Here is a 115,343-nt window from a genome sequence, read left to right as displayed (position 1 = left end):
TTTATATGGGTAAGTAATAACAAAATTTTGGGGAATTATTTTACTCATTGGACAGTAATCGATACAACTGGAAAGGTATATGTTGATGGAAGTTACAATGCCGAAAAATACGATAATGCATGGATATCTGGTGTAGATGATATCAAGGATTTGGGAAGCAGCGTAGAAGGTAAATTTTATTATACACAAAATAAGAATGGAGAAGAGGGTGTGAAAGTATGCTCCATGGATGTCAAGACTAAAGAGATAAAAGATATTTATGCCAATAAATACTCTTTGCATGCAGATAAAAAGGGAAAGACAATTATAATGGATAACTACAATAACAATGGTGATGCAGTTGATGGAGTTTATGTAAATAGAACTTTTGGAGCACTTGTTATGAATGAATCTGGTAAGGTACTTCAAGATATTGAATTACCTAAAGGTAGAATAACCTCGGGATCACTTACCTCTGACTATGTACTATCACCTGATGGAAGTAAAGCTGTTTATGTTGAGAGGAATATGGATAAGAATAATCAGACAAGTTTAAACAACAATAACCTTGATGTAGATATTAAAGTTATAGATACTAAAACAGGAGATACAAAGGAAATAGTAAAAGCATCTAATTTGAAAGATAAAAATGAAGAAAATAATTATATTACAATTAAAATCAAAGATAAAGATGGCAATATAAAAGAAAAGAAAGTCACAAGAGAGCCTTGTATCTCAAACATTTCGTGGGATAGTACAAGTACTTCACTATCATTTACTTATGGAAGTTCCATTGATAGTCTTAATAAGAATAACATAAGTACTTATATTGTTACCTTTGATAGATAATTTTTTAATTCATATAATGATATAAAGGGAATCGTTCCCGGTCATCTAACCCCTTAGATTCCCTTTTTCTAATTTATACAATTTCAACTTTTGCCATTGCTATTATGTTTAGCTTCTTTTCCTTTTTCTTTGTCCTTCTTTGATTCTTTTTTTCTTTCTCTCTTTTGCTCTTCGGGGCTTTTTAGTTGTCCTCTTTCCTCTTCTTCCTGCTTCTTCAATTCTTCATTGGACTTTTCACCAGTCTTATTTAATTGCTGTTGTGCTTCGGTTTTTTCAGAGGCTGTAGGAGCAAGAGGAGGTTCAAGGACTTTTCTATCTGATGATTTATTACTTATGGATAATACTAAAAAAATAACTAAGGTCATTATACAAGCCAGCACTATTGTTGTGATTAACTTAATTTTCTTGCTAATCTTTTTACCCTCTACTAGAACTGTCTTAGTAGCTTCATCAGGAGATTCATGGGATTTCATCAACAATGTTTTGTTGTATTCTCCATCAGATGTTGTAGCATTAAGCGCAGATATTATCTGCTTTACATTACTATAACGTTTTCCAGGTTCTATAGCTGAAGCCTTTTGAATAACTTTAACTAAATTCTTAGCTGCATACTTAGGGTAATTTTCCTTAAACATAGGCTCTGTTTGCAGGCTTATGGATTTGCCTGTAATCATAGAAAACATAGTGGCACCAAGAGAATAAATATCCGTTTGGACATTGGATTGAATATTCTCAAGCTGTTCTGGTGCTATATATCCTTTAGAACCCAAAATAGCGGTGTCACCTTCTTGGCTTTCTTTATAGATTCGTGCTATTCCAAAGTCAATAAGCACTACCTTGTTGTAAGGAGTTATCATTATGTTAGAGGGCTTTAAATCTCTATATATAATAGGTGGATTAAAGCTATGCAGGTAATCTAATATAATGCACAGTTGCAGTGATATATCTTCCAATAGCTCCGAAGAGAGAGGACCATTAGTATCTATATATTCCTTTAATGTCTTACCTTCAATATAATCTTCCACAATGTATAAATTGTCATATTCATAAAATATATCAGTAAGCCGTACAATTCCTGTATGACTTAAATTTTTTAATATGTTAGGTTCAGCCAGAAAATCTACTTGCTTCTTCCGCTGATTATTAATCTCCTTAATTGCCCAAAGATTTCCTAGCCGGTTATTTTTGCAGAGGTAAACTATCCCCATACCGCCTCGTCCTAAAATTTTTATTATTTCGTATTTTCCATCTAGTATTTGTCCTGGATTTAGCATATCATCACCTCCAATTTAAAAAACTGGCCTATAAAATCATATTTAATATTAATTTTTTATTGGAGAATTATAGTATAAGGAATTTATTTGGAATGAAGTAAAAGAGACACCTTCCCCATTATATAAATTTATACGTAAGGTGAGCATTATTTAGAGGGGTATATATTAAATATTATGTTATAATTTTTGTAGTAATTGAACTTAATTGTGAATTTTCAGTATAACGGGCAAATAAACGAAGATTTGGATAATATAAATCAAAGTACCTATCATTTAAATGATGTGGTCAATAAATTTAAAATAGAGTAGTTATCCACAGAGTGCTGTGGATAAATTGTTTATAACTTGTGGATAGGATGAGAAAGTGACAAGAATATTTCAACAGAACTAATATTTCTATAAAATTTTTAAATAAGATAAACTGTAAATATAGGGTATCTATGATAGAATGTTGAGTGGGATTCGTCCATGTTTGCCAGATATTTTTAAATATGTTATCATTGTAATGAGGATATATACATAACAGAATATGACTATATAATTTTCGGTTGAACAAATTTTAATTTGATTTCAAGATAAATATGACTTTTAGGGTGGAAAGTCCTTTATAGGGCTTTCCATTATTTTTTTGGATTAGGAGGTAGTTATGGAACAAACATTATTAAATATTGTATTAATACTTGTATTTACGAAAATAGGAGGAATAGTAAGCAGAAAGATGAAAATGCCAGAGGTATTAGGGGCATTAGTTGCTGGTGTGGTACTTGGACCAGTTGTATTAAATATTGTACATTATGATGATAATATAAAATTGCTTTCAAATCTTGGAGTAATTTTACTTATGTTTCTTGCAGGATTGGAAACTAATGTAGAAGAATTTAAACAGGCTGGATTGTCAGCATTTATGATTGCACTCGGGGGTATCATATTTCCTCTTATTTTGGGAACTTTAGGTGTATATATGTTTTTTAATAATTTTTGGGAAAATGTATTTGTAGGAGTTATCTTAACTGCTACAAGTGTAAGTATTACAGCGGAAACTCTCAAAGAACTTGGAAAACTCAATACAAGAGCAGGTATAAACATTCTTGGAGCAGCGGTAATAGATGATATTTTAGGACTTGTACTTATATCTGTAGTTCTTGCAGTAGCACAAACTTCCGGTTCAAATACTGAGATTTCAAGTGTGTTATCAATTGTATATGTGTTTGTGAAAATAATTTTATTCTGTGTGTTTTCTATAATTTCAGTGGCACATATACCAAAATGTATGAATAGATTCAAGAATTATATAAAACCAGGAAGAGAATTCCTTACATTTTCCATAGCCTTTGCCATATTAATAGCATATATTGCTGAAGTTTTAGGTATAGCAGCTATTACAGGCGCATATATATCCGGACTTATAATTTCATCATTTATGCATAGGGAATATTTAGAGAGAAATATCAAGGCAATTTCATCAGGCTTTTTATCTCTTATATTTTTTGCAAGTGTTGGAATTGAAGCAAATTTACAAGGAATGAATTGGAGAGTAATTTTTATTACTTTAGTTATGTTTATTATAGCAGTAGCTGGAAAAATAATAGGATGTAGTGGTGCAGCGAGACTTCTGAAAATGAGTAAGAGCGAATCCATTCAAATTGGAACTGGCATGATCTCAAGAGGTGAAGTGGCTATTATTACTGCAAATATAGGTCTCCAGAAAGGAATAATTTCAGAAGAAATATTTCTTCCAACTTTAATTGTTGTAATATTGACTACAATTATAACGCCTATTTTACTTAAACTATCCTTTTCTCGTAAAAGAATGCACACTAAATGAAAACACTTTTTTCATACTAAAAGTATGGCAGTACATTAATTGTGCATAATTTGTAAAGATTTTTTACAATTTAAGTTTACAATATTAGAGCCATTTATTTAACATACCCCTTAATTTTTACATATGATATAAACTAAAGAAATAAATTATATAAGGTCTATTTAGTTTAATAACAATATTGCGGTTACAGCATTAAGTTTTAAAAGTGTAAGATTAAGTTGAATTATGTCATAATCATTACTATTTTGAAAAATAGTAAAAAATTAATTAAAATTTTGAAAAATTTGATTAAGAGTATGCTATTAAACTAAGGGGTGTTGTAAATATGAAAAGAACAAAGGTACTTCATAATGTCATTTTATTAACTATAGGTATATTTTCAGCAGTAATAATATATTTTTGCATAAATTATAATTATAACATTTTGCATAATATGCAATATTTGTTTCATCATCATATGGTAAATATCGGTATAGGCAGTAATATATATATATTTAATATTGAGATAATAATGATATTACTTATTTACTTCATAACCAGGAGATTTCCAAAAATAAAATTATTATTTATTTTAACAGTTGTTACATTAAATTTAATCTATATAATCTGGAGAATTAAATATACCATCCCTACAACTAGCAAAATAGGTATGACCTTGGGGATTATGCTAATAGCATGTGAAGTTATAGGTTTTTTCCAATCGGTAGTGTACGGTATATTATTTTATAAACCGTATGAACTTAAAGAAATGAAGATGAGTGATTTAAGCAAATTACCAACTATAGACTTACTAATTATGACATATAATGAACCTTCATATATTTTACGAAAAACTATTGCAGGATGCTTAAATATTAAATATTAAATATCCAACTAATTTGTTAACCATTTATCTTTGTGATGATGGCAATAGGGAAGAGATTGGACAATTGGCTGGATTTTTTAAAATACATTATGTAAGTAGGGAAAATAATGATTTTGCAAAAGCTGGGAATATTAATAATGCCTTATCAAATCATTGTAAAAGTCAATTATTTTCGGTATTAGATGCAGATATGATACCCAAACCTAACTATTTGGAAAAAATGGTAGGATATTTTAAAGATGATAATGTAGGATTTGTTCAATCACCGCAAGTATTTTATAATCCTGATCCATTTCAATATAATTTAAATTTAAATGATAGAATACCCAATGAACAAGATTTTTTTATGAGAGAAGTACAGGCCGGTAGAGCTAGATATAATGCATTGTTTCATGTTGGAACAAATGCATTATTTAATAGAAGAGCCATAGATGACATTGGAGGTATACCTATAGGTAGTATTACTGAAGATATGGCCACGAGGATGATATTACAGTCCAAAGGATATAAATCAATATTTGTAAATGAAGTATTGGCAATAGGATTATCTGCAGAATATTATAAAGATTTTGCCAAACAAAGGAAAAGGTGGTGTAGAGGTAATATACAAGTTTCAAAAAAATGGAATCCATTAACCATGAAAGGATTATCGCCTGTTCAAAAACTATTATATTTTAGTGGTATTTTATACTGGTACTCAGGTGTGCTAAAGATAATTTATACGTTATCTCCAATAATATATTTACTATTTGGTACATTGATAATAAAGGCTACTACAATGCAATTGTTACAATTTTTTGTACCCTCATATCTAGCATATATTTTAATGTTTAAATCTAGTTTATTAAAATATAGATCATTAATTCTTACCCATATATATGAAGTTGCTACTGCTCCATTTTTAGCATTAGCATCACTGTCAGAACTCGTTTTTTCTAAGGAATTGAAATTCAATGTAACTTTAAAAGGAAATATAAAGAAGAATATATTTGTGAGTTGGGATTTATTAGTACCTCAATTCGTTTTATTCATTTTAACTATATTAGGATTTGGAATAAGTTTAAATAAAATAATTAATACAAAATCATTAGGAGTTAAAGAATCTTTAATTATTAATATACTGTGGGCAAGTTATAATCTAATAGGTATAGTGATGGTTATGTTACTGTCATTAGAAAAACCCAGATATAGAAAATCTGAGCGAAAAGCTATAAATATGAATAGTACATTGATATTATCTGATTTAAAATCATTATATTGTATTATTAAGGATATTAGTGATTTAGGGGCAAATATTAGTGTTAGTAATAATAAACTAGGTAATTTAGATATTGGTGATATTATAAAATTGAAAATAAATAAAGACTATATATTTTGCAGAATATTGAGATATGAAAATAATGCATTTGGCTGCAGATTTATTAATTTAACAAGAGAGCAATATTTGAATATTGTTGGCTTTATCTTTAGTAATGAAAACGGATATTATAATATAGAAAACAGAAAACCAATATATAAAGTATTAAACTCTCATGAAATCGATAGATATGTAGAAAGTACAGAAGATGATATATTTACTGGTGATATAGTTGAAAATGTATCTTCTGAAAATCATGAAATCAATGTATCTTCTTTGATTGATGATAAATATCCAAATAAAAGAAATATATTGAATAAGTCAATACAAGTTTATGAAAGAGATGCTCATGGTAGATCCCTAGACACACGTTATGCTAATTTATCATATGATGATTTGTTAAAGAATGTATTAAAATTAAATAATGATAAAATTACCATAATTAAAATGTATGAAGAACTTATTGAAATGAAGAAAAAATTAGAAAAAGAAAATAAAGACTGAATAGTTACCAATCAATTAGTATATTGTGAATCAAGTTCTTCCTAGGTTTAGGTGGAGCTTACTTATGAGAAACGCTTTTCTCCATCTGAACCCATGAAGAACCTATCCAGGCGGCAGCAGTGCTTATCTCCCACTTTGAAGAAGATAGGAGTATTAGCTAATTACCCCGCTGGAATAAGAGTTAAAAGTATTAAACTTTCGCCAGATTTTTATGATTTATTGCTTGTGGAGGCTGCTCAAGCCATTTATTATCGATCATAATATCTACCCCATCTTTAGAATACTCTATATTTTCATTTAAGTGTTTCATGTAAATAGTTTTTAAATCACTTCTCATTATATCGGCCAGTGCCATGCCTATACTACCTATCTTTATTCTATACATTATAAAAATTTTACTCAACATAAATTTATGTGAAAAGGGCGAAACTGTGGAGTCAGTTACATATGAGTCTGAAGAACTTCCAATTGGGATACCTTCATCTATTAAAAGTGAGGTGAGATCATTATGTTGTTTAGTTGCAAGAGCTATAACTTTCGATATATAATTGGAAATTTTTCTGTCTTCACATACCTGACCAAAACCAATTAGTAAAGCTTTTCTTATCATTGTATCATTGGTGATAGAAAAAATGTGGCTTATTTCATCTGTCAATAAGCCTCTCTTTTTTCCGAAACTATCTAAAATGAAGCTCTTACTTTTTATATATTGAATTTCTTTAGACACTTCTACATGAGGTGCTTTAATAAAAATACCCTTTGATAAGCTCAATTCCGCGGACTTGTTACAAAGGTCTATACTTTCTTCAATACATTTTGAAAAATAATCTCTAATATCAGCACGTGTTATACGGTTTAAAATCACGCTGTAACTACGAATGGCTGCTCTTGCTTTATATATTATATACTGCAAGTAGAGAGCGTCGGTGAATAAACGTGGAGCATTTACATCAATATCGTTATCTGAGAAACCTTCTGGTAAAGGTAGTCTTTCTTCATTAAATAAATTAGTTAATATTTTAATACGCTCATTAGACAAATTTAGAGAGTGCTGTAAAATATCACGAATTTCATTATCATCAACTCTATTATAAAAATATTTAAGCAACTGCATAACTAAATTCTCACCCATATAAGAGTTCCAAATACCTGATATTTCTGATGAAACTAATGGTGTTTTTGTAGTGTTTCCCATTCATATAACCTCCAAATATAAAAATAACTACTAAAATTAATATTCCCAATTATTTTTATTAAATACTGATAACTTCATGGATAATGTTAAACTTAAAATAGAATTTTAGTTGAAGTGGGGTTAAGCTGTAGGGAGAGTGTGAGTTTTATTTAAAAATATGTTATAAAAAAAGAAAGGTGGCCGGGAGGAATGAAAAATTATTTCAAGGGAACGCATTTCCACAGATTCACAAGACTCCACTTATAGCACCTATTCTTTTTTATTTATAATACCATAAAAAGAATTGTTTGTAAATAATTGTATGAATTGTTACAAAAACTATTAGATATAGATTTAGTGTTATATTGTATTGATTTATTTGTTATAATTACAATGTAGGAAATGTTTTTAAAAGGTGGAGATAATTAAAAAGCATGAAAGTAGGTTATTTAGAATGAATCGCTACAAAGCAACAATAATATTGGTTGTAGTTACTGTTGGATATTTAGCAAGTTGTCCCTTTTATAAAACTTTTTGGGGAGGATTAATAAGCAGTGCTTTTTGTGCTTCTATGATTGGTGGTTTTGCTGACTGGTATGGTATTACTGCATTGTTTAAAAAACCTCTTGGAGTTCCATTTAAGACAGAAATAATACCTAAAAATAGAGAAAAAATATTTGATGGTTTAATTAATATGGTTACAGAAGAACTATTATCAAAGGAATATTTAAAAAGTTTTTTATCAGAATACGATACTTCAAAGTTAATTTTAAAATTTCTTTTAAAGGAGAATGGACATAAAGATATTGAAAAGATAGCTAGACTGGTAATAGAAGAAAGTATAAATAAATATAATAATCAAAATGAAAATATTACATCTAATTTATTTATAAATAAACTGACTCAATTTAATCTATGGAAAGCAATAATTTCTTCTATAGAAATTTCAGTTAAAAACGGTTGCGGAGACAAAATTATTAATTTTATACTTGAAGAGTTGCAGTTAGTTATAAAAACAGAGAATTTTAATCTTATACTTACAGAACTTGTCCATAAAACAAAAACTTCATATGAAAAAGGTGCTGCAGGCAGGGCAATGGTTAACACAGTTGTATTGGATTTCATATTTGATTTATCAACCGATAAAATATCGGTGGTAATTCAAAAAAAATTGGTGGATTATTTAAATGATATTAAGAAATTGGATAACCCAGAAAGGATTAAATTTAAACAATGGCTTCCTGTTAAATTAAATGCTGTAGCTGCAGATAAGAATATAGAAGAAAGATTTGAGGCGTGGAAAACAAAGCAATTTAAAAATGATAATATTAGTGAGCATATAAAACAAGGATTGAATGACTCTGCAGATAAACAATTGGGAGAAAATAAAATAATAAATGATATTATATGTAAAATAGAAAATGAAATTTATAATTTTATTTGTAAGTTTAGTGATAGTACTGATATGCAGAAAAAATTAGACATTTACATAAAAAAAATATTAAATAAATTTATTGACAATTTTCATTATGGTATTGGTAAAGTTATTAGGGAAAATCTAAACAGATATTCAGATGATATGCTTATAGATTTAATTGAATCAAAAGCGGGGAATGATTTACAGTTAATTAGAATTAATGGCTCTATAGTAGGTGGATTGGTAGGGATTTTGCTTTTTCTTTTAGGCAATATGTTTTAGACATTAAATAGGAGAAATAAAATGAAAAATAAGAAAATAGCCGATAGATTGTTGATAATTTTATTTATTACTTTTTGTATAAGTGTTTTATTAAAGATGCATTTTGATAATAATTTTTATGTGAAAATGTTCAACTTTGTTATTGAAGCAGCTTTAGTTGGTAGTATTGCTGATTGGTTTGCTGTGACTGCCTTATTTGAAAAACCATTAGGATTTTCATGGCATACTGCTGTAATACCCAGAAATAGGGTTAAAGTTGTAAATGCAATAGTGGATATGGTAGAGAATGAACTTTTTAGTAAGAAAATATTAAAAGAAAAAATAGATCAATTAGATATTGTTAATAGTATAATTGAATTTGTGGAAGACAGTGCTGCAAATAGAGCTGTTTTTTATATTCAGTTAGAGAAATTTATTGAAAATATTATTGGAAGTATTGATGCTTCTACTACAGCGTTATTTATAGAAAAAAAATTCAAAGATAACTTAAGGGATGGCAATCTATCCTTATACTTTAGTAAAATTCTTGAATTTGCAATAAAAAATGAATATTGTAAAATGTTATTTAAAGCTTTAGTGGAAGAGTTAGCTGTTAAAATAAAAAAAGAAAAAACAAAACAAGAAATTAGTAAAATCATAAATAAGATTATAAAAGATAACATAAATAAGGTAGGGAGATTCAAAAAAGTTCTTATGGAACTTGCTTTAGGGGTAGCTAGAGGGACTAATACTATAAATGTAGATGATATTGCTTTTTCAATTCAGGAGCAGATAGCAGAAATGCTTAATAAATTAAAAGATGAGGAGCAGCCAATTCATATTGAATTTATAAATAAAATTGAAACTACAATAGAAAAACTTCATAAAGATGAAAAGTTAATAAATGACATTGAGAGATGGAAACAAGATACCATAGCCAAAATTACAGTACAGGAAGAATTGGGAGAAATTATAGAAAGTATTTTTGCTGCTTTAAAATATGAAATTAAAAAAGAGGTATTACAGGAACAACATAAACCCAGTGAAAAAACTCAATTGTATGTGCATAATATACTACCTCTAATTGATTGGGCAAAGGATGAACTTCATAATTACTGGGAAAATTTCAAAAATGATGATGAATTTAAAAGTGTAATTGAAAAACATATAAAAGAAGTAATTTATAAATTAGTCAAATCAAGCTATGGTATTATTGGTACCATTATAAAAAAAGTATTAAATAATATGACAGATGAAACACTAAATAATTTTATTCAGCTAAAAGCTGGTAATGAATTAAATTGGATACGTATTAATGGTTGTATAATTGGGGCAATTTTCGGTTTTGTCGTTTTTATTTTTATAAACCAGGTTTATTTACCTTTAATTACAAAAATATTTCATTTGTAATGTCTTTACAAAACTACACATTGTGTATAAACATGACAATATAGTCCTTAACAGTTTGTTATTGATAATATTGTCATTATTTTTCCTCTGAAATTTAAATTTTTATAGATAGAAAGGAGACCTCAAATATGTCAATAGTTGTAGGCATTGATTTAGGTACCACCAATTCGGTTATTTCTTATGTTAAGAGAGGAAGGGTAGAAACAATACTTTTAGATGGTAAAAATACCTTTCCTTCTGTAATATCAATTAATAATGGTAAAATTATTACAGGATATCCCGCAAAAGCTAAATTGCTAATGGATCCTTTAAATACTGTAGGTTCAACAAAAAGGGATATGGGAAAGGAGGCTATTTATATTATAGGAAAGCAGAAAATGACTCCTCAGGATGCAGCCTGTGAAATCCTAAAGGCTATAAAGGAAAAAGCAGAATTTACACTAGGTGAAAAGATTACTGATGCAGTAATAACTACACCTGCATATTTTACATCGGAACAGAGAAAAGCTACAAAAAATGCAGGCAGGAAAGCAGGATTTAATGTACTTAGATTAATGGCAGAACCATCTGCCGCTGCAGTAAGTTATGGTCTAAACCAAAACAAAGATCAAATTATAATGGTGTATGATCTTGGAGGTGGAACTTTTGATGTTTCAATAATGAAAATAAAAGGAAATAGATTTGAAGCTATTGCCCTTGATGGAGATGCCAGACTTGGTGGAGATGATTTTGACGAAAAAATATGTGATGTGATATATGGAAGAATAAAAGAAGATATCAAAATTGATATTAAAGCTGGCAAAGAAAGAGAATATATGGCTGCAAGACAGAAGATTAAAGAAGCTGCAGAAAATGCCAAAATTGAACTATCATCAAGAGAAAATACTTCAATTATTATTCCTAATATTTTAAAAGATTATCATTTGGATTTTGAATTATCAAGGGATGAATATTGTGATTTAATAAAACCCTTAGTTGATAGAACTATAGAAAAAGTAAAGGTTGTATTAAAAGATGCCAATATGACAGCGGAAGATATTGATAGATTAATTTTAGTAGGAGGAGCTACCAAGGATCCAATAATTAGAGAGACCTTGAAAAAAGAAGTGAGAGATCCGTTTACTGCACCTAATGTAGATGAAGTAGTATCAAATGGAGCTGCAATACTAGCGTTGAGTCTTTCAAATTCTGTAGCCAGTGAAGAAAGTAGTAGTATTTCAGATATATTTAAAGAAGATTTTATATTAGATGAAAAAGTAAATTTTAGTTATGGTGTGGCATTGCTAAATAATGAAAATATATTGGAATTTTGCCCGATTATAGCTAAAAATGCATTGATACCATGCAAATCAGGCTTAATCGCTTATACCGTTGACCAGTATCAGGAAGTTGTTACATTCAGGGTTTTTAGAGGTGAAGATAAAAATTTAAAAAAGGATGAAGAAATAGGACAGTTAAAAATTTCTATAACTAAACCTGTAAAGGAAGAGGTAGCTGTAGGAGCTATTTTTGAAATGGATGATGATAATATAATCCATTTTACTGCTGTAGAATTAATGGATAATAGTTATACAATACCGGTTATTCATAGAGCCATTGAGAATAATGGAAAATTGGATTTGAACTTAACTGAAGAGTTAATTAGAAGTGAAAAAATTAAATCTAAAAAAATTGATATAAAGGCAAAATGATAATTTTTTAGGAGGAGAATAGAAATGGCAGGTTTAGAAATAAAGTATAGTAAATATAAATTAGGTATAGATCTAGGTACTTCAACCTCGGTAGCTTCAATATATATAAATGGTAAAACCAGGGTATTAAAAATAAATGGAAAAGAGTACATGCCCTCAGTAGTGTCTTTTATGGATAAGAATACAAAGCTTGTAGGCGAAGAGGCTAAGGGAAGGGCTGTGCTTGATCCTGTGAATACAGTCAGTTCAATTAAGAGGCATATGGGGGAGGAGGGTTATAAGGTATCTATCTTAGAAGAAACCTATACTCCAGAACAAATAGCCTCTGAAATTCTTTCTAAAATTGTGGATGCAGCATATAATCAGAAAGATTTTGAACCTGAGGGAAGCCTATATGATGCAGTAATTTGTGTTCCGGCAAATTTTACGGATAATGCAAAGATTGCCACGAAAAAGGCTGCAGAAATGGCAGGCCTAAATGTATTAAGCTTGTTAGAAGAACCTGTGGCGGCAGCAATTATGTATGGCTTTGATTCAAATAAAGATCAAAATGTTTTGGTTTATGACTTGGGGGGTGGAACTTTTGATGTTTGTGTAATAAAGGTACAGACTAAAAAAAATACTATGGATAGAGATAAATATAAAATTTTATCTAAAGAGGGTATAGCACAGCTTGGTGGAGATGATTTTGACAGACGTATTATGGAAATTATAAATGAAGATTTTAAAGCAAAAAATAATGGTATTGATTTATTAGATATGGAAAAAGATCAGGGAATTAGTAAGAAAAAAATGAAAGCTGCTAAGCAAAAATTAAAGGAAATCTCTGAAAATGTAAAAATTGAATTAAGCTTTAAAAATAGTACAAGTGTGCTTTTTCCTAATATTATTCAAACTGGTGAGGGTGAGCTTTTACATCTGGATATGGAAATTGCTAAAGATGCTTTTGAACAGGCTATTTCTGATTTGATTGATAAAACAGGGGAAACTGTAAAATTAGCACTCCTTAATGCAAAGCTCACTATGGAAGATATTGATAAAGTAATTCTAGTTGGAGGTTCATCATTGGTTCCTTTAGTTAAGAGTAAAATTAAAGAAATTTTTAAGGTGGAGCCTTATAGTGATTTTAATCCTATTACCATAGTGGCAGAAGGGGCGGCAATTTTTGCAGCTTCTGTGGGAACGCCTGATGAAGGTAATATCTTTAATATTGTGACTCATAATTTGGGTATTATGACAGAAGGTATGGGATTTTCAAAGATAATAGAAAAAGGTATTGAAATTCCTAGAAAAGCCTCAGTAATTAAAGAAAAAGAATATAGGACTCAAAAAGATGAACAGACAGAAGTTTCTATATATGTATACCAGTCGTCGGAAGATATATCTTTTGTAAATGAAAAAAATAGTGAAGGGAAAGAAAAGGCTGTATTTATAGGAGAATTTAAATTAAGTAATATTCCATCTGCCCCAAAGGGATCTGAAAAAATAGTTGTTAAATTTGAAGTAAATGAAGAAAATATTGTTAAGGTAACTGCCACTTCTGTAAGTACGGGCTCACAAGAAGAAATAACTTTAAATGTAGTGAAAGAGTAAAAGTATTTAAGGATAGCTAAATCTAAAATGATGGGAGGCTAAATAAATTGGATGATATAAGTCAGGAAGCGGCAAAATTTAAGCAGCAATTTCAATACGATTTTCAGCAATTTAACACATTGAAAAATGAATATTATGAATGGTTTGAGAGATGTAATAAGTTTTCTGAAAAGGTGGAAAGATGTTTAGAATCAGTTTCTATTATTATAAGTGATTTCAATTCTCAGTATAAAAAATTAGAAGAAGTATTTGTAACGGAAAATAATAAGAAGTTTTATGATGGAAAAATCAAAGGTATTTCTATGGTATTGAAAATGTTAAATAATGTAGTGGATATAAATTGTAAAATATTTCATAACATTTTAGTGATGAATATGCCTGTTTTAATAAGATTTGATGAAATTGAAAAAAAAGATTTATTACAAATTCAACATGTGGCAAATGAAAACTATAATAATATATGTAATATAAGAAATAAACGGGATGAACTGATTAAAGATTATTTTAAATTTGTTAATGTGTATTTGTTAAATATTATAGATGGTATAAAAGCAGGAATTGATTACGTAAGTTCAACTGAAGAAAATGATGAGATTATCAAACTTATAGAAGGTGTATATGAAAAGTTGTTAGAAAAAATGGAGGATTTGCTAAAACAGCTGGATATAAGCAGAATTGATGTGAAAAAATTTGAAATGTATAATTATATGATTCATCAGGTATTTGATGTTCAAGAGACTAATAATAGTGATATTGATGGAAGAATTTATGAAATTACTAAATACGGATATATTTATAAAGACACCATATATATGGACGATTACAGACATATAGTAAGGCCTGCAGAGGTAATAGTATATAAATATATGTATAAGTAGATATAGAATTAATTTAGGAAGGAGAGTAATAAAATGCCTTATGACAGTCAAAATAGACCAGTTATTGGAATTGATTTAGGAACAACTTTTAGTGCTATTTCATCGTGGACAGGACAAGCAGTTCAAACATATTCACCAAGAGGAAGTAATGTTTTTCAATCAGTAGTTTATTTTGATGAAAGAAGCAAGGAATTTATTTATGATACCGTGGCTTTTAACAGTGGAATTTTTGAACCTGCAAATGTTTGTATTGGTGTAAAAAGATTAATGGATAACAAAGACACAAAAATAAAGTTTGGAGATAGACAATTTTCACCTATAGATGTTTCAGCCATGATATTAAAATATATATATACAAGTGTACAGAATATGTTTCCGCAAGGGGTATATAATGCTTCTGGAGTAGTAGTTACTGTGCCTTATTATTTTAAAGCCAATCAATTGGAAAATACTTCTCAAGCGGCTAAAAAAGCTGGATTAAACCTTGTGGGTATAATCCAAGAACCTATAGCTGCAGCTCTGGCCTATGGATGTCTTCATAGTAATGAAAATACTATGAAAGAAGAAAATATACTTGTCTTTGATTTGGGAGGAGGAACTTTTGATCTGACAATTTTTAGATTAAAAGAAGACCGGGAAAATTTAATTTTTGAAGTGCTTGGAATTGGAGGGGATGATAGGCTTGGAGGTATGGATTTTGATAATGCTGTTTTAAAGTATATTATAGAAACTGAAGGTATCGATTTTCAATCTGAACCTAATGAGAGATTAAGAAAAAGAGGAAAACAGGCACTTATGGCAGAAGTTATAAAAACTAAGGAAACATTGAGTTTTACAGATAATACTTATATGGCAGTTCTTAATGTTATACCTGGGGTAAATATTGATAGAAATTTTACCAGAGATGAATTTGAAGATGTGATACAGAGCTATTATGAGAAGGTGAAGAATATAATTAAAAATACATTAAATGCCGCCAATATAAAGCCTGAGGAGATTGATAAAGTTATAAAAGTTGGAGGTTCCAGTAAGATTCCTATATTTGATAATTTATTAAATGATATAGTTGGAAAAGGTAAGGTTTATTCGGATATTGATCCTAGTTTATGCGTTTCTCAAGGGGCAGCTATATATGCGGCATATCTTACAGAAAATTTAAACACCAAAAAGAAAATAGTGATTATTCCAGCAACTGCACATGCACTGGGTGTTGAAGATGCCAGAGGGAGATTTGTTGTATTAATTCATGAAAATAGAAAAACTCCTGCTAAGAAAACCCTGACTTTTTATACGGATGAAGATAATTGTACAGAAATAGATGTACAGGTTTATCAGGGAAACCATAAGATTGCAAAAGAAAATGCTCATGTAGGTACAGTTCACATTTCAGGACTTATCCCGTCACCTAAGCGTACCCTTGAAATAAATATAACTTTTGAAGTTAAAGAAGATCAGATTGTTACTGTAACCGTAGAACAAAAAGAAAGTGAAATAAGAAAAACTGAGGTTTTAAAATTATATTAATATTATAAAACAATAAATAAAGGAGATGTGAGATTTGTATTATGATTGTCAGCATCATCCGGTTATAGGTATTGATTTTGGAACCGCATACAGCTCTGCGTCAAAGTGGGATGGAGAAAAGGCAGAGATATATGGGGTGAAAGGAGAGTATGCAATTCCTTCAGTAGTCTATTTTGAACATGATAAATTTGATGTAGGAACTGCGGCACTAACAAAAGGAGTATTTCATACTGAAAATTGTTTTTATGGAGTTAAAAGAATAATAGGTGATGAGGATAATAAAATTTTTTTAGGTAATAAACAATTTACACCTATAGATATATGTTCTGTTATTTTAAAATATATTTATAATAATATTAAAACTACTGTACCAGAAGACAAATTTAAATGTGAAGGCACAGTAATTGCATTACCCTGTTATTTTAATCATATACAGTGTAATAAAATAAAAGAAGCTGCAAAATTAGCAGGTATTGAATTGATTGGAACAATTGAAGAACCTATAGCAGCGGCTTTAGCTTATGGATTGCATATACCTATGAACAGAGACAGAGAGGAAAACATACTTGTTTTTGATTTAGGTGGAGGAACCTTTGATGTAACTATTTTTAAACTTATAGAAACAAAGGATAAAATCCATTTCAATATATTAGCTGCACAGGAGAATAGTAGGTTAGGCGGTTTGGATTTTGATGAGGAGCTGTACAGGTATATTCTTAAGAAAGAAAAAATTGATTTGAATAATTATGATAATAGAACATCTTCTTTGTGCAGGAGAAACTTGATGGAACAGGTAGTGAAAGCTAAAGAGATACTTTCATATGATAGTGAAGTTGCATATATAAAGGTCTATAATCTTCCTCCAGGAAACTTTTTAGATTCTACACTTACATTAGAGGAGCTAAATAATTGTCTTGAGAGTCACATGGTAAAAATAAAGGAAATGCTAGAACATACTATTAGTTTATCAAGAATTTCTAAAGAAGACATTCATAGAGTAATTAAAATAGGTGGTTCAAGTAAAATAAAAAAGATAGACAATATTATAGAAGATACTATAGGAAAAAGAAAAGTTTATGCAAATATAAACCATCAGGAGATTGTAGCAAATGGAGCTGCTATTTATGCTGCTTATCTGAAAAACAGAATAGAATTAAATAAAGAAATTTGCATTTCTACAGCTAATTCAGAAAAATCTCTTTATTTTATTTGGCTGGTGGACTGCTCTGGTTCTATGAATATTGATAATAGATTAGGCTATGTTAAAAAAGGAATAAAATTAGTAATACCACATATAGAGGAGAAATGCAGATTGTATAATACTACTGTAAATTTTGGCATTATAAAATTTTCTGATACTGCTGCGTGGTGCGTTAGATCAGGGGATGAAATAGATGACAGCAGCTATGAAAATATAAAGGCAGCAGGTATAACATCTATGGGTGATGCAATTAATTTGGTTTCTAATGAGTTAAATGAATTAAAGGTACATGGTAAAACTTTACTACCTGTAATATTTCTTATAACTGATGGAATGCCCACAGATGACTATAATGGAGCATTAGACAAGTTGCTGAATAGTTTTGTGGGGAAAAGTGCTTATAAAGATGTCATTACAATTGGTTATGATGTAGATGAAGCGTGTATGTGCAGGTTTATTGATGATGTATCCAGAAAACCTAAAGGAGTAGTACAAAAAGAACATATAGTTGAAAGTATATCAGTACAGGCCATAAACTGTATAACCCATGTAAAAGATAAGTTCATAGAAAACTATAATAAAAAAATAAAATCAATAAGTGAAATTTCAAATAAGAGAATAAATGGAGGGATTATACTTAAGGTATCTGAAAATAAATAATACCAGCTTTGAAGGAGGGAGTTTAATGACAGGTATGATTGCTTTTATAAAGGGCATATTTAGTAGTAATGTTAGTACTACAATTTTTTTTATAGAAGTTATAATGTTTTCACTGGATATAGTTTTTTATAGAATAGTTTACAGATGTTTAAAGGATATAGATAAAAATATTGATGAAAAATCTTTTCATGGGGTGGAGGATCTAATAAAAGGCTATAGTGATATGGTAAAAGAATCTGATTATATTAATACTCAGTCCTATATAGAAGCTTATTTCTCAAATTATAAATATATGTCAACTAATAGAATATTCAATAAATTGGACATTCCTATAATAAATATTATACGTATAGTTCATATGACCATATCTGCATTCATTGTTATGGGAGTTTTGGGAACATTTACGGGACTTACCATATCTTTGAACTCCCTTAGGACAGGAACATTTACTGTTGACAATATAAGTCCTATATTATCAGGTATGGGGGTAGCCTTTTATGCCAGCATAGTAGGCATTGTATTTTCATTAATACTGACATTTATTACAAGAATATTTGATACAGAACAATTATTAATGAATATCATGGCCAAGCTGGAAAATTATATGGATAATAAAATACGTAAATATAATTCAAGAGAGCTTTTCCAAAGGATAGAAGTAGCTGTTGAGAAATTGGGTACTTCAAACAGTGAGACTATAAATGAATTTAGTAGGGTTTCTAACGAGACTATGAATAAGTCTTTAGATGCTATAGAAAGAGTTTATGAATTTGTGCAAAAGTTTTCTGATTTTCCAGAGGAATTTGAAAAATCTATTAAGTACATGACAAGCTTTAATAAAAGTTTGAAAGAGTCTGTAGATGGATTTGATTTGATTTTTAAGGGTTTTAATAAACTTATGGGAACTTTTAATAAAAGCATGAATAGTTTAGATAGAAAATTTGATATTTTAGACAGTTGTGTTAAAGATATTAATACTGGACAAAAAAAGGTGGAGAAAAGCTATAAGGATATATATGATAAGTTGGATAAGTTAACTGATAATTTTTATTCTTCTCTTGACGATTTAGGTCATAACCAAAAAAGCTTTCTAGAGGAAATGAAAAATTTTCATGAAAATATGAAGGAAAAATATATAGATATGATTAGGGAATACACAAATCAAACTGATAAGTTAGGGATATATATAAACCATATATCTGAGAATTCTAAATTTTTCACAATTCATTTAGACAATATACAAAATCATCAGCAGCAGATCATAAATAGTTTCCATACGATGAAAAAATACACAGATGAATTTAAAATTTATATGAAGGCATATAATGAGCAAAAAAGTGAAATATTTGCACAGATATATAGGGACATGAAAGAGTACCAAAGTAGACATGAGAATATTTTAAATAATATAGTTGATAAAATGGAATATTTTAATAAAGACTATAAAAAATAGGTGCAAGTAAAGTATATGCAATGAAAAACTTAGGTATGAGGGGATGTAATAGGATGTTTCACAGATACAGCAGAATAATAAGAACATCAAGAGATGATGGCAATATATGGCGTATATTTACAGATCTTTTAAGTACCATATTATTATTTATACTATTATTTTTCGTCTATACTAATGCTGTAAAACATGCCCAGCTAGATGCACAAAAAGCTGAATTGAATAAATTACAATTACAAGTAGAAAAGATAATTGGAATAAGACAAAGTATTATTGAAGATATAAGAAAATCTTTTAAAAGTGCTGGGTTGAATATTAATATAGATAAAAATACAGGAGATATTGTATTTAGCAGTGATGTGCTTTTTGAATTTAACAAAGCCGATATAAGACCTGAATTTAAGGCTAGTCTTGATAAATTTATACCGCAGTATATTAATGTGCTTACTTCACCTAAATATATAAGTTCAGTTTCTGAAATAGTTGTTGAGGGACATACCGATGATGTAGGAGATTATAATTATAATATGGACCTATCACAGAAGAGAGCAAATAGTATAGTAAGCTACATATTGAATAACAATTTTAAAAATTTAGACAGCTATAGTAAGAAGACCTTAAAAAATATTATTACTGCCAATGGCAAATCGGATAGTGACTTAATCAAAAATTCCGATGGAAGTATTAATCAGGAGAAATCAAGAAGGGTAATATTTAAATTTAGATTAAAGGACGAGGAGTCTATTAGGCAAATAGATAGTATTCTTTCAAAATAATATCTATATAGATGGGGGAGGGGGGATTTTAAAATGAAGGAAAATGTGGAAATAGTATTAAAAAATTTAATTATGGATTATGGCATGGAGCTTTGTAATAATAGATTAAGATTACTAGGTTTATTACTAGATTTATGTAGTAATAATGAAAGAGAAATTAGAATTTTGATTAAAGTTTTGGATACGGGTATCATTTCTGAATTTTTAAATGGTACTAAAAAGCAAATTGACCAGTACACTTGCAAAGAACTAGTAAATAAGCTCCATAATAATTTTGGCTTAACTAAAGAAGATGCCCTGTGGGCTATGGAAACCTGGCTTAAAGCCATAGATTTTAAGTGTGGAGGAACATATGCTTTAACATCCCCTGAAACTGTAAAAAATAATATTGTATCAAATTTAGAAAAAAATGAAATGAGTAAAGCTAAGACACCTAAAAGAATTAAGTATAGGCTCCTTTATGTTGTTATTGGAGTTATTATATTATCAGGTGTATATTTTTTTATCAATAATCAGAAAAAGAATGAAAATTTGTCAATAAATATTGGAGACTATATTGAATTTGGAAGATATAATGGTAAATCTATACTATGGAGGGTAATAAATAAAGATGTAAATGGGTACATGCTTTTTTCAGAGAAAATAATCTGTTTTAAAGCTTTTGATGCCAGGGGAGATGAGGCAGATGGAAGGGGAGATGCAGATAGAATAGGATTTGGAAGTAATTACTGGGAGAAATCTAATCTACGGGAATGGCTTAATTCTTATGATAAAGAAGTAAAGTATAGCCATCAAGTGCCAGATAAAGAAGATGTATTGTATAGTTTTTATGATAGAGAGCCGGGGTTTTTGTATAGTTTTACAGACAAAGAAAGAGGTTTTATAAAGGAAGTAACTCATAAATCTATACTTGCCAATATAGATAAAGTTGTAATGGACGGAGGAACAGAATCCTACGAATATAATACTAAAATTCAAGATTGTGTAAAAAATTATGATTCTAGTTATTATAAAAATGTCACAGATAAAGTATTTTTGCTTTCTACAAAAGAAATAAAAAATTTTGTTTATGATAGAGGGTGGGAGTATCAAAAAACTGCTGTAAATGATGATACTATTTCATGGTACTGGCTGCGTACACCTTTTGCAAGTTATTCTGATATAGTAAGGGCGGTTGGACAAGATGCTGTATACGGTGACGATGCATATAATGGCACTGGTGGAGTAGCACCTGCTCTATATTTAAAATCTAAAACAATTCCAGGCAGCGGTGAAGGAACTAAAGGTGACCCCTATGAGATTGGAAAGTGATATAATTTATCGGGTGGGATTTTATTATGTTAAAGATATTGAAAGGGCTGTTCTTCAGGGTTTACAGGCCGTTGATAATAAGGTATTGACAATGTGGCTCAACAGTCATATAATATGACTGCTGAGTCATATTGCTGTTAAGTCACTATGCCCAAATACATGTTTTATGAAGATTAGATAAATTAATGGAAAGAGGGATGACCAATTGCCAAAGAATACATTTTTTAATTTAAATGAAGAAAAACAGGAAAGTGTAATGAGAGCTGCAATAGATGAATTCTTAAAATATGGTTTTGAAAAAGGTAATATTGGAAATATTGCTAAAAATGCCGGGATTGCAAAAGGGAGTATATATCAATATTTTAAGAATAAGAAAGAATTATTTTTGTACTCAGTGAACTGGTCGGTAGATCTTCTTTTAAAAAAATATAATAGATATATTATGCCCAAAGATACTAATATTTTTGATTACTTTTATGAAAGTTCAAAAGAGATATTGATACAGTTTAGAGAAGAAAAGGATATTGTGATTTTCATACAGGATGTTTTTCTTGGGAAATATAGTAGCATGACGGATGAATCTATAACTGCCATGATGGATATAATGGATGACTATGTACTAAAATTGATTCAAGAAGGAAAAAATAATGGCAGCATAAGAAAAGACATAGATGACAGTATACTTTCTTTATTTTTGACTGGTGCATCTATGAAAATAAAGGAGAGTATGCTTAAGAAAGCAAGAAATAAGGGAACGGATATTATATATGAGGATTTTGAAACATATGAAAATGATATTAAGGCTATGATGGAACTTTTAAAAAATGGAATGGGGGTAAAATAGTGTTCATAAATGTGGAAAATTTAAAAAAGAGCTATAAAACAGGAGAAATTAACATTGAAGTTTTAAAAAAAATAAATATGAGACTGGATAAGGGTGAAATTGGAGTTATTCTTGGACCTTCTGGTTCAGGTAAATCTACCATAATGAACATTTTAGGGGGTATAGACCGATGTGATTCAGGTAGGGTAATTGTGGACGGAATTAATATTGCCGATCTAAAAGACTCTGAAATCACGGATTACAGAAGGGAGCATGTAGGATTTGTTTTTCAACTCTACAATTTGATACCTAATCTTACTGTAGGTGAGAATATAGAGGTTGTTTCAAATATCAGTAAAGCACCGTTAAATACAGATGAAGTTTTAGGGGCAGTGGGGTTACAGGATAAGAAGTATAGATTTCCAAGAGAATTAAGTGGCGGAGAGCAGCAGAGGGTTTCAATTGCCAGGGCTATTGTTAAAAATCCAAAGCTTCTTTTGTGTGATGAACCTACAGGAGCACTTGATTATGATACTTCTAGAGAAATTTTAAAGTTGTTGCAGCAGGTAAATATAAATTTTAATACTACCATACTTATGATTACTCATAATACAGCTATAAGTGCTATGGCCAGTAGAGTTTATAGAATCAGAAGCGGAGAGGTAGTTAAGGAAATAATCAATGAAACAGTTATTCCGGCAGAAAGGATTGAGTGGTAATGATTATTAATAAAAAGATTAAAAGAACCATAATGGAAAACAAGTCTCAGTATATTGGCTCTATAATGTTGATTATAATAAGCTGCATGCTCTATACCATGTTAAATCAACTTTCAACGAACATGGCTGGTATGACATCTTCCTTTGAAAAAAATTATGTGCAGGAAGATGCCAGTTTCGTAACAAATAATAAATTGAATGATATAAATAATTTGGAATCAAAATTCAATGCCAGTATTGAAGAATGTAATACTTTTGATTATCAGATTTCAAAGGATAAGATTTTAAGAATATTTAGTGAGAATACAAAAGTTAATATTCCTGCAATTATAGAAGGCAAGAAGTTAAGCGGAAATGATATTCTTATAGATCCTGCTTTTGCTAGAACCAATAAATTAAAAGTGGGAAATGAAATACACATATTTAATAAATCTTTTAAAATAGCTGGATTTATGTCGCTTCCCAATTATATTTATCCATTAAAATCCCAAAGTGATATAATGAGTAATCCAGATAGCTTTGGAATTGCAGTTATTAGTAAGGATGATTTCCATAAATTTAATGAAGGAAATAACTTTTATTCAATAAAATTTAATTCAAATAGTACTAGTATATATAATCAATCACTGCAGTTTAGAAACTACTTAAAAGGTAAAGACATTATTATTACTCAATGGACTGATGCTGGTGAAAACAATAGAATAACTTTTGTTAATACTAAGATTCAAGGTATTAGTAAAATAAGCTCTTCTGTGCCTTTGATTATATTGTTTCTTACTTGCATATTGACAGGTATAGTCATGTGGAGGCTGCTTAAAAGGGAATCGGTTATTATTGGAACTCTTTATTCTCTGGGCTATAGAAGAAAGGAAATTAAAAAGCATTATCTTTTATATCCACTGTGGATAGGGTTAACAGGAAGTATATTAGGAAGTATATTAGGAGCTGTGTTAGTGAAACCCATGGTTGGTATTATGGTGTCTTATTTTAACATACCTATAGACTCAATGAGTTTTAATTTTAAATATATTGGTATAAGTTTACTACTGCCAATATTATTTCAGTGTATCAGTGGGTACTTTATTTTAAATAGGCAATTGCAATATTCTCCGGTAGAATTGATGAAAGGTGGAAGGAAGAATAACAAAATAGGCTTTATTGAACGAAAGCTTACATTAGATAAATTAAAATTCTCAACAAAATTTAAAATAAGAGAGCAGGTCAGAAGCTTACCAAGGCTCATATTCCTGTTATTTGGAGTAATTCTTGCCACTATGCTTTTACTTTTTGGTTTTACAGCAAAAAGTTCTTTAGATTATTTAATGAAAGACAGCTTAAAAAACACTTTTAAGTTTCAGTACGAGTATGTATATAATTCTCTTCGCCAGGACCAGGTACCTTCAAGTGCAGAAACTTTTTCTGCAGCTATGTTTATATTAAAATCAAATAGGAATACAACTTTTGAAGTCTGTGGAATTAATTCTTATTCAAAATATATTTCACTTAAAGATAACACAGGAGCAGAGTTAAATAAAGACAAGGTTATTATTACTAAACCGCTAGCAGCAAAATTAAAAGTTATGCCTGGTGATACAATTAGAGTTGTGAATAAAATTGACTCAAGGGAATATGAAATAACTGCTGCCAATATTGCAGAAACTTATGCAGGGGAATATATTTTTATGCCTATTTCACAATTTAACAGCATGCTTGGACTTCCTGCGGGAAGCTACATTGGGTTATGGAGTAAGGTTAAACTGAATATTCCTGAAAAGTTATTATATAGTTCCCGGATGTTTGATGATTCTATAAAGGCTTTTAATGCAACTATGCAGCCTCTGCAGGTAACCATAGGAGTTATAGCTTCTATGTCGTTTATTATTGGGCTTATCGTTATTTATGTGGTAACATCTCTTATAATTGAGGAAAATAAAATGAACATATCTTTGATGAAAATTTTAGGATATAGGAGAAAAGAAATAAATTCATTGATTTTAAACAGCTCTTCCATAATTATTATAGTTGGATATATTATAGGCATACCACTTATTCTGGCATCTATGGACCTATTGTTCAGATCATTAACAGAAAGTATTAAGTTGGCAATACCAATAACGATTAATTATTCTTATGTTATTGTGGGGTTTGTAGTAGTTTATCTAACTTATGAGTTATCCAAAGCTTTAAATAGAAAAAAGATATATAAAATCTCTATGAGTGAAGCTTTAAAAGCATCAATGGAATAAGTATAATTTTGTAACTATTTATGGAGTAGTTGTATATAGTATATAGAAAGTAATTTAAACTTAATCAGAATATAAGGTATGTTTTAAATACTAGTTGAAACACTTTTAGATAAAAAGCCCTGGCGAACGCCGGGGTTTTTATTTAAATCAGAGTATGATTATTAGAAATGGATATTTCATATATTACGTGCTGCAGAGAATATAGTAGTATATTTACTTGAAATGTAAATTTAATTACTATGAGTTTTTATAAAATTTAGTATTGACATAATAAAGTATAATTAATATAATAAGCATATGATCGATTATTGAAAGTATTTAAAAAATCAATTGTTTGAAACTTAATACAACATACTCTTATCAAGAGCGGTGGAGGGATAGGCCCCGTGAAGCCCGACAACCCACATTTATGTATCGGTGTCAATTCCTACAGATGTATTTTAATACTTCTGAGAGATAAGAAAAGTAGAAGTCTTATTAAATTATTTTTGTTAGCAGAGGCTATTTTTCTTATATGGGAATTATAGTCTTTTTATTATTGTTATTTAGAAAATGATTTTTTTAAAAAGGTTAGAATAAAGTAAAGAATTTAGGTTTGCATGATATGGAAAATATCGATAAAATGGTAAATTATATTAAAATAGTTGACTAGGAAACTGGAGGCTATGTTTTTCTTGATGAAAAATATAGCCTTTTCTATTTTTAGAGTTTCTATATGTATTATATAGTTAATCTTTAACATGTTTAATTTAAGAGTGTTAAATACATTAAAGCAGGAAAGAAGATATGTTAAGTTTCAGGCAAGATACTTTAAAAATTTAGATATGATAAGTATTTTAAATAAGGAGATGGTATTAATGGGATATAATATTGCAGTTGCTTCAACAGATGGAGTCAACATTGATAAACATTTTGGCGCTTCAAATTCTTTTTTCATAATAAAAGTAAATGATGATGAGACTTATGAGAATTTAGGAGAAAGGCTAGTTGAGAAAAATCAAAAGAATAATGGAAGTTGTAGTTCATGTTCATCTGAACATTCTTGTGGTCACGTTAATCCTAAGAATCAAAAAAAAATAGAAACCATTTCTGATTGCAGATGTTTGTTATGTAGTAGATGTGGGCCTGGATCAGAAAAGCAATTAGGAAGAAATAATATTTCTGTGTTTGGCATTAATATGAAACTTGATGAAGCATTAAAAACAATAATAAGGTATTACAAGAGAAGTGATGAACGTAAATCATTAAAACGTATCAAAAAGCAGAAGATAAATTCTTTTTGACAAGGTATTAATCAAGTGATTCTTAGGTTCAGGTGGAGTTTGCTTATGAGGAATACTCTTCTCCATCTGAATCTTAGCAGAACTTATCCAGGCGCGTAGCAGTGCTTATCCTCCACTTTGATAGAAAAGCAGAGAACCAAAATTTTTAATTTTGTGTGAATCGCTTTCACAGAGTGCGATGGGGGTGTTAGCAATGGTAGCGTTCGGGTAAATAAAGGCCAAGGTAATAGAGGATGGTGAATCAAAGGTGATATTTAAACTAATAAAAAAGTTTAGAGGTGATAAATAAATGGGTATTAATTTGGATTTACCGGAAGTGGAACCAAGAGAACAGAGACTTGGCTCTATCTTGTCTTTCCATGGAAAAGCAAGTGAACTATATGAAAAGTCACTTGGATGTAAGATTAAAATGAAAGGTAGAATTTTCAATCAATGTGGCAGCTGTGCATCAGGATGTGCATTTGTATTAAATTCAATAATTTTAGATGCAGCAGTAGTGAACCACGCTCCAATAGGCTGTGCAGGTGATTTTAGTGGGTTTAACGATGGGCGTCACCAAGGGACAATTCACAGAGGTTTAAAATCAGATAATATAAAAGCTATTAGCACAAATTTAGAAGAAAAGGATACAATTTACGGTGGTGATGAGAAGTTAAGAAAAGGTATAAGGGAAGCAAAGAAAAGATTTAATCCAAAAGCAATATTTGTAAATACTTCTTGTGTATCCGGAATTATAGGAGAAGATGTTGAAAGTGTTGCTGATGAATTAGAAGAAGAGCTAGGAATTCCTATTGTGCCAGTATATTGCGAAGGATTTAAATCAAAAATTTGGAGTACTGGATTCGATGCTACAGCTCATGGTATCTTGCGTAAACTTGTTAAACCTGCAAAGAAAAAATCAGAGAATATAGTTAATGTTTTTAACTTTCAAGGAACCCATGCTTTTACAGATGTGCTAAGTAAAATAGGATTAAAACCTAAATATTTATTTCCATTTTCAAGTGTACAAGATTTAGAGGAAATGTCAGCTGCAGTAGCTTCAACCCATATTTGCGAAACTCTTGGAACTTATATTTCAGCAGCATTAGAAAAAGAATTTGGAGTTCCTGAGATAAAGGCTCCTGTACCTTATGGAATAGAGTGGACAGATATTTGGTTAAGGGATTTGGGAAGAATCACCAATAGGGAAGAATTAGTTGAAAAAGTAATTAGAGAAGAACATGAGAGAATAAAGCCCAGATTAGATTACCTTAAAGGTAAATTAGAGGGTAAGAGAGTGTATATTTTAGCAGGAGATTCTTTTGTACATAGTATTGTAAGCTCCTGCAGATCCCTTGGATTGGAGGTTGTAGGGGCAACTGGATTCCATCATGATCAAGTATATGACAATGATTATGGTGAAGTAAATAGTATAGGAAACATGGTTAAGATCACTGGAGATGTTGAAAATTATACTGTTTGTAATAAGCAGCCATATGAATTTATTAATATATTAAATGTCTTAAAACCGGATGTACTGGTTGTAAGACATGGTCAAATTTCAACAATTGGAACTAAACTAGGAATTCCTTCTTTTCAGGTAGCAGATGCAAATTTAGGAATTGCATACGATGGGGTAATTGAATTGGGAGATAAAATTTACGAAACCTTGCGAACTAAAAAACTCGTTAAAAATATTGCAAAACATTCTGAGATACCCTATACAGATTGGTGGCTAAAACAAGATCCATATATATTTGAAAAAGGAGAAAAGTAATGAGCAAGATAATTGAACAGCCAAGGTATTCATGTGCATTAGGTGCACAGCAAACAGTATTAGGTATTCCAAGAGCAATTCCCATTCTTCATAGTGGTCCAGGATGCAGTGCAAAAATCCATGGGGCTCTAACAACTTCATCTGGATACCAGGGGGAAGGTTATGTAGGAGGAAGTCATATACCATGTACAAATTCTGGGGAAAAAGAAGTTGTATTTGGAGGAGAAGAGATATTAAGGGAAACAATTGACGGTAGTTTAAGGGTATTAAAAGGAGATTTATTTGTAGTCTTAACAGGTTGTACATCAGAAATTGTTGGGGATGATGTTGAGGCTGTAGTTTCTAAATATAAAAAAGAAGGATATCCTATTGTGAATGCTGAAACAGGAGGATTTAAAGGAAATAATTATTTTGGACATGAATTAGTACTGCAAGCAATAATAGAGCAATTAATTGGAGATGTTGAACCAAAGGTGAGGAAGGGGGTGGTTAATGTTTTTTCAGTTGTTCCATTTCAAAATCAAAACTGGAGAGGAGATTTACAAGAGATTAAAAAACTTTTAAATTCCATAGGTTTAGAGGTGAATATTTTATTTGGATATGAAAGTGCTGGAGTAAGTGAGTGGAGAGATATTCCTAATGCGGAATTTAATTTAGTTTTATCACCTTGGGTAGGGTTAGAAACGGCAAAATTACTTAAAAGTAAATATAATACTCCCTACATGCATTATCCTGTAATACCAGTTGGAGCAAAAGCAACCAGCAAATTCTTAAAAGAAGTAGGAGAATTTGCAAACATTGATAAAGAAAAAGTTCAACGAGTAATTGTAGAAAAAGAAAAGAGATTTTATAAATATTTTATAGGAGCAGCAGATTTTTTCACAGAGATAAAAAATGGGTTACCTTATGAATTATATACAATAGCGGATTCAACCTATGCTTTAGGAGCAAGTAATTTTTTAATAAATGAATTAGGATACATACCAAAGCAGGCTTTTATTACAGATAATGTTCCAGAAAGGTATACAGATAAAATAAGGAGAGAGTTTGAAAATATAGATAGGGAATATAAAGATAAAGTGACTTTTGAAATTGATGGAGGAAAGATAGAAAAGCAAATTAGAAAGGATAAAAATATTCCAAGAAAAACTTTAATTTTAGGAAGTGATTGGGAGGATGATCTGGCATTAGACATAGAGGCGCCAATAACATATTTAAGTATTCCAATTACAAATAACCTAATTTTAAATAAAACCTATATTGGGTACAACGGAGGATTAAGATTAATTGAAGATATCTACAGTAATATATTAAATGACAGATTATTTAATGCAAGATTTGTTGATAAAGATGAAAAAGGGAATTACAGATAGCTTTCATTTATAATAAACAATATTAATAAATTTTATGTAGGAGTGATTACATGAGCAGAGTTTCTAGAAAGTTAACTGAATTGGTGGGAAATACACCATTGTTACAGTTGACTGATTATAACAAAGAAAAAAAAATAAGGGGTAATTTAATTGCAAAACTGGAATATTTTAATCCTCTAAGTTCAGTTAAAGATCGCATTGCTCTAGCTATGATAGAAGATGCTGAAGAAAAAGGATTAATAAATAAAGATACTGTAATTATTGAACCTACAAGTGGTAATACAGGAATTGGTCTAGCGTTTGTAGCTGCTGCAAAAGGATATCATATTATCATAACCATGCCTGAAAGTATGAGTGATGAACGTAAAAAGCTATTAAGAGCATTAAATGTTGAATTGATACTAACACCAGCAAAAGATGGAATGAAGGGCGCAATAAGAAGGGCAGAAGAACTTTCTTTTCAAATTGAAAATTCATTTCAACCTCAGCAGTTTTTTAATGAAGTGAATCCTAAAATACACAAAGAAACAACGGCAGTTGAAATTTGGAATGATTTGGAGGGAGAGATTTCAGCTTTTGTTGCAGGAGTTGGAACAGGCGGGACAATTACAGGGGTTAGTGAAGCATTAAAAGAAAAAAATCCTAATATAAAGATAATTGCAGTAGAGCCGTATGATTCGCCAGCTTTATCTGGAGGAGTACCTGGTCCCCACAAACTGCAAGGGATAGGAGCAAATTTTGTGCCAGAATTAGTTAAATTCGAAAATATTGATGAAATATATAAGGTTAGAAATGAAGAGGCAATTGAAACTGCACAAGATTTGGCTAGGACAGAAGGATTATTAGTAGGTTTTTCGTCAGGTGCAGCAACTTTTGCTGCTACACAAATTGCAAAACGTCCAGAATTTAAAGGAAAAAATGTGGTAGTTCTATTGCCTGATACAGGAGAGAGATATCTGTCTACGGATCTCTTTGATAGAATAGATAAAATACAATTTTAAATTATAAAATATTAGTCAGCCAAAGGGCAGATTGGAGGAAAAATGAGCAAGTTTGTTGACAGACCACGATATTCATGTGCACTAGGAGGTGCACTATCTACATTAAGAGCTATTTCTAGAGCAATACCTATTATACATGCATCTTCAGGGTGTGGTCATAATTTATACAATGCAACTAATTCTGGTTCAGCTTATTTAGGGGGAGGTTATTGTGGGTCAAGCTCCTTGCCTAGTACAAATGTAATAGAAAAGGACATTGTTTTTGGTGGAGAAAAAAGATTGAAAGAGCAAATAGAAAATACATTAGAAATAATGGATGGGGATATATATGTTGTTGTAACAGGATGCATGGTAGAAATGATTGGTGATGATGTAGAAGCAGTTGTTAAAGATTTTGCTGGAGCTGAAAAACCAGTTATATCAGTTCCAACACCAAGTTTTAAAGGAAATTCTTATTATGGATACGACCTTCTTTTAGAAGGTTTGGTAAAACAGTATATTCAACAAAAAAAAGAAAAAACTGAAAATCAGGTAAATATATTGGGTATTGTACCTGGACAAGATATATTTTGGAAAGGTAATTTAAAAGAAATAAAACGTATCCTTAGTCTTATAGGTGTAAAAGCTAATACATTATTTGGAGAAGGTGAAGAGCTTGATGACATTAAAAACTCAGCTAATGCAAGTTTAAACATTGTGCTTTCAGAAGTATTTGGAAAAAAAGCAGCAGAAGCATATGAGGAAGTTCATAATATCCCATATATAACAGCTCAAATCCCTATTGGATATATTCAAACGGAAAGATTCATAAGAAAAATAGGACAACATTTTAATATATCAGAAAGTACAATAGATAAAGCCTTGGAAAAGGAAAGAAATATTTATTATGATTATTTTGAAAGATTCATAGATATTTATACTGATGCAGATTTGCAAAGATATGCTCTTGTAGTGGGTGATTCTAATTACGCACCGTCCCTATCACGTTTTGTATCGGATGAACTAGGATGGCTGCCAGAGCTTGCTGTGATTACTGATCTATTAAATGAAAATGAAAAAGATAAAGTAGAAGAACAATTTAAAGAATTTGAATCAGGATTGAAGACAACAGTTAAATTTGATTCTGATACGAGCTCTATTAAAAGATATTTACGAGAAGTATGGGAGCCTAACAAAAATCAAAGATATTACGAGGCTATGGCACCGCTTGTGGTTATAGGAAGTATTTTTGAAAAGGAATTGGCAGCTAGCATAAATGCACCTTTAGTCACAATTTCATATCCCATTACAAACAAAATTGTTCTTAATAGATCCTATGTTGGATTTAATGGTGGATTAACTCTTACTGAAGACATACTGAGCTCATTGATTACAGGTAGATAAGGAGGAAAATATATGAAAATCGAATTAGGCACAACTGCACCCCCACGTGAAGAAAGATTGAAAGCTGGTATTGCCTTTGGAGGAACATGCTCTAATTTGCAAAACTGTTTAAGTAAGGGATGTTTAAATGGTGCAAATCGAAGCTTTTCTCAAACCTATGGATGCCAATATGGATTAAGTCTGGGAATCTTAAATACATTAAGAAATGCTATTGTTGTAATGCATTCCCCACTAGGATGCGGGGCTTCTACTAACGCCTCTGCTGGGCAAGGCTCTAGTTTCAAGCGTTTAAGAGATCCTAAAGCGGAAGGAACAATATGGTTAAGTACTAATCTGGATGAATCAGATGTAATAAACGGGGGAGAAAAAAAGTTAAGAGATACAATTATTTATGCTGATAAGGAATTTAGACCAGAAATAATTATTGCAGTAAGTGGATGTGTTCCGGCATTAATTGGAGATGATATAGATAGCATACTTTCTGATTTGCAATCAGAGGTTGCAGCTACTTTAGTTCCTGTTACTTGTGAGGGATTTAAAACAAAAGTAATGGCCACGGCATATGATGCAGCTTACAATGGGATAATGAAAAAGCTGCTGAAAGATGTGGGCAGAGAAGAACGTTTAGTTGAAGATGATTTTGAAGAAATAAGAAGAAGATATTTACTTACCAGACGTGTTAATATTTTTAATGTTGGATCTATGAGCAGAGCTGATGAACTTGAATTAGAAAGATTGTTAAATGCAATAGGTCTAACTGTAACTTTCATACCCTGTTATTCTGCACCAAAAGATTTTGCATATTCTTTAGAGAACTCTTTAAACATAAGTATTTGCGGAACGCATGATGATTATTATATCAAATATATAGAACAAGAATATGGAATTCCTTTTATAATTGATACAATCCCAATTGGAAGAAAGAATACGGCACGATGGGTTTTAAAAATTGCAAAGCACTTCAGTTTGGAAAAAGAAGCAGAAGCTTTCCTGAAAAAAGAAGATGAATTACTTGATGAAAGTCTTGAACCATATAGAAAGAATCTTAAAGGTAAAAGGGTATATTTGGGAGGAGGGGCTATTAGGATAGTTTCTACTGCCGAAGTATTACAGGATTTAGGAATGGAGATTGTTGGATTTAAAGGACATCATATAGATGAATTTATAGAACCAATCTTTGAGGCTCTCGAAAATATAGATGATATTGTATTTAATGTTGCAACTCAACAACCCTTTGAACAAGTAAATATTGTAAATAAATTAAAACCAGATGTAATTGTAATTCACAGCGGAATTAATAATATTACTCCTAAACAAGGATTGCCTATATTACCGCTATTTGGACCTACTAATATTTATATGGGATATGCAGGTGTATTTGAAATTGCTTGTAGATTAAATAGAAAAATCAAAAATAATCAATTTAATAAAAATATTTCAAAAAACAAATCACTTCCTTATAAAAAGGAATGGTATGATAAGGATCCATTTACCTATATAAAAGAAGATTAAAAGAAAAATGAAAAATGGATGATGAATCTCTTTTTATGAATTTATGTATAAAATTCAACATCTATTTTTCATTTTGTAATAAGGGAGTAAAAATATGTCAATATTATATTCATATAAAAATGGTGTTCATGTAAATTTAAATCATGCTAATTATGAAGAAGATAAGGCGATACAAGAAAATATTTATGTTAATTTAACTAATAAATGTCCGTGTGCTTGTACATTCTGCATCAGGAATTCAGATAAAATTAAGGAATTTAATAATTTATGGCTTAAATCTGAACCAACAGTTCAGGAAGTCTTAAATGAGTTTAAAAAACATGATTTATCAAGATGTAAAGAAGTGATTTTTTGTGGATATGGAGAACCATTAACTCGTTTGTATGCAGTACTTGAAGTTTCAAAATATCTAAAAAGAGAAAAAGAAGATTTAAATATAAGAATTAACACAAATGGATTAGGGGATTTAATAAATAAAAGAGAAGTTGCACCGTTATTATCCAAAACTATTGATAGTGTATCTATAAGTTTAAATGCATCTAATGCTGAAGAATATTTGAAGATAACTAAAAGTAAATTTGGAATTAAATCTTATGAATCAGTATTAAAATTTGCCTTAGGCTGTCAAAAGTATTTAAAGAATGTAAGATTAACTGTAGTTGACGTTATTGGGGAAGCTGAAATTATAAAGTGCAGAGAAATTTGTGAAAAGCATAATTTGATTTTGAAAGTTAGAAAATTTATATCAAGTGATTCTTAGGTTATTATGAAGGGGATGTTAACTTTGGAATTTTTATATGACACAATAAACTTTGATGATAAAATGGTTTGTTATTATGATGAACTACCTTTATGGTCATCACCTTTTGGAATACTTTTACTAAACAATATTCCACTTAAAAAAGATTCTATAATAGTTGATATTGGTTGTGGAACGGGTTTTCCACTGTTTGAATTAGCACAAAGGTTGGGAGAAAGTTGTAAAGTGTTTGGAATTGACCCATGGGAAAGAGCAATTGATAGAGCTAATAGAAAAAAGGACCAGTATAGAATAAAAAATGTGGAACTAATAAAAGGCGTTGGTGAGAATATGCCCTTTAGTAATGAATATATAGATATGGTAATATCTAATTTAGGCATAAATAATTTTCAAGATCCAGATGAAGTTATTATAGAATGTTTTAGGGTATTAAAGTCAGGAGGAAAACTTATTTTTACTACTAATTTATTTGGACACTTTGATGAATTTTACTCTATATTTGATGAAGTTCTAAGAGATTTAAAATTAGAAAGCGAAATTAGAAATCTAGCCAAGCATATAAAGAAAAGATACTCCATAGAAGACATTGAAACACTTATAAAGAGGAATAACTTTTCTGTAAAAAAGATTATTCAAGAGAATTATTTTATGAGATTTATAGATGGCAGTTCATTTTTTAATCATTATTTTATAAAGTTAGCATTTTTACAGGATTGGAAAGAAATAATCAAAGAAGATAACTGGAACAATGTTTTTTTAAATTTGGAGAATAGATTAAATAATATTGCAAGTAAAAAAGGCGAAGTTGTTTTTAATGTTCCTATAGCATATATTGAATGTGAAAAATGAAATATAAGTATGCTTTTATACTTATAGGATGAAAGTCCCTGCTGAGAAAGCCCTAGCCAACCATTTATATCCAGTATCTATCCAAATCGCTGCCCGCAGGTCAGGGGTTCGATTTTTAAAATACATAATTTCTAAACATGCAAATTGATAATAATCTAACTGGAAAACCAGAGGACAAATATTCTTTATTGAATGATGTTCTCTTTTTTTATTTATCTAACTTATTTTTCTATGAAAATTAAATGCTTAAATAAGAGACTTTGAATTAGTACTTAACAATGTGTTTAACAAAATAAAAGAGGTGATATAAATGGCAATCAATCTGAAATTACCAGAACTAGCTGTAAGAGAGCAGAGATTAGGAGCAATTATATCTTATGATGGCTCTGCACAAGATATTTATGAAAAATCTCTTCATCGTAGTTTAAAACCACAGGAAAGGAGATTTAGCCAGTGCGCAGGTTGTTCATCTTCTTGTGCTTTTGGAATTATGGCAAATATTATTGGAGCTGTAATTATAAATCATGCACCTATTGGATGTGCATCAGATTTTGCTCAAGCACAGGACAATGTAAGAAGAGGTGCTGCCTTGAGAGGAATAAATATTGAAAATTTTAAGGCTATTAGTACGAATCTTCAGGAAAAAGATACTATCTATGGAGGTGATGCTAAATTAAGAGAAGCTGTATTACTTGCAAAAGAGAGATTTAATCCCAAGATCATATTTGTAAGTGCTTCTTGTGCTTCAGGAATTATTGGAGAAGATATTGAAAGTTTAGCAGAGGAGTTAGGAGAAGAAACTGGTATTAAAATTGTACCTGTATACTGCGAAGGCTTTAAATCTAAAGTTTGGACAACTGGTTTTGATGTGGCTGGACACGCTATATTAAGAAATTTAGTTAAGAAGTCTAGTAAAAAAACTAATCATGTAAATATTATTAACTTCCAAGGGGCTCACGTATTTGATGATTTATTAGGAAAGCTTGATTTAATACCAAGATATTTATTCCCGTTTTCTACCTTTGAAGAAATTGAGAAAACATCAGATGCAATAGCAACAGCTAATATATGTGAAACTTTAGGTTCTTATGTGTCAGCAGCTTTAGAAAGTGAATTTGATGTACCAGAAGTTAGGGCACCTATTCCAACAGGTTTAAAATGGACTGATGAATGGTTGAGAGAAATAGGTAGATTGGTAAATAAGGAAGAAAGAGCTGAGGAAATAATAAAGGAAGAACATGAGAGAATACGCCCAAGATTAGAAGAGCTTAGAGAAAAGTTAAAGGGAAAGAAAATATATATTATGGCAGGAGATTCAATTGTTCAAAGCTATGTAAGTGTTGCCGATTCCTTAGGACTTGAGGTAATAGGAGCTTTAGGTTTTCACCATGATCAAGTCTATGATAATGATTATCAGGAAATTAATACAGTAGGTAATATGTTAAAGCATATTGGAGATGTTGGAAATTATTGTGTAACTAATAAGCAGCCTTATCAATTTACAAATATATTGAAGAAATTGAATCCTGATTTTGTACTTGCAAGGCATCCAGCCATTGCAGTAATAGTTAATAAATTAGGATTCCCAGCTTTCCATTTAGCTGATCCTAACATGATAATAGGCTATGATGGGATAATTGATTTAGGAGAAAGAGTTTATGAATGCATAAGGACAAAAAAACATATTGATACCTTAGCTAAGCATTTTGAGTCACCATATACAGATTGGTGGTTAGAACAAGATCCATTTACATTTGAAAGGGGAGGAAAAGAGCTTGAGTAACGTAATTGAACAACCAAGATATACTTGTGCAATAGGAGCGCAGCATACTGTCCTTGCCATAAAAGGGGCAGTACCAGTTTTACATTGTGGACCTGGCTGCAGCAATAAAGTTGCAATAGCTTTAGCAACATCAGCAGGTTATCAAGGAGAAAGTGACTTTGGAGGAAGTCACATACCTTCTACTAATTCGTCAGAAAAGGATATAGTTTTTGGTGGAGAGAAGAAACTTGATGAAACGATTGATGGTGCATTACAGGTGCTTAAGGGTGAATTATTTGTGGTTTTAACAGGTTGTACAGCGGATATAGTTGGAGATGATGTTGCTTCTATAGCTGCTAAATATCGAAGGGAAGGAAAACCCGTTGTTAATGCAGAAACCGCAGGCTTTAAAGGGACTAACTATTTAGGGCATGAACTTGTCATAGAAAGTATAATTGAACAATATATAGGGGATGTTAAGCCAAAGATTAGAAAGGGCTTAGTAAATGTATTTTCAGTAGTTCCAAATCAAGATCCATTTTGGAGAGGTGATTTAAAGGAAATAAAGAGAATTTTAATTGCCATAGGTTTAGAGGTAAATATACTTTTTGGTTATGAGAGTAAAGGCGTTGAGGAATGGAGAGACATTCCAAATGCAGAATTTAATTTAGTGTTAAACCCATGGGTTGGATTGAAGGCAGCTAAACTTCTTGAAGCTAAATATGGAACTAAACTGCTTCATTATCCAGAATTGCCTGTAGGAGCAGCTGCAACTAGCAAGTTTTTAAGAACTGTTTCCGAGTTTGCAAATCTTGATAAAGATAGGGTTGAACAAGTAATAAAAGAAGAGGAGTTTTCATTTTATAAATACTTTTTAGATACGGGAGATTTTTTTGCTGAAGCAAGGGCAGAATTACCTTATGAGTTGTATACAATAGCTGATTCTGCGTATGGAATAGGTGCAAGTAGCTTCTTAATTAATGAAGTAGGATATGTTCCTAAGGGTTCATTCTTAATAGATAATGTCCCAGATAAATATAAGGAGAATATTGTTAATACATTTGAAGGAATTGATGAGGAATATAAAGGGAAGGTGTTTTTTGAAAATGATGGGGGAGCCATAGAGAATAAAATAAGAAAAGATGTAAATGTTCCAAGAAAAACCTTGATTTTAGGAAGTGCCTGGGAAAATAAATTATCTGAAGATTTATATGCACCAGTAGTATATATAAGCAATCCAATTTTTGATAAATTAATAGTAAATAAAACTTATGTTGGTTATAATGGAGGCTTAAATCTTATTGAGGAAATTTACTCTTCTATTTTAAGTGATAAGAATTTCAATCGAAGAGCTAATGCTATAGCTATATAAGGTGACTGTCACCTCGAAATGAAAAATCGCATTATGAAACGAAATAGTACCAATATCTATGAAAATAAGGATAATTTTTATGAAAGTATGAAATGAATGAGGAGGAAACAAAATGAGTAGTAAAAAAATTGATCTTAATAATACAGTTGTAGAAAGCCGTGAACAGCGATTGGGTACTATAATTTCATGGGATGGGAAAGCATCAACTTTATCAACCTTATCAAAAACATTATATTCACGTGAAGAATGCGGATCAAACAGTGGTAATAAAAGTTGTAAGTTATGTGAACTTAATGGCCCTTTTACTCAAGGGACTAGCTGTACTATGCAAATGGTCGAATGTCAAGCAGGTCATGTACGTGATGCAGTTTTAATTCAACACTCACCTATAGGGTGTTCTGCTGGGCAAGGAGGAAACAATTCTATATTTCGAAATGGACTGGCAATGCGAAACTTACCTGTAGAAAATATCCGTATAATTTCTACTAATTTGCAAGAAAATGATATGATATTCGGAGGAGTTGACAAATTAGCTCAGTCTATACAAGATGCATGGGACCGCTATCATCCAAAGGCAATCTTTATAGGTAATTCTTGTGCAACTGGTATTATTGGAGATGATATAGATAGTGTAGCTTCTGAATTTGAAAAAAAGCTAAAAATCCCAGTTGTCGCCATGCACTGTGAAGGATTTAAATCTAAACATTGGAGTACTGGATTTGATGTGTCTCAACACGGAATTTTACGACAAATTGTACGTAAAAAATCTAAAAAGAAGCAAGATGATCTAGTTAATGTGATTAATCTTTGGGGCTCCGATGTATTTACTCCAATGTTGAAAGAATTGGGCCTTAGAGTTAATTATGCGGTAGATTTGGCTTCTGTAGATGAGTTGGCACAACTTTCTGAGGCCGCGGCAACAGTAGGTTTCTGTTATACATTGTCTTCTTATATAGCAGCAGCTTTGGAACAGGAATTTGGTGTTCCGGGAATTAAAGCACCACAACCCTATGGATTTTCAGGAACGGATGCATGGATTCGTGAATTGACAAGAGTTACTCATCGTGAGAAAGAAGGTGAAGCTTATATAGCAAAGGAACATGCAAGAGTAATGCCGCGTGTTAAAGAATTGAGAAAATTACTTAAGGGTAAAAAAGGATATGTTGCAACGGGTTCTGCATATTCTCACGGATTGATAGCTGTACTTAAAGAACTTGAAATTGAAGTAGATGGTTCTCTAGTATTTCATCATGATCCTATTTATGACAGCGGGGATAAAAGGCAGAATTCTCTTGCTCATCTAGTTGATAATTATGGAGATGTACCTGCTTTTAGTGTAAGCAATCATCAGCAATATCAATTTTACGGATTGTTAAAAAGAGTAAATCCAGATTTTATTCTCATAAGACATGGCGGATTAGCACCATTAGCTACGCGTTTAGGTATTCCAGCAGCTCCACTTGGTGATGAAAACAGCGTTATAGGATATCAGGGAATTATTAATTTAGGAGAAGCCATTTTAGATATTCTTTCTTTTAAGAAATTACACCGTTCTGTAGCTGTTCATGCCAGATTACCATATAAAAAATGGTGGTTAAATCAAAAAGATCCCTATATACTGGCAAAAGAGCCTAATCTGGCGCTAAAAAAGTAAAATATAAGTTTAAAAGGGGAAAGTGGAATATGTCAATAAATAAGATTACAGATAAAAGTATATCAAAGTTACATTTAAAAAAGACTAATTCTATCAGCCAAGCTCGCTATACTTGTTCTATTGGAGCCATGAACAGTGCCGCTGCAATACCAAGAGTCATTCCAATCACTCATTGTGGTGCAGGCTGTGTGTCTAATCAACAAAGTAATATTGGATCCGGTTATCAAGGTAGTTCATATGGCGGTGGATCAGTTATACCAAGTGTCAATTTTACGGAGAATGAAGTAGTATTTGGAGGTGAAAAGAAATTAAGAGAATTAATTGAAGCATCATTGAAAATTTTGGATGCAGATTTATTTGTTGTACTTACGGGTTGTGTTTCAGATCTTATAGGAGAAGATGTGGGATCTGTAGTTAAAGAGTTTCAAGACAAAGGAGTTCCAATTGTATATGCTGAAACTGGTGGATTTAAAGGGAATAATTTCAAAGGACATGAAGTAGTTACTAGAGCCATTATAGATCAGTATGTAGGATATTATGGCGGTGAGCGTAATCAAGGATCTGTTAATGTTTGGTCATTACTCCCCTATCAAAATATTTTCTGGCGTGGTGACTTTACTGAAATTAAGAGAATTTTAGAAGGTATTGGACTTAAGGTGAATATACTTTTTGGCAATGGATCAAAAGGGATTTCCGAATGGGACAATATACCTAAGGCTCAGTTTAATTTAGTGCTTTCACCATGGCTGGGTCTGGAAACAGCTAAACATCTTCAAAAAAAATATGGCCAGCCATTTTTACACATTCCGGTAGTTCCTATTGGTGCTGAAGAAACCAGTAGTTTTTTACGTAAAGTAGTTGATTTTGCTGGCCTCAATAGTAAAAAAGCTGAAAGATTTATCAAGAAAGAAGAAGAGATTTATTATCAATATTTGGAGGAATTTTCAGATTTTTATTCTGAGTATTGGTGGGGTTTACCGGCTAAGTTTGCAGTAATTGGTGATAGTGCTTACAATCTAGCATTAACTAAATTTTTGACAAATCAACTGGGACTAGTTCCAAGAAAACAGATTATTACAGAAAACCCACCAGAAGAATATCATGAAGTAATTCAGGAACAGTATAAAAATATCGCAGAAGATGTTTCTACAGATGTTGAATTTGAGGAAGATGGATATATAATTCAAGAAAAAATTAGAAATACGGATTTTGGTCATAAACCTCCAATTATTTTTGGCACTAGCTGGGAACAAGATATTGCAAAAGCTTTAAAAACATTTGTAGTTGAGGTAGGTTTTCCGTCATATAATGAATTGGTAATTACTCGTTCATATGTGGGATATCGTGGAGCATTTAATTTGTTGGAAAAAATTTATACTGAAGTTGTAAAGCGTTAGGTAGATTAAACATGGAGAGCATAGATAAAGTGAATTAAAAAGAAAAAATAGTGTAAAAATAGGGGGTATCGCAATAAAAATATCCCCTATATGTAACATATTCATTAGGATTTTCTTTTCAATTGCTGTTTTTTATTTTTCAGTTTTAAATTTAAATCCAAACATCTTTTATAGGAACAGTAACAAAAACTCATTCCAAGGAGTTCTGCTGATATTAAAATTGGTATCAATTGTATCGAGGATATAGCATTATTATAAGCTAAATAATAGTAAAAGGATGGCATATAGGAAATAGCTCCTATTATTATAAACACTGATATAAATGCTAGCTTTACATCTTTTTGTTTTATGGCAAATATATATATGAAAACAAACCTGGAAATTGTTCCAATAACTCCTCCAATTATGGAAGACATAATTAATATAGTTAAAGCTTCACTGTTTATGTTTACAGCTGTTACTTGAACCATACCTACAAATAATCCTATAAACATGGATATTGATAAATTAAATAAAAAATCTTTTAAATTTCCTTTCATGTTTAGCTCACCTCAAAATCCAAGAAATTTTTTAAAATCATTTAAATATTTTCGTGTAACATAAATCTCCTCATCTATATCAATGATTTTTAATATAAGCTTACTATTAAACCATGAAATAATACGATCTACTTTCACTATGTTTACAATAAAACATTTGCTCACTCTTATGAATTCCTTATTTTCTAACTTTTTCTCCAATTCATAGAGTTTTTCTTTTACCTTGTATTTTTTATCTTTTGTCTTACAAAATACATTGTTTCCTACAGATTCGAAATAATAAATGTTATCATAAGTGAGTACTTTGAGTTCATCTTCTTCACATCTTCCTGTTATTATATTTTTAATTTCTTCCTTACTGGCGGTGCTTTGATCTAAATAGTCCATTAAAAGGTTTAGAGTGCTCATATCAAAATATATGCCTATTTTACCTGCTTCTAAATCAAATCCTTTTTCAATAATGCACACTTTGGACTCTTTACTGATTGTTATTTTACGGTTAGTAAGAACTTCCTCTAATATTCTTTTTATGTTCTCTGAGCAAATTAAATCCATCTCCATATAAAACCCTCTTCTATTTTAAGCTTCTGGAAGTAATCCTGGGATTATAATAGACAATGCAATTCCCAAGACTATTAATATATTTATAACTATAACAGTAATAGTATTATGAGTTGTTAATTCTATAATAGCATTGATTAAGTAGATAGTCGTCCATATCTTTGTTATCAAAACATTAACTTCTATAAATAAGGGAGATTCTCCAAAGTCTTTTTTGTATCCACTTTTAGCTTCATACATAGTATAAGGCTTTTTTATCATAATAGAGATAAATCCCATTAAACCCAATATTATATAAGAAGTTAAATATCTATACTCAACAATAAGGTCCATTTGAAAATAAAAATATAATATATTGGATGTGATGAAGTATACTAGTAACACACAAGACATAATTCCTATATTCTTATTCATTACATTTTTTATAAATAATATTACAATAGAACCTAAACCTAAAATAAGTCCTAGTTCATTTGAGAGGCTCCAGAGAAATATTAAAGGCATAAAGCCCAGTGTTACATTTAAACTTGCTTTTAAGCTGTTACCCATTACTTAGTACCTATTTTTTGAAGAACTTTTTTATGGCCCGTAATCATATGATCAACCATATTTCTCTGGACTTCTTTTCTGAATCTTTCTTTTCCCATAAAGTATCTCATAACTTTCACCTGCATTTTTTGTTTAAAGGATATTTTTTTTATCAGTCCATTTTTCTTATAGTACTTATAATCAGCTGTAAATATGGCTCCTAAGTGGCCTTCTATGGCATCGGAAAACAATTTTCTTGAAGCTACGCCCAAAAAGGTTTCGGATTTAAAATAATTTTTTTCACAGTAGTTCACACTCATTTTAGCAAAGGTATATATTTGATTATCTATAATATCATTGTTTTCACTTTCATCAGTGACAAATCCAATTAAATTTCTATCTTCTCCAGTATATAACTCTAATATTTGTCTTAAATTTTGGTGTTCACTTAATTTCCCTGAAATAATATAGCCTATTTGTTTACCCTTTAAGAAAGGAATATGGGTGTAGCAAAAGCTTCTATCATAATAAAGTTTAAAACGTGAGGATAAATACCTATCTTTTATAGTGCCGGCAAAAATAATTATATCTCCATTTTTAATAATATAATCTAAAAATTTTCGGTAACCATCCTTGTGGTGGTAAACACATATATTTTCTTGGGCGCAGCTGCAGCAGCCTAAACAAGGACCTTTTATATCTATCTGATGAAGATTAAATACTTCTACTGAATTTTGTAAATAGCTTTTATATTTATTAATCATTTCATTAAGATTACTATCTTTTTTTTGGGCATCTGTTAAAATAATTATTTTTTTAGTAGTATGAATAAACTTATCTGTTTTACCTGGATTATATTTAAATGTGCTTTCACTTAAGGTGTTAAATAACTTATTAGTAATTAAACCTTCATCAACGTAGGTAAGTAAATTTTCAAAGAATAACTTAAGTTCCTGCCTTCTATTTTCTTTTGTTAAATCCTGCATTTCATGGGATAGATATTCTACATAGTTCATGCCCAAATCCTCACATATTGCCCTCATGTAATTATGTGCATGAATATCTGCATAATGAATAGAAGTAGAGAATACACTGGTATATTTTGCTGAAAAATAACCTGTTAAATTATTTTCAAATATTAATTCAATAAACCTTTTATAATGAGAAGGTACCAGGGCATAATATAGTGGAAAAGCCCATATGACAGCATCTGCTTCTCCAATTTTTTTACATAAAGTTTCTAATCCTTCCTTGGATTGCTCATATTTTTTTATATCTTTTATAGTGTGGATATACTCAAATTGACGATTTTCATAATTCTGTTCTAGATATTTCATTGATTGCATTGTAACGCTTTTTTGTGATTTTGGACTTCCATTTAAGACAATTATCTTCAAAAACAACACCTCCTGATCTTTACAATTTTATTTTATTGAATTACCCAAATTAAAACTATAGATTTCTTTTAACATGCAATATTTAATGGATAAGATGCATCCATGGATAAATTAGGATGCTCATTTGTAATAATAGGATAAATAAATTCACATACAATTGTTCAATTTGAACATATACACTAAATTCACAGTGTGATATTATGTATCTAAATTTATTATTGAATTAATAATAAATAGCATGTTTATTAGTAAAAATAATAATTATAAAACAGTAATATTAACAATGTTATTTTGTACATCATAACGTAAAATGTGTACATAAAGAATTATAAAAAATTATGTAAAAGGAGGATAAACAAATGGCAAAAAGTAAATATGAAGTAATTTTATCCACCCTGCCTGAGACAAAAAATAGAGTAGAGGTACTTTTCAGGCAGGCGGGTGATGGTTTTATCCAAATTGAATATGGCAGGGAACAACGGGCAGATATATTGGATTCTTTTAGAATGCTTGCTGTAGATGAATTGATAAAAGGGAAAAATATAAAGGGGCTTATTGAAACCCTTCCTGGTATCAGAACAAATATGATACATTTTGATCCTGTGGAAATTCCAGCGGAAAAAATAATCGATGAAATAAAAGATGCAGAGGATTCCATAACGAGTATAGAGGATATGGTAATTGATTCAAGGATTATACACCTGCCTATTGCATTTGAGGATAGTGAAACAAAAAAAGCAGTGGAAAAGTATGAAAAGGAGGTTAGACCTAAAGCTCCAAATGTAATTAATGGCTATAATCTTGAGTACATGGCCATGTGTAATGGAATTTCAGTGGATGAGATTAAGAAAACATTGCTAAATACCTATTGGTATAACAGCGGTTGTGGATTTTGGCCTGGAGGTGGATTTTTCTGGGCCATGGATCCAAGGTGTGCCATTGTAGTTCCAAAGTATAACCCACCTAGAATTTGGACACCAGAGGGAGCAGTGGGAATTGGGGGACCATGTGTATTTACCTATACTACTCCTACTGGAGGAGGGTATCAACTCTTTGGAAGAACTATACCTACATTTCAGCTTAGCATGAAGCATCCTCAATTTAAGGAAAGTCCATTCTTATATAGGCCTTCAGGAGACAGAATTAAATTTTATGAAATTACAGAGAAAGAATTGTTGAACATATATGATCACGTCCACAATAAAACCGATTATAAATACGAAATTGAAGATGGTGAAATAATTGTTAAGGATTACCTTGAATTTTTAAAAAGAGACGATGTTGTAAAAGGCACTGAAGAATTTCAAAAGAAACAAGAAGAAGGTACAAAAAAAGCCCCTAGGCTTTAAATATTATAAAGTGAGGTGAGTAAAAATGATAAAAATACAAAATGGAGGAATAGAAGCTATTGTTGAGGATTGGCCGGGAAGATTAGGCTATATGGGACTTGGAATGGCAGCGGCAGGTGCTATGGATAATTTGGCACTTCAACTAGGAAATTTAATTGTGGGAAATAAAATAGGTGAAGCAGGAATAGAAGTTGCAGGAGGGTACTTTCAAGCGCAGTTTGAAGAGGATATGGTTATAGCTGTTACCGGTACGGATATGAATCCTACTATAAATGATGAAAAAATTAAGTTATGGGAATCTTTTAAAGTAAATAAAGGTGATGTATTAAAATTTTCTCACTTTGGCGAATTTGGATTCAGATGTTATATATGTGTTGCCGGAGGGGTTGACGTTCCAGAATATTTAGGAAGCAAATCTACCTGTGTTTTTGGTTCTTATGGAGGCTTTGAAGGTAGACGGCTAGTCCCTGGGGATAAAATCAAAGTTGGAAAACCACTGGGTGAACTTAGCAGCCTGGAAGGACGAAAGCTAAAATCAGAAATAATTCCAGAGTATTCAAGAATATGGGAATTAAGAGCTATTCCAGGAATGAATTCAGTGCCGGATTATGTAACAGAAGAAGGTATGGATTATTTATTCAGTAATGAATTTAAAATTTCCTATAGTTCGAATCGTTCTGCATATAGAATTTCAGAGATACCATCTTACTTTTTCTCAAGAGAGGACGGTGGAAAAGGTGGAAGTCATCCTTCAAATATTGTTGATCATGGATATAATATGCGAGGCGCTATAAATATATGTGGAAATACTCCAATTATTTTAATTGCAGATGGTCCAACCCTTGGAGGATATATATGTGTTGCAAATATAATTAATGCAGATTTGTGGAAAATAGGACAGGGCACCCCATCTAGAGATTACATAAAGTTAGTTTATTGTACTAGAGATGAAGCTGTGCAAGCAAGAATAGACAGAAGTAAGATGCTTACAGAAGATTCACTATTATAAAATAAAAAAATAGATGTTTTTAGGAGGAATATATATGGAAAAGAAAGTATGTGCTCATATGCCTGGACTTGTTGCCCGTGTAGTGGTTAATGAAGGAGATAAGGTTACAAAAAATCAGGAAGTTGCCGTGTTAAATTGCATGAAAGTAGAAATACCTGTATGTGCCAGTGATGATGGTGTAGTAAAAGGTATTCTAGCAAAAGAGTGGGATGAAATGGAAATAGGAACTCCTATGGTAATATTGGAGGTTTAATGGGGGGAGATTTATGTTTAAGAAACTTCTTATAGCAAATAGAGGAGAAATTGTAAATAGAATAATAAATACTTGCGAAAAAATGGGTATAAAAACTGTAGTTATATATTCCGAAGCGGATAAAAATGCCACGTATATAAGGAGGGCAGATGAAGCCTATAATATTGGACCGGCTAATCCAATGAAAAGTTATCTAAATATTGATGAAATAGTTAAAGTGCTAAAAATATCAAATGCGGATGCAGTTCATCCCGGGTATGGTTTTCTGTCGGAGAACAGTTCCTTTGCAAATGTTATTTCAGAACTTGGTGCAAGCTGGATTGGACCATCTCCTAAAATACTTGAGGAAATAGAATCCAAATGTTATTGCAGAGAAATTGCCAATGATGTGGGGGTACCTGTAGTTCCAGGTTCTGATAAGCTTGTAAGTAGCGTTGATGAAATATTAGATATAGCAAATTCTATAGGGTATCCTATTCTTTTAAAATTGGATAAGGGCGGCGGAGGAAAGGGAATAGAAATTGCTGAAAATGGCAATGACATAAAAAATATATTTGAACGTCTTTGTCGAGTTGGAACTCTTGCCTTTGCATCTTCTGACTGCTATGTAGAAAAAGCTATAAAAAATCCAAGGCATATTGAAATACAATTTATCATGGACCAATTTGGAAAATGTGTGTGTCTAGGTGAAAGAGAATGTTCTATTCAAAGAAGATACCAAAAAATTATTGAAGAATCTCCTTCGCCTGTTGTGATACAAGAAGATAGAGAAAGACTATATGATTATACTAAAAAATTAGCATCTAAAATGCAATACAAAGGCGCAGGTACAATGGAATTTATAAGGGATGAAAGTGGAAAGTTCTATTTTATTGAAGTAAATGCAAGGCTTCAAGTAGAACATCCTGTAAGTGAGTTTGTAACAGGGATGGATATAGTAGAAAATCAAATCAGGATTGCCTGTGGAGAAAAGATTGATTTTACTCAAGATGATATAAAGCTTAATGGCCATTCTATTGAATGTAGAGTATATGCAGAAGATCCCGTAAAATTTATACCTTCTCCAGGAACAATTCAGGACATAAATTTTCCAACTATTGATTCTAAGTATTTAAGAATTGAGCATGCACTTGAAAAAGGAAGCGTAGTTCCCCCCTATTATGATCCAATGCTGGCTAAGGTAATTTCGTGGGGACAAAATAGAGATGAGGCCATTAAAATATTAGTACAAGCTCTAAATGATTTCAAAGTTGAAGGTATTAAAACAAATATATCTGTAAATTTAAATATATTAAAAAATCAGAAGTATATTTCAGGTGATTTTGATACTTCATTCATATCTAGTATGAATGCGGTTGAGTCTACGGTGGAGGTATGATTATGAAAATAGATATAAATGTTGATATGGGAGAAAGTTTTGGCAGATACACATTAGGCAGTGATGAGGAAGTTATGAAATATATAACCTCCGCTAATATAGCTGCGGGATTCCATGCAGGAGATTCTTTAGTAATGGAAAAGACAATACAATTTGCTAAAAAATACAATGTTGCAGTTGGTGCACATGTGGGGCTTAATGACAAACAGGGTTTTGGCAGAAGAGAAATTAATTTGACTCCAGAAGAATTGAGGGCAGATGTCATCTATCAACTGGGGGCTTTAGATGGTTTTTTAAAAGTAAATAATTTAAAGATGCAGCATATTAAGCCTCATGGAATATTGTATCGTATGGTTTCTGAATATGAGAAATATGTGGATTGTTTTTTAGATACAGTTAAAGAATATAATCCAGAGCTTTATGTTGTACTTCCCGAAAATACCATTGCCTTTGGAAGGGGAAAGCAAAAAGAACTTAAAATGGTTTCAGAAATGCTGGTTGATTTAGATTATGATGATTCTGGTAATTGGGTACTTGAGAGAACTAAAAAAGCTCGCTCTCCTAAAGAAGTTGCAGAGAGGGCACTTATGGTAGCTAAAGATAAGAAAATTGAAACCGTAACTGGCAAGCTTATAAAGGCTGATGCAATAACAGTATGTGTCCATGGCGATTCTCCCAATGCTGTTGAAGTAGTAAAGGAGATTAAAGAAGTGTTGATATCAAATGGCGTAGAATTAAGTAGTATATCAAATATATATGTTTAAAGGAGGAAGTATATGAAGGCAAAAATTCCCATAGAAATTGTAGTTGCTGTACTTGCTGCTCTTTCCTGTTTAGTTTCATTGCCTGGACTAGGATTTCCAGTATGGGCACTGTTTATAGGATGGGCCTGGTATTTTGCTTTAGGTGCAACCCCCTCTACTATGAAGAGTATATATCCTTCAATGTTACCAGGGGCCTTGCTGGCAGTACTTTGCATATTCCTTATTAATGGCTTTGGAAAGAGTATGCCATCAATGCCGGCAATGATGATAGCAGTACTTATAACTGTATTTTTACTTATGGTTTGTTTGAAAATTCCTTATACCAATTGTTCCCTGTCTGCATTTAATGCATATTCAACTACATTTGCAGTATTTTATGGAGGATTCTTTCCTAAAACAGGAGTAGCGAGCCATGATATTTTAATGGCATTAGTTTGGGCATTAATTGGTAATGGACTGGGTCCTATTTTCGGATATTTAAGTATAGTTTTTACTATGCCAGCTAAAGATGAATGATGAACATTGTATAGTAGTTCCGTAATATTGAATTAGTCCTTAATTTAAACCGGTAGTTTTATCTTTGAATTTCCGGTTTGAATTTTGCCTCTATATTAATTTTAAAAAACAATTTGAAGTAAAATTAAATTTTTTGTATAATTAACTTTAGGAGAAAGTGATATATATGGTAAATCATTTAGAAGATAAATTCAATACATTTGATAGTACAGAATTATTTTATACTAAAGATACATTACATTCTGCAAAGGCAGTAATTGTAATAGTACATGGACTTTGCGAACATTCAGGAAGATATGATTATTTTACAAAGAGATTAAATAATTTTGGTTATACAGTCTACAGGTTCGATAACAGAGGTCATGGAAAATCTGGAGGAGAAAGAGGTTATGTAGAAAATTTTGAAGATTTTTTTGAAGATGCAGATAAAGTAGTAAATATGGCTTTAGAAGAAAACAAAGAGTTACCTGTATTTATGTTTGGGCATAGTATGGGAGGATTTATTACCGCAGGTTATGGAATGAAATATAAAAATAAATTAAAAGGCCAAATATTATCAGGAGCTGCAGTTATAGAGCCTTCTGCTTTTAAAAGTCTGAAAAAAGAAAACTATTTTGAAAAGCATCCAAGAGAGAAATCACCTAATCTTCTGGCTAAACTTATGTGTAGAGATAAGGCTGTAGCTGAAGACTATAACAATGACCCTCTTGTACTTAGAGAAACTAATATAAAACTTTTAGGAGAAGCATTTATAAAGGGCTCTAGGTGGATTGGTGAAAATGTCAAGAAGTATGAGTATCCATGTCTTATTCTTCACGGAGAAAAGGACAAAATAGTTAAAAAAGAAGAGTCTAGATGGTTGTTTGACAATATAAGTTCAAAAGATAAATCCATAAAAATATATCCTGAATGCTATCATGAAATATTAAGTGAAAAAGATGAAAAAGAAGGTATTATACAGGATATAAATAAATGGATTGAAGAAAGAATCTAAGGAGATCTTTATAAATTATCTTAAATAATTATTGTTACCTCCGTTTGATCCTTGGATTTTATTTCTACTATTTTTAATCCTTTATAATTTTTTAATACATCAAAGCTTGTTTTAAGTTCTCTGAAGTTAATACAATCAATATATTGTCTTTGATTTTCAGGGATAAATCTTCTAGCAGCCGATACTCCAAAGCTGCCTAAGCTCAGAGCTGCTTTTATAAGTCCTATTGGTGCTGGTATTTTAAAACTTTTCCCATTATTAAGTCTTATATAAATCCTCAACCTTATCCTTCCCTTCATTTAACATGTAAAGCAGCATAAAATATCTTAATACTAAGCTGAATTTTATTCTATAGAAACTTCAACTATGTCTCCATTTCCGCTTTTTACGTCTACTATCTTTCCTTCAAGCCCTGAATCAATGGCTTCCATAATCATTTTTATATCTATTCCATCCTGATCTGAAACTCCTGGTATTTTGATATTATTAATGGCATTTCCTAGGGCCTTTAAAAACTTAACCGGGATATTTACATTTACGGTATCCTTTGTAGCTGACAGCACTCTGACTTTAAGCATTTTATCCAGATTATTAGATGTAGATAATTGTTTTACATTGTCAGGCTTGTTAAGGGCTTCAATAAGTTCTGTAGCTTTATCCGAATCAATTTTTTCCTCTTCAACCATTTTCAAAATTCTTTTAATGTCTTCTTTCATTTTAAATACATCCTTTCAAATTTTAATGTTCTTTTATCATGTTTATGGCTTGCTCAGCAGATATTTCACCTTTTTCCAGCATATCGATTATTTCCTTATTACTTGATGTAGGTTTTTTTGCTACGGTATAGCCAAGGGCAGAGACAACTTCATCTAATTTAGCTCTTACAGTTGGATAGGATATACCAAGTTCTTTTTCCACATCTTTAATATTACCTCTGCACTTTAAAAAAACTTCCATAAAGTTGAGATGTTCTTCTTCTAAATACTCAAATTTAGAAAATTCAAAGTTATTTTCAATAACAGTACCACATTTATTACATCTAAGTTTAATTACGTTTAATTTTGAATTACATATGGGACATTTGCTTATCACTCTATAGCTCATAATAGTTCTCTCCTTTTCTATATTTTTATTATAATATGAAGGAAAGAATAAATCAATAATAAAATTAATTATTTTAACTTTATTATTGATATAAATTAAATTTATTAAAATAAAAATTAAATATTTAAATTTGGGTTTTGATAAATTAATATGGAGTTATCTTTGTAACAAAAATGAAAAAACTCAATATCATATTCCTAAAATAAATATAATCATAATTTTTTATGCGTTTATATTGTCAAAAAAGGTTGAAATATGGTAATTACAATAGTAAAATATATAAGTAATGGCATGAATGTTTGCTTAGTACCATATATTGTCGAGCATTACAAAAAAGTAGAATGCTAATTTAAAAAAGGAGATGGATGTTAGTAAATATACTAAAATATTACCGTGCTATTAACCGGGGAAAATTTAAATGTAGTTTAAAAAAGGAGATGGTTCTATGGTGTCAATAAAAGCGTTGAAATATCTGAAAGATTTATGTGAATTACAATCAGATATAATTACAGGAGGTATTTTATATTTAATTACAGAAGGAGATATATTTACATGGAGAAAATCATCCAAAGATTTTGATTTGAACCTTTTTCATATTGGTGAAAAAATCGATATTAATAGTGTGGTGGGTAAAGCAATAAAAGAAAATAAAACAATATTTGAAAATATTCCACGTTCTCTTTACGGGACAAGACTTAGCACAATTGCAGAGCCACTGGTTAATTGTGAAGGGATTGCTGTAGGTGCTTTTTCTATTGTAATTCCTAAAATTCACCCTGTAGCAAAAGCATTTATGGATTTTGCACCAATTATAGCAGAAATGTTCCCTGAAGGTTCGTGTTTTATCTTAACGGATCTTAATAAAATTGTTAGTATTCAATCTTCAAAGAAATTTAAAATGCCACTTCTGAAAATAGGAGATCAACTTAAAGAAGATTTTATTACAGCAAAGGTAATAAATTCAAAACAACCAAGAGTAGAGGAAGTGGATAGTTCAGTTTATGGTGTGCCTGTGTTGGTAACAGGATATCCTTTATTTGATGAAGAAAACTCTTATGAAATTGTTGCTACTTTATGTATAGTTATTCCAAAGCAAGCTGCTTCTAATTTACGTAATATGTCAAGTAATTTAGAAAATAGTCTCACAGGCATATCTGCTGCTATTCAGGAATTGGCAGCATCGGCATCTAGTATACATACAAATGAACAACAACTTAATCATGAGATTAAAGAAGTAATAAATCTGTCAGAAGAAATTAATGAAATATCTCATTTTATAAAGAAAGTTGCTGATGAAACAAAAATGCTTGGATTGAATGCAGCTATTGAGGCAGCTAGAGCGGGAGAAGCCGGTAAGGGCTTTGGGGTGGTTGCAAAGGAAATAAGGAGACTATCTGATCAATCAAAAGGGACAGTACCTAGAATCAAAAAATTGACTGATAATATTAAAATAAAAGTTAGTGAATCAAGTAAAAAAAGTCAAAGTTCATTATCTTCAAGTCAGGAGCAAGCTGCTGCTACAGAAGAAATTGCGGCAAGTATAGAAGAAATAACTTCAATGTCGGAAGAGTTAAATAAGATTGCACTTGAACTTTAAAGTTTAATAAAACATCATATGTGTTTCCTCTGATTATATTAGGTTTTTGAAAATTTAATATTATATACTCTTATCGAGAGAGGTGGAGGGACTAGCTCAATGAAGCCTGACAACCAGCATTAGTTTTTAGATGTATCGGTGTCAATTCCTACAGAGTGGTTTTGTGATATTCTGGAAGATAATAAAAGTAGTGTTTTTTTATAAAATAATATAATTTATTAGTTTGAGTATAAAGTGTATTTGATTTTTAAATAAGACAGCATTTATTGTTTGTCCCAAAGTATTTTATAGTGGATTAAGTGAAAGGAAAATTTGCTATATTTCAATTTTATATTTATGTCAAGTATAGCGTTGTATTTTTTACCATGAAATCCATAACTTTAGCATATTTAGTATTTAAAATATAATTTTAAGTTTGTAAGTGGTCTGTATTTAGTATAATATTATTTATAATATATTTTAACAAATATAGGAGGTTTGCAGTATGGCAGATATAAAATATGAGATAAAGGAAACTATAGGATGCATTTCAGAATCACCAAAGGGCTGGAAAAAAGAACTGAACTTAATAAGCTGGAATAATAATGCTCCTAAATTTGATATTAGAGATTGGTCACCTGAACATACAAAAATGGGTAAGGGCATTACTTTAACAAATGAAGAATTAAAAAAGTTAAGAGATGTATTAAATGAGATGAAATTATAGAAGACAATAAAGTAGTTTAAAATTTTTGGGAGGAATGGGTTATGAATAAATTGCAAGAAATACTGGATTATAATAAATATTTTGTGGAAAATAAAGAATATGATAAATATGAAACATCAAAGGAACCAGATAAGAAGTTGGTGATTTTATCATGTATGGATACTAGACTAACAGAACTTCTTCCAAAGGCACTGAATCTTAAAAATGGAGATGTAAAACTTATTAAGAATGCGGGTGCTTCTATAATGCATCCCTTTGGCAGTATAATAAGAAGTATTGTAGTTGCTGTATATGAATTTCATGCAGATGAAGTTTTAGTAATTGGTCATTATGATTGTGGCATGAGTAACTTAAATGTAGATAAAATTTTGAAAAAGGCAGTAGAACGAGGTATTTCTCCAGATGTAATAACAACTTTATGTAATGCGGGTATTGATATAAAGGAATGGTTGCATGGATTTAACTCTGTAGAGGAATCTATCAAGGAAAGTGTGGAATCCATAAAAAACCACCCTTTAATCCCTGGGGACATAAAAGTTCATGGTTTAATAATGGATCCTAAAACAGGAAAGTTAGAGATTATTGTTAATGGATATGAAGAAAGTATAAGGTAATATTATATCTAAGTTGCTTAAAGTCATTTAGTATATTCTCCTTGTTAAAGTAGATAATAATTTTATTATATTAAAAAAGAAAGTATACTGCAGAATAAAAATAAAGGAGATATACTAACATGAAAAAACAATACAATTGGTATAGATTGCTTTTAGTGGGTTTTGTAACCTATGTTATTGGATTAGCAGTTTTGATATTTACTGATAATCCTAATATGTTCCCTGCTATAGTTATACTTGGAAATTTTCTTATACCAGTGACTTATGTGGCATTTTTTTACGAAAGACGCTATTTTAGCAGGGTAAGGATGATAGACATTTTAGCAAGCTTTTTTTATGGAGGATTTTTAGGGACTTTTTCAGCAGGAATAATAGAACCCATTTTTATAAATAGTCTTGATTTAAAATCTGTATTCATAGTTGGGCTCATTGAGGAATTTACGAAAATTATTGGTGTTTTGATTTTAATAAAGCATAGATGCAATAGTTTGAGGATAGATGGAATTATCCTGGGTGCTGCAGCTGGCATGGGTTTTGCAGCTTTAGAAAGTTCGGGATATGTTTTTACAACTTTTTTACGAGGTGGAGGCAGTTTGTCTTTAGTTGTATATACTACTTTGCTAAGAGGAATATTATCTCCATTAGGACATGGTACATGGACAGCAATATTAGGAGGTACCATTGTAAGTCAATGCTCCCGGGGAAGTACTAAAATAAATGTAAGGGTAATTGAAGCATATGTAACTGTAGTTATACTCCATGCACTTTGGGATGGTATTCCATATATAATGTCAATATTTACATCATCTAATATTGCTTTTTTAGTAGGAGATGTTATGGTAGGTATGGTAAGTGTATTGATACTTTATATTATGTGGAGGAAGGGAAAAAAGCAATTATATGATGTGAATAATTTAACTTCATAATTTCTACACAAAAGATTAGTCCTGCACTAATTGTATTAGATTTAATGTTGCCAGATATATCTGGTGAAGATATATGCAAAATGTTAAGGAAAAAATCTAGGATTCCAATAATTATGTTGACTGCTAAAGTGGATGAAAAAACTGTATTGGAAGGTTTTAATATTGGAGCTGACGATTATGTAACTAAGCCTTTTAGCTCGAATCAGCTGGTGGCTAGGGTGATGGCACATTTAAGAAGAACTAAAGAGGAGGCAATACCACTTTCAAATATTTTATCCATTAATAATGGAGACTTAGTATTAAATGCCACCAAACATGAGGTAAGGAAAAATGGAATAACTGTGAATTTAACGTCTAGTGAATATAATATATTAATGACACTGGTAAAATATCCTCAAAAAACTTTTACTAGGGAAGAATTAGTAAATTTAGCTCTTGAGGAAGATTTCAATGGATTTGACAGAATTATAGATGCCCATGTTAAAAATTTAAGACAGAAAATTGAAGATAATTCTAGAGAACCTGAATATATTTTAACCGTATATAAAGTTGGTTATAGGTTTGGCGGTGAATAATATGCAAAGAAGCTTGAGAAGAAAATTATCTTTTTCATATATGCTTGTAGCACTAATTTGCGTAGTTTTAATTAGTATACTGGCAAACTTTTTTTGGAGAAACAATTTAAAAATTATGGTATACAAACCCACGAACATACCAGTCAGAATATAGTAAATTCTCTAGTTCAGCTGTACAGCAGCCATGGATGGGACAAAGATGTAATAGAGAGTACGGGTATAAATGCACTAGAGAATGGAATTATACTTACTGTAAAAGATTTATCAGGGAAAACGATTTGGGATGCAACATCATATAATAGCGGCATGTGTCAGGCAATGCTTGTTCATATGTCACAAAACATGATGAAGCTTTATCCAAATTGGAAAGGAAGCTATAAGCAAGATGAATACCCTCTAATGAAAAATTCTCAAAAAATAGGTACTGCCATAATTGGGTATTATGGTCCTTTTTACTATAGTGATAGAGATTTGATGTTTTTAAGTACTTTAAACAGGATACTGATAAGTGTAGGAATTATCTCATTGTGTCTTGCTTTAATATTAGGTGTAATTATGTCAGGGGGGCTAAGTAGGCCAATTTTACGTGTTATAGAAACTGCTGAAGAAATATCAAAAGGCGATTACAGTACTAGGATTAATGAAAATTCTAACATTATTGAAATAAATAGTCTTACCTCTACAATAAATAATCTTGTAGAAACACTGCAAAATCAGGAAAATTTAAGGGAAAGGCTCACGGCAGACGTGTCTCATGAACTCAGAACACCTCTTACCACACTGCAAAGTCACATGGAAGCCATATTAGATGGAATATGGGAACCCACACAAGATAGAATTAACAGCTGTCATGGAGAAATAATGAGAATAAATCGTATGGTAAATGATTTGGAAAAGCTTGCTGAGTATGAAGGAGAAAATCTCATATTAAATAAATCTGAATTCAATATAAGTGAAGTAATTAAGAATATTGTGCTTAACTTCGAAAATGAATATGTAAGCAAGGAAATTGACCTTATTTTTAATAGTGAAGATATATTTATTTGTGCTGATAAAGACAAGACAAGCCAAATAATAATAAATTTAATTTCAAATGCTTTAAAGTATACAAAACAAGGTGGTAAGGTTTTAATTCAGGCCCATAATAAAAATGATTATCTTGAATTGATAGTCCAAGATAATGGGCAGGGAATACCAAAGGAAGATCTTCCATATATTTTTGAAAGATTCTACAGAGCCGATAAATCACGAAACAGACTTACAGGGGGAGCAGGAATAGGGCTTACAATAACTAAATCCTTAGTAGAGGCAAATAACCGTTGAAAGTGAATTGAATAAGGGTACAACTTTTGAAGTATCCATATCTGTGAAGTAAAAAAAGATTACAATATCCTAAAATATTGTAATCTTTTTTTCATACACTTTTAGAGTGATTTTTTATTTCCATAGTGAATTGCAGCAATGCCCCCCGTAAGGGATAAATAGCCGGTATCAATAAAACCAACCTGATGGAAAGCAGATTGAAGTTCAGTTTTTGACATAAAGCTGTTTACTGAATCCCTAAGGTAATAGTAGGCAGTTTTATCTCTTGATTTAATGTTAATATAGTATTAAGCCTATCATAGTTATCTGCAATAGATGAGAAAATATTATATACATTAGTGTTATTATTCACAAGGTATCCCTTCTTTTACATAATAGGAAGTAAAACAAATATGGTTAAATCCCAAATAGCATGAGATATAATTACACTGGATAGACTCTTTTGTTTTTTATACATCCACCCCCAGTATATTCCACAGACAAGGGCAGCTATGACAAGCATAATGTTCCCAGTAATAACATGAACTGCTGAATACAGAAGTGCAGTTAGAATATACCCTTTATTTTCTCCCAATTTTTTTGATAGTGTATTTTGAATAAATCCACGCCAGTAAATTTCTTCACATGGTCCAATTATAAAAATAAGTAATAAACTAATCCATAAAAGATTTCCTTGTGTTTTAATGCTATATATGGATAACACTTGTGCATTCTTAAATGGAAAAATATAACCAGATATAATGTTGCCTATATAAAATACCATATACAAACATATAGCTGATAAAACTCCAATTACAATATTTTTTAATGTTATTTTATCTACTCTAGCAATTTTTTTATCTATAATTAACGATATAAATACTAAAAAAGTAATAGATAAGCTCATTTCCAGCCAGAAATTAATAGGTTTTATTACAAACATTACATACCATAAAATAGCGGCAATCGATATGGTGATAAATAAGTATTTAGTATTATTTTTCTCCAAAATTTTACCCCCTTAAATTTACAACGAAAGGTATTAGTAGCGAAAGAATCAGTATAATACCAAATTCTCCTTGAAGCTGTGCTGTGTCCTTATCAAGGGATACTATACCTGAAGGCGAAGCTGATACAGAATATAATTTTCTTATATTTTTATAGGCTGTAGGTACAGTAATTAAACAAAATAGACTCCAAATTGGAAGTATTCTATAAAAACACATTATTATTATAGAAACATATGATAAAATTATAAAACTGAAATAAATATTTTGGGCACTGCTTCTTCCAACCATTATAGATAAAGTTTTTATTCCTGCCTTTTTATCATAACGTATATCTCTTATATCATTAGCATGTAAAATTGCAGTAGTTAATAAACCAACAGGTATGGAAATAAAAAATGCTTCCACACTTATATTTTGTGCTTGTACATAATAGGAGCCTATTAACATTAATGGACCAAATGTTAAAAATACAAGAGGAGCGCCTAAGCCTCTATACTTTAAAGATAAAGGTTTTCCAGTATATGAATATACAGCTAGAGTACCTATTAATCCTATCAACAAAACCAATAATCCTCTTTTATATGATAAAAATATTCCTATAAAAGCTCCTAAAGCTAATAAAATAAATCCACCTGTATATACTTTTTTTGATGCCAATAGATTTTCAAGTATAACACCACTTGAACCGTAAGAATTTTTTGTATCAACCCTATTTTTAAAATCATCATGGTCACTGAGCAAGTTGGCACTTGCTTGTAATAGAACAATAGCAATTAGTGATAAGACAAAATATCCCAATTGAAATTTTGACTCGTTTATTGCAAATATTGCTCCTAAGGTTACGGGAATTATGGAACCAGTGAAGGAAAAGGGTCTTACAGCTTTAAACCATATCTTAAGTTTTGTTACTAACATTTTTCCCCTTCTTTCTAATATTCCTTTGTAGAAATAGTATTTTTTGCTTGCAGTATTTCTGCAGAACACATATTTTCTGCTAATTTAACTATTTTTCTTCCATATACTTTATTTAAAATATTTAATAATGATTAGTATTAATTAATTTTTTAATAGCAGATTGTATCAATGCCTATATAATATAAAGTTAGTGTGAAGATAATATGAAGAACTGAAAAAAATATATAAAAACTAGAAAGTCATTGATTTTCAGGCTCTCAAGCAATAACAATTCCTACACCTAATTCAGTTACTCTATTGGCTACAAAAAGCTGATTAGCGAATTGAGGAACCAAAATCGATAGAACATTATTTCATATGTGAATACTTTTTTATTGCTTAGCATTGCTCAGAGCATTCTCTACAGCTTCCATAATACCATTACTGCTGAAAGTAGCCCCTGAAACTGCATCAACACTTGTAGACTGGCTATCTATAATTTCCCCAATAACTGTACCGGATGCTCCAACGTAAAATTTTTTATCATCTTGGTAAGAAAGAGTAGTGATGTCAGTAATCTTACCATTTTTAACGACTACAGAAACTGTTGTTGTGCCTCCTCTAAATCCTGTACCTGAGCCTTCATAAGTACCATCCTTATAAAGAGTACCTGCAGTTGCAGTACTTTGACTGCTTTGTGTTTCTGTCTGCGTATTGTTTAGCCCCGCTGCACTTACTCCAAGGTTACCTACATAATAAAAGCCTGTCATAACAGATACAGCTGCTGCTCCTGCAATAAGAGGGCGTACATCATCTCCACATACAGTCAAAGTAATATTCTTTCTTGGACACGCAGTAATACACTGCATACAATTTATGCATTCACTACTCTTTATAACATCATATTTATAAAGAGGTATTTCCATGGCACAATTGTTTGTACATATTCTGCAATCACCACATTTTGTTCTCAATTTTTGTATTTTTGCAATTTTCAGTTTTGATATAATGGCAAATACTGCACCAAGTGGACAAAGATAGCGGCAGAAAAACCTTTCAATAAACATTGAGGCAATAGTAATGAGAATAAAAAGAATAAACCCAACAGTTAGATTTACTGCTGCATAAGAAAAATCAGGTGCTTTTCCTACAGAATCTACCATTCCAAAAACATCCCAAGGACTGAAGGTACTAAATGCAGTGATGTTAAAAGTGCATATAACCAAAATTAAAAATGCTAATAAGATATATTTAAGATATTTAAAAACTCTGTCTATATTTTCATTGATTTCGAATTTTATTTTAAATACCCTACTTGATATTTTATAAATAAAATCACCAAAGGCTCCATAGGCACACATCCATCCGCAGAAAAATCTTCCTATTATAACTGTAAATGGAATAATAACAACAACTTCTACTAATTGAGGAATCAGCTGAGTAAAAGCAATATTTTGTCTGATTAAAGCTATATAAATCTGCTTAATTCCTGCAAATGTATCTATGTATAGTGATGGTAGAAATATAAAAAATATGATTTGAATCAGAAGTCTTGAAACCTGTATTATTGAAATTTTAGCTTTCTTCATTGATGGTATCCCCTCTCAAAATTATCTAATAATCCTTCTGTAACAAGAATATCCTTGTTCTTCAAAATAAATATAGCTTCAGCATTAATACTTTTTAATAAAGATATTGATTTATTAATATCCTGTATAAAAAGAGCAGTACTCACAGCATCCGCATCAGTTGAACATTCGCATAGTACAGTTGCGCTTAAAAGCTCATTTTTTGATGGATATCCCGTGCGTGGATCTATAATGTGATGATACCTTTCCCCTCCTTTGATGAAAAACTGTTCATTACTGCCAGAGGTTACAACTGTCTTATTTGTGACTGATACTCTTCCGATATATTGTCCTCTAGCGGACAACGGGTTTTGAATGCCAATTCGCCAAGATGCGCCTGTTGGATTATGTCCCATTGTTATAATGTTTCCTCCCAGGTTGATCAAGGCATTTTCAATTTTATATTGCAACAGCACACGTTTAACTTCATCAGCTGCATATCCTTTTGCAATACCACCCAAATCAATTGATTGTCCTTTATTTTTAAAAAAAACTGTACATTTTTTATCATCCAGTAGTACATCTTGATAATTTACCAGGGGTAAAACTTTCTCAATCTTTTTTCTTTCTGGTACATAATTTTGTTTTGATCCAAACCCCCAAAGTTCAGTTAAAGGCCGAATTGTTATGTCAAAGGCTCCCCCTGAAGCCCTTGAAAAATCCAAGGCACGTTTTAGTAAATTAAACGTGTCAATATTTATTTTTTGTGCTTCAAGTCCAGCATAGTGATTTATTTGCATTACATCACTATCATTTTTAAAGGCAGACATTCTATAGTTAATTTCCAGAACTCTCCTACAAGCACTATTCAGAGCATCTTCACAGCTTGAACCATAAACAACTATTGTATTTATAGTTCCCAGTGCAAAAAATGTTTTTTCATATTTCTTATTGTAAGTTGTCTCTTTTAGAATCATAATGATCACCTTCTATTATGGTTATTAACTCTAAAAACTTATATTTATTAGAGTTTTCTAAAGTTTATATATGTGTTAGTTAGAATGTTAACTGAAAACTTTGTGATAACAATCAGATTTTTATGTGAAATTTATGTGATTTGAATTAAACTATATAAAAGATACCATCCTATTATTTGCAAAAGCAGCGATAAGAGACACATAAGTTTGATTTTATTGTTTTCATTAATATTCACGATTTTTGATAAATATTATTCTGATTAGATTAACAACTTTGCTACAAAACCATGCTAATGATTCTTTTGGCAAAGGCTTATTAATTTGCAGAAATAGTATTAGAAAAGATAATATTCAATGGATTTATGGGTCTGCCAAAAATAATATTCCTATTGAAATTATTTTTAAGACTATGAAAATTGCATAGGTGTAATGTAATTATATAATGTAAATATTTGTATTCGAATTTTCTCATTTAGGGGTAATGGGAGCATCTTTACACTAGGGGCAAAATATATTCCACAATCCAGGTGTTTGCATTAGATGTCTTATTGTATATTAGACAGAACGTTTATAAAGTCTAATTAATCTACTTGCTAAAAAATAAAACCAGAGCGTTTTTTACTCTAGTTTAATAGACAAAATAAGAATAATATGTATTAACCATATAATCAAATAGCTGTGCTTTTCAAAACTGTTTAATTAACTTTTAGAATACTATTGATCTTTTATAATTTATAAGTATTGCCTTTTTATAATGAAGTAAGAAAATACTATAAGCTCATAGTGTGAAATTTAAATCGTTTTGTAATTAATCTATTCATTAAACTGTATTTAATTCATATTACAGTTGCCAAAATTCTATAACAATCAATACGAATGTATAAATATATATAAATTTGTTTAATTCTCTATTCATAGTGTCCGATTTTGTAATCCTAAAAGGATATACTACTTTCGTTTGATATAACACTCCCAGAGCTTAAATTCGGATACAACTCATCCTACACATTAGTAGTATCTTTCATGTGATTATTCTACTAATTTATAATTACCAAGATTTATTGAAGCGTTTTTGTCTCTATCAATAACTAATCCACATTCAGGACAGACATAAACTCTATCTTTTAGTTTTAAATCTGACTTTATGCTTCCACAACAAGAACATGTTTTACTTGATGGGTAGAATTTATCAACTTGAACAAATTGAATTCCATTAAACCCGCATTTATATTTAATTTGCCTCATAAATTCATATAGGCATTGTTCTTGTATGGCTTCCGATAGATGTTTATTTTTCATCATACCTGTTATATTTAAGTCTTCCATAACTACCCTATATGGTCTTAACTTAATTATTTTATTGGTAGCTTGATGAATATGGTTTAATCTAATATTGCCAAGCTCTCTATGTATAAGTCCTATCTTCTTTTCCAATTTAACAATATTATTAGTCTTGATAAATTGGAGTCCTTGTTTATTTGCTTCATACTTCCTTGATACTTGTTTCTGTAATCTTTTAACTTTTTTCTTTAATTTCTTAACTTTACCTGATTTATTAATGTTTTTTATAGGATTGTCCAGACAATTTACTATAGCTAAATCATGAACGCCTAAATCTATTCCTACACTTAAATCTTTATTCAACCCGGCTTGGTTTTCGCCCTGTTCAAATCCTAAAGATAAATACCAGTATCGGCCATCAAAATGACATCTTGGGTTAGTGTACTTAGGTAAATCGGGAATATCATAATTAGTTTTGCATTGAATTTTACCTATTTTCTCCATTTTAACCTTGCCATCTTTAAATTTAACGGCATCGTGTCTAACATAAAATGATTTTCTCGACTTTTTCTTAGATTTAAATTTAGGATGCTTAGCTATTCCATCAAAGAAATTATTATAAGCTGTTTGTAAATCTTCAAACGCTTGATTGATAGTTTTACTGCTTATTTCATTTAGCCATGTGAATTCTTCTGTACTCTTCAACTTATTAAATTCATCCCTCAATTTTCTGCAAGATATTAATTCACTAGCTTTCTTATAATTTTCTTCTTGTCTTGCTAAACCCCAATTATAGGCAAATCTAGCTATACCTATTGATTTCCACATTAATATTTCTTGTTCTTTTGTTGGTTTTAATCTTATCTTAATTGCTCTTATCATATCTTTCACCTCACTTTCTAATATTATTATACCCAATGTCCAATTACTTACAAAGGCTATTTAAATGTTATATAATATTTTTGAAGTGATGGCATGGCTAACAAAGATTTGAAAAATTATTCGGGTCTTAGCTGCTGATTGCCCATTTTTACAGCACTTAGGATTTAAACTTATGCCATCTAACTAATTTTTTCTACTTTCGTAACATTCACGCTTGGTTTTATTTCATACCTACGTTGTAGTTTAGTTAGCTTTAGGGGATTCCAGCAATTCAAGAAATTTTGCATAGATTCTATCTCTATGACTCCATGCTCTTTACGAACATAGGGTGCTTATAGTCTTATTGATAAATCTATAAATAATGTTTTTTATTATTGCAGTTATTTATAAATTTACAACTACTGTTTAGTTGCACCATTTCTTATAAAATACGCACATTAGTACTGTAGCTAATAACGCCATTACTGAACCGAAATAAAAAGGAGCACTATTATTAACTTTATCATATAATACACCAGCTATAAGGCTTGCAGGAAGTAAGGTTATTCCTGTTAGTGAATTATATATTCCTAGTCCTGTTCCCCTCTTATGCTTATCTATAAGGTCTGAGACTAATGCCTTTTGTACCCCATCTGTTGCTGCACTGTAAAGTCCATATAAGGCAAATAGCAAAATAATCAGGATTTTATTATTTGTTCTTCCAAAACCGAAATATATTATGGAATAAAGCATATATCCAAAGATAATAAGTCTTTCTCTACCAAACTTATCAGAGAGCACTCCCATAGGAACAGCAAATACTACAGACATAGAGTTGAATATCAAGTATACAAGAGGTATAAACAAAGCTTTTATACCAATGTCATTAGCCTTTACTAGTAACAAAGCATCAGTTGAATTACCAAGGGTAAAAATAAAAGCAATCCATAAAAACACATAATACTTAGTAGAAAAGTCCTTAAAAGCAATTTTTTTAGGGAGAGTACCTTTACTCTTTTTAGCTTCCTTCACAAAGAAAATTATAGTAAGTAATCCAAATACCCCAGGCAGAATTGAAAACATAAATACCTTACGATAATCTCCAGGGAATACTGACAAAATTACAAAGGCAAGTAGTGGCCCTAATATAGCGCCACTATTGTCCATAGCTTTGTGAAACCCAAAACTCTTTCCTTTTTCACTATCACTTGATGAGCCTGCTACAAGACTATCTCTTGGGGCAGTCCTTATTCCCTTTCCAACTCTTTCACTAAATCTAATAACTAGAGCCTGCAAAGGTGAAGTTACTATTGAAAATAATGGAGATAAAATAGCTGTAAATCCGTAGCCTATAACCATGAAAGGTTTATTTTTGCCAATTTTATCACTCCACCAGCCTGACAAAGCTTTGAGAACTGATGCTGTACTCTCTGCAATTCCTTCAATAAGTGATACTTCTGCCTTCGAAGCACCTATAGACATTAGAAATAATGGCATAATAGCATATATCATTTTTGTAGTTGTATCAGTTAAAAAGCTAGTTATGCCAGCAAAAAAAATATTCCGTTCAATACCTAAAACTTTTTTCTCTTTTTCAATATTAATGTGTACACACCTCCTTCTTTATTCTTTTGTTATTTACAAAAATTCACTATTACTTGTAATAGAATTATGGTTAGTGGGCTATATAAGAATATAATTCATAAAAAATAATCATAATTTGTTATCATCTAAATGCCACATATTGCCCGTGGTACTCTGCTAACATAATTTGTTCATCAGAGCAGGTTACTTTAAGTTTTATCCTAGCTTTATTGTGTTTATTGTATGTTTTAAAGAACAATTCTTTAGTAATTTGGTCTAAAGTGCATTCTGCAATAAAATCCTTATCAATTGGTGACAAATAATTAATATTGCTTTTTTGAACTACAATATGTGCTTCATCATCAATTTCTTTAATATTTGCATATACCATTGCCCAGCCACAAACAGTCATCAAACTGTTTATACTTCCACCAAATGCTGTACCTTTATGATTTAAATTAGGCTCTAATTGTGCAGATATCCTCACTTTTACTGGTGTAAATTCTATAACACTTACTCTCATTTCTTTTGTAATTGGTATTTTTTGATGTAAAAATTGTTCAAATTCGTATTCATTCATCATCTATTCTCCTTTACTTTCGTATGAGTTAATTTGAGTGTTGTAAGATGGAATCTATAATAATACTATTATTATAAGCATGTAAGCTTAAAACTGGAAATCTACAATCAATAACTTAGTATGATTGCGTTACATTAATTTACACTTGTGACACTTTCAAAGAATAATGTATCTTAAATTACTCTAATTCACTTCCTTTAAAATCAGGTATTAGAACTTCTACTGTTATATTTTTATTAAGCTTTCTTATTTCCTCTACAACACTGGCAAAATGAGAAGCCCCTCCATCTTCTAGGTCATCTCTTGTAACAGAGGTTATTACTGCATGTTTCAAGTTTAATTTATCAACTGCTTGAGCTACATTGAAGGATTCCTTTTACATCTTGAGAGGATTGTCCTCCTCTTATTTTTATTTTTAGCCATTCAGGTTTTCTCTTATACATAAAATGCAATCCCTCGTTTCCTTTTCGATATGCTAATTTTTTAACACATTTCCATAAAGTTAGTATACGACTATTTAAACATAACCTCCATAATATCTTTTTGGTTTATGTTATGCATATACCTTTCAATGTCTACGTTTTCAAGCGCTTTCAACATTTCTTCCTATTCATTACTCCTTTTGTAGAAAATTATAAAAAATGTCTATTAATAATAAAATCTACATAAAATTTTTGTATAATGCAAAATAATATATGATCTGACAAATTAGAATAAATATGATGTTCTATATCCTTAAATATTTTGTTAAAGTGTTTAATATAAATGTTACATTCATTTACTAATACACTAAATGAATAAAAGTTAGGAGAGGGAGTATTGAATAAAAGATTAAAGCAATTCTCAATGGCATTAACACTCACGGCAGCAATGAATAGTGTAGCTTTGGCACAACCAGCATTAAATAGCAGTAATTCATATTCGAAGGTTCAAGAACTTGAAGCAAGTATAGAAAACTTGGACAACCAGATAGAAGGGATAATGGATAAAGTTGCTGATAATAAAGAAGAAATAATAGTAAAAGAACAAGATATTAAGAATTCAGAGAATGAATTAAAAAAAGTTGAAACTGATATGAAAAAGCAAAAGGAATTATTTAATAACAGAATAAGAGCATTTTATATAAATGGTTCTAGTGGATATTTAGATATACTTTTAGACTCCAGAGGACTAGGGGACTTCATTTGGAGAATGGATACGATTAGCAGAATTATGAGCTATGATACTAAGGTTATTTCAAATTATAAAACAAAACAAAAAGATATTGCAGATAAAGTAGACAAGCTAAAAGTAGAAGATAAAAAATTATTAGCGTTAAAATCTGAGAATGAGAATAAATTAAATGAACTTAATAAAAATAAAAGTGATCAGAAAAAGCTAATAGAAGAAGCTAAACAGCAGCAGAGACAATATGCACTGGTTGAACAAAATGCTGTGAGTGCAGCTGCAAATAAGGTTGCTAACATAAGAAGTGAAGCACCTAAGATAACTCTATCTAGAGGTAGTTCGCCTATAAGTAATGATAATATTGTAGCATATGCTTCAAATTTTCTAGGAATACCGTATTTATGGGGTGGAACTACACCCAGTGGATTTGATTGTTCTGGTTTTACTCAATATGTATATAAACACTTTGGAGTTTCTATAGGCAGAACTACATATGATCAGATAAATGATGGAGTAGGTGTATCAAGAGATCAATTACAACCAGGGGACTTAGTTTTCTTTGGTAAGGGTGGTAATCCTACTCATATGGGTATGTATGTAGGTAATGGTGCAATGATACATGCTCCTCATACTGGAGATGTAGTTAAGATTTCACCAGTTGATAGGAGGGACTATATAACAGCTCGTAGGGTTAAATAATATGGTATAAATATACGGAAATGTATTTTGAAAAATGTTAACATATTCCTTGAGCAGAAGTTATTATTTAATGGTCAGCAGGGTAAATAAGAATATAATAAACGGGAAGGGAATAACTATGGTAAAAATCGACGATAAGGCTCTGAATTATGTTCAGAGTAAAAATCTATGTTTTATGATATTCATTAAAAATACATCAATAGATTGCGATTGTGGTAACATTCATAATGACGTGAAAACTGTTAAAATTAAGACTTCATTTGAAACTGACATAGTAGACGAGGAGCTATATGATATTTATAAATATAACAATGTTAAAGTATTTGTCTTAAAAGATTTAAAAGTTGATGTGGATATAAATATTTATCAAAAAGCAAAAGTACCTTTTATGAAACCTATATTTGGAATTAAAGGTATAACAGCTTAATAATAGTTTATTAAATAAACAACCCTGTTGATCTGATGTAATATATTTACTGCTAAGGTAGTAATTAAAAAATCCTAATTTACTATTTTGAAGCATAAAAAGCACCTAATTTCTTATTCGAAATTAGGTGCTTATGTGTTTTTTTGTGCATTTTTGGCTCTCTTTAAGAGTATTTCTTAGATAGTTTTTTATTATTAATAATCAAATAAATTAATAGGATATCTTAAGTAGTTTAATAAATTCCCTTAAAATTTTTATTTATTGCGTATGATGTTTATAGATGGGGTGATTTTGTGCAAAATATCAGTCACTTGTTCTATGAAAATAGAAATGAATTTATTAATGAAAATAAAAATTTTATATATAAATGTACCTATAGTATTTCAAAAAAATATCTCCAATGGGAAAATGATGATGAGCTAAGTATTGCTTTAATTGCATTTAATAAAGCTTGTGATAATTATACGGAATCTAGAGGCAACTTTTATGCATATGCAAAAATTATAATTAGAAATGCATTAATTGATTATTTTAGAAAAAATAAAAATTCACCGTTACTTACTTTTGACGATGGTGATTATGTCATGGAAAAATTAGACAATGAAAATTCCATATCCAAATTTCAATTGGAACTGGAAAATCAAAATAGAACAGATGAAATTATTGAATTAAATAAAGAACTTAAAAAATATAAAATCAATTTTACTAGTCTTGTAAATAATAGTCCAAAACATAAAGATACAAGAAACACTGTTTTAGGCCTTGTTTTCAAAATATCTAGTAATAGTGAAATTAGTAATTCCATATTAAATAATAAGCAATTACCTGTTAAACAAATATGTATTTATACTGGATTCAACAGAAAATTTATTGATAAATGGAGAAAATATATTATTGTTTTATTTGTAATATTTAACAGTGAGAAATTTCTTTACATAAAGTCTTATTTAAATATAAAAGTGGGTGAAAATGATGGGTAAAAAAGAGGGGATAGTAGTAAGTATAAATGGAAAATATGCTAATTTGCTTACTTCTTGTGGCGAATTTATAAAGGTAAACTGTAATGGAAAGAGGCCTAATATTGGAGAAAAATTTAAAGGTGATGAAGTTTTTCATAATTTTTTTTATCTTAATGGAAAAGCAATAACAGCTGCAGCATGTATAATGTTTATACTATTTGTAGGTGCAGGCACAAAAGCTTATTATAGTCCTGTAGCTACAGTTCTAGTGGATATAAATCCACATATTGAATTAAAGGTAAACTTCTTAGACAAAATTATTTTCTGTAAGGCATTAAATAATGATGGAGGTAAAATATTAAGCCACATTAAGATAAATAATGTGAATATCAATAATGGTTTAGAAATGATAATTGATGAATCTAAAAAAGATAAATTTATTAATGAGGATTATGTGAAAACAAAAACTATTTCTATTAATATAACTGGTAAAAACATAGATGTTTCTGAGTTTAAGTCAAATGCAGCAGCTTCTAATTTAAATGTTAAGATTCAATCCAATGGCAATGTGATTTTAAACAAGAATTTAAATAAAAACTCAAATAGTAATTCTAATGGCAATGCGAAGATTATTGATAGTGATGCATTTAATAATGGATTAAAAAATGTGAAGCCATCAAATAATAATATCAATAAGAACAGTTCTCAAAGCCAAAATGGTTCTACAAGTACAACTAATTCTACCTTAGATAAAAATAATGATGAAGGGGAAAATAATTTAAAACAATCTGGATATTCAGATTGTAATAAAATTAAAGAAGATCAAAGTTCTCGGAAAAGAGCTGATAGAAGTCAGGGAAATAATTCCGATAAAGGGAATCCATCTAAACAAAATTCTAGTTCAAATAGCCATAAATGAAATATTAGCATTTATATACAATGTTAACAAACTAAAAACATTATATAAAATATATATTTATTAATTAAATTCATTCGATAATTTAGTTGATATATACTTGAAATAAAGTTTTTTAAGCTTGCTTCTTAAGAACAAGAAAAGAGGCTTAATGGAAAATGAAGTAATTTTTGGAGGTAAGTTATGACGGGAAAGACACATGCAGCGGTGGGGCTTTGCGGAGCAGCGTTTTTATTAGTTCCTAAAGCAAGTATAGAAACTTCTATCATAGGTTTGGGGTTTGTGGTACTGGGCTCATATGCCACAGATGCAGATTTGAAAATGTCTAAAGCTGGACATGTTATAAGTGATATTATTCACATGATTAGTTTGTTATTAGGCTTATATTTGGCAGATACATATTTGTTTCATTACAATGTTATGAAGTTAATAAGTAAAAATATGCCGGGGCAGCTGAAGGTGATAGGTATTTTATTTATAATTGCTTCAATTGTTTTGGGAAGAATAACAGGGCATAGAAAATATATGCATAGTTTGCTAGGCTTTACAACTATAAATATAGGAGTATGGCTGATTGCAGGAAAGTTTGTTATCTGGTTCGGACTTGGATATGCACTGCACATGGTATTGGATTTATTAAATGAAAAGCCGGAACATTTACTGTTTCCATTACCGGTGGGAGACCTTTGTTTTTCACTTGTCAGTTCTAGGGGGATAGCAAATGCCGCTATATCTACCATTAGTTATGCAGGTTTTTTGTGTAAAATAATATATGTATACAACTTAAAATATTTTCATATACACTTCTAAATAAAACAGACAGCTTATCTTATTGATGGGCTGTCTATTTTACATCTTTAAATTACAAAATATGTATTTATTATTGACTTTTGTGTAATTATGTAATATATTACATTTATTAAAAATATTGAATTTTAGAAGGAGATAATTTTGGTGAGAAAAAAATTTGTAATAATAAATATTTTAATATTAAGCTTCATTCTATTAGTACCTAATATGGTAACTGCACCTACAAATGTAAGAAATGTAGGTGGTTCAAATAAAATAGCACATTCTGACTTAATTCCTGCATTTTATTGTGTAAACAATAGTATAAATATTAGAAGTGAGCCCAATACCAGTTCAGCAGTTTTAGGTTCTCTATATTACGGAGATGTAGTTGACATTGACGATACTGATTATTATTATAATTCTTTTATCAAAATTCATCATAATGGTATTATAGGTTATGTTCATGCTGCTTATTTAGATAGTGTAGAATAAGATAATTACAGAGAACAAATGTATTTTTATTATATTCCCAATTACACTAAACATAACTTTATATATTTAGTAGAGCATAAATTATTGACTATAGCTATATAGAATATTATACTTGTATGGAGGACATACTTATTGAACGGGTTGTTAAAATTTAAGAGCATATTGTTAGGTGAGGCTCCTATATCAGATATATGTTACTGCCCAAAAATATCGAAAGATGCCAATGGGTTAACAGGTACTACCGAATTAAGGTTTTACTTAATGTAACTGAGTTAAACTCAAAGCTGTATAGTGCTAAAGCTCAACGAAAGATATAATATTAGTTGCAGTTTTATAGAGCCTTTTTTGGGGCTCTTTTTATTTTTTCTTAGGAGGTGAAGTCAATGGAAGCAGACCCTAGTGATTTATGTATAAATAAAATACAACTATCAAAAATCAATGAATGTGGAGAAGTCTTGTTTCAATTGATGAAGCCCAAAGATCATTCTCCTGCATTGTAATGTAGGGAGGTAAAATTAAATGAAAAAGAAAAACAAACTCTTATTTATATTAGGTATTATTGGTCCGGGACTTATAACGGTTAATGCCGGAAATGATGCTGGCGGTATAGCCACATATGCAACTGTAGGTGCTTCTTATGGATACAAAATGCTGTGGGGTATTTTACTAATAACATTTAGCTTGGGCGTAATCCAAGAAATGAATGCTAGGATGGCTGTAGTTACGGGAAAGGGATTATCTGATTTAATTAGAGAAAACTACAGTGTTAGATGGTCTTTTTTCGCAATGAGTGTATTATTTATTGCTAATTTTGGGGTATGTATTGGAGATTTTGCAGGTATAGCTGCAAGTTTAGAGTTGTTTGGAATTACTAAATACATTACAGTTCCCATTATGGCATTTTTGGTGTGGTTTGTGATAACTAAGGGTTCCTATAAAAAAACGGAAAAAGTTTTTTTGGCATTTACTTTTGTATTTTTCACTTATATAATAACTTGTTTTAAAGTTCATCCAAATTGGAATGAGGTTGCTAGGGCAACAGTTACACCAACTATAAATTTTAACAAAGATTATATTTTAACTTTTATAGGAATGATAGGGACTACAATAACTCCCTATATGCAATTTTATCTCCAATCCGCTGTGGTGGATAAGGGATTAAGCATTAAAGACTACAAATACGAAAAGTTAGATGTATATTTAGGTGCTATTTGGGGAGATTTAGTTTCTTTTTTTATAATTGTGTGTACAGCAATGACTTTGTTTAAAGCAGGTATCAAAATTAATAATGCTGAACAAGCTGCTATGGCGTTAAAGCCTCTGGCAGGTAACTATGCTACAATACTTTTTGCTGTTGGATTATTTGGAGCTTCCGTACTTGCTGCCATGGTGATTCCACTTTCAACTACTTATGCTATATGTGAATCATTTGGATTTGAGAGCGGTCTAGATAATTCATATGATGAAGCGCCAGTTTTTTATGGTATCTTCACTTTTATGATTGTATGTAGTTCAGCATTGGTGTTGGTGCCTAAATTGTCGCTAGTTACTATTATGATTGATACACAACAGGTTGCTGGTATGTTATGCCCTGTAATTTTAATCTTTATGGTATTATTAATAAATAATAAAGAACTTATGGGCAAGTATGTAAATAATAAATTGCAAAATGTAATAGTATGGATAACGGTAATATTTATCATTACTTTATCAGTAATTCTGTTCATATCTCCAGTGTTAAACAAGTTGATTTAATCTAATTGCCATTATATAGTGGTTTTTCAAGTTTGGCAAAAATATTTTCTATGTAATTCTTTTATTATACATAATTGAATCAAATTTGAATATATAGATAATATTAGTGGTAAAGGAACTCTCCTATATGCAGCTGTTAATAGAGCTGTATGCAATTTAAGCTTAAAGTGAGAGTTATAAAAAATTAATTTGGGAGATGAGATCTTATGCATGATACTATATTACTGAGTAAAATATCACAGGGTTTAGATAAATGCTGCAAACAAGGAAAAATTTCAAAGATAAATAGAATGTCTGTTATTGTGAATAAAAATAGCCATATCAATCCTTATAATTTACTAGAATATCTTAAAAACTATAATGAAAATTTAATAGATATTTGCACAGAAATAAAAGTTGAAATCGGAGATTTACCAGATGAGACTGCTATTATTAGAAATATAGAAGGTGACTCAATTGAATAACAGCCGATAAAATGACTATTAACTGCTCCCTAAAATATATTATGTGTTAATATATTTTAGGGAGTTTTTGTTATACCCCCCCAAAATTTTAATTTATCACGTATAATGTTTATAGATGAGGTGATTTTGTGCAAAATATCAGTCACTTGTTCTATGAAAATAGAAATGAATTTATTAATGAAAATAAAAATTTTATATATAAATGTACCTATAGTATTTCAAAAAAATATCTCCAATGGGAAAATGATGATGAATTAAGTATTGCCTTGATTGCATTTAACAAGGCCTGTGATAATTATAGTGAATCTAAGGGAAACTTTTATGCATATGCAAGGATTATAATTAGAAATGCGTTAATTGATTACTTTAGAAAAAATAAAAATTCACCTTTGCTTACTTTTGATGATGGTGATTATATGATGGAAAAATTGGATAACGACAATTCAATATCCAAATTTGAGTTAGAATTTGAAAATAAAAATAGAGCAGATGAAATTATTGAATTAAATAAAGAACTTAAAAAATATAAAATCAATTTTATTAGTCTTGTAAATAATAGTCCCAAACATAAAGATACAAGAAATGCTGTTTTAGACCTTGTTTTCAAAATATCTAATGATAGTGAAATTAGTAATTCCATATTAAATAATAAGCAATTACCTGTTAAACAAATATGTATGTATACTGGATTGAACAAAAAATTTATTGATAAATGGAGAAAATATATTATTGTTTTATTTACAATATTTAATAGTAATAAATTCCTTTACATAAAGTCTTATTTAAATATAAAAGTGGGTGAATATAATGGGTAAAAAAGAGGGCATAGTAATAAGTATAAATGGAAAATATGCTAATTTGCTTACTTCTTGTGGTGAATTTATAAAAGTAAACTGTAATGGAAAGAAGCCTAATATTGGAGAAATATTTAAAGGAGATGAAGTTTTTTATAATTTTTTTTATCCTAATGGGAAAGTAATAGCAGCTGCAGCATGTATAATGTTTATACTATTCATAGGTGCAGGCACAAAAGCTTATTACAGTCCTGTAGCTACAGTTCTAGTGGATATAAATCCACATATTGAATTAAAGGTAAACCTCTTAAACAAAATTATTTCCTGTAAAGCATTAAATGATGATGGAAGTAAGATATTAAGTCAGATTAAAGTAAATAATGTGAATATCAATAATGGTTTAGAAATGATAATTGATGAATCTAAAAAAGATAAATTTATTAATGATAATTATGTGAAGACAAACACCATTTCTATTAATATAACCGGTAAAAATATAGATGTTTCTGAGTTTAAATCAAATGCAGAAGCTTCTAATTTAAATGTTAAAATTCAATCTAATGGCAATGTAATTTTAAACAAGAATTCAAATAGTAATTCAAATAACGCTAAAAAGACTACTGGCAATGATATATTCTATAATATTTTAAATAATGTAAACACATTAAATAACAAAAGTAATAATAAAGAACTAAATATTAATAAAGAGTTAAATGTCAGCAAAGAGTTAAATGTTAGTAAACAACTGAATGGTGGTAAGAAGTTAAATACTAGTAAAGAGCTGAATAATAATAAAAAACTAAATAGTAATAAAGAGTTAAATAGTAGTAAAGAACTAAAGGGTAGTAAAGAATTAAATAATGATACCAATAAGAATAGCTCTTCAGGACAAAATCATTCTTCCAGAAAAAATGATTTTATTTTAGATAAAAATAATAATGGTGGGAAAACTAGTTTAAGACAATCTCCAGATGTAGATGGCAATAAAATTAGAAAAGATGAAAATTCTCAGAAAAAAGATAATAAAAGCCAGAATAATAAACATGATGATAAGTGGAATAATAACTTTAATAAGAGTAATACATCTAAACAAAGTTCCAGTTCAAGTGGTCATAGATGAAACATACATAATTTTTATACAATACAGGAGGAATATTGACTTTAAATGTAGAATTATGTGACATAAGGAGGGATAAGATGCAGCAATATAAAACTTTAAACATATTAGGAACTGAAGCTAATCCATTAGTTACTATGGAAAATGTATTTGGGGATATAACTTTAGCATTTAATTTTAATAAGGTTGCTGATGAAGCAGGAAGTGAAATAAGTAATCCATTCAAGGGAACATATACTATAAAAATTTTTGATATTGCAGATAAAATCAAAAATAAAATTGATGATGAAAATTTATGTGTACAATTGGATGGATATAACGGAACAATAACAAAAATGGAAAATGCAAAATTGAATTATGATGAAGATGAAAATGATGTTATGTTTTTATCTAAAAGATGCACTAAAATATTTAAATAAGATCATGGGTGAAAGTGGTAATTGCCATAAATAAAAAATAAATTCAACACTAATATTAATTAAGATTTACAATTTAATATTAGTGTTTTTTTAAGGAGTAAATGTGGAAAATATAAAGCAATATTTATTTATTTCAGTTATTTTGATTTTTTTGTCTTTTATAATGTTTTTAATTCATTATTTAATATTTGGTCAGTTGGAAAATACCATATATTATTCTTTAATGAGCCTTTGTTTTATTCCAATAAATATACTTGCCGTTACTCTTGTCTTTGAAAAAATTGTGGAAAGACATTCCCGTCTTGAACGCCTGAGCAAGTTAAATATGTTGGTTGGATTATTTTTTAGTGATATTGGATTTGCATTATTAAAATTAATAGTAGCTGGAGATGAAAAAGTTAAATATCTAGAGCTGAACTTCAATGATTTAGAATATTGTAAAAATAAAATTAGGAATTACAATTATGATATTGATTTTGAACAAATTAATTATACTGAGATTAAAAAAATCGTTATCGGGGGCAGAGATATTTTATCTAAGCTTATAAGTAATGAGAATATTTTAGAACATGAAATCTTTTCAGATCTACTTATGGTATTAATGCATTTAAGAGATGAAATGATATTTATAGATCATAAAGAGTTAACTCAGGATGATTATAACCACCTTAAAGGTGACATTATTAGAGTATATGAGGCTTTAACTTTGCAGTGGATAAATTATCTTTTCCACTTAAAACAATTTTATCCTTATCAATATAACAGTGTTATTAAATATAATCCTTTTACATTTCATAGTCAATAGAGAGATTAATACATAGGTCTTTAATAGGGAGTTTCAGCTATTTATTCATCCATTAAAATAAATTTCATGTGGGATATTGAAATGTGAATTTAATGTAATTTTGTGTAAGAATTAGTCATATTAGTTAATTATACGTTAATTCTATGTTAATATTTGTCATTTTACACGTTGAATTATTGACTTGTATATTTCTAAAAATATATAATGTATGTATTGTATTGGAATTATGAGGGTTTTGTATCTGGAGGAGTTCCGTATGGTTAATATCTACGCTGTTAATATAAGTGATAATGTGAATTTTCATACATTGAATGAGTTAATGCCATTTATTACTGAAGAGAAACTTAACAGAGTAAAAAAATTCTATAAAGTGGAAGATTTGAAAAGGGGAGTGATGTCTGAAATATTAGTAAGATTCATTTTATGTAAAAACTTTCATGTAAGAAATGAAGATTTAAGTATTACAAAAAATTATTATGGAAAACCATTGTTAAGTTACCCCGAAAATATTCATTTTAATGTTTCTCATTCAGGACACTGGATAGTGTGTGCAGTACATAATCTACCAGTAGGCATTGATATTGAACAAATTAAACCTATTGATTTTAGTATTGCTCAGCGCTTTTTCTCTGAAAGTGAATATGGCAGTATTCTGACATCAGATGAAGGTTCTAGATTGCCTCTATTTTATGAATTTTGGACTTTAAAAGAAAGTTATATTAAAGCTGTTGGAAAAGGTCTGTATATGGCACTTAATTCATTTAATATAAAACTTTGTAATGATGGCATACGGGTTGAAAGAGAAGGTAGTTTTGAGGAGTGTTATTTCAAACAATATGATATAGATAAAAATTACAAACTTTCAGTATGTGCTAGAGCCAATAATTTTTCAGATAACATTATACTATGGAGTGACTTAGAATTGTATAAAATGTTCAAGGCCCTTGTGAGGTGGTAAAATGGATAAAATTAGATTAATCTGCTTGCCTTATGCTGGTGGATCATCGATGATTTACAGTAAATGGACAAAATATCTTAACAGATCTATTGAAATATATAGAGTTGAACTGGCTGGAAGGGGAAGAAGGAGAAACGTACCCTTATATACAACCCTTGAAGACTCAGTTAATGATGTTTTTTCATCAATAAAAGATGTTTTAAATGACTGTTCATATGTAATATTTGGACATAGTATGGGGAGTATAATTGCCTATGAACTAAGCTGCAAAATTAAACAATCCGGTCTAAATAATCCTCTTAATATAATATTTTCAGGTTCTAATGCTCCACATGTTAAAAGTAAGAGAGAACTTTGTTACAGGTTGCCTGAAGATAAGTTTAAAAATATTATCCTAGAATATGGTGCTACTCCTGCTGAAGTTTTTGAAGATAAAGTATTAGCCAGCTATTTTGTTCCAATACTCAGGGCTGATTTTAGGATTCTTGAAACATATCAATATAATGACACAAAAAACCCATTTGATTATCCCATAACTATTTTTTATGGTATGCATGATAAATTGGTGGATGTCCAAAAAATAGATGAATGGTCAGGTTATACAAGAAAACAATGTAAAAAATACGCCTTTCAGGGAGGACATTTCTTCATAAATGATAATATGAAAAATGTGGTTGAAACTATAAATCATGTTATAACAAGTCTGTAAAATACTTATTCATAAAAAATGCATAGCCAAACTCTAAGATATAGGTTGATTTATGGATGACTTATATAAAGAGCTGACTATGACAAATAACCAATAACATATTACACCAAAACCAGAAAAAATGCTATGTAAAATTTTATCCACGTGGCTTAAAAAACTAGAAAATTTAATGTGAAATGAAAGTATATTTTACCAGGATAACTGTCTATAAGTCAGATACTTTAATAACATATGGAAGGGGAATTTAAAGTGTGTATTAATCAAATGAATTCAGAAGATATGAAAGGGCAAGTATATGAACTTATATCAAATGTAACTGGGCATAAAGTTGAAGATCTTGATTGTGAAATGTTTCTTGAAGGTGATTTGGGAATTGATTCAATTAAAATGGTAACATTGATGAACCAGCTAATGAAGCTTGTACCTGCTGAACAATTGGATGAGTTTACATCTATGTATCCTATAGTACGGTTGATGTCATTGCAAACAATAGGTGAAATTGTTCTTATATTTGAGGAGTTTTACAATGTGAAGGAGTTAAGTCAAAGTGAAAAAGATGATTTAGTAATTTTGAATGCTCAATATCCATTTTTAGTATCTTATTGGTCGGTGGGGACATTAACTATTTGTTCAGGTGTAAAAATTCAGGGTCCACTTTATTTAAATCAGCTGCAGGAAAGTTGGATTGAATTAGTAAAGAGGCATCCTAGTTTACGGGGGGAATTTGATGTTTGTGAGGGAGCAAAAAGTTTTAAAGACTATAGTCTTAAAGTATTCAGTAATCCTACCTTACCTGAAATAGAGGTACAAGATATAAGACACATGCCTGCGCAAGCTAAAAGTCAGAGAATTAATCAGATTATTGAAGAAATTCTAAACAATTCCTTTGATATTTTTGTATACCCGCTTCATAGATTTATGGTGATTCAGATAAATGACGCTGAATATGAACTAATATTGGCAAATAATCATCTGATTTCAGATGGATTGGGAAATCAACAAATCCTCAGAGAGATACTTGAGATATATGCAGCAAAAATACAGGGTGTCAGTGTAAAATTATGGGAAAGCGTATCTCTCGGCGATTATAATAAAGTAGTTTCAGAGATAAATAATTGGAATGATCCTGAAGAAAACAAAAATTTAGATAGTTATTCTCGAGTTTGCGGGAAAACAAAGTATAGTTTTAATCCTTTTGGTAGTGGTAATGCTGATAATGAATTTGCTCAAGTTGAGACTAAGAAATACTGGATAAGTGAAAATATTACCAGGCTTCTTATGGACAAATCAAAAGCATGGAGAGTATCTTTGTTTACTCTTATAGTTAGTGCTTATTTAAAATCTGTAACACAGCTGGATGAGGACAGTGATCAAATTATATTAAATTTACCTACCGGAGGGAAGGTATATCCTAGTATTGATGCAACAGGACTTATAGGGTGCTTTGCCCAGAATATGTCACTAAGCTTTAATTCAAAAGAGGCTGACGAGGATTGGGTGACACTAGTAATGAGGGTAGATAAAGAAATAAAAGATAAAATATCTGCAGGAATAGACAGGGCTCAAACCTACATTGCTGCTAAAATGGCAAAAGATGAGGATATGCTTGAAGATGGAAAGATGTCTAAAACAGCAGCAGCTTTTGTACGTTCCAGCTTAAAATCAAACTTATATCTTTCTTTTGTTGGAGATACTCACATAAAAGAAAAATATGGCAATTTAAAAATAGTTGATTATGAAGCATATACGTCAACTAATGCAGGAGCTATAGATAATGTTATTGAATTATTCCAAAATCAAATCTTTATCTCATCCAATTATGATAGTTTGCATTTTCATGAAGATGATATTAATTTGTTAATTAAAAAATTTATAGATAATCTTTATTTTCTTGCAAATTATGAAGTGGAAAATCAGGATGAAGTACTAAGGCTAGAGGTTTCGGAAGATAAAATGTTACTTGGAGAACTCCAGAAAATAGCCGAGGAAATTTGCTGTACAGCTATCTGTGAAGAGGATGTACATAAGGATCTGGAGGCTGATTTTGGAGTTGATTCTTTACAGCGTATTCGTATAATAACAAGATTGTGTAAACTTCATGAAGGAGTTGATAAAAACTCTCTTTTTGAATGCAGGACTTTAAGTGAAATGGCTTCAATAGTTGAAAAAAATCAAAGCTTAACTGAGAGCTATCCTGAGGAGAAAGAACAAATTCCATATAGACAAATTGTGAAGCAGTGCAGGGCTACGCCTGATGCAATAGCTATTGTGTATAAGGGTGAGAGTATAACCTATAGGGAACTAGACCGCATATCAAACAGAATTGCTAATTATTTAAAAAGCCAGGGTGTTAAAAGAGATTCCCTTGTTGGAATAATGGTATTTCCAGGTCCTATGATGTTACTTGGTATGATAGGTATTATGAAAGCAGGTGCAGCTTATGTGCCAGTGGATCCTGATTATCCAACAGAAAGAGTTCAATATATACTAAATAACTCAGGTATAGAAATTTTACTTACTGAGCATGGGTTAAAAACTTCATTAGAACAACTAATAAAGGAGGATTCTGTCATAAAAGTCCTTATGTATTTGGACTATGGTACTCCTTTGGATTCAATATACAACTACAAGCAGACTTTAAAGGAACAATGGATGGCTGCTCATGATGGTGAGCCTGAAGTTATAAATTCTCCTGATGATTTAATGACAGTTCTTTATACTTCAGGTTCAACTGGAAATCCTAAGGGGGTTATGCTGGGGCATAGAGGTTATATGAATAGGTTAAAATGGCATCAAGATACTTTTAAGTTAAAGCCAGGAGAACGGGTGGCACAGAAGACATCTTGTTGTTTTGATATATCTGTATGGGAACTTTTCTGGCCTTTAATGTATGGAGGTATAGTATGTCCTGCTAGTAAGGAAACTGTAAAAAATCCATGGAGCTTAGGAAAATGGATGATAGATACAAAAATAAATATAATGCATTTTGTACCATCCTTGTTTGGTGAATTTGTAAATGCTTTAGAGGATGATGATTATAACTTTAAGGATTTAAGATGGTTAATTTTTAGTGGTGAGGCACTGCCAATGGCCACAATGCAAAAATGGATAGATAAGCATGGTTTATCAATAGGACTTGCAAATCTTTACGGACCTACTGAGGCATCTATTGATGTTACCTGTCACATGATTGACAAAAGGCCTGGAACTAATGGAGAAAACAGTATTCCAATAGGCAGACCTATTGACAATGTGTTCATCAAAAATTTAGATGAAAATATGAAAGAACTTCCAGATGGGGAAATAGGGGAACTTTGGATTGGTGGTGTTCAGCTTTCCAGTGGCTATATGAATAATAGACAGAAAACAGAAGAAGCCTTTAAACCTAATTCTTTTAAAGATGTGCCAGGTGATTATTTGTATCGAACAGGAGATCTAACCTCCAGAAGGCAAGATGGGAGTTATGAATATCATGGACGCAAAGATAATCAGGTGAAGATAAGAGGATTTAGAGTTGAGCTGGGAGAAATTGAAGCAGTGCTTGGAACTCATCCTTGTGTAAATGAAACTGCTGTAATTGCAGTGGACTATATTCAGGGGCAGAAGCAATTATTTGCCTGGGTTTCAGGTAATAAAGTAGATGATAGTGAATTAAAAAAGTGTGTAACAAAGAAGCTCCCTTATTACATGGTTCCCCACCGCTTTGAATGGGTGACCGTTTTGCCAAAGACTCCTAATGGGAAGCTTGATAGAAAAGTTTTGAATGAATTATCTCAAAGGAAACTAAAGGGTAATGTGGTTGAAGATGCACTAACCAGTGAAATACCACTGTCACCTGCACAGAATTGGCTAATGAATTATTTTGATTATCCATATCAATGGACTGGATATACAAGGTTTTTATACAAACAGCCTTTAGATTATAAGCTATTTAACAAAGCCCTTTCAATATTAGCTGATAACCATGATGTTTTAAGAAGTGTATTAGTTAATAAAGGAGAAAAATGGCAGCAGAAATTTTTGCCTTTAGGACAAAATGTAAAAGCAGATTTTTATGATGGTTCTCATATGGAGCATCAAGAGAGAGACAAAGAGGTCAAAAATTTAATTGATAAAATTATCTTAGATCTAAAAGTAGACAAATGGCCCCTCTGGAAAGTGGTTGTTGTAAGGGTAAATAGTTCTCTTTATGATATTTCTGTAATTGGACATCACCTTATTTCTGATGTTATAACAAATCAACTGTTGTTTAAGGATATATGGAAAATATATAGACAACTTATTCTGACTGAAGATATTAAACTTGAAAAATCAAAATCATATAGGGATTTTGTTCTGCGAGTTAATGAAGAAAAGAAGAATAAAGGTCTGGAGTTTGTAGATTATTGGAAAAAACAATTTCCTTCAGAATTTTATTCCTTTAAGATTCCTGAGGATTTTAACCTAGGCAGTAATACTGAGCAGTCTGCTAGTTCAGAAATGTTTATTTTAGATAAAGCTAAAACACAGCAGTTATTGACTACTGCAAAGAAATGCTTCGGAACAAGTGTATATCCAATTTTACTGGCACCGCTTTATAAAATGCTGCAAAAGCTTTATAACAAATCATGGATAGTAGTAAGCCATAGAATGAATGGAAGGGATCTGGGTAATAATATATTTTTCCAGACTGCAGGAAATTTTGCAATAAATTATCCACTGGGAGTTACTATAGGACACAATGAGGATTGGAATGAAATAGTCAATAAGATCACAAGTGCTATGAATGGAGTTCCAATGAACGGTATAAGCTACGATTTGATTTCAGACAATTTGCCTTCATATCTATATCCTGATTTAAATTTAGCATCCATAAGATCAAATTATCTGGGAAACAGGGATATACCTCAATATGATATATTTGAATTTTCAAAGGATGATATTGACAGGAGATATTCCCATCCTGATCAAAAGAGAATTTCATTAATTGAATTCTTCTATTCTATAGTAAATGGTGAGTTAAATTTAGAAATAGAATATTCTAAGAATATGTACAGTGAATCTACCATAAAACGTCTTGGAAATGAATACATGAAAGTTTGTATAGAGATGATTTCCTATATCAATAATCAGAAAAATACTGAATATAATAGTACTTTAAAGCCTCTTTCATTAATAAGGGGAAGTAAAAAGGAGGGCTTTTTATCAAACAAAAGTGTAATTGTAACCGGTGGAGGAAGAGGCATAGGAAAAACTATTGCCATTGAAATGGCTAAAGAAGGTGCTGAGATAGCTATTATATCAAGGACAGCAGGTGAATTGGAAGAAACAGCAGCAGAGATTAAAAGAATTGGCAGTAAAGTTATAACTATAACAGCAGATATCAGCAGTTATAATGCTATGGGGAATGCTGTGAAAAAAATTGTTTCTGAATTTGGTAAAATAGATGTTCTTGTAAATAACGCAGGAATAACGAAAATGGCTCCTTTCACGGATATTAAAGAAGAGGAATGGAAGAGAATTGTAGAAGTCAATTTGTTTGGAACATATAACCTGTGTTATTTGACTATACCACATTTTGTGGAACAAAAATCAGGAAAGATTATTAATTTAGGTTCTGATTCATCTTTTATAGGATATCCTTTGATGAGTGCTTATTCAGCGTCTAAGCATGGAATTATTGGACTAACTAAATCTTTAGCTGAAGAGTTCAAACCTAATAACATTCAGGTAAATGCAATTTGTCCGGCTATGGTAGATACAAATATGGCTCCAGGTGCATTTAAGAAAAATGCTATGTCACCTAAAAAAGTTGCCGATTTAGTTTTATTCTTATCTTCAGATAAATCAGAGTATATTACTGGAGAAGCTATTAAAATTTTTGGAAAGCAGGATATGTACTGGTTTGGATCCCAGCATATACCCGCTCTCAGAGCTGCATTGAGTAAAAGGTAAGGAGGAATGACAAACTATTATGAATTTAAGAGAAAATGCACATTTGCTGCTTCAAAAAAAAAATGGGTACTTTATATTGTAGGTTTATTCCTGGGAACTGCAATGGGGATCATAAATCCCCTTGCATCCACTCACCTAGAAAAAAATAATGTGGGAAACTTATATATTGGGATAATTTCATCATTTTTTTTCCTTTTTATGTCAATAGGTTCTATTCTAATGGATAAAAGAATGAGAAATAAGGACATAAAAGTAGTTATGTTATTAGGGGCATTAATTGCTGCAGGGGCCTGTGGTATTTTTCCTTTGGTTACAAACTTATTTCTCTGGCTTTTTTTAATGGTAATCATGGGATTTGGCATAAGTGCTGATATGGTTGGAGTACAAACAATGCTCCATAATTTAACGGAGGATAATACAAGAGGTATAGTCAGTGGCTTATATTCATTTTGTTTTGCTGTAGGTTTTATATTCAGCTCTGTTACAGGTCCACAGTTATATATGTATAAAGCTTGGTTTCCTTTTATGATTCCTATAGTTACTCTCGTATTGTGTCCAATAATAATAGGGCTAAATTTTAAAGAAAAAATAATATTTCCAGAAAAGCCAGAGGGAAATGTATTAGGAAAGGTATTTATTGGACTTCAGGGGGCGTTTTTATATGGTTTTACAGAAACTACTCTAATTACTCTCTATCCTATCTTTCTTCTCCATGAAAAATATAGCCTTTCATATCTTGGATATGCTCTGGGAATATTTGTAGTGGGAAGTATTGCAGGTACTATACCTATGACTTATATTTCAGATAAGCTGGGAAGAAAGAAAACTTTGATAGTTATTATTCTTATTTCTGTATTTACGGTTTTAGGAATTATAATTTTCAATAATTTTGCGCTAAGATTAATTTTCTCATTTTTATCTGGTGCTGTCATTGGTCCTATATATCCATTATCGCTGGCAGTTACAGTTGAAAACTTAGATAAAGAAGATATACCTTCTGGAACCTCATTATTTACTTTCTCCTATGGAATTGGATCTACCATGGGTCCGGTGATTTCATCTACAGTTATGAGTTTGTTTGGAAATGATTATATTTTTAGTGTATGTCTATTAATTTTTGTTGTATTTCTTTTTACAGTCTATATTAAAAGAGGTAAATATGAGTATAATTTGAGAAACTATAATTAAGGGGATGATTACATGAATAATGAAAAAATGTCAATTGCCTGGGGGAAGCCTATAACAGGCAAGTATTGCAGTAAAATAAATATTGGTAACTTATTAATAGAAGCTTCAGAAAATCAAAAGGATAGAGGGATATTGTTTATACAAGATAATAATACAGAAGTTTTCTTAACCTATAAACAAATACTTGAAAAGGCTGTTTACTGTTTAGGAATGCTTCAAGAAAATGGTTTAAAACAAGACGATTTTGCAATTCTTTCCTTTGAAAATAATATTGATTTTGCCATCAGCTTTTGGGCTTGTATACTTGGCGGAATTATACCTGCACCAATTTCCTATCCTTCATCCTTCAAGAGAAAAAATGCTTCTTTAGAAAAGCTCATAAATGTGTGGAATACCCTTGAAAAACCTGTAATAATAAGTGATGCTTCTATGATTGGAAGTATGAAAAATAATGAGTTATATGAGGATTGTAAAAATATGTTGATGCTGGATGTATCAATCTTAAAGCAGAGTACAGTAAAAGGTTCAATAAATCTGTCACCATCAGAAAAGCCTGCTTTTATACAATTTAGTTCAGGAACTACCAATAAACCTAAGGGAGTAATTTTAACACATAAAAATTTATTGACTAATATAGAAGGAATTATTGAAGGGGCGGGTTTAACTTCAGAGGATAGATTTTTTTCATGGATGCCTTATTATCATGATATGGGTTTAATTGGCAATCATTTGACATTAATTGCATTAGGTATATTTCAGATAAACATGCATCCTGTAAAGTTTGTAAGAAGACCTGCTCTTTGGTTTGATTCAATTTCCAAGCATAAAATTACTGTAACTTCCAGCCCTAATTTTGGCTATAGATTACTGCTTAGAAAAATTACAGACAAACATCTTGAAGCCTGGGATTTAAGTTCCCTAAGATTAATTTTTAATGGTGCAGAACCTATTTTTGTACCCCTAGCTAAAGAATTTATGGAAAAATTAGCTGTATGTAATTTATCTGAAACAAGTATGTATATGGTGTATGGAATGGCTGAGGCTTGTTTAGCTGTTACTTTTCCCATTGCAGGTACTAAACCGGAAAGTCATTGTATCAGCAGAAATAGCCTTGTAAATAATTCAATAGCTGAAGAAATTGATGAAGGTAATTTTGATTCATTCCAGGTGGCCAGTGAAGGATATCCTGTTCCTGGAACGGGGGTTCGTATTGTAGATGAGCAGGGAAAAGTAGTTTTAGAAAAACAATTGGGGGAAATTCAAATAAAAGGTGACAATGTTACTTCAGGTTACATTAATAATCCAGAAGCGACCCTTAATTCCTTTCAGGATGGGTGGCTAAAAACAGGTGATATTGGTTTTATGATTGATGGAAAGTTATGTGTAACAGGGCGTATGAAGGACATAATTTTTGTTAATGGACAAAATTTCTTTGCACATGATATTGAGTTTAAGTTAGAAGAATTTGAAGGGGTAAAACCAGGAAAACTTGTAGTATGCGCATGGCATGATGAAAAAGAAGGAAGAGAAAAAGTTGCCTTATTTTCTGCACTTCGTATCAATAAGGATAATTCAAAAAGCTTTTATGCAAATATACTTAGTAGAATAAATGAAATTTTTGGTATTGCCATTGAATATGTTGTTTTGATTAAATCTATTCCTAAGACCACCAGCGGTAAAATACAGCGTTTTATGCTGGTACAGTCATTTTTAAATAATGAGTATGAGGGTGAAACATTTACCTCAGATGAGTTATTATTTAATGAGATAGAAAAAACAGAGAAAAGTGAAACATCCAGGCCTTTAATATCAGGACAAAATATGGATAAAATACGTGAAATTTGGGCGAAAGTACTGGACAGACCTGCAGAAAGTATAGGATATAATCAGTCATTTTTATCATTAGGAGGAACTTCGGTAAAAGCAGTGCAAATTTTAAGTATGCTAGAAGATGAATTAGAATTAACTTTAAGTCATGATATACTTATCAATTGTGAAACTATAAGTGATATGGATGAATATATTAGAAGATTACATGAAGAAAATACCCCAGAAATTAATGTGACAAAAGTAGCTCCATCCCTAGTAGATAAGGATGATGACATAGCAGTAATAGAAATGGCCTGCCGTTTTCCTGATGCATCAACTCCTGAAGAATTTTGGAATAATATCGTAAATGGAAAGTGTAGTATTGATAAAATACCTGCAGATAGATGGGATATAGATAAATACTATAGTACTGATGTTGATCCAATAAAAACAAATTGCAGTACAGGTGCTTTTATAGATAAACCTTTTGATTTTGATGCTAAATTTTTTAATATATCTGATGAGGAGGCCGCTGTTATGGATCCTCAGCAGCGAATTATGCTTGAATTAGTATTTGAAATATTAGAGAGGGCAGGGTATTGTAAGAAAAAAATAGGTGGGAAAAATTTGGGGTTATTTATTGGAGCTGGTACAAATTCCTATTATGAATATCATTTAAATACTTTAAATATGTCAAATCTCAAAAGCTTTGATAGTTTTAACTCACTTACAAAAGAAGAACAAAAGTCTATTCTTGAGGAATGGAAAAATAAGCTTGGTATAACCCATTTCCATCCTAATTTACTTGTGGATAATATTTTGAATATGGTTGCAGCTAGAACCTCTCAGGAATTTAATTTAAAAGGGCCTAGTATGGTGATAGATACAGCCTGCTCATCCTCAATAGTGACTATTCATCTGGCCTGCCAGTCTCTTCTTAGGGGTGAATGTGAATTTGCCCTAGCAGGAGGAATTAACCTTTTACTCACTCCTACTCCATATATATATTTTAGTAATGCAGGTGCCCTGTCAACAAGCGGACTGTCAAGAGTTTTTGATTCTCAAGCTGATGGTTTTGTTCCAGGAGAAGGTGCAGGTCTAGTTTTGCTGAAGCCTTTGAAAAAAGCTTTGAAAGATGAAGATAATGTTCTTGCAGTTATCAAAGCAAGTGCGATAAATAATGATGGACACTCTATAGGAGTTATGGCACCTAACCCTGATGGCCAGCGTGAAGTAATTGAATCCTTGTATATAAATAATGATTTCAATCCTAAGGATATACAGTATGTAGAAGCACATGGCACTGGTACAAAGATTGGGGATTTAAGTGAAGTTAGAGCTCTAGACAGGGCTTTTAAAAGGTGGAGTCCTGAAGCTAATTCCATAGCTATAGGGTCAGTTAAATCAAATATTGGACATCTTCTCAGCAGTGCGGGTATAGCCAGCTTTATTAAAGTGGTATTAGCCTTAAATAATAAAATTATGCCTCCTAATGTGAATTTAAATGAGCTTAATCCTTCTATTAAATTTGATAGGACTCCTTTTTATACTATTTCTAAGGCAAAGGAGTGGAAAGTTTCTCCAAACATAGCCAGACGGGCTTCTATTAATTCCTTTGGATTTGGAGGTACTAATTGCCATATGGTTATTGAAGAGACTCCTGAGCTAACTAAAACAAAGACTGAAAAAATATATGAACGATCTAAGCATGTTCTATGTCTTTCTGCAAATACAAAAGAATCATTAAGTCAAAAAATAAAAAATTTAGTAGAATATCTTAAGACTAATAATGAAAGTTCCTTGGGAGATATATGTTATACAGAAAATGTCACCAGGACACTGCTTAAATATCGCTGTAGTGTGGTTGCAGACTCTTGTGAGGATTTAATGAGTAAGCTTCAAGAAGTGAAATTAGATCATATTGAGGGTAAAGTAGTTCCTAAAATAGCATTAATGTTCACAGGTCAGGGCTCACAATATGTTGGCATGGCAAAACAACTATATGAAGATCTGCCTATTTTCAGGACATATATTGATGAATGCTCGGAGGTGTTTTATCCTTACCTTAATGAAAAGATAACTGACTTGATTTATAGTGACAAAGCAGATGAAATACTTCTTGCAAAGACAAATATTACACAGCCGGTGGTGTTTACTATTGACTATGCTTTTGGAAAGCTCTTTACAGATTTAGGGGTTAAACCTAACTATGTGCTTGGTCATAGTATTGGTGAATGGTCAGCAGCTTGTCTCTCGGGCATAGTAAGTCTACAGGATGCTGCAAAAATAGTAGCTGCCAGAGGCAAATTAATGGAAGAGCTGCAGTCATCGGGCAGTATGTGTGCAGTGTTTACCTCTGGAGACAAACTCCAAGGGTTACTTGAAGCTTTTGAAGGTAATGTTTGGATTGCAGCATACAATGGAACCCATCAGGTTATATCAGGGGAAGTAAATGCGATAGAAAAATTTAGTGAAGTACTGCTAAAAGAGGGAATAGGATTTAAAAAATTAAATGTTTCCCAGGCTTTTCATACGCCGCTTATGAAGCCAATGCTGAGTGATTTCAAGGCAGTATTAGAGGGGGTAACCTTTAATTCTCCTAAAATACCTGTAGTATCAAATGTCACAGGAGAAATAATGAATAAACCTTTTGATACTGAATACTGGATTCAGCATATTCTTCAACCTGTAAAGTTCGAGCAAAGTTTAAAATATTTATCAGACAACTCTGTAGATACCTTTATTGAGTGTGGCCCTGATAAGATATTATCAGGAATGGCAAGAGGTATAAAAACTAGCAATGCTAAAATAATTTTCACAGCTTCAGACCGCAAGAAGGATTCCTGGGATACCTGTTTAGGCACACTGTCTTCACTCTTTTGCTCAGGAATAAATATAAATTGGGAAAAATTTGAGCAGGGTATTCGCTATAATAAGGTTCAATTACCGTCATATCCATTCCACAGGAGTACATATAGGCCTGATTTTGGAATGGAAAATATAAAGGTACCAAACAGCTGGTTTTATAGTTGGAACTGGAAAGCTGAATCAGACAACTCCCTTAGTTTATTACCAGCAGGGAATGTAGTAATATTTGATGATGGAAATGGCATTGGAGAAGAATTCAAATCAATGTTTGATGAAAAAGAAAATAAAATTTATGTTGTTAGCTCAGGAAGTGAATACAGCTGTGATTCCAATAAAAATTTTATAATTAATCCGTTAGTGGAGAGGGATTATGTTGAGCTTTTTAAAAACATTCCAGAACCTATAGCTGCAGTGATACATTTATGGAATTTTAAAAGGGAAGCCTGGAAATCAGAATTTGTATTTGATGACAGGGTGGTTCGGGAGGATATTTACAGTATATTGTGTATTGGAAAGGCTTTAAAAGAACTTAATGCAGGAAACATCAGATTATTGCTGGCTACAAACAGCGGCATATCTGTAACTGAAAATTATAAAATCTTTAATCCACACCAATCTATTGCTGTAACTCTGGCATTAGCTTTAGATCAGGAAAATACTTTTATAAATTCATATTGTATAGATATAGATAAAAAAGAGTATAAATCTAATAAAGAACTTGCTGAAATCCTATTTAATGAGATAGGGAAGGAAATAAATAGTGAGGGTATAGTAGTTATCAGAGATGGAGTAAGGTATGTAAGAGATTTAATCAACACAGGTGAATTGAGTAAATCTTCAAAAATCCAGTTTAATGATGGCGAAACCTATTTGATTACGGGAGGTGCAAGTGCTGTAGGAGGTGAAATTGCCAAAGCATTTGCTAAAAAGGCTAAAGTTAACCTAGTTTTAACAGGCCGTGAAAGATTACCATTAAGAGAAGAGTGGAATACACAAATATCTAATAATGCTAAATGGGCTAAAAAGATTGATTTAATCTTAAAGCTTGAAGAACTTGGAGCAAATGTTATTTATGAAGCTGTAGATGTAACAAAAATTAATGAAATGGAAGTCCTTATGGAGAAAGTAAATAATATATATGGATCTATTCAAGGTGTAATTCATGCAGCGGGCACCTGGGATTTTTCAAGCTTTAAACTTTTAGATAAAAGCGTTGATACAGTGAATAGTGTTATAGAACCTAAGGTGCAGGGAGCGATAATAACTGATTATGTTACAAGAAAGGAGCCTTTAAAGTTTTTTGTTATGCTTTCATCAGTATCTTCCTCGAAAAAGATCTGGTCAGCAGGACTTGGCGATTACGCTGCAGCAAATTCCTTTTTGTCAACATACAGTTTTTATAGGGCATCTGAAAATGTACCGGGAAAAACTATTGCATTAAATTATTCCCTATGGTCTAAAACTGGAATGGGTGCTAATCTTGGTAATATGGCTTCAATGGCAATAAAAGTTCAAGGATTAAATCCTCTTCCTGTGGAGAAAGCTGTGGAAGCACTAATGAGGGTATTGTCAGATGGAAGTCAAAGAGTAATACACATTCTAGATAAGCTTGAAATAACACAGGAAAAGAAACCTCTTTCAATTAAAGTTAATACGCTAGACTTTAAAAAATCCCAAAATATTAGAGAGACTGTCTATAAAATTATTGCTGACCAATTGCAGATTCATCAGGAAGAACTAGATATAGGACAGAATTTTCTTGAGTTAGGCTTGGATTCACTGGGAGCAGTTAAAGTTATGGAAAAGTTAGGGCATAATCTTGGAATAGAATTATATCCTACATTAATATTTGAATATCAAACTCCTGATTCATTGGCACAATATATTGATAAAGTTTATTCTGGAGATTCCGATGGAGTAACAGCACAAAAAATAGATATTTCAGAAAAAAATACTTTTCCAATGGAAAAAATAAAGGATATTGCAATAATAGGTGCCAGTGTCAGAATACCAGGTGCAAATACACTAGATGAATACTGGAGTATTCTTGAAAGTGGCAAATGTATGATAAGAGAAGTGCCATCAGAAAGATGGTCATTAAAGGATTATTTTAGTACAGATGTAAACTCTTTGTATACTTCTTATTCCAAGTATGGTGGGTTTATAGATAAGCCCTACGAGTTTGATCCTATGTTCTTTGGTTTGTCCCCAAGTGAAGCTGTTGTTACTGATCCGCAGCAGAGAATTTTTCTGGAGATTGCATGGGAAGCGTTACAGCAAGCTGGCTATGGAGGAAGATATGGCTCAAATAATATTGGAGTTTTTGTAGGCTGTGAACAAAACACCTATGGAGAACACTTTGCAAATTATAGAACTTACATGAAACTAAAGAATTATTTATCAAGTAATCACACATTTAATAACATAGGCCATGCAGAACAGGATGAAATAATGAACAGTATTTTTAATGTGTTGAAACCAGCAGAGATGCTTCCTGATTTTGTTGCAGGAAATAGTTTAAATGAGGTAGCAGCTCGGGTAAGTCACTGTCTGAATTTTACTGGGCCAAGTTTAACAATTAATTCAGCATGCTCATCTTCCTTGGCAGCACTGCACCTGGCATGTGAGAGTATTAGAACAGGACAAAGTGAAATGGCTATAGTTGGAGGTGTGAATTTGAATCTTTCACCTACTCCATTTGTAGGTTTAAGCAGAGTAACAGCCTTATCTAAAACAGGAGTTTGTTACCCTTTTGACAGCAGGGCAGATGGTATGGTACTTTCAGAAGGGGCCAGTGCAGTACTGTTAAAACCACTAGAAAATGCCATGAGAGACGGGGACAATATACTGGCTGTAATTAAAGGTTCTGCCATGAATAATGATGGACATTCTCAGGGCTTAACAGCTCCTAGACCTCAGGGACAGGCAGATGCTATAAGAAAAGCGTATTTGGAAGCAAATATCAATCCAGAAACCGTATCTTACATTGAAACTCACGGTACAGGTACACCTTTGGGTGACCCTATTGAAATTGAAGGTATGACTCACGCTTTTCGTTCCTTTACATCAGAAAAAGGTTTTTGTGCTATTGGGTCAGTTAAATCTTCCATAGGACATATGTTATCCGCATCTGGAGTTACAAGTTTAATAAAAGTAGTTCTTGCACTTAAGAATAAAAAAATACCGCACACTGTAAACTATGATAAGTCAAGAAGTAATCCTAATATAGATTTTGCTAATTCTCCATTTTATGTTGTTAGTGGAGAACCGATGGAATGGAAAGGCAATAACATAACTCCTCTAAGGGCAGGAGTGAATGCCTTTGGCTTTGGTGGAACCAATGTTCATGTGGTTCTGGAAAAAGCTCCAGATATAAGGGAATATGAGGAAGAAAGACCTCCATACCTGTTACAGTTAACTGGTAGAAATGAAAATGTGGTGAAACGCATAGCTGCTAATTTAAAGAATCACATAGAACAGTATGAAAATTTAAGTGCAGCTTCAATTTGCTTTACTGTAAATAGTGCTCAAAAGGAATTAATCACTAAGGCTGCAGCAGTAGTGAAATCAAGGGCGCATTTGCTGAAAGTGCTTACTTCACTTGAAAACGGCAGCAGCATTGAAGGAGTTTATAAGGGACGTTCTCACCCAAATCGTGAAACTCAAGCTTACCTTATGCTGGATGGTAACATGAAGATTTTTGAAGATTGTAAACATGATTTATGTTCCCGTTTTGCTGCATTTAATACCGCATACAGAGAATGCATGGATAGATATAAGGAGTTGAAAAATGAATATAGTGAAGAAATTGAACTTATTCATTCTTTTGCAGTTCAATATGCACTTGGCATTCTTTTAAATGATTTTGATTTAAATATTTGCGGAATAATTGCACAGGGTACGGGCATTTTAACTGCAGCAGTTTTAACAGGTTTAATAAATTTAGATCAGGCTTTGGGGCAACTTATTCATATTAGCATTATAGAAGAGGGTAACTATTCTAAGAGCAATGAAAATGCCGTGTATTTAAATTCTCCTATATTAACACCTTCAGGAGCTATTGAAGAGTTTTTGGATATTCCAATAAAGGTTATAGAAAATATTAAAAGTTTAGATGGATTTGTAAATAAAGATCAGGTAGTTATTTATCCTGGCAAAGTTGATAAAATTAAGAATAAAGAATTTTATGATGATAGACTGTTTAACTGGGTTGAGATGAATATAAATGAAAATGCTGTAGAATCTATTATAACAGCATTTGCTAAGCTTTATGTACTGGGAACTAGGTATAATCCTAATAAACTCTCCACAGGCAAGGAGAAAAAGGTGGCACTTCCTACCTATCCCTTTGAAAATGAAACCTATAAAATATCTTTTGAAGAAAAGGCAGTTGATGTAGAGCTAAATTCAGCCACTACACAGCAAAAAGGATTAGTAAAGATATATAATTATTATACACTTTCCGATATGGAAAGAAAATCAAGTTGTAATGGCTTAGGCAATGACTTGAAGAAGTTGATTATTTAAAAAATATAACTATCAAGTGATTCTTAGGCTCAGCTGGAGTTTGTTTTAGAGAACTGCTTATCTCCATCTGAACCTTATTAACAGTATTCTTAGTGTCTTTAGCACTTAGAATACGTTATCCTTTAGGGGAAGAACTTATCCAGGCACATAGCATTGCTTATCTCCCACTTTGAAGAAGATGGGAGTATTAGCAATGGTAGTGTTCGGATAAAAACAAGCAGTAAAAATTATGCGAAGGGGGATTTGGCATGTCAAATGTAAAAAAAATAGTACTTAGTGCAGTTTGTATTGTGATTCTAGTTGTGGGCATTATTGGGGGGAAATATTTAATTTCTGTGCAGAATTATAAGAAAGCAATTGAAGAATTAAAAATTAGTAATGTGGATTTATCAAAGGTTTCGGATGGTAAATATACAGGCTCCTATGATGTGGGGTATGTGGGCGCAAAAGTTGCAGTTACAGTTAAAAATAATAAGATTGTAGATATAACCCTGCTAAGTCATAAAAATGAAAGGGGAAAGCCAGCAGAAGTTATTCCAGAAAAGGTGGTAAAAGCTCAAAGTCTGCAGGTGGATACTATTTCAGGGGCAACAAATAGCAGTAAGGTAATTTTAAAAGCTATTGAAAATGCATTAGAGTCTGGTGAATAATCAATTGTCGGGTTGGTGGATATGTTTATTTTTTATCCTAAGCTGCAGCTATAGTTTATTTAAAAGATTCAAAAGCATTTGTCCCCAAATAAAATTACCGATTAAAAATTTATTAAACTACCACTGTGTTTTTTCTGTAATAGCAACAATTTTAGCCTTTATCCATGCTGGAAACAACTTAACTCACATTAGGTTTTCCACCGGATACATTAGCCTTCTATTGATGATTTTGATAACATTAATTGGAATACTTATGAAGTGTTTTAAAAAAATATATGTAAGGCATAAAATGCTTTGGTTATATACTCATATATTTTTAACTATCATGCTAATTGGAAGTATTTCGCTGCACATATTTAGGTATTTACTTTTACAATAATAATTTTTGATCTCCCGTGAGGAATTAATGGAAAGTAAAAATATTGGGTGATTTTTAGGTTCAGGCGGAATTTATTTTATGAGGAATATTTTCCCTTACCTGAACCTTTTTATCAATTAAGCAGCCATCTTTTTAAGGGTTCTTACTGCCCACCAGAAAGTAATTGCTGCGAGTAATATAATGATTATAAAACCTTTTGTTACATCTACATTGTTTATGCTGCCCACAAATAATGCACGGGAAGCATTTACTGCATATGAGAATGGATTAATCTTAGCTATATTTTTCAGCCAGAGAGGAGCCAGTGCCAGTGGAAGCATAATCCCTGACAATAAGGAAATAGGTAATGCAATTGTATTAAGCATTGAAGCTAGTGTATCCTCAGATTTGAAGATAAGGGCAAAAGCATAGGACATAGATGCCATAGCAACGGCAATTACAGCATATAAGAGTAAAGAAAGTAAAAAACCACCAATATTTATACTTAAACCAAACGGAATTGCAAATAAAGTTATTAAAATACATTGAATCAGGAGTACAACTACATCTTTCAATATTCTGCCTAGCAGAATAGATAATCTATTTACCGGGGTAACTAGAAAGCGTTCGATTACACCGGAGCGGATTTCGTCTACAAGACCGAACCCCACAAAGGCTGAGCCAAATAGTGCTAACATGACTAGAAGTCCTGGAGTGAAAACTTCAACTGTCCTTCCTGCTGGTAACCCTGGTACGCCTCCTAGACTTTTCAATAGTGGCATGAAGAGAAATAAATATAACAGAGGCTGGAATAAATTAAGGAACAGCCAAATTGGATTTCGAAGGGTGTGTTGTATGCTCCTTATAAACATTAATTTTGTTTCGTGTAACATTTTCATCTTTCAATTGTCCTCCCTTAATGACCTACCGGTGTGTTTTAAGAAAACATCATCCAGACTAGGTTTTGATAAAGAAATACTTTTAGTCTCTAAGTTGTTAGTATCAAGTAACCGTATTATGTTAGGCAAAACTTGTTCTCCATCTTTAATATATAAATAAACCAAATTGTCTTTAACTTGTACTTTTTGTGCTTGTACTACTTCAGCTAACAGTTCCTCGGATTTTTTAGCAATTTGCTCTGTAGCAAAACCCAGTAAAATAGTATCAAAGCCGATATCGCTCTTTAGCTGCGACGGCGTGCCGGTGGCTGCAATCTCTCCATTATCTATAATAGCTACAGTATCACAGAGTTTGTCAGCTTCATCTAAGTAATGGGTAGTGAGAAAAATTGTAATACCGTCATCTTTTAAATTTTGTATTTCTTTCCATAAATATGCCCTGCTTTGAGGGTCAAGGCCGATGGTGGGTTCATCTAGAAGTAAAATTTCTGGATGGTGAATCATCCCCAGGGCTATATCTAATCGACGACGTTGGCCTCCTGAATATGTAATTGCCCGTCGATCAGCAAAAGAGTCCATTTGAAAACGATGAATAAATTTTGCAGCTTGTTTTCTTGCATCTGTAACATCCAGTCCATAGAGCTGTGCTTGCAGAACTAAATTTTCAACTCCTGTTGATATAGAATCTGTGCCGCCAGCCTGGCTTACGTACCCGATACTCTGGCGTATCTGCTGCTTGTGCGTTGTCAAATCATATCCATTAATCCTGGCCTCCCCACTGGTTGGAAGCAGTAAAGTGGAAAGCATTTTTTGAGTAGTTGATTTTCCCGCACCATTTGGGCCGAGAAATCCGAAGATTTCACCTTTTTTAACTGTAAGGTCAACACCTTTTACTGCTTCTACTAATTTTTCTTTTCCCTTGATTTTAGAGACAAAGCTTTTGCGAAGCATTTTTGTCTCAATAATTAAATTTTCACACATGAGGTTTCTCCTTTTCTTATTGTATATTTTTATTATAATATCAAATTGTAGACAAATCAATGACAAAGTTAAATTATTTAATATACAAATTAATATTTTTTAAAATATATAAATCATAAATCAATTTTTTAAATTTATAGATTAATAAATTGATTTGTTTCAACATGGTAATTAGCTAATACTTCCATGTTCTTCAAAGTGGGAGATAAGAACTGCTAAGTGGTACAATAAATTCTCCAAAGGAGCACTAAAGTATATAAAAACAACCCATCATAACGATGAGTTGTTTTTATATACCAATATAACTTTCTCAGTCATAGGCTAATATTAGTGAGGTTTTAGTTTTTTTAAAACTATTTGCAATATTTTTATTTAGGAAAGAATCTGTAATGATATAGTTGATTTTATCCAATGGTGCAATGCTTATGGTTACATCTTTTCCTAATTTACTGCTATCTGCAGCAACAAAAATTTCTTTTGATCTTTCAATGATTATTTTTCTTGTCACTGCTTCCTGCATGTTAAAATCAGAGATTCCTTTTTCAGGTGTGATACCTCCAGCGCAAATAAAACTTTTTTGAATATTTAATTCTGAAAAGTTAAATATGTAGTCAAAGGTCACAACAGAGCGTTCTTCATGTCGTATTTTTCCCCCTATTATGATTATCTCAAAATCTGTATTAATTAATTCGTTCACTACAGGAATTGAATTAGTTATGATTGTGAGATTTTTTTTGTTGCCAATATGTTTTGAAATATGATATGAGGTAGATCCGCTGTCAATAAAAATACAATCTCCATCATTAATAAATTCACTGCATTTTTTCCCAATCAAGTTTTTTTCTTTTTGTTTACTTACCATTCTGTGTTCCATGGTAGGTTCGGCTAAATTTGAATTTTTGATTCTGGCTCCTCCATAGATTTTTTCAATTTTGCCTTGATTTTCTAATACTTTTAAATCTCTTCGAACTGTTTCAATGGATATACCGAATTTTGCCATAAAGTCTGAGTTGGTAACTACATCTTTAGTTGACAAAAGTTCTAAGAATTTATTTTGTCTTTCACTTGGTAACATGCAAACCACCTTATTTAATTTTTATTAAACTTAATATATAAATATTATCATAATTTGTGACGATATTCAACATTTTACCTATAACTTATCAAATGAATATTGTCATAATATTATCTAAATATATTAAACATATTGTAATAATTTACGTATAATTAACTAAGCCATAATACGCATTAACAAATAATTGTATATACTTAAGAAAAAATGAAACAGTGGAGGTAACAAATGTTAGAACTAAAAAATGTTAAAAAAAAATATAATGACAAAATAGTTCTTGAGGAAATAAATCTTCTGATAGAAGATGGTGAGATTGTGTCTATGTTAGGTCCCAGTGGAAGCGGAAAAACTACATTGTTAAATATAATTTTAGGTTTGATACCTATGGATAGCGGTTCAATTATCTACAATGGCGAGGAGATCAGTAAATTATCTATGAAGAAACGGGGCTTTAATATTGTCTTCCAGGATTATGCACTTTTCCCCAATTTGAATGCTTATAAAAATATTGTTTATGGACTTAAAAACAAGCCTAATTTACTAAGTAAAAAAGAGCTTGAAGATATTATAGAATTTTTGGAATTAAAATCTCATTTATCTAAGAAGATTCATCAACTGTCAGGTGGACAAAAACAGAGGGTGGCACTTGCCCGCACATTGGCAACAAAACCTAAAATTTTGCTCCTAGATGAGCCTTTAAGTGCTCTTGATGGAGTGATAAAAGAGACAATTAAGAATAGAATCAAAGCCATTACTCAAAAGTATAAGATTACAACTATTATTGTAACACATGATCCGGAAGAAGCGTTGACAATGTCTGACAAGGTATTGATTATTAACAAAGGCAAAATATCACAATATGGTACGCCTAAAGAGGTCATTACTAAACCTAAGAATGATTTCATAAAAGAATTTATATTACGTCAATTGGAAATAAAAAGAGACAATATCTACCATCTATTTGGAGAGTGCTATGTACAGTAAGAAATTAGAAATAAAAATTATTTTTATAATAGTTGCATTATTTTTTATAGTATTTCTCTTTGCACCTTTAATTGTGCTTTTAAAGAGTTCTTTAAACAGCTTTAATCCGTTGTTTCATGATAAGAATATTCTAATTTCAGTAGAAAATAGTATTCAGGTTTCATCTGTTGCTGCAATAATAACAACAATTTTAGCTTTTATACTGTCTTATGCAGTAAATTGTACAAATATTTTTAAATCAGTAAAGGAGATAATAAGTGTTGGAATATCCATACCAATGCTTTTGCCTACAATTACCTATGGGTTTGTAATTATATATTCTTTTGGCAAACAGGGCTTTTTAACAAAAGTTTTTGGAAGACAATTGTTTCAAATTTATGGTTTTAACGGCTTATTGATGGGCTATGTTATATATACTATACCTTTTGCATTTCTGCTTATAAATAATTCCTTTAGTTATATTGATAACAAATTTACAATTGTTTCAAAGCTAATGGGTGATAATTTTCTAAAAAGTTTTATAAACACCATAATTCGTCCACTTATTGGTACTCTAGGAGGAGCCTTTGTTTTGACTTTTATATTGAGCTTTACGGATTTTGGAATACCAGCTTCAGTAGGAGGAAACTTCAATGTTATATCCACACTTTTATATCAGGTTATGTTGGGTTCTATACCAAATTTCAATAGTGGTTCGGCAATAGCAGTGATTATGCTTTTTCCAGCAGTTATAGGTATTTTATTTTTAAATTATTTAGAAAAATTTAATTTCCATTATGACGGGATTACAACAACTGAAATAGTTAAAAATAAATTTCGAGATGTATGTTTCTCTCTCATATCTATTTTAACAATAGCAGCAATTATTTCTATATTTCTAATAATGTTTATCGCACCTTTTGTTGCCAATTATCCTTATGATATGAGATTTACAGCTCAGATCTTTATCAAAATATTTTTTTCCAGTGAAACTTCTCAGGTGTATTTAAATTCAATATATGTTTCCATTTTATCTTCAATATTAGGTGCGTTGACTTCATATACCGCTGCATTAATAAATGTTCGTACGGGTCTTAGCAAAAAGATTACAAAAATTATTGATATTTTCTCGATGGTTACAAATAGTGTTCCAGGAATGGTATTAGGACTTGCCTATTTAATATTCTTTAATAATAGTGACATTAAAGGAACATTTGCCATTATAATTATTTGCAATATTATCCATTTGTTTACTACACCTTATCTTATGGCAAAAAACTCTTTTTCAAAAATGAATCCTGCATGGGAAACTACGGGAGAATTGATGGGTGATACATGGATAAAGACAATTATAAGGGTAATAGTTCCAAACTCAATATCTACAATAATAGAAATGTTTAGTTATTATTTTATTAATTCAATGGTTACAATCAGTGCAATTATCTTCCTTGTGGGTGCAAGAACTTCAGTTATAACCAGCAGGATTAAAGAACTGCAGCATTTTGAGGATTATAATGAAATATTTATTTTATCCATACTTATTTTTTTAACCAATATAATTATTAAGATTTGTTGTCATATGATAAATAAAAAAAGGAGAGATTTAATTATGAAAAAAATATTAAAACTTAGTTCTATTTTTCTAATTATTTGTTTTATGTTAATAGGACTGTCGGGGTGCACTAGTAAAGGAGTGCAAAAAGTTGTCATTTACACTAATGCAGATGATGAAGCAGTACAGGCAATGGAAAAAAGTCTAAAAGATGCAGGTTATGATGGTAAATATGTATTAAAGACCTTTGGAACTTCAGAACTTGGTGGAAAGCTTATGGCAGAGGGGGACAAGATTGAAGCAAATTTAATTACAATGAGTTCTTATTTTATTGACAGTTCCCAGAAAAAATACAATATGTATGAGAATCTGAATTTTGATACAAATTCTATAGAAAAATACCCGTCTTATTACACACCAATATTGGCAAATACAGGATCTATATTTGTAAACACGCAAGTTATGAAGGATAAAGGTCTGACTATGCCTACATCTATTAAGGATCTGGGAAGTGCTGAGTATAATGGATTAGTTTCTATACCAAACATAATGAGTTCTTCTACAGCTTGGTTGCTTGTCCAAGCAATAGTAAGTCAGTATGGAGAAACTGAAGGAAAAGATATTCTTCATAAAATTATTCAAAATTGTGGTCCAAATCTTGAATCATCAGGTTCTGGTCCAATCAAAAAAGTAAGAGTGGGAGAGGCTGCAATAGGCTTTGGACTTCGTCATCAGGCGGTGGCGGATAAGGCAGCAGGGAAGCCAATCGACTATGTAGATCCTATTGAGGGAAATTATTCCCTTACAGAATCAATCGCAGTTGTTAAAAAGAGTGATACTGCTACAACAGAGTTAGCACAGGATATGGCAAAAGTTATTATTACTAAAGCAAGAGCTGAACTTATTAAAAGTTATCCAGTAGCACTGTATAAAGGAGAATCAATTGACGATTTAAACAAGCCAAGTCATCCTAAAAAGTTTTCAGAGCCATTGACGGTAGACCTTTTGCAAAAGCATGAAGATTTTTTCAATGCTGCAAAATAGCATAAAAATTGGAGGAGAATACTATGAAAGAATATAAACTTTTGACACCTGGACCTTTGACAACCACTGCAGCAGTGAAAGAGCAAATGCTCTTTGATCGTTGTACATGGGATGATGATTATAAGGTAATCACTCAGAAAATAAGAAAACAGTTACTTCAAATTGCAGAAGCTTCTGAAGAAGCTTATACAGTGGTATTGATGCAGGGAAGTGGGAGCTTTGGAGTTGAAGCTGTTTTAAATTCCACATTAGGTAGGGAGGATAAATTGCTTATTGTTACAAATGGTGCTTATGGTGAAAGAATGATAACAATGTGTAAATATATGGGTATCAATTACGTATGTCATGATTCTGAATATGATAAAATTTTTAAGACCAATGAGATAAGGACTATTCTTGATAAGGATAGGGCTATAACTCATATTGCTATGGTTCATTGTGAAACAACAACCGGGATATTAAACCCCATAGATGAAATAGCTAAAATCTCTGAGGAATATGGCAAAACTTTAATTGTAGATGCAATGAGTAGTTTTGGTGGAATACCCATAGGAGTTCAGGATTTGAGTATAGACTATTTGATAAGCAGTGCAAATAAATGTATACAAGGAGTACCCGGCCTTTGTTTTGTTATTGCCAAAAAAGAAAAACTAATTAAATGCAATGGAAATTCTAAAAGCTTGTGTCTGGATCTATATGACCAGTGGAAATCTATGGACAAGGATGGAAAATGGAGATTTACTTCGCCTACCCATGTAGTTGCAGCTTTTTCAAAGGCTATAGATGAATTGATTGGAGAAGGCGGGGTTTTATTCAGAAACAAACGTTATAAGGAAAATAATTATTTAATAAGAAAGAAATTAGAGGATATAGGCTTTAGTTGTTACATTAAAAGAGAAATTCAATCTCCCATTATAAGCACATTTCTTTTTCCCAATGAGGAATTTGACTTTAACAATTTTTATAATTATATAAAGAAAAATGGTTTTGTGTTATACCCAGGTAAGTTGACGGAGATGGATACCTTCAGAATTGGCAATATTGGAGAGATTTATAAAGAAGACATTGAAAGGCTATGTAAGATAATAGAACAATATATGAGAGGGGTAACACAATGAATAAGGTTGAGGGAGTGATTTTTGATTGGGCGGGAACCACAGTGGATTTCGGGTGCTTTGCACCAGTAAATGCATTGCTGCAAGTATTTGAATCTAGAGAAATTGAGGTAACTATGGATGAAGCAAGAGCACCTATGGGAATGCTTAAATGGGATCATATTAAAACTATGCTTGAGATGAAGCGAATAAATAATATTTGGAGAGAAAAGTATAGCAGGGATTTTGATGAGGAAGATGTAAATACTTTGCATTCAGAATTTGAGCCATTGCTTATAAGCTCACTTTCTATGTATTCTAAGCCATTACCTGGTGTTGTAGAAGTTGCCAAGGAATTAAGAGATAATGGTATGGCAGTTGGTTCAACTACCGGTTACACAGATAAAATGATGGAAGCAGTTTTAAAAGGATCGAGAAAAAATGGCTATGAACCAGACTTTTGGATAACATCAGATTCTACAAATTCTTACGGAAGACCTTATCCTTATATGATATTCAAAAATATAGAAGCATTACAACTTTCCTCTGTATGGAAAGTTGTAAAAGTGGGAGATACAAAGTCAGACATACACGAGGGTATAAATGCAGGAGTTTGGTCCGTGGGAACTGTTATTGGGAGTTCTGAAATGGGATTAAGCAGTGAAGAATTTGAGAACTTATCTGAAAATAAGAAAAATGATGCTATTAAGTCAACTGAAGAAGTATTTTTGAGAGCAGGAGCAGATTTTACAATAAATACATTGAATGAACTTCCTGAATTAATAGAAAAAATTAATTTACTAATAAGAGAAGGTAAAAAACCAAATGCAAAATAAGATTGGATTGAACCATGAAGGAGATGTAAATTTTACATCTCTTCGTCTAAATTATGTTAATTCCTTGGATGAAAAGAGTAAGTTAGTATTAAAAGCGGATGAAGATATATTTATGAAACAATCAATGTCTACACCTTGCATGAATGTGATAACAAAAGCTGAAGGTTGCTGCATTGAGGATATATCAGGGAAAATATACCTTGATTTTCATGGCAATAGTGTTCATCAGGTGGGATATAAAAATCCCTATGTAATTGAAGCTATAAAAAATCAGGTTGAAGAATTATCGTTTATACCAAGAAGATATACTTCAGAAATTGCAGTTAGAGCTGCAAAATTATTAGTAGAAAAAACTATTTCAAAAGAGTACAAGGTTCTATTTACTCCGTCAGGTAGTGCAGCAGTTGGAATTGGACTTAAAATAGCCCGTAAAGTTACAGGCAGACATAAGGTTATTTCTTTATGGGAATCATTTCATGGAGCAGGGCTTGAATCAATTTCTGTAGGTGGCGAATTTGTTTTTAAAAAGGATATGGGACCTTTTATGCCTGGATGTATTAAAGCTATTCCATACAATAGATATAGAAACTTTATAAACAGTTCCTGTGAAGAAACAATTGCAAATTTTTGTCTGGATTATATTGAATATATAATAAAGAATGAGGGAGAAATAGGAGCAATATTGCTAGAACCGGTGAGAGCATCAGATATACATGTTCCCCCTAAGATATATTTCCAAAGGCTGAGAGAGATTTGCGATAAGAATGGTATTTTATTAATTTTTGATGAAATCCCTACGGCGTTTGGAAGAAGTGGTAAGTTTTATGTGCATGAAAATTTTGATGTGGAACCCGATATACTTTTACTTGGAAAGGGCATTGGAGGTGGAATTATACCTCAGGCCTGCGTACTTACAAAGTCAAAATATGATATAGCTCAGGATATTTCACTGGGGCACTATACTCACGAAAAACCAGCATTAGGATGTGCTGCCATTTGTGCTACTATTAAATATATTGATGATTTTAATTTATTAGAAAATTGCAGAGTACAATCAATGGCTGCGTTGGCATGTTCAAAAGTACTTTATGAAAAATATGAATGTATCGGAGATATTAGAATAATAGGTTTATTAATTACTTTTGAAATTGTTAAGAATAGAATTTCAAAGGAAAAAGACGACGAACTTGCTGAAAAAATACTTTATTATTGCTTGGAAAATGGCTTATCTTTCAAAATATCCAATGGAAATTGTATCACCTGGCATCCCCCTTTGATTGTGACACTAGAACAATTGTCTTTTGCCTTTAATTTACTGGAAGAAGCGATTGTTAAGTTATATATAAACCGCTGAGAAAGATAGTCATGGCAGTATTGGGATAAACCAATATCTATATCGCCTTTTACAGTTGACAACTCTAATAGGCGATTACCCTTTAATTTTATGATAATAAAAAAGCATAATTAAAGAAGACTTATACAGTATAATATGGTAAAATCTACTTAAAAGAGAATGGACTGGAGTGATCTTATTGGAAAAATCGCCTTTAATAAGTATAAGGGACTTGAAAATTAGCTTTGGAGAAAAACAGGTACTGAAAGGAGTAAACTTACAGGTATATAAAGGTCAAATTATAGGATATATAGGTCCTAATGGTGCAGGAAAAAGTACTACAGTAAAAATAATGCTTGGACTCATAGGGGGATATGAAGGAGAGATAAGAATTTTTGGACAAGATATAAGCGACGGCAGCATAGAATATAAAAGAAAAATAGGCTATGTACCTGAGACAGCAGAAATATATGATAGTCTCACAGCTAGAGAATATCTAACTTTTATAGGAGAGCTCTATGGCTTAAATTATAATGAAGTAGACAAGAAAGCAGAAAGACTCATGAAGCTATTTGGTATAGATGAAGTTTATAATTCAAGAATAACTTCTTATTCCAAGGGTATGAAACAAAAAGTACTTATAATATCAAGTTTACTCCACAATCCAGATATACTGTTTTATGATGAACCTTTAAGTGGATTGGATGCCAACAGTGTTATTGTAGTTAAAGAAATACTTGCACAACTTGCACTTCAGGGCAAAACCATATTTTATTCATCTCACATAATGGATGTAGTAGAGAAGATAAGCAACAGGATAGTACTTCTTAATAATGGTGAAATTATAGCCGATGGCACTTTTGAAGATTTAAAAAATAAATCTGATGAAAAATCTCTGGAAAGAATATTCAATGATTTAGTAGGGTTTAGTGAACACAAGTCAATAGCTGAAAAATTTGTATCTATAATTGAAGAGAGGTAGCAATTTATGAAAGATTTTAAAGCATTAAAATTTTTGGATAAGTTTCAGAGTGTTTTTGAAAAATATGGCGTAGATTACACTATAATGAGGAAGATACTACAGATGAAACTTCTCATAGATGGAAGACGGGTACCTACAATATTAAAAAATTCCTCTAAAAAGAAAAATGAAAATGATAATGAAAATAATTTTAAAAAATCTCTGTTATTTTATGTAATTATAGGAATAGTTATGGTTCCCTTTGTTGTTATGGATAAAAATTTTATGTTTCAAATGAGTTTTGTATTTGGAATTCTTATGTTTATGCTTATGACTTCCTTAATTTCTGATTTTTCTTCTGTGCTTTTAGACATAAGGGATAAAAATATTATATATTCAAAACCAGTAGATAATAAGACTTTAAACACTGCAAAAATAATTCATATATTTATATATATGTTTTTAATAACTATTTCAATTTCTGGGGCAGCTTTAGTGGTGGCCTTGATAAAACAAGGACTTTTATTTTTCTTAATATTTTTTATTGAAATAATTCTGTCTAATTTATTTATAGTAATAATAACTGCCCTGCTGTATCTGCTTATATTAAAGTTTTTTGATGGTGAAAAATTAAAGGATATAATAAATTATGTTCAAATAATACTATCTATAACTATAACTTTAGGATATCAGCTAATAGTAAGATTATTTAGTATTGTGGACTTAAAAGCAATTTTAACTCCTAAATGGTGGCAGTATTTTTTACCGCCAGTATGGTTTGCTGCTCCTTTTGAATTGATATTGAAGCATAATTATAATTATTTTATTGTGATGTTTTCCATATTAGCATTAATTGTCCCCATAATTTCAATAATTATATATGTAAAGCTTATGCCAACCTTTGAGAAAAGCCTGCAAAAGTTAAACAATAATAGTGTTCGTGGCAAAAAGGTTAAAGGTAAATTGGGTGCAGCTTTATCCAGTATAGTATGTTCAAATAGAGAGGAAAAAGTATTTTTTGAATTTGCCTCTTATATGATAAAAAATGAAAGGGAATTTAAGCTTAAGGTGTATCCATCGCTAGGATTTTCGTTGATTCTTCCATTTATATTTATATTTAATAACATAGGATATGAAAGCTTATCTAGCGTAGCTTCTAGTAAAATGTATTTGAATTTATATTTTTGTGCACTAATACTTCCTTCTGTAGTTATGATGATGAAATACTCCGTAAACTATAGAGGTGCTTGGATTTATAAAGCTATACCAATTGAAAATACGGCCTCCATATTTAAGGGAACTTTAAAAGCTCTCATTGTAAAGCTTATGCTTCCGGTATATGTTTTGGAGTCTATACTGTTTATATTTATATTTGGTATAAGAATAATTCCGGATGTATTTGTACTTTTTTTAAATATTTTGCTGTTTACAGTTATATGTTTCAAATTAATGAAAAAATCCCTACCTTTCTCAGAAAAAATCCAAGTTTCACCGCAGGGAGAAGGGCTAGTTGCAATTCTTCTTATGATATTACTAGGAGCATTAGCGGGAATACACTATTTCTGCACTTTTGTGAATTATGGTATATATGCATATTTAATCATATTAATTATGTTAGTTACAGTCTCATGGAAAAAAGCCTTTAATGTGTCTTTATAAATTCTTCAATACGACAGTCTTAATTATAATAATAGACAGGGGTTGTTATCAGTTACTTTAGTCAGTAAAAAGTAAAATATTTCAAAATATAAATATTATTTGGTATTTAGTACTTGATTTAGTAATAATTAACATATATAATAGTACTTGTCCTAAGAAAATAACCTTAGAGAAGATGTGAATAATATATTTATATATATTTCCCTAAATATAATGGTAATTACCAGAACTGTGTCTGTGGTTGCAGGGCACACTAAATTTAAGTGCAACTCCAGGATAAATAAAAATAACTCTGACAGTAATTTAGTATGTAGATTATCATATATACTGAGAAATAAGTACCATCCTTAGGTACTTATTTTTCATTTCAAAATGATTATTATATCATAAGATTAAGTTTTCTTTAGTCAATCTGGAAGAGGCGTTAGAATAAATATATGCCAACTGTTTAAAATCTGGTCTTGTGACAGAATCTAATAAATATGCTGATTGTGTAGCTCCTATAATTCGCCGCCTATTTAATGCTGTAATTAGTTCACTTTCAGTTCTTATGCCTACCCCATGTCCATAATACTTTCCATCTCCTAGTACAATTACATTTTCTCCCTGCCATTCTGGAGTTAAGGGATTTACTTGTGGATTTTGAAAGTATCTACAATCTCCAGGTAGATAATCCTTTATGTTATCAATAACATTTAGAGAAAGATTTTTATCTATATAATGCCAGTTTATTAAATATATTTTTTGAAAAGTATGATCAAAAATTTTTTCTCCAAGGGAGTCAAGGCAGGCTTTGTAATATATAATAACTACAGCTGTAGCGCATTCTGTACCATACTCATCGCTGTTTTTATAAATATCATTAATGGCAGCTGAAGACTTTATTCCATCCTTCAATAAAAAACCACCTTGTTTTGTTCTCTCCCAGTAGTCAGTATTGCACATTGATTTACGAAAAGTACGAAAATGGAAATCGCTCATATTTAATTTTATGGATGCATTTACGATATTTTTTCTTAAGTTGAGTTCAAATTTTAATTCGTCAAGGGAATTATAATCATAAACCTGGCTGCTGGAGGAAAGTTTATTAATAATAGATCTTTCTATGCTATTATTTTTATACTGGTTTATTATTGTATTCACATCAAAACTATTATATGAAATTCTAATCATTGCAACACTCCTATTCTGGCAATTTTTATTTGTTCTGCTAAAGAATGCTTACGCCATATATCCCATAAATATATATTCTTATGATGTATTCTCAATGAAAAATTTGAAAGCAGTACCTTAGTGCTATGATCTAATTTTTTAAATTCATCTAATAATTCATACTCTTTTTCTGATGGAGAACATAAAGCTTTTCCTGTATGAGAGCAAATATTTTTGCATAAATATTTACCTTCAAGAATTACCTTGTAGGGCCTAGGATTTGTAGTTTGCTGGAAACTCTCTCCTGTATATTTTAAAAAAGCACTATTTTCTTTCATCCAATTTAAAAAGTTTGTATATTTTTTTTCCTTGCTGATGTTTTTATTTATTTCTGGTATAAAGTTTAATAGCGTGGATGCTATTTTAACATCTTCTGTATTGGATGAAAGTAAGCGTTCTCCCAGGATAATTAAACTCTGTGGATCTGCTGCCTGAAAAAAACCCCATACTAAATCATGAATTAGAAGTCCTTTTTTGTATCTTTCAAAAATCATATCTGCTATAATGGGTAGAAGTGTTTTATCTTTGTACATTTTTGTCAAAAGTATGGATGTAATATCTAAAACCTGGTCATATTCATCATTCATGCCATCCTCGTGAAAACCAGTTTCTAATATCCACTTTAGGACTGTATGAATTATTTGTATATAATCAAAAGATATTTGCTTTGCTGCTAAATCATATTTTTTATCTGTCAGTATTTCCTCAATAATCAATAATGCTATTTTATTTCTTTCAATTAGACTGTCAAATAAATTATTTTGTTTAATTTCTTTTCTAAGAATAAATAAAGTGGCAAAGTGTAAATTCTTATCATTAATAAAGTTTGCTGCTTCTTTCAAATTCTTTTTAGGCAGCTGGCCAAAGAAATTTTTTAAATCTTCCATTCCCTTGTCAATTCTAATTTTATCTAGAAAACTTGAAGCATTTAGATTTGAATTATACATGGACACTCAATATCTCCTTTAATATATCTATCCATACATATTTATTTTTTTATATACAATTTATACTATTCTTTAATAAATTTTTTCTTTAATTCAGATAAATTAATTCTAATTATAATACATATCAAGTAGATATACTTTTACCTACCAAAAAACACAACTGCCTGTAAGAAGTTGTTTAACATACTTACAGGTAGCCAGCTGTATGGTGAATAGTTAAGTATTTGTCATTTTACTATTACAACAAAATTATCTTTTCTTGGAGCAGCTTTAGGATTCTCACAATCTGGATATCCTAAAATACATGAACCTACACCTATATAATCACCTTCAATTCCCCATTCTTTTAATAAAGCCTTACCATCTTCACTCTCAAACATCTGCTTTGTTCGGTGAATCCAGCAGGAACCAAGTCCAAGGGAATATGCTGCATTGCACATATTACCTAAAGCAATACTTCCATCTTCAATAGGTGTCAATTTATTTTTATCTGCAAGTACAAGAATTACTGTAGGTGCTCCGTAATATGGATCAAAATTGTCTTTACCTATAACAGCTGCATTCATTTCTGATATTTTTTTAATAGCGTTTTTGTTTTGAACTACTATAAATAATGCAGACTGCTGACCTCCCCCACTCGGAGCATATTTACCTGCCTCTAAAACGGCATTTAATTCCTTATCTTTAATTTGTTCAGGTTTATACTTTCGTATACTTCTTCTGTCTAGTAAAGTTTTAATTGTTTCATTCATCATTAATCTTACCTCCTAATTTATTAATATATAAGAATAGTTTATATATTCTCCATATTTTTATTAAATGTATTTTAAAATTCAACTAACATTTTTATATACTAATTCTTTATATAGAGAATCTTTTTTTATGAGTTCATTATGGCTGCCGATTTCAATAATCTCACCATTTTTCATAACAATTATTTTATCAGCATTTTTTATAGTAGAGAGTCTATGGGCTATTATCAAAGTAGTTCTGTTCTTAGCCATATTGTCTATTGCTTCTTGTATTAGTTTTTCTGTTTGGGTGTCAACATTGGAGGTAGCCTCATCAAGTACAAATATGGATGGATTATGAGCAATTGCTCTTGCAAATGAAATAAGTTGTCTTTGTCCAGCAGATAGAGTACTGCCTTTTTCCATTACTGGTTCTCTAATTCCATTTTCAAAACTGCCTACAAATTTGTTAGCACAGGATACATTTAGAGCTTTATTAAATTGTTCATCATCAATATTATCATACAATGTAATGTTACTCTTAATGTTACCAGAGAACAAGAAAACATCCTGTAAAACTACAGATATACTTTTTCGTAAATCTTTAAGTTTTATATTATTAATATTAATTCCATCAATTAATATTTCTCCTTTTTGAATTTTATAAAATCTATTTATAAGGCTGATTATAGTTGTTTTCCCAGCTCCGGTTTCGCCAACAAATGCTGCAGTTTCTCCCTTATTAAGTTTAAAACTTACCCCCTTTAACACCCAATCTTTGTCATTATATGCAAACCAAACATTTCTAAATTCTATATTTCCCTCAATATTCTTCATATCAATTCCTTCATCTAAATCTTCAAGAGTATTTTCTTCGTCTAATAATTCAAAAATTCTATCAGCAGATACTAAAGCTGACTGTATTGTAGTGTATTGGTCTGCGAGATCAGCAATTGGATTAAAGAACTGTTTTATATAGGTAGTAAAGGCATAGATGACCCCTAGGTCAATACTATGGTCTGATATTTTATTAATGCCGTAGAATAAAAGAATGGCGATTGTGATACTTTGAAAAAAATCAGTTCCAGGCTTTAAAAGGCTGTTTAAATGAACTTGAAGCGATGTAGTTTTAAAATAACTATCATTTAATTCCAAAAACTCTTTCTTTTTCTCCTTTTCTGCCCTAAATATTTGTATGATTTTCATGCCGGATATATTTTCAGCCATGAAACCGTTAATTCTTCCTATTAAATTTTTAACATTGAGAAAGTTTGTCTTGATTTTTTTCTTAAGAAGAATAAGAATAAAAGCCATCATAGGTATTACTGAGAAGGAAATAAGTGTAAGTTTCATACTAAGCATGAGCATTGCATAAATAATACCAATCAGTAAGAAAAAGTCTTTAAATAAATTTATAATTACATCTGTATACATTTCACTTAGCGCTTCTACATCGTTGGTTGCTCTGGTTATTAATCTTCCAGAAGAAATTTTATCTAAATAGTGTAAGGGAAGAAACTGTATAGTTTTAAATGCCCTGATCCTTAAATCTTTTATAATTGCCTGACCGGACTTATTTATCAAATTTTCTTGGGCAAAAGAAGTAAAGCTGCCTAATAATGCAGTAGCTAAATATAGAAAGGCCATAAATGGAATTGAATACAAACCATTTCGAAAAATATTTTTTACTAGAAAGTCATCAATAACAAGTTTTAAAATATAAGGTTTGGCTATTTGAGTTAAATTTACTATAAGTGCACAGATTGCCGCAATTATTATCTTGTTTAAATGAGGTTTGGCTAATTTTAAAAGCTTTACTAAACTAGTGTTATGATACTTCAATTTCTTTTTTGTTGTCTTTATATTGTTCCATGTAGATATCATAATATATACCCCTTTCTTTTAAGAGTTCATTGTGAGTGCCTCTTTCGCATATGCTGCCATTATCCAATACTATAATTTCATCAGCTTTTTTTACTGCTGATATTCTATGAGCTATTATGATATTTGTTTTGTCTTTACGTATGGTTCTTAAATTGCTTAGTATTTTAGCTTCTGTTATGGTATCTACAGCAGAGAGGGAGTCATCCAATATTAAAACAGCAGGATCTTTGATTATAGCTCTTGCTATGGCTACACGCTGCTTCTGTCCACCAGAAAGGTTAATACCTTGTTCACCGAGAATGGTATTGAATTTATATTTGAAGGAATCTATACTATTTTGGATGCAGCTGTTTTCAGTAGAAGATTTTATATCATCATAAGAGTATAAATCTTTAAAAAATGTTATGTTATTTTTTATTGTTGAAGAAAATAAAAAATTATCTTGAGGAACATATCCAAAACTATTTCTTATGTTTTCTAAGGAAATGTTATTTATATCTATTCCATCAATAAATATTTTTTTAGATTCCACGTTATACATTTTAAATAAAAGATTTACCAAGGTACTCTTACCAGAACCTGTTTTCCCTATGATTCCTAAAGTATGGCCTTTGGGGATTTTAATATTAATTCCACTTAAAGATTTTTCATCTAATTCGGGATAGTAAAAGTCTAAGTTTTTAAATTCTATGTTGCCCGTAATTTTTAAAGAAATTATTTTATCATTATCTGCTATTTGAGGGGATGTACTAAGGATATCATTTAATCTACCGAGTGATGCCATACCCCTTTGATATATGTTAATAACACGGCCAATAGAAATTATAGGATTTACAATCATGGTTAAGTAAGTGTTAAAGGCCACAAAATCTCCTAAGGTTATTTTGCCATCTAAAACCATTCTACCTCCAATAATTAAATTAATGGCAAAGCTAATACTAAAACAAAATTCAATGGCAGGAGAAAGCAGCGAAGAGGTTTTTACCATATTTAGATTGGCTTTAGTAATACGGTCATTTAATTTTTCGAAGTTTTCTATTTCTTTTTCTTCTTGAACATATGCTTTAATAACTCTAATTCCATAAATATTTTCCTGTACCTTATCTGATATAGATGCAAAACTTTCCTGAACATCTGTAAATTTCATTCTAATAAGTTTTCCTATATTCAACGTAAAGAAAATAATAAAAGGGATAGGTATTAACGTAATCAGGGTAAGATGCCAATTTATAGTCTTACACATGGCGTATATGGAGGCAGTACACAATACAATACCATTTATAGACATTGACGTAGCTGGTCCAAAAGTCATTCTTATAGCTGATATATCATTTATAGCATAAGCAATTAGGTCCCCTGTTTTTCTTTTACTATAGAATTCAGGAGTCAATTTCTGCAGGTGCACAAAGAATGTTTCTCTAAGTTCACATTCAAGTCTTCTAGAATTTGAAATAATTAAATTTCTCCATGCATATGTACATAAAAAACCTCCAGTTGCTATAGCTAATATATAGAATATATTAGTTATTACTAAATTTTTATTATGTTTTAACAAGTTGAAGGTACTTTAGTGCCTGAAACTAAAAACCGCCTGCTATGCGGGTGAGATTAA

At 30.9% G+C, this 115,343-nt stretch carries 94 protein-coding genes, 1 pseudogene, 3 riboswitches and 1 other annotated feature (1 of these 99 running past the window's edge); of the genes and pseudogenes, 68 read left to right on the top strand and 27 right to left on the bottom strand.

What is annotated here, in order from left to right; genetic code table 11:
• Positions 1–828: the 3' portion of a hypothetical protein gene (locus tag ACJDU8_RS00475; protein ID WP_406790193.1), read on the top strand. 528 nt of this gene lie to the left of the window's left edge; the window shows 828 of its 1,356 coding nt (coding positions 529–1,356); the start codon falls outside the window, past its left edge; its stop codon occupies positions 826–828.
• An 83-nt stretch (positions 829–911) separates the two neighbouring features.
• On the opposite strand, the gene ACJDU8_RS00470 is transcribed toward ACJDU8_RS00475, so the two are convergent.
• Complete coding sequence (locus ACJDU8_RS00470; RefSeq protein WP_406790192.1) at positions 912–2,102, bottom strand: serine/threonine-protein kinase; 1,191 nt, start codon at positions 2,100–2,102, stop codon at positions 912–914.
• Between the two features lie 546 nt (positions 2,103–2,648).
• Positions 2,649–2,705: a sequence feature (sodium ion sensor (DUF1646 type); this cis-regulatory element may regulate processes involved in with the transportation of sodium ions), on the top strand.
• A 43-nt stretch (positions 2,706–2,748) separates the two neighbouring features.
• Here ACJDU8_RS00470 and ACJDU8_RS00465 point away from each other — a divergent pair.
• From ACJDU8_RS00465 to ACJDU8_RS00455, 3 genes are all read left to right on the top strand, one after another.
• On the top strand, positions 2,749–3,927 hold the full coding sequence (locus ACJDU8_RS00465; protein ID WP_406790191.1) for a cation:proton antiporter: 1,179 nt from the start codon (positions 2,749–2,751) through the stop codon (positions 3,925–3,927).
• Between the two features lie 325 nt (positions 3,928–4,252).
• Entirely contained in the window at positions 4,253–4,792 is a 540-nt protein-coding gene (locus tag ACJDU8_RS00460; protein WP_406790190.1) for a hypothetical protein, read from the top strand.
• Between the two features lie 13 nt (positions 4,793–4,805).
• Positions 4,806–6,653 (top strand): glycosyltransferase family 2 protein, encoded by a 1,848-nt coding sequence (locus ACJDU8_RS00455; RefSeq protein ID WP_406790189.1) that lies wholly within the window; start codon positions 4,806–4,808, stop codon positions 6,651–6,653.
• A gap of 190 nt (positions 6,654–6,843) precedes the next feature.
• Here the strand turns inward: ACJDU8_RS00455 and ACJDU8_RS00450 are convergent, their stop codons facing one another.
• Positions 6,844–7,848 carry a DUF3231 family protein gene (locus ACJDU8_RS00450; RefSeq protein ID WP_406790188.1) on the bottom strand — a complete coding sequence of 335 codons (1,005 nt, stop codon included), beginning with the start codon at positions 7,846–7,848 and terminating at the stop codon, positions 6,844–6,846.
• Positions 7,849–8,281: 433 nt separating this feature from the next.
• Between ACJDU8_RS00450 and ACJDU8_RS00445 the strand changes: the two genes are divergently transcribed.
• From ACJDU8_RS00445 to ACJDU8_RS00320, 26 genes are all read left to right on the top strand, one after another.
• Positions 8,282–9,526, top strand: a complete 1,245-nt coding sequence (locus tag ACJDU8_RS00445; protein WP_406790187.1) for a DUF445 domain-containing protein — start codon at positions 8,282–8,284, stop codon at positions 9,524–9,526.
• Between the two features lie 21 nt (positions 9,527–9,547).
• Positions 9,548–10,915 carry a DUF445 domain-containing protein gene (locus ACJDU8_RS00440; RefSeq protein WP_406790186.1) on the top strand — a complete coding sequence of 456 codons (1,368 nt, stop codon included), beginning with the start codon at positions 9,548–9,550 and terminating at the stop codon, positions 10,913–10,915.
• A 128-nt stretch (positions 10,916–11,043) separates the two neighbouring features.
• Entirely contained in the window at positions 11,044–12,606 is a 1,563-nt protein-coding gene (locus ACJDU8_RS00435; RefSeq protein ID WP_406790185.1) for an Hsp70 family protein, read from the top strand.
• Positions 12,607–12,630: 24 nt separating this feature from the next.
• The gene (locus tag ACJDU8_RS00430) at positions 12,631–14,199 is read left to right on the top strand and encodes an Hsp70 family protein (RefSeq protein WP_406790184.1); all 1,569 of its coding nucleotides are present in this window, start codon (positions 12,631–12,633) and stop codon (positions 14,197–14,199) included.
• A gap of 47 nt (positions 14,200–14,246) precedes the next feature.
• A complete protein-coding gene (locus tag ACJDU8_RS00425) occupies positions 14,247–15,077 on the top strand; it encodes a nucleotide exchange factor GrpE (protein ID WP_406790183.1) in 831 nt (276 codons plus the stop codon).
• 33 nt (positions 15,078–15,110) lie between these two features.
• Positions 15,111–16,601, top strand: a complete 1,491-nt coding sequence (locus tag ACJDU8_RS00420) for an Hsp70 family protein (protein WP_406790182.1) — start codon at positions 15,111–15,113, stop codon at positions 16,599–16,601.
• A 34-nt stretch (positions 16,602–16,635) separates the two neighbouring features.
• Positions 16,636–18,462 (top strand): Hsp70 family protein, encoded by a 1,827-nt coding sequence (locus ACJDU8_RS00415; protein ID WP_406790181.1) that lies wholly within the window; start codon positions 16,636–16,638, stop codon positions 18,460–18,462.
• A 25-nt stretch (positions 18,463–18,487) separates the two neighbouring features.
• A complete protein-coding gene (locus tag ACJDU8_RS00410; protein WP_406790180.1) occupies positions 18,488–19,915 on the top strand; it encodes a MotA/TolQ/ExbB proton channel family protein in 1,428 nt (475 codons plus the stop codon).
• A gap of 53 nt (positions 19,916–19,968) precedes the next feature.
• Entirely contained in the window at positions 19,969–20,688 is a 720-nt protein-coding gene (locus ACJDU8_RS00405) for an OmpA family protein (RefSeq protein ID WP_406790179.1), read from the top strand.
• 33 nt (positions 20,689–20,721) lie between these two features.
• Complete coding sequence (locus ACJDU8_RS00400) at positions 20,722–21,999, top strand: DUF6273 domain-containing protein (protein WP_406790178.1); 1,278 nt, start codon at positions 20,722–20,724, stop codon at positions 21,997–21,999.
• A complete protein-coding gene (locus ACJDU8_RS00395; protein ID WP_406790177.1) occupies positions 21,983–22,117 on the top strand; it encodes a hypothetical protein in 135 nt (44 codons plus the stop codon). The genes ACJDU8_RS00400 and ACJDU8_RS00395 overlap by 17 nt, the downstream gene beginning before the upstream one ends.
• A gap of 87 nt (positions 22,118–22,204) precedes the next feature.
• Positions 22,205–22,843, top strand: a complete 639-nt coding sequence (locus ACJDU8_RS00390) for a TetR/AcrR family transcriptional regulator (protein WP_406790176.1) — start codon at positions 22,205–22,207, stop codon at positions 22,841–22,843.
• Positions 22,843–23,541 (top strand): ABC transporter ATP-binding protein, encoded by a 699-nt coding sequence (locus tag ACJDU8_RS00385; protein WP_406790175.1) that lies wholly within the window; start codon positions 22,843–22,845, stop codon positions 23,539–23,541. The genes ACJDU8_RS00390 and ACJDU8_RS00385 overlap by 1 nt, the downstream gene beginning before the upstream one ends.
• Complete coding sequence (locus ACJDU8_RS00380; RefSeq protein WP_406790174.1) at positions 23,541–25,787, top strand: ABC transporter permease; 2,247 nt, start codon at positions 23,541–23,543, stop codon at positions 25,785–25,787. Before ACJDU8_RS00385 ends, ACJDU8_RS00380 begins: the two co-directional genes overlap by 1 nt.
• Before the next feature lie 354 nt (positions 25,788–26,141).
• Positions 26,142–26,250: riboswitch (SAM riboswitch) on the top strand.
• Between the two features lie 277 nt (positions 26,251–26,527).
• A complete protein-coding gene (locus ACJDU8_RS00375; protein ID WP_406790173.1) occupies positions 26,528–27,070 on the top strand; it encodes a NifB/NifX family molybdenum-iron cluster-binding protein in 543 nt (180 codons plus the stop codon).
• Positions 27,071–27,359: 289 nt separating this feature from the next.
• Positions 27,360–28,826: a nitrogenase component 1 gene (locus ACJDU8_RS00370; RefSeq protein ID WP_406790172.1), complete on the top strand. Its 1,467-nt coding sequence runs from the start codon at positions 27,360–27,362 to the stop codon at positions 28,824–28,826.
• Positions 28,826–30,199: a nitrogenase component 1 gene (locus tag ACJDU8_RS00365; RefSeq protein ID WP_406790171.1), complete on the top strand. Its 1,374-nt coding sequence runs from the start codon at positions 28,826–28,828 to the stop codon at positions 30,197–30,199. The genes ACJDU8_RS00370 and ACJDU8_RS00365 overlap by 1 nt, the downstream gene beginning before the upstream one ends.
• 50 nt (positions 30,200–30,249) lie before the next feature.
• On the top strand, positions 30,250–31,200 hold the full coding sequence (gene cysK / locus ACJDU8_RS00360; RefSeq protein WP_406790170.1) for a cysteine synthase A: 951 nt from the start codon (positions 30,250–30,252) through the stop codon (positions 31,198–31,200).
• 42 nt (positions 31,201–31,242) lie between these two features.
• On the top strand, positions 31,243–32,583 hold the full coding sequence (locus tag ACJDU8_RS00355) for a nitrogenase component 1 (protein ID WP_406790169.1): 1,341 nt from the start codon (positions 31,243–31,245) through the stop codon (positions 32,581–32,583).
• A gap of 12 nt (positions 32,584–32,595) precedes the next feature.
• Positions 32,596–34,095 carry a nitrogenase component 1 gene (locus tag ACJDU8_RS00350; RefSeq protein WP_406790168.1) on the top strand — a complete coding sequence of 500 codons (1,500 nt, stop codon included), beginning with the start codon at positions 32,596–32,598 and terminating at the stop codon, positions 34,093–34,095.
• 94 nt (positions 34,096–34,189) lie between these two features.
• Positions 34,190–34,855 carry a TatD family nuclease-associated radical SAM protein gene (locus ACJDU8_RS00345; protein WP_406790167.1) on the top strand — a complete coding sequence of 222 codons (666 nt, stop codon included), beginning with the start codon at positions 34,190–34,192 and terminating at the stop codon, positions 34,853–34,855.
• 24 nt (positions 34,856–34,879) lie between these two features.
• Positions 34,880–35,704 (top strand): class I SAM-dependent methyltransferase, encoded by an 825-nt coding sequence (locus tag ACJDU8_RS00340; RefSeq protein WP_406790166.1) that lies wholly within the window; start codon positions 34,880–34,882, stop codon positions 35,702–35,704.
• Positions 35,705–36,014: 310 nt separating this feature from the next.
• Complete coding sequence (locus ACJDU8_RS00335) at positions 36,015–37,487, top strand: nitrogenase component 1 (RefSeq protein ID WP_406790165.1); 1,473 nt, start codon at positions 36,015–36,017, stop codon at positions 37,485–37,487.
• A complete protein-coding gene (locus tag ACJDU8_RS00330; RefSeq protein WP_406790164.1) occupies positions 37,480–38,838 on the top strand; it encodes a nitrogenase component 1 in 1,359 nt (452 codons plus the stop codon). The genes ACJDU8_RS00335 and ACJDU8_RS00330 overlap by 8 nt, the downstream gene beginning before the upstream one ends.
• 112 nt (positions 38,839–38,950) lie before the next feature.
• Positions 38,951–40,492, top strand: a complete 1,542-nt coding sequence (locus ACJDU8_RS00325; protein WP_406790163.1) for a nitrogenase component 1 — start codon at positions 38,951–38,953, stop codon at positions 40,490–40,492.
• 29 nt (positions 40,493–40,521) lie between these two features.
• Positions 40,522–41,889, top strand: a complete 1,368-nt coding sequence (locus ACJDU8_RS00320) for a nitrogenase component 1 (RefSeq protein ID WP_406790162.1) — start codon at positions 40,522–40,524, stop codon at positions 41,887–41,889.
• A gap of 104 nt (positions 41,890–41,993) precedes the next feature.
• On the opposite strand, the gene ACJDU8_RS00315 is transcribed toward ACJDU8_RS00320, so the two are convergent.
• The 4 genes from ACJDU8_RS00315 to ACJDU8_RS00300 are packed head-to-tail and all read right to left on the bottom strand — an operon-like array spanning position 41,994 to position 44,923.
• Entirely contained in the window at positions 41,994–42,428 is a 435-nt protein-coding gene (locus ACJDU8_RS00315; RefSeq protein ID WP_406790161.1) for a hypothetical protein, read from the bottom strand.
• Between the two features lie 12 nt (positions 42,429–42,440).
• Positions 42,441–42,989, bottom strand: coding sequence for a LytTR family DNA-binding domain-containing protein (locus tag ACJDU8_RS00310; RefSeq protein ID WP_406790160.1), 549 nt, complete (start codon positions 42,987–42,989; stop codon positions 42,441–42,443).
• An 18-nt stretch (positions 42,990–43,007) separates the two neighbouring features.
• Positions 43,008–43,538: a hypothetical protein gene (locus ACJDU8_RS00305; protein ID WP_406790159.1), complete on the bottom strand. Its 531-nt coding sequence runs from the start codon at positions 43,536–43,538 to the stop codon at positions 43,008–43,010.
• A complete protein-coding gene (locus tag ACJDU8_RS00300; RefSeq protein WP_406790158.1) occupies positions 43,538–44,923 on the bottom strand; it encodes an NAD(P)H-dependent oxidoreductase in 1,386 nt (461 codons plus the stop codon). The genes ACJDU8_RS00305 and ACJDU8_RS00300 overlap by 1 nt, the downstream gene beginning before the upstream one ends.
• Before the next feature lie 350 nt (positions 44,924–45,273).
• On the opposite strand from ACJDU8_RS00300, the gene ACJDU8_RS00295 reads away from it, so the two are divergent.
• The 7 genes from ACJDU8_RS00295 (at position 45,274) to ACJDU8_RS00265 (ending at position 51,177) form a co-directional block, all read left to right on the top strand.
• On the top strand, positions 45,274–46,263 hold the full coding sequence (locus ACJDU8_RS00295) for a 5-oxoprolinase subunit B family protein (RefSeq protein WP_073537555.1): 990 nt from the start codon (positions 45,274–45,276) through the stop codon (positions 46,261–46,263).
• Positions 46,264–46,288: 25 nt separating this feature from the next.
• A complete protein-coding gene (locus ACJDU8_RS00290) occupies positions 46,289–47,272 on the top strand; it encodes a 5-oxoprolinase subunit C family protein (RefSeq protein WP_406790157.1) in 984 nt (327 codons plus the stop codon).
• A gap of 34 nt (positions 47,273–47,306) precedes the next feature.
• Positions 47,307–47,525, top strand: a complete 219-nt coding sequence (locus tag ACJDU8_RS00285; protein WP_406790156.1) for an acyl-CoA carboxylase biotin carboxyl carrier protein subunit — start codon at positions 47,307–47,309, stop codon at positions 47,523–47,525.
• A 13-nt stretch (positions 47,526–47,538) separates the two neighbouring features.
• Positions 47,539–48,903 (top strand): acetyl-CoA carboxylase biotin carboxylase subunit, encoded by a 1,365-nt coding sequence (locus ACJDU8_RS00280; protein ID WP_406790155.1) that lies wholly within the window; start codon positions 47,539–47,541, stop codon positions 48,901–48,903.
• 2 nt (positions 48,904–48,905) lie between these two features.
• Positions 48,906–49,667 carry a 5-oxoprolinase subunit PxpA gene (locus tag ACJDU8_RS00275; protein WP_406790154.1) on the top strand — a complete coding sequence of 254 codons (762 nt, stop codon included), beginning with the start codon at positions 48,906–48,908 and terminating at the stop codon, positions 49,665–49,667.
• Positions 49,668–49,679: 12 nt separating this feature from the next.
• Complete coding sequence (locus ACJDU8_RS00270) at positions 49,680–50,183, top strand: DUF1097 domain-containing protein (protein ID WP_406790153.1); 504 nt, start codon at positions 49,680–49,682, stop codon at positions 50,181–50,183.
• A 166-nt stretch (positions 50,184–50,349) separates the two neighbouring features.
• Positions 50,350–51,177 (top strand): alpha/beta hydrolase, encoded by an 828-nt coding sequence (locus tag ACJDU8_RS00265; protein ID WP_406790152.1) that lies wholly within the window; start codon positions 50,350–50,352, stop codon positions 51,175–51,177.
• 20 nt (positions 51,178–51,197) lie between these two features.
• On the opposite strand, the gene ACJDU8_RS00260 is transcribed toward ACJDU8_RS00265, so the two are convergent.
• The 3 genes from ACJDU8_RS00260 to ACJDU8_RS00250 all read right to left on the bottom strand — a co-directional run bounded on the left by ACJDU8_RS00260 (position 51,198) and on the right by ACJDU8_RS00250 (position 52,281).
• On the bottom strand, positions 51,198–51,458 hold the full coding sequence (locus ACJDU8_RS00260) for a hypothetical protein (protein ID WP_406790151.1): 261 nt from the start codon (positions 51,456–51,458) through the stop codon (positions 51,198–51,200).
• Between the two features lie 63 nt (positions 51,459–51,521).
• Positions 51,522–51,893, bottom strand: coding sequence for an SHOCT-like domain-containing protein (locus ACJDU8_RS00255; RefSeq protein ID WP_406790150.1), 372 nt, complete (start codon positions 51,891–51,893; stop codon positions 51,522–51,524).
• Positions 51,894–51,915: 22 nt separating this feature from the next.
• The gene (locus ACJDU8_RS00250) at positions 51,916–52,281 is read right to left on the bottom strand and encodes a DUF2089 domain-containing protein (protein ID WP_406790149.1); all 366 of its coding nucleotides are present in this window, start codon (positions 52,279–52,281) and stop codon (positions 51,916–51,918) included.
• Between the two features lie 445 nt (positions 52,282–52,726).
• Between ACJDU8_RS00250 and ACJDU8_RS00245 the strand changes: the two genes are divergently transcribed.
• From ACJDU8_RS00245 to ACJDU8_RS00220, 6 genes are all read left to right on the top strand, one after another.
• A complete protein-coding gene (locus tag ACJDU8_RS00245; protein ID WP_406790148.1) occupies positions 52,727–53,878 on the top strand; it encodes a methyl-accepting chemotaxis protein in 1,152 nt (383 codons plus the stop codon).
• Between the two features lie 67 nt (positions 53,879–53,945).
• Positions 53,946–54,063: riboswitch (SAM riboswitch) on the top strand.
• Positions 54,064–54,362: 299 nt separating this feature from the next.
• Positions 54,363–54,584: a YdbC family protein gene (locus ACJDU8_RS00240; RefSeq protein ID WP_406790147.1), complete on the top strand. Its 222-nt coding sequence runs from the start codon at positions 54,363–54,365 to the stop codon at positions 54,582–54,584.
• A gap of 41 nt (positions 54,585–54,625) precedes the next feature.
• A complete protein-coding gene (locus tag ACJDU8_RS00235; protein ID WP_406790146.1) occupies positions 54,626–55,198 on the top strand; it encodes a beta-class carbonic anhydrase in 573 nt (190 codons plus the stop codon).
• Positions 55,199–55,317: 119 nt separating this feature from the next.
• Entirely contained in the window at positions 55,318–56,124 is an 807-nt protein-coding gene (locus ACJDU8_RS00230; RefSeq protein WP_406790145.1) for a PrsW family intramembrane metalloprotease, read from the top strand.
• Entirely contained in the window at positions 56,121–56,699 is a 579-nt protein-coding gene (locus ACJDU8_RS00225) for a winged helix-turn-helix domain-containing protein (protein WP_479723064.1), read from the top strand. The genes ACJDU8_RS00230 and ACJDU8_RS00225 overlap by 4 nt, the downstream gene beginning before the upstream one ends.
• Before the next feature lie 93 nt (positions 56,700–56,792).
• The gene (locus ACJDU8_RS00220) at positions 56,793–58,022 is read left to right on the top strand and encodes a sensor histidine kinase (protein WP_406790144.1); all 1,230 of its coding nucleotides are present in this window, start codon (positions 56,793–56,795) and stop codon (positions 58,020–58,022) included.
• A 101-nt stretch (positions 58,023–58,123) separates the two neighbouring features.
• Here the strand turns inward: ACJDU8_RS00220 and ACJDU8_RS00215 are convergent, their stop codons facing one another.
• The 10 genes and pseudogenes from ACJDU8_RS00215 to ACJDU8_RS00170 form a co-directional block, all read right to left on the bottom strand.
• Positions 58,124–58,240 (bottom strand): class I SAM-dependent methyltransferase, encoded by a 117-nt coding sequence (locus ACJDU8_RS00215; RefSeq protein WP_406790143.1) that lies wholly within the window; start codon positions 58,238–58,240, stop codon positions 58,124–58,126.
• A gap of 8 nt (positions 58,241–58,248) precedes the next feature.
• Entirely contained in the window at positions 58,249–58,374 is a 126-nt protein-coding gene (locus tag ACJDU8_RS00210) for a class I SAM-dependent methyltransferase (RefSeq protein ID WP_406790142.1), read from the bottom strand.
• Between the two features lie 15 nt (positions 58,375–58,389).
• A complete protein-coding gene (locus tag ACJDU8_RS00205) occupies positions 58,390–59,010 on the bottom strand; it encodes a CPBP family intramembrane glutamic endopeptidase (protein ID WP_406790141.1) in 621 nt (206 codons plus the stop codon).
• 4 nt (positions 59,011–59,014) lie between these two features.
• Complete coding sequence (gene menA / locus ACJDU8_RS00200) at positions 59,015–59,926, bottom strand: 1,4-dihydroxy-2-naphthoate octaprenyltransferase (RefSeq protein WP_406790140.1); 912 nt, start codon at positions 59,924–59,926, stop codon at positions 59,015–59,017.
• A gap of 371 nt (positions 59,927–60,297) precedes the next feature.
• Positions 60,298–61,494, bottom strand: a complete 1,197-nt coding sequence (locus tag ACJDU8_RS00195; RefSeq protein WP_406790139.1) for a 4Fe-4S binding protein — start codon at positions 61,492–61,494, stop codon at positions 60,298–60,300.
• Positions 61,491–62,450, bottom strand: coding sequence for an FAD:protein FMN transferase (locus tag ACJDU8_RS00190; RefSeq protein WP_406790138.1), 960 nt, complete (start codon positions 62,448–62,450; stop codon positions 61,491–61,493). Before ACJDU8_RS00190 ends, ACJDU8_RS00195 begins: the two co-directional genes overlap by 4 nt.
• Positions 62,451–63,479: 1,029 nt before the next feature.
• Positions 63,480–64,613 (bottom strand): RNA-guided endonuclease InsQ/TnpB family protein, encoded by a 1,134-nt coding sequence (locus tag ACJDU8_RS00185; RefSeq protein ID WP_406790137.1) that lies wholly within the window; start codon positions 64,611–64,613, stop codon positions 63,480–63,482.
• A 405-nt stretch (positions 64,614–65,018) separates the two neighbouring features.
• A complete protein-coding gene (locus ACJDU8_RS00180; protein ID WP_479723063.1) occupies positions 65,019–66,152 on the bottom strand; it encodes an MFS transporter in 1,134 nt (377 codons plus the stop codon).
• Positions 66,153–66,318: 166 nt separating this feature from the next.
• Complete coding sequence (locus ACJDU8_RS00175) at positions 66,319–66,756, bottom strand: YiiD C-terminal domain-containing protein (protein WP_406790136.1); 438 nt, start codon at positions 66,754–66,756, stop codon at positions 66,319–66,321.
• A 190-nt stretch (positions 66,757–66,946) separates the two neighbouring features.
• Positions 66,947–67,132: pseudogene (locus tag ACJDU8_RS00170) on the bottom strand (lipoyl synthase); the annotation flags it as partial.
• Between the two features lie 443 nt (positions 67,133–67,575).
• Between ACJDU8_RS00170 and ACJDU8_RS00165 the strand changes: the two are divergent.
• From ACJDU8_RS00165 to ACJDU8_RS00080, 18 genes are all read left to right on the top strand, one after another.
• Positions 67,576–68,622: a C40 family peptidase gene (locus tag ACJDU8_RS00165; protein ID WP_406790135.1), complete on the top strand. Its 1,047-nt coding sequence runs from the start codon at positions 67,576–67,578 to the stop codon at positions 68,620–68,622.
• A 118-nt stretch (positions 68,623–68,740) separates the two neighbouring features.
• A complete protein-coding gene (locus ACJDU8_RS00160; protein ID WP_406790134.1) occupies positions 68,741–69,049 on the top strand; it encodes a hypothetical protein in 309 nt (102 codons plus the stop codon).
• A gap of 293 nt (positions 69,050–69,342) precedes the next feature.
• The gene (locus ACJDU8_RS00155; RefSeq protein WP_406790133.1) at positions 69,343–70,029 is read left to right on the top strand and encodes a sigma-70 family RNA polymerase sigma factor; all 687 of its coding nucleotides are present in this window, start codon (positions 69,343–69,345) and stop codon (positions 70,027–70,029) included.
• Positions 70,019–70,927 carry an anti-sigma-I factor RsgI family protein gene (locus ACJDU8_RS00150; RefSeq protein ID WP_406790132.1) on the top strand — a complete coding sequence of 303 codons (909 nt, stop codon included), beginning with the start codon at positions 70,019–70,021 and terminating at the stop codon, positions 70,925–70,927. The genes ACJDU8_RS00155 and ACJDU8_RS00150 overlap by 11 nt, the downstream gene beginning before the upstream one ends.
• Positions 70,928–71,107: 180 nt before the next feature.
• Complete coding sequence (locus tag ACJDU8_RS00145) at positions 71,108–71,734, top strand: metal-dependent hydrolase (RefSeq protein WP_406790131.1); 627 nt, start codon at positions 71,108–71,110, stop codon at positions 71,732–71,734.
• 144 nt (positions 71,735–71,878) lie between these two features.
• Entirely contained in the window at positions 71,879–72,208 is a 330-nt protein-coding gene (locus ACJDU8_RS00140; RefSeq protein ID WP_406790130.1) for an SH3 domain-containing protein, read from the top strand.
• Between the two features lie 154 nt (positions 72,209–72,362).
• A riboswitch (M-box (ykoK) riboswitch) is annotated at positions 72,363–72,528 on the top strand.
• Between the two features lie 199 nt (positions 72,529–72,727).
• The gene (locus tag ACJDU8_RS00135; RefSeq protein WP_406790129.1) at positions 72,728–73,963 is read left to right on the top strand and encodes an Nramp family divalent metal transporter; all 1,236 of its coding nucleotides are present in this window, start codon (positions 72,728–72,730) and stop codon (positions 73,961–73,963) included.
• A gap of 206 nt (positions 73,964–74,169) precedes the next feature.
• Positions 74,170–74,427 (top strand): hypothetical protein, encoded by a 258-nt coding sequence (locus tag ACJDU8_RS00130; protein WP_406790128.1) that lies wholly within the window; start codon positions 74,170–74,172, stop codon positions 74,425–74,427.
• A 128-nt stretch (positions 74,428–74,555) separates the two neighbouring features.
• Complete coding sequence (locus ACJDU8_RS00125; protein ID WP_406790127.1) at positions 74,556–75,242, top strand: sigma-70 family RNA polymerase sigma factor; 687 nt, start codon at positions 74,556–74,558, stop codon at positions 75,240–75,242.
• Entirely contained in the window at positions 75,235–76,341 is a 1,107-nt protein-coding gene (locus ACJDU8_RS00120) for an anti-sigma-I factor RsgI family protein (RefSeq protein ID WP_406790126.1), read from the top strand. Before ACJDU8_RS00125 ends, ACJDU8_RS00120 begins: the two co-directional genes overlap by 8 nt.
• 35 nt (positions 76,342–76,376) lie before the next feature.
• Positions 76,377–76,757: a hypothetical protein gene (locus ACJDU8_RS00115; RefSeq protein WP_406790125.1), complete on the top strand. Its 381-nt coding sequence runs from the start codon at positions 76,377–76,379 to the stop codon at positions 76,755–76,757.
• Positions 76,758–76,860: 103 nt separating this feature from the next.
• On the top strand, positions 76,861–77,562 hold the full coding sequence (locus ACJDU8_RS00110) for a hypothetical protein (RefSeq protein ID WP_406790124.1): 702 nt from the start codon (positions 76,861–76,863) through the stop codon (positions 77,560–77,562).
• A gap of 256 nt (positions 77,563–77,818) precedes the next feature.
• A complete protein-coding gene (locus ACJDU8_RS00105) occupies positions 77,819–78,520 on the top strand; it encodes a 4'-phosphopantetheinyl transferase family protein (RefSeq protein ID WP_406790123.1) in 702 nt (233 codons plus the stop codon).
• Position 78,521: 1 nt separating this feature from the next.
• Positions 78,522–79,229 carry a thioesterase II family protein gene (locus tag ACJDU8_RS00100; RefSeq protein ID WP_406790122.1) on the top strand — a complete coding sequence of 236 codons (708 nt, stop codon included), beginning with the start codon at positions 78,522–78,524 and terminating at the stop codon, positions 79,227–79,229.
• Positions 79,230–79,460: 231 nt separating this feature from the next.
• Positions 79,461–85,163 carry an amino acid adenylation domain-containing protein gene (locus ACJDU8_RS00095; protein WP_406790121.1) on the top strand — a complete coding sequence of 1,901 codons (5,703 nt, stop codon included), beginning with the start codon at positions 79,461–79,463 and terminating at the stop codon, positions 85,161–85,163.
• A 6-nt stretch (positions 85,164–85,169) separates the two neighbouring features.
• Positions 85,170–86,351 (top strand): MFS transporter, encoded by a 1,182-nt coding sequence (locus ACJDU8_RS00090; RefSeq protein ID WP_406790120.1) that lies wholly within the window; start codon positions 85,170–85,172, stop codon positions 86,349–86,351.
• A gap of 12 nt (positions 86,352–86,363) precedes the next feature.
• Complete coding sequence (locus ACJDU8_RS00085; RefSeq protein ID WP_406790119.1) at positions 86,364–95,555, top strand: beta-ketoacyl synthase N-terminal-like domain-containing protein; 9,192 nt, start codon at positions 86,364–86,366, stop codon at positions 95,553–95,555.
• Positions 95,556–95,803: 248 nt separating this feature from the next.
• Complete coding sequence (locus tag ACJDU8_RS00080; RefSeq protein ID WP_406790118.1) at positions 95,804–96,205, top strand: FMN-binding protein; 402 nt, start codon at positions 95,804–95,806, stop codon at positions 96,203–96,205.
• Positions 96,206–96,700: 495 nt separating this feature from the next.
• Here ACJDU8_RS00080 and ACJDU8_RS00075 read toward each other — a convergent pair whose 3' ends face one another.
• From ACJDU8_RS00075 to ACJDU8_RS00065, 3 genes are all read right to left on the bottom strand, one after another.
• Positions 96,701–97,462 carry an ABC transporter permease gene (locus tag ACJDU8_RS00075; RefSeq protein ID WP_406790117.1) on the bottom strand — a complete coding sequence of 254 codons (762 nt, stop codon included), beginning with the start codon at positions 97,460–97,462 and terminating at the stop codon, positions 96,701–96,703.
• A gap of 3 nt (positions 97,463–97,465) precedes the next feature.
• The gene (locus ACJDU8_RS00070; protein WP_406790116.1) at positions 97,466–98,443 is read right to left on the bottom strand and encodes an ATP-binding cassette domain-containing protein; all 978 of its coding nucleotides are present in this window, start codon (positions 98,441–98,443) and stop codon (positions 97,466–97,468) included.
• Between the two features lie 310 nt (positions 98,444–98,753).
• The gene (locus ACJDU8_RS00065; RefSeq protein WP_406790115.1) at positions 98,754–99,518 is read right to left on the bottom strand and encodes a DeoR/GlpR family DNA-binding transcription regulator; all 765 of its coding nucleotides are present in this window, start codon (positions 99,516–99,518) and stop codon (positions 98,754–98,756) included.
• Between the two features lie 225 nt (positions 99,519–99,743).
• On the opposite strand from ACJDU8_RS00065, the gene ACJDU8_RS00060 reads away from it, so the two are divergent.
• The 7 genes from ACJDU8_RS00060 to ACJDU8_RS00030 all read left to right on the top strand — a co-directional run bounded on the left by ACJDU8_RS00060 (position 99,744) and on the right by ACJDU8_RS00030 (position 108,957).
• On the top strand, positions 99,744–100,499 hold the full coding sequence (locus tag ACJDU8_RS00060; protein ID WP_406790114.1) for an ABC transporter ATP-binding protein: 756 nt from the start codon (positions 99,744–99,746) through the stop codon (positions 100,497–100,499).
• On the top strand, positions 100,489–103,074 hold the full coding sequence (locus ACJDU8_RS00055; RefSeq protein WP_406790113.1) for an extracellular solute-binding protein: 2,586 nt from the start codon (positions 100,489–100,491) through the stop codon (positions 103,072–103,074). The genes ACJDU8_RS00060 and ACJDU8_RS00055 overlap by 11 nt, the downstream gene beginning before the upstream one ends.
• 23 nt (positions 103,075–103,097) lie before the next feature.
• Positions 103,098–104,192, top strand: a complete 1,095-nt coding sequence (gene phnW / locus ACJDU8_RS00050; RefSeq protein ID WP_406790112.1) for a 2-aminoethylphosphonate--pyruvate transaminase — start codon at positions 103,098–103,100, stop codon at positions 104,190–104,192.
• Complete coding sequence (gene phnX, locus ACJDU8_RS00045) at positions 104,189–105,004, top strand: phosphonoacetaldehyde hydrolase (RefSeq protein WP_406790111.1); 816 nt, start codon at positions 104,189–104,191, stop codon at positions 105,002–105,004. Before phnW ends, phnX begins: the two co-directional genes overlap by 4 nt.
• Positions 104,994–106,358: a (R)-1-hydroxy-2-aminoethylphosphonate ammonia-lyase gene (pbfA, locus tag ACJDU8_RS00040; RefSeq protein ID WP_406790110.1), complete on the top strand. Its 1,365-nt coding sequence runs from the start codon at positions 104,994–104,996 to the stop codon at positions 106,356–106,358. Before phnX ends, pbfA begins: the two co-directional genes overlap by 11 nt.
• A gap of 169 nt (positions 106,359–106,527) precedes the next feature.
• The gene (locus tag ACJDU8_RS00035; protein ID WP_406790109.1) at positions 106,528–107,319 is read left to right on the top strand and encodes an ABC transporter ATP-binding protein; all 792 of its coding nucleotides are present in this window, start codon (positions 106,528–106,530) and stop codon (positions 107,317–107,319) included.
• Positions 107,320–107,325: 6 nt separating this feature from the next.
• Positions 107,326–108,957 (top strand): hypothetical protein, encoded by a 1,632-nt coding sequence (locus ACJDU8_RS00030; RefSeq protein WP_406790108.1) that lies wholly within the window; start codon positions 107,326–107,328, stop codon positions 108,955–108,957.
• Positions 108,958–109,341: 384 nt separating this feature from the next.
• On the opposite strand, the gene ACJDU8_RS00025 is transcribed toward ACJDU8_RS00030, so the two are convergent.
• From ACJDU8_RS00025 to ACJDU8_RS00005, 5 genes are all read right to left on the bottom strand, one after another.
• Positions 109,342–110,130, bottom strand: a complete 789-nt coding sequence (locus ACJDU8_RS00025; protein WP_406790107.1) for a protein-glutamine gamma-glutamyltransferase — start codon at positions 110,128–110,130, stop codon at positions 109,342–109,344.
• On the bottom strand, positions 110,127–111,116 hold the full coding sequence (locus ACJDU8_RS00020; RefSeq protein WP_406790353.1) for a hypothetical protein: 990 nt from the start codon (positions 111,114–111,116) through the stop codon (positions 110,127–110,129). The genes ACJDU8_RS00025 and ACJDU8_RS00020 overlap by 4 nt, the downstream gene beginning before the upstream one ends.
• A gap of 227 nt (positions 111,117–111,343) precedes the next feature.
• Positions 111,344–111,868 (bottom strand): nitroreductase, encoded by a 525-nt coding sequence (locus tag ACJDU8_RS00015; protein ID WP_406790352.1) that lies wholly within the window; start codon positions 111,866–111,868, stop codon positions 111,344–111,346.
• Between the two features lie 81 nt (positions 111,869–111,949).
• Positions 111,950–113,731, bottom strand: coding sequence for an ABC transporter ATP-binding protein (locus ACJDU8_RS00010; RefSeq protein ID WP_406790106.1), 1,782 nt, complete (start codon positions 113,729–113,731; stop codon positions 111,950–111,952).
• Positions 113,676–115,286 carry an ABC transporter ATP-binding protein gene (locus ACJDU8_RS00005; protein WP_406790105.1) on the bottom strand — a complete coding sequence of 537 codons (1,611 nt, stop codon included), beginning with the start codon at positions 115,284–115,286 and terminating at the stop codon, positions 113,676–113,678. The genes ACJDU8_RS00010 and ACJDU8_RS00005 overlap by 56 nt, the downstream gene beginning before the upstream one ends.
• Positions 115,287–115,343: the final 57 nt, after the last annotated feature.

Origin of the sequence: Candidatus Clostridium eludens (genome assembly GCF_045310515.1) — a bacterium.
GTDB lineage: Bacteria > Bacillota > Clostridia > Clostridiales > Clostridiaceae > Clostridium_B > Clostridium_B eludens.
The sequence above is the reverse complement of the archived record's forward strand: the minus strand, read 5'-3'. Positions and strand labels throughout refer to the sequence as shown.

What these genes read in the sequence shown, in the direction of transcription:
- ACJDU8_RS00130 (WP_406790128.1), top strand. Translation starts at nt 74,170, where the DNA reads ATGCATGATACTATATTACTGAGTAAAATATCACAGGGTTTAGATAAA.
- ACJDU8_RS00305 (WP_406790159.1), bottom strand. Translation starts at nt 43,538, where the DNA reads ATGGGTAACAGCTTAAAAGCAAGTTTAAATGTAACACTGGGCTTTATG.
- menA (WP_406790140.1), bottom strand. Translation starts at nt 59,926, where the DNA reads ATGTTAGTAACAAAACTTAAGATATGGTTTAAAGCTGTAAGACCCTTT.
- ACJDU8_RS00235 (WP_406790146.1), top strand. Translation starts at nt 54,626, where the DNA reads ATGAATAAATTGCAAGAAATACTGGATTATAATAAATATTTTGTGGAA.
- ACJDU8_RS00375 (WP_406790173.1), top strand. Translation starts at nt 26,528, where the DNA reads ATGTTTAATTTAAGAGTGTTAAATACATTAAAGCAGGAAAGAAGATAT.
- ACJDU8_RS00230 (WP_406790145.1), top strand. Translation starts at nt 55,318, where the DNA reads ATGAAAAAACAATACAATTGGTATAGATTGCTTTTAGTGGGTTTTGTA.
- ACJDU8_RS00275 (WP_406790154.1), top strand. Translation starts at nt 48,906, where the DNA reads ATGAAAATAGATATAAATGTTGATATGGGAGAAAGTTTTGGCAGATAC.
- ACJDU8_RS00285 (WP_406790156.1), top strand. Translation starts at nt 47,307, where the DNA reads ATGGAAAAGAAAGTATGTGCTCATATGCCTGGACTTGTTGCCCGTGTA.
- ACJDU8_RS00185 (WP_406790137.1), bottom strand. Translation starts at nt 64,613, where the DNA reads ATGATAAGAGCAATTAAGATAAGATTAAAACCAACAAAAGAACAAGAA.
- ACJDU8_RS00080 (WP_406790118.1), top strand. Translation starts at nt 95,804, where the DNA reads ATGTCAAATGTAAAAAAAATAGTACTTAGTGCAGTTTGTATTGTGATT.
- pbfA (WP_406790110.1), top strand. Translation starts at nt 104,994, where the DNA reads ATGCAAAATAAGATTGGATTGAACCATGAAGGAGATGTAAATTTTACA.
- ACJDU8_RS00160 (WP_406790134.1), top strand. Translation starts at nt 68,741, where the DNA reads ATGGTAAAAATCGACGATAAGGCTCTGAATTATGTTCAGAGTAAAAAT.
- ACJDU8_RS00120 (WP_406790126.1), top strand. Translation starts at nt 75,235, where the DNA reads ATGGGTAAAAAAGAGGGCATAGTAATAAGTATAAATGGAAAATATGCT.
- ACJDU8_RS00075 (WP_406790117.1), bottom strand. Translation starts at nt 97,462, where the DNA reads ATGAAAATGTTACACGAAACAAAATTAATGTTTATAAGGAGCATACAA.
- ACJDU8_RS00280 (WP_406790155.1), top strand. Translation starts at nt 47,539, where the DNA reads ATGTTTAAGAAACTTCTTATAGCAAATAGAGGAGAAATTGTAAATAGA.
- ACJDU8_RS00070 (WP_406790116.1), bottom strand. Translation starts at nt 98,443, where the DNA reads ATGTGTGAAAATTTAATTATTGAGACAAAAATGCTTCGCAAAAGCTTT.
- ACJDU8_RS00440 (WP_406790186.1), top strand. Translation starts at nt 9,548, where the DNA reads ATGAAAAATAAGAAAATAGCCGATAGATTGTTGATAATTTTATTTATT.
- ACJDU8_RS00100 (WP_406790122.1), top strand. Translation starts at nt 78,522, where the DNA reads ATGGATAAAATTAGATTAATCTGCTTGCCTTATGCTGGTGGATCATCG.
- ACJDU8_RS00325 (WP_406790163.1), top strand. Translation starts at nt 38,951, where the DNA reads ATGAGTAGTAAAAAAATTGATCTTAATAATACAGTTGTAGAAAGCCGT.
- ACJDU8_RS00410 (WP_406790180.1), top strand. Translation starts at nt 18,488, where the DNA reads ATGACAGGTATGATTGCTTTTATAAAGGGCATATTTAGTAGTAATGTT.
- ACJDU8_RS00010 (WP_406790106.1), bottom strand. Translation starts at nt 113,731, where the DNA reads ATGATATCTACATGGAACAATATAAAGACAACAAAAAAGAAATTGAAG.
- ACJDU8_RS00015 (WP_406790352.1), bottom strand. Translation starts at nt 111,868, where the DNA reads ATGAATGAAACAATTAAAACTTTACTAGACAGAAGAAGTATACGAAAG.
- ACJDU8_RS00150 (WP_406790132.1), top strand. Translation starts at nt 70,019, where the DNA reads ATGATGGGTAAAAAAGAGGGGATAGTAGTAAGTATAAATGGAAAATAT.
- ACJDU8_RS00365 (WP_406790171.1), top strand. Translation starts at nt 28,826, where the DNA reads ATGAGCAAGATAATTGAACAGCCAAGGTATTCATGTGCATTAGGTGCA.
- ACJDU8_RS00215 (WP_406790143.1), bottom strand. Translation starts at nt 58,240, where the DNA reads ATGTCAAAAACTGAACTTCAATCTGCTTTCCATCAGGTTGGTTTTATT.
- ACJDU8_RS00270 (WP_406790153.1), top strand. Translation starts at nt 49,680, where the DNA reads ATGAAGGCAAAAATTCCCATAGAAATTGTAGTTGCTGTACTTGCTGCT.
- ACJDU8_RS00290 (WP_406790157.1), top strand. Translation starts at nt 46,289, where the DNA reads ATGATAAAAATACAAAATGGAGGAATAGAAGCTATTGTTGAGGATTGG.
- ACJDU8_RS00420 (WP_406790182.1), top strand. Translation starts at nt 15,111, where the DNA reads ATGCCTTATGACAGTCAAAATAGACCAGTTATTGGAATTGATTTAGGA.
- ACJDU8_RS00105 (WP_406790123.1), top strand. Translation starts at nt 77,819, where the DNA reads ATGGTTAATATCTACGCTGTTAATATAAGTGATAATGTGAATTTTCAT.
- ACJDU8_RS00450 (WP_406790188.1), bottom strand. Translation starts at nt 7,848, where the DNA reads ATGGGAAACACTACAAAAACACCATTAGTTTCATCAGAAATATCAGGT.
- ACJDU8_RS00395 (WP_406790177.1), top strand. Translation starts at nt 21,983, where the DNA reads ATGAGATTGGAAAGTGATATAATTTATCGGGTGGGATTTTATTATGTT.
- ACJDU8_RS00090 (WP_406790120.1), top strand. Translation starts at nt 85,170, where the DNA reads ATGACAAACTATTATGAATTTAAGAGAAAATGCACATTTGCTGCTTCA.
- ACJDU8_RS00245 (WP_406790148.1), top strand. Translation starts at nt 52,727, where the DNA reads ATGGTGTCAATAAAAGCGTTGAAATATCTGAAAGATTTATGTGAATTA.
- ACJDU8_RS00345 (WP_406790167.1), top strand. Translation starts at nt 34,190, where the DNA reads ATGTCAATATTATATTCATATAAAAATGGTGTTCATGTAAATTTAAAT.
- ACJDU8_RS00145 (WP_406790131.1), top strand. Translation starts at nt 71,108, where the DNA reads ATGACGGGAAAGACACATGCAGCGGTGGGGCTTTGCGGAGCAGCGTTT.
- ACJDU8_RS00065 (WP_406790115.1), bottom strand. Translation starts at nt 99,518, where the DNA reads ATGTTACCAAGTGAAAGACAAAATAAATTCTTAGAACTTTTGTCAACT.
- ACJDU8_RS00020 (WP_406790353.1), bottom strand. Translation starts at nt 111,116, where the DNA reads ATGTATAATTCAAATCTAAATGCTTCAAGTTTTCTAGATAAAATTAGA.
- ACJDU8_RS00400 (WP_406790178.1), top strand. Translation starts at nt 20,722, where the DNA reads ATGAAGGAAAATGTGGAAATAGTATTAAAAAATTTAATTATGGATTAT.
- ACJDU8_RS00175 (WP_406790136.1), bottom strand. Translation starts at nt 66,756, where the DNA reads ATGAATGAATACGAATTTGAACAATTTTTACATCAAAAAATACCAATT.
- ACJDU8_RS00265 (WP_406790152.1), top strand. Translation starts at nt 50,350, where the DNA reads ATGGTAAATCATTTAGAAGATAAATTCAATACATTTGATAGTACAGAA.
- ACJDU8_RS00380 (WP_406790174.1), top strand. Translation starts at nt 23,541, where the DNA reads ATGATTATTAATAAAAAGATTAAAAGAACCATAATGGAAAACAAGTCT.
- ACJDU8_RS00095 (WP_406790121.1), top strand. Translation starts at nt 79,461, where the DNA reads ATGGAAGGGGAATTTAAAGTGTGTATTAATCAAATGAATTCAGAAGAT.
- ACJDU8_RS00295 (WP_073537555.1), top strand. Translation starts at nt 45,274, where the DNA reads ATGGCAAAAAGTAAATATGAAGTAATTTTATCCACCCTGCCTGAGACA.
- ACJDU8_RS00255 (WP_406790150.1), bottom strand. Translation starts at nt 51,893, where the DNA reads ATGAAAGAAGACATTAAAAGAATTTTGAAAATGGTTGAAGAGGAAAAA.
- ACJDU8_RS00195 (WP_406790139.1), bottom strand. Translation starts at nt 61,494, where the DNA reads ATGAAGAAAGCTAAAATTTCAATAATACAGGTTTCAAGACTTCTGATT.
- ACJDU8_RS00435 (WP_406790185.1), top strand. Translation starts at nt 11,044, where the DNA reads ATGTCAATAGTTGTAGGCATTGATTTAGGTACCACCAATTCGGTTATT.
- ACJDU8_RS00370 (WP_406790172.1), top strand. Translation starts at nt 27,360, where the DNA reads ATGGGTATTAATTTGGATTTACCGGAAGTGGAACCAAGAGAACAGAGA.
- ACJDU8_RS00350 (WP_406790168.1), top strand. Translation starts at nt 32,596, where the DNA reads ATGAAAATCGAATTAGGCACAACTGCACCCCCACGTGAAGAAAGATTG.
- ACJDU8_RS00190 (WP_406790138.1), bottom strand. Translation starts at nt 62,450, where the DNA reads ATGATTCTAAAAGAGACAACTTACAATAAGAAATATGAAAAAACATTT.
- ACJDU8_RS00025 (WP_406790107.1), bottom strand. Translation starts at nt 110,130, where the DNA reads ATGATTAGAATTTCATATAATAGTTTTGATGTGAATACAATAATAAAC.
- ACJDU8_RS00085 (WP_406790119.1), top strand. Translation starts at nt 86,364, where the DNA reads ATGAATAATGAAAAAATGTCAATTGCCTGGGGGAAGCCTATAACAGGC.
- ACJDU8_RS00310 (WP_406790160.1), bottom strand. Translation starts at nt 42,989, where the DNA reads ATGGAGATGGATTTAATTTGCTCAGAGAACATAAAAAGAATATTAGAG.
- phnX (WP_406790111.1), top strand. Translation starts at nt 104,189, where the DNA reads ATGAATAAGGTTGAGGGAGTGATTTTTGATTGGGCGGGAACCACAGTG.
- ACJDU8_RS00030 (WP_406790108.1), top strand. Translation starts at nt 107,326, where the DNA reads ATGAAAGATTTTAAAGCATTAAAATTTTTGGATAAGTTTCAGAGTGTT.
- ACJDU8_RS00060 (WP_406790114.1), top strand. Translation starts at nt 99,744, where the DNA reads ATGTTAGAACTAAAAAATGTTAAAAAAAAATATAATGACAAAATAGTT.
- ACJDU8_RS00445 (WP_406790187.1), top strand. Translation starts at nt 8,282, where the DNA reads ATGAATCGCTACAAAGCAACAATAATATTGGTTGTAGTTACTGTTGGA.
- ACJDU8_RS00240 (WP_406790147.1), top strand. Translation starts at nt 54,363, where the DNA reads ATGGCAGATATAAAATATGAGATAAAGGAAACTATAGGATGCATTTCA.
- ACJDU8_RS00460 (WP_406790190.1), top strand. Translation starts at nt 4,253, where the DNA reads ATGAAAAGAACAAAGGTACTTCATAATGTCATTTTATTAACTATAGGT.
- ACJDU8_RS00405 (WP_406790179.1), top strand. Translation starts at nt 19,969, where the DNA reads ATGTTTCACAGATACAGCAGAATAATAAGAACATCAAGAGATGATGGC.
- ACJDU8_RS00135 (WP_406790129.1), top strand. Translation starts at nt 72,728, where the DNA reads ATGAAAAAGAAAAACAAACTCTTATTTATATTAGGTATTATTGGTCCG.
- ACJDU8_RS00055 (WP_406790113.1), top strand. Translation starts at nt 100,489, where the DNA reads ATGTACAGTAAGAAATTAGAAATAAAAATTATTTTTATAATAGTTGCA.
- ACJDU8_RS00315 (WP_406790161.1), bottom strand. Translation starts at nt 42,428, where the DNA reads ATGAAAGGAAATTTAAAAGATTTTTTATTTAATTTATCAATATCCATG.
- ACJDU8_RS00335 (WP_406790165.1), top strand. Translation starts at nt 36,015, where the DNA reads ATGGCAATCAATCTGAAATTACCAGAACTAGCTGTAAGAGAGCAGAGA.
- ACJDU8_RS00355 (WP_406790169.1), top strand. Translation starts at nt 31,243, where the DNA reads ATGAGCAAGTTTGTTGACAGACCACGATATTCATGTGCACTAGGAGGT.
- ACJDU8_RS00465 (WP_406790191.1), top strand. Translation starts at nt 2,749, where the DNA reads ATGGAACAAACATTATTAAATATTGTATTAATACTTGTATTTACGAAA.
- ACJDU8_RS00470 (WP_406790192.1), bottom strand. Translation starts at nt 2,102, where the DNA reads ATGCTAAATCCAGGACAAATACTAGATGGAAAATACGAAATAATAAAA.
- phnW (WP_406790112.1), top strand. Translation starts at nt 103,098, where the DNA reads ATGAAAGAATATAAACTTTTGACACCTGGACCTTTGACAACCACTGCA.
- ACJDU8_RS00430 (WP_406790184.1), top strand. Translation starts at nt 12,631, where the DNA reads ATGGCAGGTTTAGAAATAAAGTATAGTAAATATAAATTAGGTATAGAT.
- ACJDU8_RS00250 (WP_406790149.1), bottom strand. Translation starts at nt 52,281, where the DNA reads ATGAGCTATAGAGTGATAAGCAAATGTCCCATATGTAATTCAAAATTA.
- ACJDU8_RS00320 (WP_406790162.1), top strand. Translation starts at nt 40,522, where the DNA reads ATGTCAATAAATAAGATTACAGATAAAAGTATATCAAAGTTACATTTA.
- cysK (WP_406790170.1), top strand. Translation starts at nt 30,250, where the DNA reads ATGAGCAGAGTTTCTAGAAAGTTAACTGAATTGGTGGGAAATACACCA.